Annotated in this window: 89 protein-coding genes, 1 tRNA gene and 1 pseudogene (2 of these 91 only partly in view); 51 read left to right on the top strand and 40 right to left on the bottom strand. The window is 39.5% G+C overall.

Annotation, left to right across the window (positions count from 1 at the left end; genetic code table 11):
* From metH to ACYIB7_RS11215, 6 genes are all read left to right on the top strand, one after another.
* Positions 1 to 481 carry the 3' portion of a methionine synthase gene (metH, locus tag ACYIB7_RS11240; protein WP_480337088.1) on the top strand. Its footprint begins 3212 nt before the window's first position, so 481 of the gene's 3693 nt are visible here — the last part of the coding sequence; its start codon lies beyond the left edge, outside the window; it ends in the stop codon at positions 479 to 481.
* Positions 482 to 645: 164 nt separating this feature from the next.
* Positions 646 to 1611 (top strand): DUF3810 domain-containing protein, encoded by a 966-nt coding sequence (locus tag ACYIB7_RS11235; protein ID WP_103984172.1) that lies wholly within the window; start codon positions 646 to 648, stop codon positions 1609 to 1611.
* Positions 1612 to 1700: 89 nt separating this feature from the next.
* Entirely contained in the window at positions 1701 to 5120 is a 3420-nt protein-coding gene (ileS, locus tag ACYIB7_RS11230; protein WP_103984155.1) for an isoleucine--tRNA ligase, read from the top strand.
* A 126-nt stretch (positions 5121 to 5246) separates the two neighbouring features.
* Entirely contained in the window at positions 5247 to 5627 is a 381-nt protein-coding gene (locus tag ACYIB7_RS11225; RefSeq protein WP_099465837.1) for a TraR/DksA family transcriptional regulator, read from the top strand.
* Positions 5628 to 6248, top strand: coding sequence for a lipoprotein signal peptidase (locus ACYIB7_RS11220; protein WP_099465838.1), 621 nt, complete (start codon positions 5628 to 5630; stop codon positions 6246 to 6248). It begins immediately after the preceding gene.
* Positions 6249 to 7034, top strand: coding sequence for a DUF4296 domain-containing protein (locus ACYIB7_RS11215; protein ID WP_103984156.1), 786 nt, complete (start codon positions 6249 to 6251; stop codon positions 7032 to 7034). It begins immediately after the preceding gene.
* A 317-nt stretch (positions 7035 to 7351) separates the two neighbouring features.
* Here ACYIB7_RS11215 and ACYIB7_RS11210 read toward each other — a convergent pair whose 3' ends face one another.
* On the bottom strand, positions 7352 to 8122 hold the full coding sequence (locus ACYIB7_RS11210; protein ID WP_103984157.1) for an RNA methyltransferase: 771 nt from the start codon (positions 8120 to 8122) through the stop codon (positions 7352 to 7354).
* Positions 8123 to 8195: 73 nt separating this feature from the next.
* Here ACYIB7_RS11210 and tamL point away from each other — a divergent pair, with 73 nt between their 5' ends.
* From tamL to ACYIB7_RS11160, 10 genes are all read left to right on the top strand, one after another.
* Positions 8196 to 10556: a translocation and assembly module lipoprotein TamL gene (gene tamL, locus ACYIB7_RS11205; protein WP_103984158.1), complete on the top strand. Its 2361-nt coding sequence runs from the start codon at positions 8196 to 8198 to the stop codon at positions 10554 to 10556.
* 66 nt (positions 10557 to 10622) lie between these two features.
* A tRNA-Arg gene (locus ACYIB7_RS11200) sits at positions 10623 to 10696 on the top strand.
* A gap of 613 nt (positions 10697 to 11309) precedes the next feature.
* On the top strand, positions 11310 to 11876 hold the full coding sequence (locus ACYIB7_RS11195) for an RNA polymerase sigma-70 factor (protein WP_234999400.1): 567 nt from the start codon (positions 11310 to 11312) through the stop codon (positions 11874 to 11876).
* A 152-nt stretch (positions 11877 to 12028) separates the two neighbouring features.
* On the top strand, positions 12029 to 12967 hold the full coding sequence (locus ACYIB7_RS11190) for a FecR family protein (protein ID WP_103984159.1): 939 nt from the start codon (positions 12029 to 12031) through the stop codon (positions 12965 to 12967).
* A 220-nt stretch (positions 12968 to 13187) separates the two neighbouring features.
* A complete protein-coding gene (locus tag ACYIB7_RS11185) occupies positions 13188 to 16481 on the top strand; it encodes a TonB-dependent receptor (RefSeq protein WP_480337085.1) in 3294 nt (1097 codons plus the stop codon).
* A gap of 24 nt (positions 16482 to 16505) precedes the next feature.
* Positions 16506 to 18203, top strand: a complete 1698-nt coding sequence (locus ACYIB7_RS11180) for a RagB/SusD family nutrient uptake outer membrane protein (RefSeq protein ID WP_160034741.1) — start codon at positions 16506 to 16508, stop codon at positions 18201 to 18203.
* 19 nt (positions 18204 to 18222) lie between these two features.
* On the top strand, positions 18223 to 20232 hold the full coding sequence (locus ACYIB7_RS11175) for an FAD-dependent oxidoreductase (protein WP_480337083.1): 2010 nt from the start codon (positions 18223 to 18225) through the stop codon (positions 20230 to 20232).
* Positions 20233 to 20251: 19 nt separating this feature from the next.
* Positions 20252 to 21082 carry a DUF4886 domain-containing protein gene (locus ACYIB7_RS11170; RefSeq protein ID WP_160034744.1) on the top strand — a complete coding sequence of 277 codons (831 nt, stop codon included), beginning with the start codon at positions 20252 to 20254 and terminating at the stop codon, positions 21080 to 21082.
* A gap of 30 nt (positions 21083 to 21112) precedes the next feature.
* On the top strand, positions 21113 to 22480 hold the full coding sequence (locus ACYIB7_RS11165) for a Gfo/Idh/MocA family oxidoreductase (RefSeq protein ID WP_099465501.1): 1368 nt from the start codon (positions 21113 to 21115) through the stop codon (positions 22478 to 22480).
* A gap of 116 nt (positions 22481 to 22596) precedes the next feature.
* On the top strand, positions 22597 to 23946 hold the full coding sequence (locus ACYIB7_RS11160; protein WP_200817980.1) for a mandelate racemase/muconate lactonizing enzyme family protein: 1350 nt from the start codon (positions 22597 to 22599) through the stop codon (positions 23944 to 23946).
* 468 nt (positions 23947 to 24414) lie between these two features.
* Here ACYIB7_RS11160 and ACYIB7_RS11155 read toward each other — a convergent pair whose 3' ends face one another.
* From ACYIB7_RS11155 to ACYIB7_RS11140, 4 genes and pseudogenes are all read right to left on the bottom strand, one after another.
* Positions 24415 to 25611: a hypothetical protein gene (locus ACYIB7_RS11155; RefSeq protein ID WP_146059491.1), complete on the bottom strand. Its 1197-nt coding sequence runs from the start codon at positions 25609 to 25611 to the stop codon at positions 24415 to 24417.
* Between the two features lie 284 nt (positions 25612 to 25895).
* Positions 25896 to 26060, bottom strand: a pseudogene (locus ACYIB7_RS11150) (TolC family protein); the annotation flags it as partial.
* A gap of 345 nt (positions 26061 to 26405) precedes the next feature.
* Positions 26406 to 27503: a phosphotransferase enzyme family protein gene (locus tag ACYIB7_RS11145; protein ID WP_103984164.1), complete on the bottom strand. Its 1098-nt coding sequence runs from the start codon at positions 27501 to 27503 to the stop codon at positions 26406 to 26408.
* Positions 27504 to 27732: 229 nt separating this feature from the next.
* Positions 27733 to 27984 (bottom strand): type B 50S ribosomal protein L31, encoded by a 252-nt coding sequence (locus tag ACYIB7_RS11140; protein ID WP_099465497.1) that lies wholly within the window; start codon positions 27982 to 27984, stop codon positions 27733 to 27735.
* A gap of 221 nt (positions 27985 to 28205) precedes the next feature.
* Here ACYIB7_RS11140 and ACYIB7_RS11135 point away from each other — a divergent pair, with 221 nt between their 5' ends.
* Entirely contained in the window at positions 28206 to 29204 is a 999-nt protein-coding gene (locus ACYIB7_RS11135; RefSeq protein WP_099465496.1) for a class II fructose-bisphosphate aldolase, read from the top strand.
* 216 nt (positions 29205 to 29420) lie between these two features.
* Positions 29421 to 30044 carry a DUF4923 family protein gene (locus ACYIB7_RS11130; protein ID WP_480337080.1) on the top strand — a complete coding sequence of 208 codons (624 nt, stop codon included), beginning with the start codon at positions 29421 to 29423 and terminating at the stop codon, positions 30042 to 30044.
* 89 nt (positions 30045 to 30133) lie between these two features.
* Here ACYIB7_RS11130 and ACYIB7_RS11125 read toward each other — a convergent pair whose 3' ends face one another.
* Positions 30134 to 32248 (bottom strand): HRDC domain-containing protein, encoded by a 2115-nt coding sequence (locus ACYIB7_RS11125; RefSeq protein ID WP_103984166.1) that lies wholly within the window; start codon positions 32246 to 32248, stop codon positions 30134 to 30136.
* A gap of 121 nt (positions 32249 to 32369) precedes the next feature.
* Positions 32370 to 33968: an aspartate:alanine exchanger family transporter gene (locus ACYIB7_RS11120; protein ID WP_099465493.1), complete on the bottom strand. Its 1599-nt coding sequence runs from the start codon at positions 33966 to 33968 to the stop codon at positions 32370 to 32372.
* Between the two features lie 112 nt (positions 33969 to 34080).
* On the opposite strand from ACYIB7_RS11120, the gene truA reads away from it, so the two are divergent.
* The 3 genes from truA to ACYIB7_RS11105 all read left to right on the top strand — a co-directional run bounded on the left by truA (position 34081) and on the right by ACYIB7_RS11105 (position 36502).
* Complete coding sequence (gene truA / locus ACYIB7_RS11115) at positions 34081 to 34833, top strand: tRNA pseudouridine(38-40) synthase TruA (RefSeq protein ID WP_103984167.1); 753 nt, start codon at positions 34081 to 34083, stop codon at positions 34831 to 34833.
* A gap of 9 nt (positions 34834 to 34842) precedes the next feature.
* Positions 34843 to 35739, top strand: coding sequence for an EamA family transporter (locus ACYIB7_RS11110; protein ID WP_480337078.1), 897 nt, complete (start codon positions 34843 to 34845; stop codon positions 35737 to 35739).
* Positions 35740 to 35869: 130 nt separating this feature from the next.
* The gene (locus ACYIB7_RS11105) at positions 35870 to 36502 is read left to right on the top strand and encodes a DUF3256 family protein (protein WP_103984169.1); all 633 of its coding nucleotides are present in this window, start codon (positions 35870 to 35872) and stop codon (positions 36500 to 36502) included.
* A gap of 33 nt (positions 36503 to 36535) precedes the next feature.
* Here ACYIB7_RS11105 and ACYIB7_RS11100 read toward each other — a convergent pair whose 3' ends face one another.
* Positions 36536 to 38794, bottom strand: a complete 2259-nt coding sequence (locus ACYIB7_RS11100) for an Lcl domain-containing protein (RefSeq protein WP_480337075.1) — start codon at positions 38792 to 38794, stop codon at positions 36536 to 36538.
* Between the two features lie 708 nt (positions 38795 to 39502).
* Here ACYIB7_RS11100 and ACYIB7_RS11095 point away from each other — a divergent pair.
* Genes ACYIB7_RS11095 through ACYIB7_RS11080 form a run of 4 tightly spaced genes read left to right on the top strand, consistent with a single transcriptional unit; the run spans position 39503 to position 41934 of the window.
* The gene (locus ACYIB7_RS11095; protein ID WP_103983767.1) at positions 39503 to 40006 is read left to right on the top strand and encodes an RNA polymerase sigma factor; all 504 of its coding nucleotides are present in this window, start codon (positions 39503 to 39505) and stop codon (positions 40004 to 40006) included.
* A gap of 4 nt (positions 40007 to 40010) precedes the next feature.
* Positions 40011 to 40520, top strand: a complete 510-nt coding sequence (locus ACYIB7_RS11090) for a hypothetical protein (protein ID WP_103983839.1) — start codon at positions 40011 to 40013, stop codon at positions 40518 to 40520.
* Positions 40521 to 40534: 14 nt separating this feature from the next.
* Positions 40535 to 41005 carry a DUF6108 family protein gene (locus ACYIB7_RS11085; RefSeq protein WP_099464894.1) on the top strand — a complete coding sequence of 157 codons (471 nt, stop codon included), beginning with the start codon at positions 40535 to 40537 and terminating at the stop codon, positions 41003 to 41005.
* 20 nt (positions 41006 to 41025) lie between these two features.
* Complete coding sequence (locus ACYIB7_RS11080; RefSeq protein ID WP_103983840.1) at positions 41026 to 41934, top strand: outer membrane beta-barrel protein; 909 nt, start codon at positions 41026 to 41028, stop codon at positions 41932 to 41934.
* Here the strand turns inward: ACYIB7_RS11080 and bioD are convergent.
* The 9 genes from bioD to ACYIB7_RS11035 form a co-directional block, all read right to left on the bottom strand.
* On the bottom strand, positions 41931 to 42572 hold the full coding sequence (bioD, locus tag ACYIB7_RS11075) for a dethiobiotin synthase (protein WP_480337073.1): 642 nt from the start codon (positions 42570 to 42572) through the stop codon (positions 41931 to 41933). The two genes, ACYIB7_RS11080 and bioD, sit on opposite strands and share 4 nt — an antisense overlap.
* Positions 42573 to 42787: 215 nt before the next feature.
* Complete coding sequence (gene bioC / locus ACYIB7_RS11070; protein WP_480337071.1) at positions 42788 to 43555, bottom strand: malonyl-ACP O-methyltransferase BioC; 768 nt, start codon at positions 43553 to 43555, stop codon at positions 42788 to 42790.
* Positions 43531 to 44184, bottom strand: coding sequence for a DUF452 family protein (locus ACYIB7_RS11065; RefSeq protein WP_480337070.1), 654 nt, complete (start codon positions 44182 to 44184; stop codon positions 43531 to 43533). The genes bioC and ACYIB7_RS11065 overlap by 25 nt, the downstream gene beginning before the upstream one ends.
* Before the next feature lie 13 nt (positions 44185 to 44197).
* Positions 44198 to 45349, bottom strand: a complete 1152-nt coding sequence (locus ACYIB7_RS11060; protein ID WP_103983770.1) for an 8-amino-7-oxononanoate synthase — start codon at positions 45347 to 45349, stop codon at positions 44198 to 44200.
* 815 nt (positions 45350 to 46164) lie between these two features.
* Entirely contained in the window at positions 46165 to 47439 is a 1275-nt protein-coding gene (gene bioA / locus ACYIB7_RS11055; protein ID WP_480337068.1) for an adenosylmethionine--8-amino-7-oxononanoate transaminase, read from the bottom strand.
* Positions 47436 to 48419, bottom strand: coding sequence for a biotin synthase BioB (gene bioB / locus ACYIB7_RS11050; RefSeq protein ID WP_103983772.1), 984 nt, complete (start codon positions 48417 to 48419; stop codon positions 47436 to 47438). Before bioB ends, bioA begins: the two co-directional genes overlap by 4 nt.
* Complete coding sequence (locus tag ACYIB7_RS11045; protein WP_103983773.1) at positions 48416 to 48850, bottom strand: hypothetical protein; 435 nt, start codon at positions 48848 to 48850, stop codon at positions 48416 to 48418. Before ACYIB7_RS11045 ends, bioB begins: the two co-directional genes overlap by 4 nt.
* An 8-nt stretch (positions 48851 to 48858) precedes the next feature.
* Positions 48859 to 50517 carry a peptide MFS transporter gene (locus tag ACYIB7_RS11040; protein WP_480337066.1) on the bottom strand — a complete coding sequence of 553 codons (1659 nt, stop codon included), beginning with the start codon at positions 50515 to 50517 and terminating at the stop codon, positions 48859 to 48861.
* Positions 50518 to 50545: 28 nt separating this feature from the next.
* Positions 50546 to 51613, bottom strand: coding sequence for a DUF4831 family protein (locus tag ACYIB7_RS11035; RefSeq protein ID WP_103983775.1), 1068 nt, complete (start codon positions 51611 to 51613; stop codon positions 50546 to 50548).
* Positions 51614 to 51969: 356 nt separating this feature from the next.
* Between ACYIB7_RS11035 and ACYIB7_RS11030 the strand changes: the two genes are divergently transcribed.
* Positions 51970 to 53184, top strand: a complete 1215-nt coding sequence (locus ACYIB7_RS11030) for a 6-bladed beta-propeller (protein WP_480337065.1) — start codon at positions 51970 to 51972, stop codon at positions 53182 to 53184.
* 116 nt (positions 53185 to 53300) lie between these two features.
* Here the strand turns inward: ACYIB7_RS11030 and ACYIB7_RS11025 are convergent, their stop codons facing one another.
* The gene (locus tag ACYIB7_RS11025; RefSeq protein ID WP_103983777.1) at positions 53301 to 54812 is read right to left on the bottom strand and encodes an NAD(P)H-hydrate dehydratase; all 1512 of its coding nucleotides are present in this window, start codon (positions 54810 to 54812) and stop codon (positions 53301 to 53303) included.
* Between the two features lie 123 nt (positions 54813 to 54935).
* Between ACYIB7_RS11025 and ACYIB7_RS11020 the strand changes: the two genes are divergently transcribed.
* The 9 genes from ACYIB7_RS11020 to rny all read left to right on the top strand — a co-directional run bounded on the left by ACYIB7_RS11020 (position 54936) and on the right by rny (position 61545).
* Entirely contained in the window at positions 54936 to 55478 is a 543-nt protein-coding gene (locus ACYIB7_RS11020; RefSeq protein ID WP_099464904.1) for a phosphoribosyltransferase, read from the top strand.
* Positions 55479 to 55611: 133 nt separating this feature from the next.
* Positions 55612 to 56181 carry an adenylate kinase gene (locus ACYIB7_RS11015; protein ID WP_103983778.1) on the top strand — a complete coding sequence of 190 codons (570 nt, stop codon included), beginning with the start codon at positions 55612 to 55614 and terminating at the stop codon, positions 56179 to 56181.
* Between the two features lie 14 nt (positions 56182 to 56195).
* The gene (gene obgE / locus ACYIB7_RS11010) at positions 56196 to 57350 is read left to right on the top strand and encodes a GTPase ObgE (protein ID WP_099464906.1); all 1155 of its coding nucleotides are present in this window, start codon (positions 56196 to 56198) and stop codon (positions 57348 to 57350) included.
* A complete protein-coding gene (pgeF, locus tag ACYIB7_RS11005; protein ID WP_234999354.1) occupies positions 57331 to 58146 on the top strand; it encodes a peptidoglycan editing factor PgeF in 816 nt (271 codons plus the stop codon). Before obgE ends, pgeF begins: the two co-directional genes overlap by 20 nt.
* A 7-nt stretch (positions 58147 to 58153) precedes the next feature.
* On the top strand, positions 58154 to 58843 hold the full coding sequence (locus ACYIB7_RS11000; protein WP_103983780.1) for a B3/B4 domain-containing protein: 690 nt from the start codon (positions 58154 to 58156) through the stop codon (positions 58841 to 58843).
* Positions 58844 to 58966: 123 nt separating this feature from the next.
* Positions 58967 to 59167, top strand: a complete 201-nt coding sequence (locus ACYIB7_RS10995; RefSeq protein ID WP_103983781.1) for a winged helix-turn-helix domain-containing protein — start codon at positions 58967 to 58969, stop codon at positions 59165 to 59167.
* A gap of 143 nt (positions 59168 to 59310) precedes the next feature.
* Positions 59311 to 59604 (top strand): hypothetical protein, encoded by a 294-nt coding sequence (locus ACYIB7_RS10990; RefSeq protein ID WP_099464909.1) that lies wholly within the window; start codon positions 59311 to 59313, stop codon positions 59602 to 59604.
* 5 nt (positions 59605 to 59609) lie between these two features.
* On the top strand, positions 59610 to 59897 hold the full coding sequence (locus tag ACYIB7_RS10985; RefSeq protein ID WP_103983782.1) for a cell division protein ZapA: 288 nt from the start codon (positions 59610 to 59612) through the stop codon (positions 59895 to 59897).
* Between the two features lie 112 nt (positions 59898 to 60009).
* Complete coding sequence (gene rny / locus ACYIB7_RS10980; protein WP_103983783.1) at positions 60010 to 61545, top strand: ribonuclease Y; 1536 nt, start codon at positions 60010 to 60012, stop codon at positions 61543 to 61545.
* 192 nt (positions 61546 to 61737) lie between these two features.
* Here rny and ACYIB7_RS10975 read toward each other — a convergent pair whose 3' ends face one another.
* From ACYIB7_RS10975 to ACYIB7_RS10965, 3 genes are read right to left on the bottom strand one after another with little or no spacing between them, the layout of a single operon-like run.
* Positions 61738 to 62250 (bottom strand): lipid-binding protein, encoded by a 513-nt coding sequence (locus ACYIB7_RS10975; RefSeq protein ID WP_103983784.1) that lies wholly within the window; start codon positions 62248 to 62250, stop codon positions 61738 to 61740.
* Between the two features lie 41 nt (positions 62251 to 62291).
* Positions 62292 to 63770: a SusD/RagB family nutrient-binding outer membrane lipoprotein gene (locus tag ACYIB7_RS10970; RefSeq protein ID WP_103983785.1), complete on the bottom strand. Its 1479-nt coding sequence runs from the start codon at positions 63768 to 63770 to the stop codon at positions 62292 to 62294.
* Between the two features lie 24 nt (positions 63771 to 63794).
* Entirely contained in the window at positions 63795 to 66734 is a 2940-nt protein-coding gene (locus tag ACYIB7_RS10965) for a SusC/RagA family TonB-linked outer membrane protein (RefSeq protein WP_103983786.1), read from the bottom strand.
* Between the two features lie 791 nt (positions 66735 to 67525).
* On the opposite strand from ACYIB7_RS10965, the gene ACYIB7_RS10960 reads away from it, so the two are divergent.
* The 3 genes from ACYIB7_RS10960 to ACYIB7_RS10950 all read left to right on the top strand — a co-directional run bounded on the left by ACYIB7_RS10960 (position 67526) and on the right by ACYIB7_RS10950 (position 73493).
* Entirely contained in the window at positions 67526 to 70681 is a 3156-nt protein-coding gene (locus ACYIB7_RS10960; RefSeq protein ID WP_480337060.1) for a SusC/RagA family TonB-linked outer membrane protein, read from the top strand.
* A gap of 13 nt (positions 70682 to 70694) precedes the next feature.
* Positions 70695 to 72161, top strand: coding sequence for a RagB/SusD family nutrient uptake outer membrane protein (locus ACYIB7_RS10955; RefSeq protein WP_103983788.1), 1467 nt, complete (start codon positions 70695 to 70697; stop codon positions 72159 to 72161).
* A gap of 153 nt (positions 72162 to 72314) precedes the next feature.
* The gene (locus ACYIB7_RS10950; RefSeq protein ID WP_103983789.1) at positions 72315 to 73493 is read left to right on the top strand and encodes a site-specific integrase; all 1179 of its coding nucleotides are present in this window, start codon (positions 72315 to 72317) and stop codon (positions 73491 to 73493) included.
* A gap of 55 nt (positions 73494 to 73548) precedes the next feature.
* Here ACYIB7_RS10950 and ACYIB7_RS10945 read toward each other — a convergent pair whose 3' ends face one another.
* Positions 73549 to 75081 carry a RagB/SusD family nutrient uptake outer membrane protein gene (locus ACYIB7_RS10945; RefSeq protein WP_103983790.1) on the bottom strand — a complete coding sequence of 511 codons (1533 nt, stop codon included), beginning with the start codon at positions 75079 to 75081 and terminating at the stop codon, positions 73549 to 73551.
* Between the two features lie 25 nt (positions 75082 to 75106).
* Positions 75107 to 78226 carry a SusC/RagA family TonB-linked outer membrane protein gene (locus ACYIB7_RS10940; protein ID WP_317044662.1) on the bottom strand — a complete coding sequence of 1040 codons (3120 nt, stop codon included), beginning with the start codon at positions 78224 to 78226 and terminating at the stop codon, positions 75107 to 75109.
* Between the two features lie 596 nt (positions 78227 to 78822).
* Between ACYIB7_RS10940 and ACYIB7_RS10935 the strand changes: the two genes are divergently transcribed.
* Both ACYIB7_RS10935 and ACYIB7_RS10930 read left to right on the top strand, forming a co-directional pair.
* Complete coding sequence (locus ACYIB7_RS10935; RefSeq protein ID WP_103983791.1) at positions 78823 to 81987, top strand: SusC/RagA family TonB-linked outer membrane protein; 3165 nt, start codon at positions 78823 to 78825, stop codon at positions 81985 to 81987.
* A gap of 15 nt (positions 81988 to 82002) precedes the next feature.
* Positions 82003 to 83604 (top strand): SusD/RagB family nutrient-binding outer membrane lipoprotein, encoded by a 1602-nt coding sequence (locus ACYIB7_RS10930; RefSeq protein WP_480337058.1) that lies wholly within the window; start codon positions 82003 to 82005, stop codon positions 83602 to 83604.
* 144 nt (positions 83605 to 83748) lie between these two features.
* Here the strand turns inward: ACYIB7_RS10930 and ACYIB7_RS10925 are convergent, their stop codons facing one another.
* Positions 83749 to 85602: an LTA synthase family protein gene (locus tag ACYIB7_RS10925; protein WP_480337057.1), complete on the bottom strand. Its 1854-nt coding sequence runs from the start codon at positions 85600 to 85602 to the stop codon at positions 83749 to 83751.
* Positions 85599 to 87212 (bottom strand): ABC-F family ATP-binding cassette domain-containing protein, encoded by a 1614-nt coding sequence (locus ACYIB7_RS10920; RefSeq protein ID WP_099464924.1) that lies wholly within the window; start codon positions 87210 to 87212, stop codon positions 85599 to 85601. The genes ACYIB7_RS10925 and ACYIB7_RS10920 overlap by 4 nt, the downstream gene beginning before the upstream one ends.
* A gap of 611 nt (positions 87213 to 87823) precedes the next feature.
* Between ACYIB7_RS10920 and ACYIB7_RS10915 the strand changes: the two genes are divergently transcribed.
* From ACYIB7_RS10915 to rodA, 7 genes are all read left to right on the top strand, one after another.
* Positions 87824 to 88798, top strand: coding sequence for a 6-bladed beta-propeller (locus ACYIB7_RS10915; protein ID WP_234999356.1), 975 nt, complete (start codon positions 87824 to 87826; stop codon positions 88796 to 88798).
* A 242-nt stretch (positions 88799 to 89040) separates the two neighbouring features.
* Complete coding sequence (gene purH, locus ACYIB7_RS10910) at positions 89041 to 90564, top strand: bifunctional phosphoribosylaminoimidazolecarboxamide formyltransferase/IMP cyclohydrolase (protein ID WP_103983794.1); 1524 nt, start codon at positions 89041 to 89043, stop codon at positions 90562 to 90564.
* Positions 90565 to 90630: 66 nt separating this feature from the next.
* A complete protein-coding gene (locus ACYIB7_RS10905; RefSeq protein ID WP_099464927.1) occupies positions 90631 to 91650 on the top strand; it encodes a rod shape-determining protein in 1020 nt (339 codons plus the stop codon).
* 84 nt (positions 91651 to 91734) lie between these two features.
* On the top strand, positions 91735 to 92589 hold the full coding sequence (mreC, locus tag ACYIB7_RS10900; RefSeq protein ID WP_103983795.1) for a rod shape-determining protein MreC: 855 nt from the start codon (positions 91735 to 91737) through the stop codon (positions 92587 to 92589).
* A complete protein-coding gene (gene mreD / locus ACYIB7_RS10895) occupies positions 92582 to 93097 on the top strand; it encodes a rod shape-determining protein MreD (protein WP_099464929.1) in 516 nt (171 codons plus the stop codon). The genes mreC and mreD overlap by 8 nt, the downstream gene beginning before the upstream one ends.
* Positions 93087 to 94961 (top strand): penicillin-binding protein 2, encoded by a 1875-nt coding sequence (gene mrdA / locus ACYIB7_RS10890; protein WP_103983796.1) that lies wholly within the window; start codon positions 93087 to 93089, stop codon positions 94959 to 94961. The genes mreD and mrdA overlap by 11 nt, the downstream gene beginning before the upstream one ends.
* The gene (gene rodA, locus ACYIB7_RS10885) at positions 94951 to 96396 is read left to right on the top strand and encodes a rod shape-determining protein RodA (protein WP_103983797.1); all 1446 of its coding nucleotides are present in this window, start codon (positions 94951 to 94953) and stop codon (positions 96394 to 96396) included. The genes mrdA and rodA overlap by 11 nt, the downstream gene beginning before the upstream one ends.
* A gap of 2 nt (positions 96397 to 96398) precedes the next feature.
* On the opposite strand, the gene ACYIB7_RS10880 is transcribed toward rodA, so the two are convergent.
* The 3 genes from ACYIB7_RS10880 to spt all read right to left on the bottom strand — a co-directional run bounded on the left by ACYIB7_RS10880 (position 96399) and on the right by spt (position 99565).
* On the bottom strand, positions 96399 to 96911 hold the full coding sequence (locus ACYIB7_RS10880; RefSeq protein ID WP_099464932.1) for a gliding motility lipoprotein GldH: 513 nt from the start codon (positions 96909 to 96911) through the stop codon (positions 96399 to 96401).
* Positions 96850 to 98220, bottom strand: coding sequence for a PSP1 domain-containing protein (locus ACYIB7_RS10875; protein WP_103983798.1), 1371 nt, complete (start codon positions 98218 to 98220; stop codon positions 96850 to 96852). The genes ACYIB7_RS10880 and ACYIB7_RS10875 overlap by 62 nt, the downstream gene beginning before the upstream one ends.
* A gap of 157 nt (positions 98221 to 98377) precedes the next feature.
* Positions 98378 to 99565 carry a serine palmitoyltransferase gene (gene spt / locus ACYIB7_RS10870; protein WP_099464934.1) on the bottom strand — a complete coding sequence of 396 codons (1188 nt, stop codon included), beginning with the start codon at positions 99563 to 99565 and terminating at the stop codon, positions 98378 to 98380.
* 198 nt (positions 99566 to 99763) lie between these two features.
* Here spt and ACYIB7_RS10865 point away from each other — a divergent pair, with 198 nt between their 5' ends.
* Positions 99764 to 100735 carry a diacylglycerol/lipid kinase family protein gene (locus ACYIB7_RS10865; protein WP_099464935.1) on the top strand — a complete coding sequence of 324 codons (972 nt, stop codon included), beginning with the start codon at positions 99764 to 99766 and terminating at the stop codon, positions 100733 to 100735.
* Positions 100736 to 100917: 182 nt separating this feature from the next.
* On the opposite strand, the gene ACYIB7_RS10860 is transcribed toward ACYIB7_RS10865, so the two are convergent.
* Entirely contained in the window at positions 100918 to 101625 is a 708-nt protein-coding gene (locus ACYIB7_RS10860; RefSeq protein ID WP_480337053.1) for a tRNA1(Val) (adenine(37)-N6)-methyltransferase, read from the bottom strand.
* Positions 101626 to 101725: 100 nt separating this feature from the next.
* Here ACYIB7_RS10860 and lon point away from each other — a divergent pair, with 100 nt between their 5' ends.
* The gene (gene lon, locus ACYIB7_RS10855) at positions 101726 to 104185 is read left to right on the top strand and encodes an endopeptidase La (protein ID WP_103983800.1); all 2460 of its coding nucleotides are present in this window, start codon (positions 101726 to 101728) and stop codon (positions 104183 to 104185) included.
* A 57-nt stretch (positions 104186 to 104242) separates the two neighbouring features.
* Here the strand turns inward: lon and ACYIB7_RS10850 are convergent, their stop codons facing one another.
* The 5 genes from ACYIB7_RS10850 to nusB all read right to left on the bottom strand — a co-directional run bounded on the left by ACYIB7_RS10850 (position 104243) and on the right by nusB (position 107702).
* Positions 104243 to 104671 carry a DUF5606 family protein gene (locus ACYIB7_RS10850; protein ID WP_103983801.1) on the bottom strand — a complete coding sequence of 143 codons (429 nt, stop codon included), beginning with the start codon at positions 104669 to 104671 and terminating at the stop codon, positions 104243 to 104245.
* A 107-nt stretch (positions 104672 to 104778) separates the two neighbouring features.
* Positions 104779 to 105381: a dephospho-CoA kinase gene (coaE, locus tag ACYIB7_RS10845; RefSeq protein WP_480337051.1), complete on the bottom strand. Its 603-nt coding sequence runs from the start codon at positions 105379 to 105381 to the stop codon at positions 104779 to 104781.
* Positions 105374 to 106384, bottom strand: a complete 1011-nt coding sequence (locus tag ACYIB7_RS10840) for a YbbR-like domain-containing protein (protein ID WP_480337049.1) — start codon at positions 106382 to 106384, stop codon at positions 105374 to 105376. Before ACYIB7_RS10840 ends, coaE begins: the two co-directional genes overlap by 8 nt.
* A 14-nt stretch (positions 106385 to 106398) precedes the next feature.
* Positions 106399 to 106713, bottom strand: coding sequence for a preprotein translocase subunit YajC (gene yajC, locus ACYIB7_RS10835; RefSeq protein ID WP_103983804.1), 315 nt, complete (start codon positions 106711 to 106713; stop codon positions 106399 to 106401).
* A gap of 62 nt (positions 106714 to 106775) precedes the next feature.
* Positions 106776 to 107702: a transcription antitermination factor NusB gene (gene nusB / locus ACYIB7_RS10830; protein ID WP_103983805.1), complete on the bottom strand. Its 927-nt coding sequence runs from the start codon at positions 107700 to 107702 to the stop codon at positions 106776 to 106778.
* Positions 107703 to 107928: 226 nt separating this feature from the next.
* On the opposite strand from nusB, the gene ACYIB7_RS10825 reads away from it, so the two are divergent.
* A complete protein-coding gene (locus tag ACYIB7_RS10825) occupies positions 107929 to 108288 on the top strand; it encodes a DUF3276 family protein (RefSeq protein ID WP_103983843.1) in 360 nt (119 codons plus the stop codon).
* A 106-nt stretch (positions 108289 to 108394) separates the two neighbouring features.
* Here the strand turns inward: ACYIB7_RS10825 and ACYIB7_RS10820 are convergent, their stop codons facing one another.
* Positions 108395 to 108565 carry a DUF362 domain-containing protein gene (locus tag ACYIB7_RS10820; protein WP_005854886.1) on the bottom strand — a complete coding sequence of 57 codons (171 nt, stop codon included), beginning with the start codon at positions 108563 to 108565 and terminating at the stop codon, positions 108395 to 108397.
* 153 nt (positions 108566 to 108718) lie between these two features.
* On the opposite strand from ACYIB7_RS10820, the gene porT reads away from it, so the two are divergent.
* Complete coding sequence (gene porT, locus ACYIB7_RS10815; protein WP_103983806.1) at positions 108719 to 109420, top strand: type IX secretion/gliding motility protein PorT/SprT; 702 nt, start codon at positions 108719 to 108721, stop codon at positions 109418 to 109420.
* On the opposite strand, the gene ACYIB7_RS10810 is transcribed toward porT, so the two are convergent.
* From ACYIB7_RS10810 to ACYIB7_RS10790, 5 genes are all read right to left on the bottom strand, one after another.
* A complete protein-coding gene (locus ACYIB7_RS10810) occupies positions 109407 to 110240 on the bottom strand; it encodes a phosphatidate cytidylyltransferase (protein WP_103983807.1) in 834 nt (277 codons plus the stop codon). The genes porT and ACYIB7_RS10810 overlap by 14 nt on opposite strands.
* Before the next feature lie 262 nt (positions 110241 to 110502).
* The gene (ftsH, locus tag ACYIB7_RS10805) at positions 110503 to 112554 is read right to left on the bottom strand and encodes an ATP-dependent zinc metalloprotease FtsH (RefSeq protein WP_103983808.1); all 2052 of its coding nucleotides are present in this window, start codon (positions 112552 to 112554) and stop codon (positions 110503 to 110505) included.
* Positions 112555 to 112583: 29 nt separating this feature from the next.
* Positions 112584 to 112943, bottom strand: coding sequence for a ribosome silencing factor (rsfS, locus tag ACYIB7_RS10800; protein WP_480337047.1), 360 nt, complete (start codon positions 112941 to 112943; stop codon positions 112584 to 112586).
* Between the two features lie 450 nt (positions 112944 to 113393).
* Positions 113394 to 114713, bottom strand: a complete 1320-nt coding sequence (locus tag ACYIB7_RS10795) for an ABC transporter permease (RefSeq protein WP_480337046.1) — start codon at positions 114711 to 114713, stop codon at positions 113394 to 113396.
* On the bottom strand, positions 114710 to 115343 hold the 3' portion of the coding sequence (locus tag ACYIB7_RS10790; protein WP_480337044.1) for an ABC transporter ATP-binding protein. 314 nt of this gene lie beyond the right edge of the window; the window shows 634 of its 948 coding nt (coding positions 315-948); its start codon lies off the right edge, out of view; its stop codon occupies positions 114710 to 114712. The genes ACYIB7_RS10795 and ACYIB7_RS10790 overlap by 4 nt, the downstream gene beginning before the upstream one ends.

Here is a 115343-nt window from a genome sequence, read left to right as displayed (position 1 = left end):
GACGGCAGGCGCAGGGGCTGACTATCTGAAGGATAAGTTTGAAGATGAAGGAGATATGTATAGTGCTATGCTTCTGCAGACATTAACAGACCGTTTGGCCGAAGCTACAGCCGAGTATCTGCACGAGAAAGTACGTAAGGAATACTGGGGATATGCTCCAGATGAATCACTTTCAATACCGGATTTGTTTAGAGTGAAATACCAGGGTATTCGTCCGGCAATAGGCTATCCTTCTTTACCTGATCAGTTGCTTAATTATACATTGGATGGAATGTTGGACATGTCTCGTATTTGTGTACACCTGACAGAAAATGGGGCTATGTATCCGACAGCTTCGGTAAGCGGATTGTATTTTGCACATCCCGATTCTCAATATTTTATGATCGGTTCTATTGATGAGGAACAAATGAAAGATTACGCAAGGCGTCGTAACCTTTCTGAAAAAGAAGTAAGGAAGTTATTAAATAAAAATATCTCGTAAGAATTAATTTAGCTGCCTATCTTGTTTGATTTGGATAGGCAACTAAACAGATTCAGATAGGCAGCTAAATTGAACAAAGTAAACATTCGGTGATTATACAAAACGTTAGGAAATACATTCGTTGGCCTTTGCTGGCAACAGGATTGATTGGTGTGTGGTGTGTAATGATTTTTCCGGGAGTGGCTGAAGTATACGCACGACAGGTTTATCCTTTGATAGCATGGGGCTTATCTCGCTTTTCTTCTTTGTTTCCTTTCTCTGTAGGAGATTGTTTTATCTATGGAAGTATAGTTGGGCTTCTCTTGTTTCCTGTTTACGCATATAAGCAGAAATATTCGTGGAAGTCTACTATCGGCCGAATGATAGAGTATTTGTTATGGGTGTACGTTTGGTTCTATCTGGCTTGGGGATTGAATTATTTTCGTGCGGATTTTTATACGCGTGCACAAGTTCAGTATGTACCTTATGTTACCGAAGATTTTAAATCGTTTCTTTCTGATTATACGGATTCTTTAAATACATCTTTTCTTTTTTACGATAAGATTGATACGGCGCTTGTATCTGCCGAAGTGAAAAAAGGATACGACACTTTGTCTGACAGATTTGGTATGATAAAACCATCAGGTTATCTTCGTCCGAAACCTATGTTAATTCCCCCATTGATGAGCGGTGTCGGTGTATTAGGATATATGGGCCCGTTTTTCAATGAATATAATTTGAATCCCGATTTATTGCCTGTACAATATCCTTTTACGTATGCACATGAGATGGCTCACGTATTGGGAATAGCCAATGAAGCAGAAGCGAATTTGTACGGATTTATGGTTTGCTCTCGCTCTTTGGTGCCGGAAATCCGTTTTTCCGCTTATTTTGCCTTGCTTACGTATGTCTTGAATAATGCATATCTTTTACTTAACGAAGAGGAATTTAATCAATGGAAAGATACAATTTCTCCTGAAGTCCGGAATCTGTATAATCAAAAACTTGATTATTGGCGGTCCCGTTATAAACCTTTGATTGGCGATGCACAGGATGTTCTTTACGACTGGTTTCTGAAGGGTAATAATATACCTTCCGGTTATCAGAATTATTCGGAAGTTATAGCTTTGCTTATGGCCGTAGAAAGATAAATGACCGTCTGCCATTCTGTGTTGTCAATATCGAATTAAATAACTAACTTTGCGGCAATTTTTTAGAAGCAAGATAAATATATCGCGATATGAGTAAGAAATTTACCGAATATTCGAAGTTTGACTTGTCAAACGTAAATAAAGAGGTGCTGAAGAAATGGAAAGACGGAGATGTTTTCCATAAGAGTCTTGAAACACGTGAAGGACATCCTTCGTTTGTATTTTATGAAGGTCCTCCTTCTGCAAACGGTATGCCCGGTATTCATCATGTGATTGCTCGTTCGATTAAGGATATATTCTGCCGGTATAAAACGATGAAGGGCTTTCAGGTAAAACGTAAAGCCGGATGGGATACACATGGTTTGCCTGTTGAACTGGGCGTCGAAAAAGCTTTGGGTATAACGAAAGAGGATATCGGCAAAAAGATTTCTGTTGCAGATTATAATGCAGCATGTCGTAAGGATGTGATGAAATTCACCAAAGAGTGGGAAGATCTGACGCAAAAAATGGGGTATTGGGTTGATATGGATGATCCATATATTACTTACGATAATCGTTATATTGAGACATTGTGGTATCTGTTGAAAGAATTATATAAGAAAGGTTTATTATATAAAGGATATACGATTCAGCCTTACTCTCCGGCTGCAGGGACAGGTTTGAGTACACATGAATTGAATCAACCCGGTTGTTATCGTGATGTGAAAGATACTACCTGTACTGCTCAGTTCCGCATTCTGGATCCGAAGCCGGAAATGTCTCAGTTTGGTGATCCATTCTTTTTGGCTTGGACAACGACTCCATGGACATTGCCATCAAACACGGCTCTTTGTGTTGGCCCTAATATTACTTATGTAGCTGTTCAGACCTTTAATCCGTATACTGGAATGCCAATGACGGTCGTATTGGCTAAAGATTTGTTGTCAGCTTATTTTAATCCGAAAGCTGCAGATATAGCATTGACAGATTATAAAATTGGAGATAAGCTTGTTCCTTTCAGTGTAGTTGGTGAATGGAAAGGACTAGAACTGGAAGGTATGCATTATGAACAGCTAATCCCGTGGGTAAATCCGGGTGAAGGTGCTTTTCGCGTAATTACCGGCGATTATGTAACAGTGGAAGACGGTACGGGCATCGTACATATTGCTCCGACATTTGGTGCGGATGACGACCGTGTAGCTAAAGCTAAAGGCGTTCCTCCGTTAATGATGGTAGACAAGGAAGGCAACAAACGTCCGATGGTGGATATGACCGGTAAGTATTACAAACTTGAAGATTTGGACTCAGTATTTGTTCAGAATCAGATGAATGCTTCCGATTATGATCCTTTTCAGGGCAAGTTCGTGAAAAACGCTTATGATCCGGCAAAGACAGATAAAGATGAAACGCTGGATATAGAAATATGTATGATGCTGAAAGTGCAGAATCGTGTGTTCCGTATTGAAAAGCAAGTACATAATTATCCGCACTGCTGGCGTACGGATAAACCTGTGTTATATTACCCATTGGATAGCTGGTTTATCAAGACAACTGCTTGCCGTGAAAGAATGATTGAATTGAATAATACAATCAACTGGAAACCTCAAAGTACTGGTGCCGGCCGTTTTGGTAAATGGTTGGAAAATTTACAGGATTGGAATTTGAGCCGTAGCCGTTACTGGGGTACTCCTTTGCCAATCTGGCGTACGGAAGACGGAAGCGAAGAGAAGTGTATCGGTTCGGTTGAAGAATTGTATAACGAAATAGAAAAAGCGGTAAAGGCTGGCTTGATGGAAAGTAATCCATATAAAGACTTTAAAGCTAAAGTATATACAAAGGATAATTATGATAAAATTGACTTACACCGTCCGTATGTAGACGATATAATATTGGTTTCGGATAGTGGAAAACCGATGAAGCGCGAGACAGACCTTATTGATGTTTGGTTTGACTCGGGTGCAATGCCTTATGCCCAGATTCATTATCCGTTTGAAAATAAAGACGCATTTGACAGCCGGACAATTTATCCTGCCGATTTTATCGCTGAGGGAGTAGATCAAACACGTGGATGGTTCTTTACCCTGCATGCATTGGCAACAATGATTTTTGATAGTGTTGCTTATAAAGCTGTTGTTTCCAACGGTCTTGTTTTGGATAAGAACGGAAACAAAATGTCTAAGCGATTAGGCAATGCGGTAGACCCATTCTCCACTATAGAGCAATATGGCTCTGATCCGTTACGTTGGTATATGATTACCAATGCTTCTCCTTGGGATAATATTAAGTTTGATATAGATGGCATAGAAGAAGTTCGCCGTAAGTTTTTTGGTACGCTATATAATACATATTCATTCTTTGCTTTGTATGCAAATGTGGATGGGTTTGATTATTCGGAACCGGATATTGCAATAAACCAACGTCCCGAAATTGATCGTTGGATTCTTTCATTATTGAATACACTAATAAAAGATGTAGACAATTATCTGGAAGCATACGAACCTACGCGTGCCGGACGTGCTATATCCGATTTTGTTAATGATAATTTGAGTAACTGGTATGTACGTTTGAACCGCCGTCGTTTCTGGGGTGGGGGAATGACTGCCGATAAGTTATCCGCTTATCAGACACTATATACTTGTCTGGAAACTGTAGCTAAGTTGATGGCGCCAATAGCTCCGTTCTATGCGGATCAGCTGTTCCATGATTTGATAGCTGTAACAGGACGCGAAAGTGTAGAATCTGTTCATTTGTCTACTTTCCCGGTTGCAAACGAAGCAATGATTGACAAGAATCTGGAAGAACGTATGCAGATGGCACAAAGTGTATCATCAATGGTGTTGGCTTTGCGTCGTAAGGTGAATATCAAAGTACGCCAGCCGCTGCAGACAATTATGATTCCGGTTGTTGATGCGCATCAACAGGAAAGTATCGAAGCTGTAAAAGATTTGATATTAAACGAAGTGAATGTAAAAGAACTGAAGTTTGTTGGTAATGCTGCAGGTATTCTGGTAAAGAAGATCAAACCGGATTTCAAAAAATTAGGTCCGCGTTATGGTAAAATAATGAAGAGCCTGGCTGCTGCAATTCAAGCAATGAGCCAGGAGGATATCAGTGCTTTTGAAAATACCGGTACATATACTTTGAAGGTAGACGGGCAGGAAGCTTTGATTGAACGTGATGACGTGGAAATTATTTCAGAAGATATTCCTGGTTGGTTGGTTGCAAATGAAGGTCGTCTGACTGTTGCTTTGGATATTACGATTACTGAAAGTCTGCGGAAGGAAGGTTTGGCTCGCGAATTGGTAAACCGTATTCAAAATCTTCGTAAAAGCAACGGTTTTGATATTACGGATAAAGTGAATGTAACTATACTTTCTACCGATGAAATGGATGCTGCGGTTGAAGAATACAATATATATATTGCAAATCAAGTTCTTGCAGTATCGGTTGAAATCGTAGATGTGATTAGCGATGCTACAGAACTGGATTTTGAAGATTTTAAATTGTCGGTGAAAGTAGAAAAGGTGTGATTTTTTAATGAAAAAGAGAAGTCGGATACCATATATATTTAATAAAGTATGTATATTTGGACTGTAACGGTTGAATTACCCCTGATATATATAAAGAGTTATTGTCGAACCTAAAAATTTTGAACCATGGCAGAAAAAACTAGATATTCGGACGCAGAACTGGAAGAGTTCCGTTCTATTATATTAGACAAACTGGATGTTGCTAAAAGGGATTACGAATTGTTGAGAGCAGGTGTTACGAATTCTGACGGAAATGATGTTGCTGATACATCTCCTACATTTAAAGTGCTGGAAGAGGGAGCCGCGACGTTATCGAAAGAAGAGGCTGGCCGTTTGGCACAACGCCAAATGAAATTCATACAGAATTTACAGGCTGCTTTGATTCGTATAGAGAATAAGACATATGGCATATGTCGTGAAACAGGAAAACTGATTCCTAAAGAAAGACTTCGTGCTGTACCCCATGCAACTTTAAGTATTGAAGCTAAACAAGGAGGTGCTAAGTAGATGAAATATTCTAAAGGTTGGGGAGCAGTGTTAATTATAATACTGCTCCTTCTGCTTGACCAAGCCCTGAAAATCTGGATTAAGACACATATGCAGTTGCATGAAAGTATAGAGATTACCCCTTGGTTTTATCTGTACTTTACCGAGAATCCCGGAATGGCTTTTGGAATTGAAGTGATAGGCAAATTATTCTTATCGGTTTTCCGTATTATTGCTGTTGGTTTTATCGGCTATTACTTGTATAAGCTGGTGAAAGAAAAGTATAAATTTGGTTACATAGCCTGTATCTCTTTGATATTTGCCGGAGCAGTAGGTAATATTATCGATTCTGTTTTTTATGGCGTTATATTTGACCATAGTTTTGGCCAGATTGCTTCGTTTATGCCAGAAGGAGGAGGTTATGCTTCATGGCTGCACGGCAAGGTGGTCGACATGTTTTATTTCCCATTGATTAATACAATTCTTCCGGAATGGGTACCTGTTTGGGGCGGTGAAGAATTTATATTTTTCCGTCCTATTTTCAATCTTGCCGACTCTGCGATATGTGTAGGGGTCTTTTTGTTATTAATTTTTTACCGACATACATTGTCTGCCAGTTTGTCAAAAGACGAAAAAAAATAAATGCGGAATCTATTGTATAGATATAGTGTTGTGTTGCTGACTACAACTTTATTAATTGCTTGTAGTAAAGTACCCGATGGCATTCTTTCTGAAAAGGAGATGGAGAAGGTCATGATTGATATGCAACTGGCAGAAGCAATGATAGGCATTGATTATACAACCTATCAGGATGATGCAAAGAAGGAAGCATTATATCAATCCGTTTTTCGTAAACATAATATTTCGCAGGCAACATATGATAGTTCTTTGGTGTGGTACGGGAAAAATCTGGATATTTACATGGATGTTTATGACCGTGTAATAAGAAATCTGGATAAAAGGATTGCTGATTTGGGAGATATTCAGTCGGATGTTGCACCTGTAACAAACCAGGATTCTGTTAATATCTGGCCACGTCGTCCTTTCTTAACATTGCAACCGAAGGCTGTCTTTAATGGGGTTATCTTTGATTTGGAGCCGAAAGAAAGATATTTTTCAGGAAGTACGTTTGTTTTAGGAATGAATGTATGGGGATTAGGCAAAAACATAAAGAATTATCCGGAAGTGCGTTTAAGTGCCGTTCAGGGAGATACCATATTAACAGTTAATAATAAAATACTCCATGATGGTTATTCGGAAACTGTGTTGAAAACATTGCCTACCAGTAAGATAAAGCGTGTTTATGGCTATATCCGAATGAATAATACAGACTCTTGTTATTATAAAGTTTATCTGGACAGCATTTCATTGATGAAATATAATTATGTCATGATTGCGCCGGAGATGAAAAACAATTCGGTTAAGTAAATCCAATAGATAGTATGCGTAGAATCGCTTCGCACTATATTTATTGTCATCAGGTTTATAAGATGCATTATCTGGAACTAACGGATGAAGGTCTTTATATGGGGCTTTATCCATTGACGGAAGAAATTGCCGGAACAGAATTTTATGATGGTATTTTAGTTCCGGTCTCTAGTCAAGAAAAACAGATATATTCGGATCTAATTTCAATTCCTTTCGGGAGAAATTCTAATTTTTCCCGAAAGGAATTTATTTTCTCTTATTTAGACTTGATCAAAGTTTCTTTACAAGTGGAAAAAGAAAGGCCGGTACGATTAGTGCTATTGAACGGTTCTCCCCTGACGGCGACGGAACTCTGCACAAACAACAGCGGTAGCGATTGCTACATTTAATGATTCGGTAGTTTCTCTGCCTTCCGGATAATTAGGTATGTATAACTTTTCATTAATGAATGCTTCTATGGAAGGACGAATGCCATTTCCTTCATTTCCCATGATAATAATTCCTGTTTCGGACAATTGTTTTGAATACATATTTGTCCCATTAAGGAAGGTTCCATATATGAATGTAGACTTGGTTCGTTGTTTGGCTAAATAGTTTTTTAAATCTGTATAATGAATTTTTACATGAGCAAGTGCTCCCATAGTTGCTTGTACTGCCTTAGGACTGAAAACATCAACAGTATCGGTACTACATACGATATGTTCAATTCCGAACCAATCGGCCAATCGAATGATTGTGCCTAAATTTCCGGGATCTTGTATGTTATCTAAAGCGAGAATTAGTTGTTTTTCAGGATTTGTTTCTTCAATATCCCAAACCGGACGTTTAAATATGGCGATTACATCCTGTGGGCTTTTTAAGAAACTGGCTTTTCGTATATCTTCGTCATCAGCAACTATTATTTCTCCGGCTGGCAAATCTCCTTGTGTTGCCATCCATGAAGGTTTAGCTAACAGTAACTCACATTCAAAAAAAGGCATCATGTCTGCAACGAGTTTATTGCCTTCGGTTACGAATGTGTTGTATTCATTCCTGAATTTCTTTAATTCTAATGAATGTATGTATTTTATTTTATTCTTGCTCAGCATCTTTACTCTTTTTACAAAGCAAAAGTACGCGAAATTATTTAAATTCAAGTACATTTGCGGCGTAAATGGTCGGATGATGAATAAACCCCAACATATATTATTTCTCCTTGGTTTTGTGATGTTGCTAGTGTCTTGCAGCTCCACGAAATATGTGAATGATGGTGAGTATCTGTTGGATAAAGTCAGAATAGAGTCGGATAATAAGAATTATAAGCCTGTTGATTTAAAAGCTTATCTAAGGCAACAACCCAATTTTAAGGTGTTTGGCCTTATGAAATGGCAGCTTTATGTATACGATTGGTCTGGCCGTAATGAAAAGAAATGGATAAATAAGCAATTGCGTCGTATCGGAGAGGCTCCTGTTATTATGGATACTACGTTAGTATACCAATCTGTTGCCCAGTTAGAACGGTTTTTTGTCAACAAAGGATACATTAATGTGGAAGTAGCTGCAACAATTGATACGTCAAGAAGAAAAAAAGCAGAGGTCACTTATCATATTAAATCAAATGAGCCTTATCGTATACGGAATTATACATCTCGCTTAGATGACCCCAAAATAGACAGTATTGCTCATATGAAAGCACCACGCAGACCAAAGTTGGCTTCTGCATTTCGTCCGGCTCCTGAAGGTTACACGTCATTAATAAAAGATAGTGCTTTGTTTGATCGTGACGAATTGGATAAGGAACGTCAACGCATCACTTCATTATTAAGACGTCGTGGTTATTATGCTTTTAACCGGGATAACTTGGTCTATGTGGCGGACAGTGCTTTTAATCGGAATGTAGTTGATCTGGAGATGCTGTTAAAACCATATCGTCGTGTTCTGGCGGATGGTTCTGTGATAGAAAGTCCCCATAAACAATATTATATTAAAGATGTAACAGTTGTAACGGATTATAATCCAATAGGGATATCGGAAAATGAATCTATATTTACCCGGACAGACTCTGTTAAAGTTGGAGAAATTAATGTTTTGTACGGGAAGAATGGGCATTCAATCCGTCCATCGGTTTTACGTAAAAGTGTTTATTTAGCACCGGGGCAATTATTCAGTGAACGTAATGTCGACCAGACTTATTCTTCGTTTGCAGCATTACGCGCATTGAAGAATGTTAGCATACGTTTTACCGAATTGGAGGAACAGGATACAATGAAATTGAATTGTATTATTTTGACGTCTCCTACAAAATCACAAGGGTTCGGAGTGGATTTGGAAGGTACTAATTCTGCCGGAGATTTTGGTTTTGCTTCGAGTTTGAATTATCTGCACAGGAATTTGTTTAAGGGGTCAGAAACATTTTCTACTAAAATTCGTGGAGCCTATGAATCATTGTCGGGAAAGAAAGGCAGTGGACTTGCTAACTACTGGGAGTTAGGAGGTGAAGCTTCTATTTTGTTTCCCCGTTTTGTCTTTCCTTTCCTTTCAGAAAATTTCAGACGTAAACTGCGTGCTTCAACAGAATTGAAAGTAAGTTATAACAGGCAGACACGTCCTGAGTACGAACGGGCTATTCTTTCTGGAGGATGGAGTTATATCTGGCAAGACAGATCAAATTCCCAGGCCCGTCATACATTCAAATTGTTGGATATAGATTATGTTTATTTGCCGAAAATTGATGCAGACTTTAAGAGTAGTCTTCCTGCTTCTACGGCATTGTATAATTATTCGGATCAATTTATTGTAGGATCTGGCTATACTTATTCCTTTAGTAATTTTACTCCTCAGAACCGTCAACGTAATACACATTCGTTGCGCGTGTCTGTTGAGTTAGCCGGCAATCTGTTGAATGCACTTTCTCATATAACCGGAGAACATAAAGATTCGGAAGGACGTTATAAACTATTTGGTATTAATTATGCCCAATTTGTGAAAGGAGATATAGACTTTAGTAAAGGGATTGCTTTGGATAGTAGAAATAAACTGGCCTTCCATGTGGGAATAGGAATTGCTTTTCCATATGGAAATGCAAAAATGCTACCTTTTGAACGGCGTTATTTTTCGGGTGGGGCAAATAGTGTCCGTGGATGGTCTGTTCGTGAGTTGGGACCAGGGAGTATGGCGCTAACAGATACTACTTCATTTGCATTACAAGCTGGAGACATTCGTTTGGACTTGAATTTGGAATATAGAACTAAGCTGTTTTGGAAATTCGAGATGGCAGCTTATGTAGATGCGGGAAATATATGGACGATTCGTCCTTATAAAGATCAGAAAGAAGGTAATTTTGATTTTTCTCGTTTTTATAAAGAAATTGCGGTCTCTTATGGGTTAGGACTTCGATTGGACTTCGATTTCTTTTTGCTTCGTTTAGATACGGGGATGAAAGTATATAATCCTCAGGAGAGAGGATCGAAACGTTGGGCAATAACAAATCCTAATTTTAAAAATAATTTCGCTTGGCATTTCGCAGTCGGCTATCCTTTCTAATAAAAAACTATGTGAAGATTTTGCATATTAAAATAATAATAATACCTTTGCACCGCAAATAAGGCTGGTTCCGTAGCTCAGCTGGATAGAGCAACGCCCTTCTAAGGCGTGGGTCGAGCGTTCGAATCGCTCCGGAATCACTAGCCATAATAGGTTGTAAATAAATGGCTTGCATACTTTTATCCTTCACTTCTTTTTTTAATCTTTAAAAAAACTGACAAATTATTTATGTACAAGCAATATTGTTTGTCGTTTTGTTTGTTGCAAAAATTTAAAGATTACGGCAACACTTCATTTTGTAGTCTTGAAAATAAGACAGACTGTTAGAAAAATTATGCGATTTATTTAGCTATCACTCATGAAAGAGTAGTAAGGTATATTAGAATTGAGCATGAAATTGATGGCTTATTTCAATTTGATAATGGAAAGGTTGTTTGTAGAAATGATGCCAAGATTTTAAATCAACGATTAGCATTTGTTCTTTCTGAGTATCAAGAATAATTAAGGAATATTCCTGATATAAATATTTATACGTGTCCCCAATTAAAAGAAAAATTAGAGGGCAATTTTAAAAGTAACAAATATGTTACGATTAAAGAATATATAGAACATCGTATAAACAATCTGAAGAAGGGAAAAAGAGTTTCTTATTCTATAGGTATTGCGCAGTTTCCGAAAGGAGGCTGCGCAGTTTTTTATGATAAGAATTACATATTTGTCGGATGAACCATTTTTATTACATTTGCATTACTTATGGAAGAGCAACAGACAGATATGAGATTATTTTCCATACTCTTTGAGAAGTACAAAGAGCCTTTTACCTTGTTTGCCAATTCCTATATACGTGACAGGGTTGTCAGCGAAGACATTTATGTGGAAGCGATGATGCACTATTGGGAGAAACGCCATGAACTTCCATCCGACACGAATATTCCAGCTTATATTCTTACTTCGGTAAAAAACAAGGCATTAAACCATTTACGGCATCTGGATGTAAAAACGGAAGCGGAGGAACTGTTGCTTAGTCATAGTGTGAGGGAATTGAATTTTCGTATTTCTTCCTTAGAATCATGTGATCCTTCAGAACTGTTCACAACTGAAATGCGGGAAATCATCCGTAAGGCATTGGGCGAACTGCCGGAGCAAAGCCGCCTCATTTTCAGGAAAAGCAGATTTGAAAACAAAACTAACCGGAAAATTGCCGAAGAGTTGGACATTAACATCAAAACCGTAGAGTATCATATTTCCAAAACACAGAAAATATTACGTTTACGCTTAAAGGATTATTTACCGCTACTGATCTTTTTAGATTGCTTCTGATTTGTTTTTTCGGCGTTATCGAAAATAGAATTGATTGCTCGTTGTAGTACATGACGGTGGATTTTCATAAAAAAAATCTTTATAGTTTAGGGTATTTCTTGTAAAGCGTGTTATTATAATGAGGAGGAACTAAAACCTCCAATCGGATAACAGTGGAAAAAGAATTATTACATACATATTTCAGAGGGAATACAACTCTGGAAGAAGAGAAGCAGATCATGGACTGGGCGGAAGCATCGACAGAGAACCACCATGAGTACTTGAAAGAACGCATGATCTGGAATGCGATATTAGTCAATTATAAATTGACAGAAAGCCAGTCCGTTTCCTTCAACCGAAAACGTTCCTTTAATTTATGGAAGTTTGCTGGTATCGCAGCATCCCTCGCATTATTAATTACTCTTTCATGGACGTTACTCAATATGCCGTCAGAAGATACGGAAGGTCTGCAAGCTGTCTTGGTTCCTGCCGGACAGCGTGTGCAACTTATTTTGGAAGATGGGACTAAAGTATGGTTGAATTCCAACAGTTCATTTACCTACCCGACTTCCTTCGGTAGCAAATCGCGTGAAGTCGAACTGAACGGAGAAGGCTTCTTCGAGGTCGCCAAAGATACCCGGAAACCTTTTATTGTAAAGACTAAAAAGTATGACATTAAAGTATTGGGTACGACTTTTAACGTGTATGCCTACGACCACGAAGCTAATACATTCGAAGCAGCCCTGCTCAATGGATCAATAGATATATCCTCTAAAGCGAATGAAAAAAATCATATCATTCTCAAAACTAAAGGGAAAGTGAGCGAAGTAGACGGTTTATTACGCAAACAGGCAATAGACAATCCCGACCGCTTTAGATGGAAAGATGGCCAAATCTACTTGGATGATGTGCCGTTTGAGACATTGATGGAGAAATTCTCGCTATATTATGATGTACATATCAAAATAGAGAATACCAAAGTATTAAACTATCATTGTACCGGAAAATTCCGACAAAGCGATGGGATAGAGTATGCATTGAGAGTGTTACAGAAAGACGTGAAATTTTCTTTCGACAGAGATGAAAAAGACAAAACCATTCTCATTAAATAAAATTGTAAATACTAAAGATTCAAATTATGATGGATAGTTCATAAACGTGATACAAAAAGTGTCCGAAGAGAGTGGGGACAATCTTCGGACATAAGCTAACATGAGACTTGCTGCAACTACGACTTTTAAATCTCAGTATTAACCTTTAATCATTTACAAAAGTATGATAAATAATTTATTTCTAATACCTTTTTCAAGTAAAAAACATCTAAAACGAAAGATGAAGATATCCACTTTTCTACTATTCGGGGTTGTCTTTTCGCTATTGGCAGGAAATGTAAGTTCTCAAAATGAGAAAATTTCATTGGTCAAGCGAAATACAGCAATCATTGAAGTTCTCAATGAGATTGAGTCACAAACCGATTATTTATTTGTGTACGATAAAAAAAACGTTGATACAAATAAAAATATCTCTATCTATGCGGATAAGGAAACGGTTGCATCCGTGTTGAATAATATTTTTAAAGGGACAAACATTATCTACAAGGTAGAAGGGAGTCATATCATTCTGACTAAAAACAATATATCGACTATTTCTCAGCAGACCGGAAGAAAAATAACAGGAACAATCCTTGATTCGAAAGGAGAACCGATTATCGGAGCGAATGTAGTCGTTAAAGGAGGTGCCAATGGTGCTATTACGGATATAGATGGAAAATTTACGTTAGAAAATATCCGGAAGGGAAATATCATTCAAATTTCGTATATCGGATATGTAACCCAAGAAATCACCTACAATGACCAAACAAATTTACTTATTAACTTAAAAGAAGACTTACAAACTCTGGATGAAGTAGTTGTTGTGGGATACGGTATACAAAAGAAAGTAAATCTGACCGGTTCTGTTGTATCGGTAGATATGGATAAAATAAAAACACGTCAGGTTTCTCAGACTTCAATGGCATTGCAAGGTGCAGTCCCCGGATTGACTATACAGCAAACCAGCGGACAACCGGGAGACGATGGAGGAACTATGCGTATAAGGGGTATTACGACCTTGAATAATCAGGATCCTTTATTATTGGTAGACGGAGTAGAAATGCCGATCAATAGTTTAGATCCCAGTTGGATAGAATCGATATCTGTTTTAAAAGATGCCGCAGCATCGGCCATCTATGGTAGCCGGGCGGCTAATGGCGTTATTTTGGTTAAAACTAAAAGGGCGAGTCAGGAAAGTTTGTCTGTGTCGTATAATGGATGGGTAGGATGGCAATCTGCCACTAAAACACCTAAAAAGGTAAACGCTTTAGACCATATGAGGCTATTAAATGTGGCTAACACCAATGCTGGGATAACGACTAATTTCACGGAAGAGTATATTAATGAATATGCTTCGAAAAGGCTTACTGATCCTGATAATTATCCGGATACGGACTGGCTGGATGAGTTAATGTCGAATGACGGATTTATGCAAAATCATCAAATCATATTATCTGGTGGAACAAAAAAAGTGAAGGCTATTGGCAGTATTGGATATTTAGAACAAAACGGACTTATTGAAAATCTCAAACTCAAACGGTATACGATGCGTTTAAATACAGATTATGAAATTAACCGGAATCTTTCAGCTCAATTGGATATCTTTTTGGGTATGAATAAGCGATATCAACCTTCCCGCACCGGAACGGAAGCTTTTAGATGGGCTATACGTGTACCGGCAACCCAGCAATCCGTATTATCCAATGGACAATGGGGGCAAGGATGGAATGGAGATAACCCGGTTGCATTTGCCAAAGATGGAGGGCTTGAGAAGAAAGAAGATCCTTCTGCTATAATAAATCTAGGATTGACCTATAAACCGTTAGACTGGATTGTAGTTCAAGGAAATTATAATGCTAATTATTATCAAAATTTTAGATCTACATTTAATAAAGCTGTCACTTCATATAATCCGGATGGCTCAGTTGCTTACACAAATCCTACTCAGTCATCATTGATTGAATATATACAGAAGGGGCTGACTAATCAGGTAACATTGACAGGTACGGCTTCCAGAAGTTTTGGGAACCATGGTTTTACAATATTATTTGGTTATGAACAAAGACAAATAGAATATACGAATGTAACGGCAACACGTAAAAATTATATCTATCCTGAATATCCTGTATTGAATGCAGGTGGTACGGACGGGCAACTAAATACCGGAACAGGGGGCGAACTTTCTTTACGCTCTTATTTTGGCCGTTTAGGTTATGATTATGCAGGGAAATATTTATTTGAAGCTAATTTAAGATATGATGGGACTTCTCGTTTTGCATCCAATAAAAGATGGGGAGCTTTTCCTTCTTTTTCGGTAGGATGGCGTATTTCTGAAGAGTCTTTTATGGAAAAGATGAAGGGTGTCTTGAATAATTTGAAACTAAGAGCATCATGGGGAAAGTTAGGTAATCAGGATGCTACAGGATATTATCCTTATTTCCAATATGTTTCCTTAGGACTTCCTTATGTATTTGATGGAGTTTCTACTTCCGGAGCCGGAATAACGCAAATGGCAAATAAAGAGTTGACTTGGGAAACCACAACAATGACAGGAGTAGGATTGGATGTTACTTTATGGAATAAATTAAATGTGACAGCCGATTGGTATTATAGAAAAACAAAAGATATTCTTTTTGAAGTAGATATACCTCTATCGGCAGGGGTATCCAAGCCGGTACAAAATATGGCAGAAGTTGAAAATAAAGGATGGGATATAGATATCTCTTATGCGGATAAAATCAGTGATTTCAATTATAGGATTGCTTTTAATTTATCGGATGTTCGTAATAAAGTAACAAGAGGTAATACACCACCTGGACTGACTATCATAAGAGAAGGTGCTCCTATAAATGCAATTTATGGCTATGAGGCTATCGGGTATATCCAACCGGAAGATTATAATAGTGATGGAAGCTATAAATATGCAACACAATTTACCGGATTCGCTCCAGGAGATATCAAATATAAAGATCAACTAACGGTGGATACCAATAACGATGGCATTCCGGATGCCAATGATGGTATTATTAATGATGATGATAAAGTTGTTATAGGAAATCAGATTCCTCGTTTTACATTTGGATTGTCTCTTGCTGCAGATTATAAGGGTATAGATTTCAGTATGCTTTTACAAGGTGTCGGAAAAAGAGATGGGTATTTATACGGACAGGGTATTATGCCATTTTATGTGGGAGGTACTGCCATGGAAATCCATAAAGATTATTGGACAGAAACAAACAGAAATGCTTCCTTTCCAAGGTTGTATTTTAATACTGTGAATAATACCGAGCATTCTTCATTCTGGAAAAAAAGTGCAGCTTACGTACGATTGAAAAATATTCAAATAGGATATACAATACCGAAAGATATTGCTAAAAAGATCTATTTGGATAATGTCAGGTTTTATTTAAGTGGCGAAAATTTATTGACTTTTACTGATTTTTGGGAAGGATATGACCCGGAAGCTCCTGTCGGTATAGGCAATTTCTATCCTATGTGTAAAGTAGTATCGTTTGGTGTACAAGTGAGATTTTAGTTATTCATTAATAATATGATAATGATGAAAAAAATAAATATATATATTTTTAGTTTGTTGCTTATTTTAAGCACATTGTCTTGTGTGGACTTTTTAGATAAAGAACCACTGGACGCTCCCTCGGATGAATCTTTTTTGAGGAATGAAAATGAAATGCAAATGGCTCTTACTGGCTGTTATAATATTCTTTGGACTCAGTGGAATAATATGCCTTTTATGTTTGCATATGATTGTGCATCAGACATAGGATATGAACGAGATGCCAATGATTTGTTAAAAATGGGACAAGGGGCAGGCACTCCTTCTAATAAAATAGCTGCATTATATTGGACAGAGTTTTACGAAGGTATCGCACGTTGTAATTTTTTGATCAACAATATGAATAGAGGCAAAGAAAACGTATCTCCGGCCGTATATGATAAAATTGAAGCAGAAGCCAAATTTTTAAGGGCTTATTATTACTCCAACTTAATAGAATTGTTTGGGGATGTCCCTCTTATTTTAGATGTAGTATCTTTAGAAACATCTCAAGTAGCGAATACCCCCAAATCGACTACTGTCGATTTTTTATTACAGGAGTTGACAGAAGCGGCAGATATATTGCCGGAAGAACATAAACCCCTTTCCGGTAAAGCTTCAAAAGGTGCCGCATTAGCTTTAAAAGCGCGGATTGCCTTATATAATGAAAGATGGCAGGAGGCGATCTCCGCAGCATCAGGGGTGATGGCAATGGAAGGCGATTTATATGGTTTGGAAGACGATTATTCTCTTCTTTTTAGGAAAGATGGCCAAAGTTCCAAAGAAATTATATTTTCCATTCAATATATGAATCCGGATAAAGTACATACGATGTATCGATTAATAGGTTCACGAACTGCCGGTGGCTTTACAAATAAGAAACCTGCCTATCAGATGGCCGATTCATATGAATGTATAGACGGATTGCCCATTGATAAATCTCCATTATATGATCCTCAAAAACCCTGGGAAAACAGAGATCCCCGTTTATATTATACAATTGCTGTTCCCGGCTCAGAATTTCTAGGATATCAATTTGAAACACATGCAGATAGTATACTAATATGGAATTATCTGACAGAAACCCCTACACGTATAGCAAATAAAGACGCGAATAACAGCAGTAATCCATATTCCACTTATACGGGAATCTGCTGGAGAAAATACGCGAATGTAGAAGACCGACTAACTTCTAATTTATGTGAAACAAATGCTATTGTGATTCGTTATGCTGAAGTTCTGTTAATATATGCTGAAGCGAAAATAAAGGCAGGAGAGATCGATCAGTCGGTATTAGATGCTATAAATAAAGTGAGAGGTCGGGAATCGGTTAAAATGCCAGGTATTACAACAACAGATCCAGTAGAATTATTTTATGCCGTATGTCGTGAACGTAAATACGAATTAGCATCGGAAGGATTCCGGTTATTTGATATCAGAAGGTGGGGAATAGCAGAAGATGTTATGAACCAACCTTTATTGGGAAGGATGAGTAAAGGATATCCGGAACAGCCTCCCAGAATAGATTCATATGGGAATGCTTATTATGATGATAGCATAATTGCTAAACCAGGCGAATCTTCTGAATATAAAATGCGGTTAGTCGATAACCGTACATTTAATCCGAATAGAGATTACTTATGGCCGATTCCTTTGACAGAAATGGAAACGAATACTGCCATAAAGCAAAATAATGGGTACTAATTAAATGAAGCTAAATATTATGATACAAAAAATGATTAGTTCGTGTTTGTTACTGGTATGTCTTTTTATATCCTGTAATAGTCACGAAACAAATGGAGATATTAAAAAATATGATGTTTGTGTATACGGAGGAACTGCTTCAGGTGTGATTGCTGCATACTCGGCAAAAAAAATGGGGAAATCGGTTGTAATTATTGAACCGGGAAAATATCTCGGAGGAATGACTACAGGTGGCCTGGGAGCTACTGATATTGGAAACAAATTTGCAATAACAGGCCTTGCACGTAAATTTTATCGTGATCTTGGTCGTTATTATGGGAAATTTGAACAATGGAGGTTTGCCCCAAGCGCAGCTTTCAAACTAATGGATCAATATGTGAAGGATGCAAAGATCGATGTGATTTATTACAGACGCATAGTAGAGGCCAATGTGGTAAATACGGTTATCAAATCTATTGCACTGGAAGATTCCCGGTATCCGGACGAAGGAGAGTTACTTCAAATCGAGGCAAAACAATATATCGATTGTTCTTATGAAGGAGATTTAATGGCAAAATCGGGAGTTTCTTATTTCATTGGTCGTGAAGACAATGGTAAATACGATGAAACATTGAATGGTTCTCAAATGTCAATTTGGCATCAATTCCCTGATGGAGTTGACCCTTATCGTGTTGAAGGAGATCCTAAAAGTGGTTTATGTTGGGGTATTCAAAATCAAAAATTGAATGAGATAGGCAAAGGAGACCAATTGATACAAGCTTATAATTTTCGTTTGTGTCTTTCAGATGATAAAAACAATTCACGTCCTTTTGTAAAACCAGATAATTATGATCCTGATAAATATGAGCTGTTGGCCAGAGCTATGAAGAAGATGGATTCTAACATCGCAAATTATTTGCTTATAAAAGATGTGGGTGTAAACGAAGGCAAATATGATGTGAATAATAAAGGGCCTCTTTCAACAGATATGATAGGTATGAATTATGATTATCCTGATGGGAATTATGAAACAAGAGAACGTATCTGGCAAGAGCATGTAGATTATACAAAAGGATTGATGTATTTTCTAACTCATGATGAACGTGTTCCTATTGAATTGAGAAATGAAGTTTTGAAATATGGTTGGGCAAAAGACGAGTTTGTTGATAATGGCAATTTTCCAACACAGTTATATATTCGTGAAGCAAGACGAATGAATGGTGAATATATTATGACCCAAAAGAACTGTATGGGAGAAGAATCTGTTGGAGACGCAATCGGTATGGCAGCTTATGGAATGGATTCACACAATTGTCAACGTGTTGTTGTTAATGGTATGGTGAAAAATGAAGGAGATGTGGAATATCATGGTTTTCAACCTTATTTTATTTCCTATAAAAGTATTACTCCAAAGCGCGAAGAGTGTTCCAATTTATTGGTTCCCGTTTGTGTATCTTCTTCACATATAGCTTATGGTTCTATTCGTATGGAACCGGTGTTTATGGTGTTGGGACAATCTGCCGGTGTGGCTGCAACTTTGGCAATAGATCAAAAATGTAGAGTGCAGGAAATAGATGTAACCAAACTTCGAAACATTTTAAAAGACAATCCTTATCTGGATGGCTCTATTGCAGAAATTCTTGTAGATGATGCCGATATCGATAAGATAAGTAGATCAGGTGGTTGGAGTAAACAAATAGGTGCTCATTATAAGAATAGTTTCCTTTGGTCTCCTAATACCGGCGGTAGTTCTCATTTGTCGTTTAAACCGGTTGTAAAAAAAGCAAGTGTTTACGAAGTTTATTTCTATTGTACCAATATTTCAGATGATAGTATGCCTGGTAAGATGGTTTTTGAGATACAATGTAAAGATGGCAAAAAGATGGCAGAGATAGATCCTAAATTGAGTAAAACTTCTTGGGTGAGTCTCGGTAAATACTCGTTCGAAAAAGGATTTGGTAATTCAATAATTAAAATTTTAGGTGATGCATCTACAGGACCTATTTTTGCTGATGCTATATTATTAGTTCCCGTTGAATCAGATAAATAGAATTTTTAATTAAATGAATATGAAAAGATTATTTAATATAGTGCTTGGATTATCTTTTGTGACAATCTGTGCCTTTGCTAAGAATTCTACAGATACATTAAGAGTATTGGCAATAGGAAATAGTTTCAGTATCGATGCAATGGAGTATTTGGATACGATAGCTAAATCTCAGAATAAATGCTTAATATATGGAAACATCGTAAAAGGTGGGTGTTCATTAGAACGCCATGCAAATAACATTAAAGAGTCGGTAAAGGAGTATTCTTATATAAAAAGTGTTTTAGGAGAACGAACGACTACAAGAATGGTCAACCTGAACGATTTTATTGATGATGAAAAATGGAATTGTGTTTCAATTCAACAAGTGAGCCACTTGCAAGGAATGTGCAATTCTTATTACCCATATATAAAAGAAATTATTTCTTTTCTTAAAAATGAGTTGAACTGGAATTTTCAAATCTATTTCCACCAAACATGGGCTTATCCAGTTTATTCTGAACACAAAGGTTTTAAGTATTATCATAACGACCAACGAGAGATGCTTGATTCCATAAATGTGAATGTTTCTCGAGTAACTAAACAAGAAAAAATTAAAAAAATATTTTTTTCAGGAAATGCAATCCAATTGCTAAGAGAAACAAATGGAGAATCGGTAAACAGAGACGGTTTCCATCTTAACGTATTGGGAAGATATGCTGCAGCATGCGTATGGTATGAGACTTTGTTTAAAGAATCGGCTTTGAAAATTAAATACAAACCTTCTGAACTATCAGAAGAGGAGGCCTTGGCTGCAAAAAAAGCGGCTCATACGGCTGTTAAGAAGGGATTTAAAGTAAATTTTAGCAAGTAAAATTAGGTATTGCAATTTAAAGTTAAGATTATGAGTACAACACGTAGAGATTTTATAAAGAAAACATCTTTAGCTGCTGCCGGTTTGACTGTTGGTATGGGATTCCCTACGATTGATGCTAAAAAAAGTATTTTGGGAGCGAATGATCGTGTAAGAATGGGATTTATTGGTGTAGGTAATCGTGGTAGCCAGTTATTGGAGGCATTTTTGAAAGTGCCGGATGTTAAAGTAACTGCTTTGTGCGATTTGTATAAGCCTTATTTGTATCGTCAATATGAAAAAGTGAATACTCGGTTCTTCTTACCTAAAGGACGTCCGGTTCCTAAAATGAATGAACAGTTGGATTCGAATGTTGCAAGATATGAGGATTATCGTAAATTGTTGGATGATAAAGATGTAGATGCTGTGTGTATTGCAACACCAGACCATTGGCATGCTTTGCAAGCGATAAATTCAGTGGACGCCGGTAAGGATATTTATTTGGAAAAACCGGTTTCAATGACTGTTTATGAAGGCAGAAAGATTGTTGAAGCAGTAAAAAGAAACAATCGAGTTGCTAGTGTTGGATACGTTAGACGTTGTTCGGCTTTATATAATAAAATTCCGGAGATTATTAAAAGCGGTAAAATAGGAGAAGTATCAATGATTTCATCTCATTACTTTAGCAATATGACTCCGAATGGTATTGGCAGAATGAAGCCGGAACAGCCTCCTAAAGATTTTAATTGGGATATGTGGTTAGGCCCGAAACCTTATAGAGAATATCAATACAATATTGCTCCGTATATGTTCAGATGGTGGAAAGATTATTCTTCTCAGATAGCGAATAATGGTTCACACTATATTGATGTTGTTCATTGGCTCGTAGGAGAAAATGCTCCGGTAGCTATTACAGCACTAGGAACGAATCATATTATCAAAGATGATAGAGATATTCCTGAAAATATGGAAATTACCTATGAATTTGCTTCAGGGAAAATATTTAATTTCAGAGTTTGCGAAACAGCAACTGCTCCTGGATTAAAATTTGGTAATATTGAAATCATCGGAACAAAAGGCTGTCTCTATTTAGGAGATGCAGGTTATAGATTGTACCCTGCTCGTCCCGGACAGTTCCAAAACTGGGAAAAACCTTTTGAAGCTGAAGAGTATGATGCTCCAAGAGAAGATTTGGCATTGAAGCATGTTACTGATTTTATAGATTGTGTTAGATCGAGAAAAACTCCGGTTTCTTCTATTGAACAGAGTTATCGTTCTTCATCTTTTGCTTTATTAGCAAATATAGCATTGGAAGTTAAACAAAGAATTATTTGGGATCCAGTAGCTGAGCGAATAACAAATTGTGATAAAGCCAATGATTTGTTGCATTACGAATATAGAGAACCATGGACTTTATAACTAATTAATTAGATACTCTACTGTCTGGGATTGGGAAATCAAGACAGTAGAGTTTAATTTGCAGAATTATGAATAGACGGTTTTTTATGAAGGAGTTGAGTGCTATAGCTGCAGGAATGATAGGTTCCAATGGGATGTTTAGTAGTTGTAGTACAAATCAGGCAATCAATAGGAAAATTAAGATTTCAAATGCCAATTTAAAAGTAGAAAGGGAACCTTTGATTCGTCCTTTAGGATTTAAAGGAGGTTTTATAAATGAGTTGTGGCAATCCGTTTGTTGTTTGACAAGTGAGTCTGGCATACGAAAAATTGGAACGGGTACACAGAGTATTTTGTGGAGTGATTCGTCTGTTTTTGTAAAGCATTCAGAAAGTGAAGGCAATTCTTTAATGTTGGCTATAACAGAAAGAGCTCTGAGTCTCATAAAAGGCAAAATGTTTCGATCTCCCATTGATTTGTTAGATTCTATTTATGATGAGCTTTATGATTACGGGAAGAGTATAACCGGGAATCCTAATTTAAAAAAAACCTTTGTATTGAATTCTTTGGTTTGTGTTGATAATGCAGTTTGGTTGTTGTATGCTGCTGAAAATGGTGTAACTCTTTTTGATGATATGATTCCGGGTAAATACAAAAAAGCTTTTTCATTCAAACACAAACAAATAGCAATTACTCCGTTGATATCATACAATGTATCTCCTGGAGAAATCCTGAAGATTGTTTCTGATGGCCATTTCTTCTTGAAAATTAAGATTGGGCAACCCGGAACACAAGATGAGATGTTAAGAAAAGATTGTGAACGGATAAGTCTGATCCATAAAACAATTGGGAAAACTTCTACTCCATATACCAAAAATGGAAAAGTTCTGTATTATTTTGATGCTAACGGAAGGTACGAGTCGAAAGATACCTTATTACGATTCATTAATCATTTGCGTAAAATAGGTGCTTATGAGCAAGTGGCAGTAATTGAAGAGCCTTTTCCAGAGAATAATGAAATAGATGTTCATGATATAGAACTTAGAATTGCAGCTGATGAAAGTGCTCATACCGAAGAAGATGCTCTTATTCGTATCGGAATGGGATATAGGGCGATTGCATTGAAAGCGATTGCAAAAACCGTAAGTATGAGTATTAAAATCGCTAGTGCTGCATACGAAAACAACATTCCTTGTATTTGTGCTGATCTAACAGTTTCGCCTCTATTGGTTGAATGGAATAAGAATTTTGCAGCTCGATTGTCTCCGTTTCCGGAGTTGAATTCTGAGATGGGATTGGTAGAAACAAATGGAAATCAAAATTATAAGAATTGGAATTTGATGCAAACATACAGTCCTTCATTCGAAAAAAAATGGACAAAAATGAATCAAGGAATCTTTAATTTGGATGAAGAATTTTTCTTATCGGGTGGAGGTGTTTTTGGTGATTCTAAACATTATAATAGCTTATTTGAAATAAAGAAATAAAAAAATTAAGTTGTAGGCCTTAATGATAGATTGTTTTTTTGTAGAATAATAAGATCACTCCCAATCTCTGTCCCTGCATTATCTTTAAAGAGATTATTTGGTAAACGGATGGCAGAAATAAGATCGGCACGGCTAAATAATTCCTGTCGTATTGTTTTATTTTTAGTTGCTGTACGATAGGAGTATTCTCTCTGATAAGTTTATGCAGGTCTAATACCAAAGGAAATAGTTCGAGGTCGGATTTAGCCCTGTGGATATTATCGGATTGTTCTTTGACCGGATTTAAAATAATTTTTTCGTTAGAAAATACTCATGGAAATGCTTGCTTATGATTGCATAAGAAATTGAAACTGGATAACAATGCAAATCCGGTTATGTTTTTCAAGGCATGTCAAAGTTTGTATTAGCTTACCAACCTTAATTATCCACTTGGATAGAGGCTTCTATTAATAGGGAATATTTAAATTACTAATTTTTCCTGTATGCATTTTCGTCAATTTGTAAGACATACATAAATCCTAACTTTTCTGTGCAATCAGGAAGTTTGTCTACGAGTCTTTTTTGATGGCTTTCTAAATAACCTCCCGTATTCATATCCCATAATTCCAAAGCAGACAAACATCCTAAAGATGGTGTAAGCGGAAAATATGGTTCTTCTCTGAAGAAATATGGATCAATGGTAGAACCGTGTACAATAATCTCACTGCGCCCAACTTTTCCTGAGAGATAAGCTTGCCATAATATAGGTATTTTGCAAATACTGGCAGGCCACATGTTTTCATAGACCTTTTCAGACCAATTGTTTGCTGTGTTATTCCATTCTTTTACAGAAGATTCATAAGGTAATTCTGTTACTAAAGTTGTTGTAGGGCCTATAAAATTATTTGAACTGACAGATTTTTTTATTATTTTGAAAACTCCGCAAGGTGTGTTCCCGTTTGTGAAATAAGGTAATATATTATATGCAGAACGTGCTAAATATGATAGACATTCTTTTCCTTTTAACGTAGAATCTCCAGGAGCTAATATATAGACTTTGGCAGGGATATTCCGGTCTGCTCTGGTTAATACGATTAAATGATATTGTATAGGATAATTTTGTTTTATATAAGAAATACACTCTTGAAGTTGGTTATTGGAAAGTTCCATTTGGTAGGCGGATTCATTAATCTGTTCTTTTATTAAAGACCAGGTTTTATCATCATAAACAGTATTGTTAGTGTCAACATTATCACATTTTTGGTGTAAGATTGAATATGCTAATAAAGAAAGTTTGGGTTGATTTTCCTTTATTGCTTTATTTAAAATAAATCTTTTTTCAGAGTATGGATATTCGGCTAGAACAGCAAGTAAAGCATATTTGTTTTCCATGGATAGATTATCATAATTTGCAATTAATTTATCCAAAAGGGAATCTACATTAATACCCTTAAAATTAAATGCAGAAGTTATCCACAAAGCTTTAGATAAACTATTAGGATTATCTGTTTCTGCATCTGATATGGCTTTTTCACACATTTGTCTGAATTCTATCCTTTGTTTGAGTTTTGTTTGTTCTGCTATAGTCTGCGCATTTATTGTCAGGCTAATAGTTGCGAATAAAAAAAATCCTATTAAACTTCTTTTTATTATTAAGTATTCTAGATATGCTTTAATCTTGTACATGGTTTTTTTACTTTATATATTTAAACAAAGCGGCAAGTTAATAAAAATAGGAGAATAAACTAAACTAAATTAATTATTTTCAAATAAACAGTTTGGAATGGTAAAATATATGGTTTTGAGGATGAAGTAATAATACTTATTTGATAATATTGGCTTAGTTCTATAAAATGATATTTTTTCCATTTTTATTTAAAACTTCCTCTTCCGCTGTTTGTCCAACCGGCTACACCGCTTAATGTGATGTTGGGATAGAAGTAAGCACGTGCTTCGTTGGTGGCATAGAAGGCTTGTGCTAATGCTGCTTTGGCACCACGCTTTGCATTGGTCAATTTACCGAAAATGTCGATCTCCCAACTGGCAGAGGCGGCTAATTGATAGCTTTTAGCAGTCTTGCTTCCGTCAAAATTACTCAATGTTCCTTGCGGAGTGAGAGATAAAGAGGGCAAATGCCAATCTTTTGCAGGCTCAAACTTGGATACGGCGTATTTTCTCTTGCAGATATGTTGGTGTTTCTGTTTATACAGTTATTAAATACGTATTATAAAGAGGAACATTTGGTAGCCTTCTTTTGGTAAGTTCTTTAAAAAGCATAAAGGTGTTTCACCTTTGGAGTATAGGACGAGTATAAAGGCTTCGGATATTAGTTAGCTTTATTTAGTTTTATTACTATGAAAAAAAAGTTTTATACTAATGAAACTTTTTTTTCATAGTAATAAAAATTTGAAGGGGAAGTTATTTGTTTATGTATGCTATTACATAAAACAGACTTTTGATACATCTCCTTATAGCATTCTTTATAACCACTGGTTCATGAATCCATCCATTTCCGTAGCGTGAGCTTCCAGACTCTGCAGTAGCTTGAATTGTGCTTTGGTGCGGATCAGATTGTGTTTTGGGCTGTGTATTTTATAATAGGTATCGCCGTTTATATAGTCTGTCAGGAAGCGAACAGTCTGCATATAGGTGAGCAAACGTCCGCCATAAGGCAATAATTTGATTTCCTGCGGAGTTAGGAATGATCGGGCTGTTTCCATATATCCACGGGTATAAGCCTTGAAGATTTCCAGATTTACTTCTACGTTATCCGGATTTTCATCGTCTTCGGCTCCGGTATTAGCTCCCGTACGGATAAAATCGCCTATATCAGATAGAACAAATCCAGGCATTACAGTATCCAGGTCTATTACGCAAAGAACTTTGTCTGTTGCAGCATCAAACATCATATTGTTTACTTTTGTATCGCAATGGTTTGTACGTTTCTTCAATTTACCTTCGCGATAAAGCCGTTCCTGTATGCACATGGCTTCGGCACGTTTCTCTACTTCATCTACAATATCTTTCACTTCGTCCAGACGGTTTGCTGCATTAGCCTTGATTGCATCGTGAAACTGTTGGAGGCGAAACTCCATGTTGTGAAAGTTGGGAATGGTTTCTCCTAATGTTCCTTCGGGAATATCGGCAAGCATGGATTGGAAATCACCGAATGCTTTTCCTGCTTCATAGGACAGTTCGGGGGTAACTTCTTCGTAACTTTTACTGCCGGGAATGAACAGGCATACACGCCAGTAGCTATCTCCATCAAAATAGTATAATTTTCCTTCTTTGGTTGGCAAGAAAGTCAATACCTTACGGTCTATATCGTTTTCTCCTTTGGCTTCCAGTTTTTTGCGGATATGTGAAGTAACTGTGTGTATGTTATTTTGCAACATATCCACGTTTGTGAAAATCAGGTGGTTTATACGTTGCAATACGTATTTGATTTCTCCTTTTTCGTTTGTTACTTTTAGCGTATCGTTAATGTGTCCGTTTCCGAAAGGTTCGGCGGAAACTACCTTTTCTGCCAGTTGAAACTGACCAAGGACGTTTAGTAATTGTTCTTTCGTTTTTGTCATGGTATTATTTTCAATTAATATAGCTTTAAAAGCACAAATATACAAATATAGCTGAAAAGGCAAGGTTTTTTATATTGATAATGGTATTTGCCTGTTCTGTAAAAGATAAGTTTATGTTCTGCAAAAAGTGCCGGGTACTATGGTGAAGAATTTAATTGGTGAATGATAAAAGAAAAGGGTTGCCATTTTAAATGACAACCCTTTTCTATATCGTTATAAAACGAAATTTTTATTTTTTGCGGTTACCGTAACGGCTCATGAACTTATCAACACGTCCTGCTGTATCCACCAACTTAGACTTACCAGTGTAGAACGGGTGAGAAGTGTTTGAAATTTCTATCTTTATCAACGGATATTCAACACCATCAAGTACGATAGTTTCTTTTGCGTTGATAGTAGAACGAGTGATAAATGTATCCTCGTTAGACATGTCCTTAAATACTACAGGACGATAATTTTCAGGATGAATACCTTTTTTCATTGCTTTCTTATCTATATTTAATTTATATTCTTATCTGTTTGGTAACCGGTAAATTGGCTTGCAAAGGTATGGATTAGAGTTGAACAAACAAAGAAAATCTTATTTTTTTTCTCTTCTATTTGATTTTGTGTTATTTTATATGTTTAATAGCATAATAGTATTCGGATAGTTATTATCTTTGTGGGAAATTTTCAATCATTAACGTAATAACATATACTACAATGGTAAATTACAAAGAACTGGGTCTTGTAAACACAAAAGAAATGTTTGCAAAGGCTATTAAAGGCGGATATGCAATTCCTGCTTTTAACTTCAATAACATGGAACAAATGCAGGCTATCATCAAGGCTGCAGTAGAAACAAAATCTCCGGTTATCCTGCAGGTATCTAAGGGTGCACGTCAGTATGCAAATGCAACATTGCTTCGTTACATGGCTCAGGGTGCTGTAGAATATGCAAAGGAATTGGGTTGCCCGAATCCTCAGATTGTTCTTCACTTGGATCATGGTGATACGTTTGAAACTTGCAAAAGCTGTATCGACTCAGGTTTCTCTTCTGTAATGATTGATGGTTCTCATCTTCCTTACGAAGAAAACGTTGCTTTGACAAAGAAAGTGGTAGATTACGCTCATCAGTTTGATGTAACTGTAGAGGGAGAACTTGGCGTATTGGCTGGTGTAGAAGATGAAGTTTCTGCAGACCACCATACATATACAGACCCTGAAGAAGTAATCGATTTTGCTACTCGCACAGGTTGCGATTCTTTGGCTATCTCTATCGGTACTTCTCACGGTGCTTATAAGTTTACTCCTGAACAGTGCCATATCGATCCTGCTACAGGTAAGATGGTTCCTCCTCCATTGGCATTTGAAGTATTGGATGCTGTTATGGAAAAACTTCCGGGATTCCCTATCGTTCTTCACGGGTCATCTTCTGTTCCTCAGGAAGAAGTTGAAACTATCAACAAATTTGGTGGTAACTTGAAGGCTGCAATCGGTATTCCAGAAGAATGGTTGCGTAAAGCTGCAACTTCTGCGGTTTGCAAAATCAATATCGACTCAGACTCTCGTTTGGCTATGACTGCTGCAATTCGTCAGACTTTTGCAGAAAAGCCAGCCGAATTTGATCCTCGTAAATATTTGGGTCCGGCTCGTGACAATATGGAAAAATTGTACAAGCACAAAATTATTAACGTATTGGGTTCAAACGATAAGTTGTAATTTGAGCAAGACAGGAGGCTTATAGCTTTCCTGTATACTAAAATAAAGAACAGGTTGTCTGGATAAATTTCAGACAGCCTGTTTTTGTTTTATTAGTTAGGGAGGGTTGCTGCGGTAATCCTGGCTTATTTGCTTTCGAAAAATGTAAAATAAATGTAGTGATAATAATTTATATCTTTGTGCAGGTTTAATTAAATGAGCTAAATTTATAATGTGATGAGAAAAGTTGGATTATTAATTATTGCAATGTTTGTTATGTTTGTGCCATGTACAATGTATGGTCAGTCAATCAAAGATATATTAAATTCTTCAGCTGTTAAGGGAGCCGTTACTGCTGTTACCGGAGGCAAGAAATTAACAATTGAGAATTTGCAAGGAAAATGGATTTACGAGAATCCTGCGGTTCAATTGACAGGTGATAATGCTTTGAAGAATGTTGCAGGTAGTTTTGCTACTAATGAAGTTGAGAAGAAAATGAAGGAATATTGTGCAAAGATTGGTATAGTTGAAGGTGTTTTTAATTATACTTTTAATTCTGATTCAACATTTATTAATGCACTGAGAAAGGGTACACTTAATGGAAAATATTCTTTTAATGAAGATGAAAAAACAGTTTCATTTCATTATTCGCTAGGTAAAAAAAATAAGCTTTCGGTTACTACACTTACTGCACATGTGGTTCTTTCGGGTGACGAACTTACCTTATTATTTAATGCAGATAAACTTTTGAAGTTCCTTTCAACTGTTTCTGCAATATCAGGGAATACGACATTGCAGACTATTAACAAACTTGCAGAGCAATATGATGGAATGTTATTGGGATTTGATTTGAAGAAGTAGAAAAGAATAACGATAGTAGAAAAACAAAAAAATAATAGACTGTGAATTATAGAAGGTAAATAGTAAAGCCGGGAATTTTCCCGGCTTTACTATTTATATTGCGATACAATTTTTAATAACTCATCTCCGTATACTTCAATGATTTTTTTTCCTATACCCGGAATTGATAATAATTCTTTGTTACTTGATGGCAAAACATTGGATATACCTATTATGGCTTTTTGTTGTAAAATGGTATAAACCGGCAATTCTTTTGCAGCTGCTTTTTCCTTGCGCCATTTCTGGAGTTGAAAATATAGAGTTGCATTTTTTATATCAGTTGTATTTACGGTACTTTCATCTTCTTTGAGAGAAACTTTTTCGGATTTTTTTCTGGTTATACGAGATGTTTGTTCCATACTAGCCTTCGCTTTAGCTGTTAAATAGCGTATAACACTAAATTCATCCTGGCAAGCTTTTAGTGTTTGAATTTTTATTCTAAACTCTTCAGCCAGACTATCTACCGCGCGGGTTATGCTTTTGCGTGCTTCTTTATTGTCTACTTCTATATGGGAGGCTTTAAGTAATGGAACCGAATATTTTGTGTTTTCGTCTATGAAGTAAGCTATGCCTTTTTGAATACGTTCTTGTATGATTTTATTTTCTTGGTAGTTATTAGGGTATTCTGAAATAAGACGGGTTAGTTGTTGCCGGAAACGTTCACCTACTTCAGTTACATTTGTACGGAATTGTTCTTTTGTTGTGGCATAAAGGTTACACAATTCCGGATATAGCTTTTGCAAATAGTGGAAAATTACTTGTGATGCGTACTGTAACCGTAGTTGGATACTTCCAAATAAAAATAACTCAGTTGCTAGTTTTAAGAAGTAATTCCGTTGTGCTTCCTGAAATTGTTTGTTATCAGGGCGTTTTTGATTTATGGATGAAATAAAATCTTGTATGCGATAATCATTTATTATGCCGTTGCGAGTGATCGGATTACTTAAAACCACTCCTTCCAGTGCTTTGCAACGACTTAATGCAACATATACCTGTCCGTGCGAAAATGCTGCACCGGCGTCGATAATGGCATGTTCAAATGTCAATCCCTGGCTTTTATGAATTGTAATGGCCCAGGCCGTTTTCAGCGGATATTGACAGAACGTTCCTGAAATAGTCTCCGTTATTTCCTTGGACTCGTTATCTATAGTGTATATTATATTATTCCATTTTTCTTTTTCAACATTGATTTCATGGCCTGACTCGTCTGATACGATTATCTTATTATTGTTGATGAAGACAATTTTTCCGATTTTTCCGTTATAATACCTCCGTCCTGTGGAAGAGTCATTTTTTACAAACATGACCTGAGCGCCACATTTTAATTCTAATGTTTCCTCAGTTGGATAAGAATATGCAGGGAAATCATCTTTTATTTCAGCGGTGAATGTATAAAGTTGCCCGGGTAATTCGTCTAATTTTTTATTATTTATTTGCTGTGCCAGATAATTATGGGTTGTCAGAGTGATATATCCGTCTTTATCTTTGGGCTGAAAATTGGGAATATAGCGTTGGTTTAATAAATTCAATGTATTATCGTCAAAATGATTTTCGCGTATATTATTTAGTAATTGGATAAATGTATCATCATCTTGTCTGTAAACATGTGTCAATTCTATACATAAATAATTGCTTTCAGCAAGAGCCTTGCTATCAAAAAAGAATGTAGATGCGTAATGTTCTTTTAGCAGATTCCATTCCTCTTCTTTAATTACAGGGGCTAGTTGTTGTATATCACCGATAAGAAGTAATTGTATGCCTCCGAAAGGTTTATTGTGATCTTTAAATCTTCTGAGTATATCACTTACAGCATCCAGCAAATCTGCCCTTACCATGCTGATTTCATCTATTACCAATAAGTCAAGGCTACGGATGATGTTTATTTTTTCTTTACTGAATTTGTTTTGTTGTTGATTGGTATTTCCGTTATTATTGGGAATATAAGGACCAAAAGGAAGTTGGAAAAACGAATGGATTGTTACTCCTCCTGCGTTTATGGCAGCAACTCCTGTGGGAGCTACTACAATCATGCGTTTGGGTGAGAGTTCTTTTAACTTTTTCAAGAAAGTGGTTTTTCCTGTTCCTGCCTTGCCTGTAAGAAATAAGTTGGTCCCGGTATACTGGATGAAATTAAGGGCAAGGTCTGATTCTACATTTGTATACATACCGCAATCGGTTTAAGTTTGTCTTACAAATGTATAAATAATATTTCATTTATAATGTTTTATGGAGTTTAAAAAAAGCCGGTTATATAGTCTATGACCGACTTTTTTTTAGTATCCGGCTTCAGATAATTAAATTTGCTATAAACTGGATAAACAAAATAAGAAAAACCATTGCTATAGGATATACTGTTGCATAAGCAACACTTGGAGCAGTGCTGTCTGCCATCGAATCGGCAGCAGCCAGTCCTGGGGTGCTGGTCATACCTCCGGCAATAGTTCCTACTAAATCGAGAATGTTTATTTTAAATACAAAATAACCGAATGTGACAGCAATGATCATCGGTACCATCGTAATTGCAAGACCTACCCCAAATAATGTCCATCCGCTTTCCTGGAAGGTAGATACAAGATTTACTCCTGCAGATGTTCCAACTTCTGCAAGGAATAATAATAACCCCAATTGACGTAACAGGTTATTAGCAGCTCCGGACATAGACCAGATAATTGGTCCCGTTTTTCCAATTGCGCTTAAAACCAAAGCTACCATTAAAATACCTCCTGTTAATCCCGGAGAGAATGAAAAAGAATCGGAAAAAGACAAGTTTAGTTTGCCGAATAATACGCCTAATACGATTCCCGTTGCGATGGGGAAGAAATCGGTGTCAGATAATTTCTTTTCGTCATTACCAAAAATACGGGTTAATTCTTTTAAATCTTCCTTTTCCCCGGCAACCAGTAGCTTATCTCCGAATTTCAAAACCAGGTCAGGTTCGGGCGACAGGTCTATCCCGCTTCGGCGTACTCGTGTTACTGTACAATTGAAAGTACTTTGTAAATTCAGGTAACCTAAGCTTTTGTTGATAACCTCTTTATTGGTAACCAATAATGATTGTAACTCCTGGGTGCTGCCAAAAGGAAGATCATTCTCAATACGTTCACCTACAAGTATAGCCATTTGCTCAAGTGATTTGTCGTTGCCTACAGCTTTAATCAAGTCACCCTCGTTTAAAATTGTCTGGCCTGCAGGAATACTGGTTTTTCCGTCATGTTTGATACGGGAAACCACGGCTCCTGTCATAGCACGAAGTTGCATCTGTGCCAGACTTTTTCCGAAAATATGTGCATTTGTAATACGAAAAGTGGCAGTATGTAATGGAGGATATTTACTTTTTCGCTGAGCTTCCAGCACTTTTGCTTCTACCATCATGTTTTTACGGAGTATTTTTGGTAATAATTTAATAAATAGAATTACTCCAATAACACCGAAAGGATAAGCAATACCATAAGCTATGGAAGCAGAGGATGACTGCGTACAGTCTATCGCTACGGCCAAACCCGGAGTGCTGGTTAGTGCACCGGCAATCAGTCCGACAAGGCTAGGTGTATCTATTCCAAGAATATATTTGAAAACTAAGCCTGTAAGACTGGCAGAGCCGACTATCAGTAAAGCAAGTATTATTAATGTTTTACCTTTTGATTTGAATGAGTCGAAAAATCCGGGACCCGCTTGTATACCTATTGTGAATATAAACAACACTAGCCCGAAGTTGCCTAATTCTTTGGGGATGATAACTCCGAAATGCCCAAATAATAAAGCGATAAAAATAACGGCAGAAACGTCTAAAGAAAGCCCTTTGATTTGTATTCTGCCCAACATGAATCCGAGTGCAATAATCAGAAACAACGCAAAATAAGAAGATTGAAGCAATGATTCGAACATAATTGTTTGTTTAGATGTACTGTAAATAGTCCGCGAATTTACACTTTTTTGAGTGTACGGGCAATGTCCGGGAGAGATTTCTGTTACCTTTGCACCTCTAAAACATCATTACGTGAGACGATATTTTATTTATTTGGGATATAACGGTAAGAATTTTAATGGCTGGCAGATACAGCCTAATGGTATCACGATTCAGCAATCCATAGAAGGGGCCTTGGCTACACTTTTGCGTAAACCAGTTCCTGTTGTTGGAGCCGGGCGTACCGATGCAGGAGTGCATGCACGTTTAATGGTGGCTCATTTTGATTGGGAAGATGAGATTGCCGATTTGTCTTTTTTAGAGGAAAAACTTAATCGTCTTTTACCAAAGGACATTGCAATTTATCGGATTGTTCCGGTGATCCCCGATGCTCATGCCCGTTTTGATGCTACATCACGGACATATAAGTATTACATTACGACGAAGAAAGATCCGTTTAATTATGATTTGGTTTATAAGATGTCCGGAAAGATTGATTTTGAACGGATGAATGATGCATGCCGGATATTATTCGATTATATAGATTTCACCAGCTTTAGTAAATTACATACGGATGTAAAAACAAATAACTGCCGTATTTATGAAGCCGGTTGGCTGCAGGACGGTGATGTGTGGGTCTTTACAATCCGGGCTGACCGTTTTCTTCGCAATATGGTACGTGCAATAGTGGGAACATTGCTGGAAGTAGGACGCGGCAAGTTAACATTGGAAGGTTTCCGTAACGTTATTGAGCAGAAAGATCGTTGTAAAGCAGGAATCTCAGTTCCCGGCCATGCTTTGTTCCTTGTGAATGTGACTTATCCTGAACATCTGTTTAATATTTAATTTACTGTTATGTGGGTTGCATTGGCATTTCTTTCGGCATTCCTTTTAGGTTGTTATGAAGTAAATAAAAAGATTTCATTAAATGGGAATGCCGTAATACCTGTACTGTTTTTCAATACATTGATAAGTAGTATGATATTTGTTCCGTTTATCATATTATCTTTTTATACCAATGTGTTGGATGGGACAATGCTCTATGTTCCTCGTGCTCCGCTGGCAGATCACATAGCTGTGTTTATTAAAGCTGTAATTGTTTTGTCTTCATGGATCTCCGGCTATTTTGCTTTAAAACATCTTCCTCTTACTATTACAGGGCCAATCAAAGCCAGTCAACCGGTATTAACGCTGTTGGGAGCTATGCTCATATTTGGAGAACGGCTTAATTTATATCAATGGATTGGCGTATTGCTGTCAATAGCTTCTTTTTATCTTTTATCTTCCTCCGGCAGGAAAGAAGGGATCCGTTTTACTCATAATAAATGGATTTTCTTTACTGTCTTATCCATCATAACCGGGGCTTTGAGCGGATTATATGACAAACATCTGATGCATTCGATGGATGTGATGACCGTACAGGTATGGTTTAATATCTACCAATGCATCATTATGCTATTTATACTCCTTTTGCTGTGGTATCCTCAACGGAAAAAAAGTACTCCCTTTGTTTGGAGATGGAATATTATTTTTATTTCCGTTTTTCTTTGTATTGCCGATTGGGTATACTTTTATGCTTTGAGTTATCCGGATTCTATGATTTCAATTGTTTCTATGGTACGTCGTAGTAATGTACTTGTTACTTTTGCGGCCGGTGCTATTTTCTTCCACGAAAAGAACTTGAAGAACAAAGCGATCGATTTACTCCTTGTGCTTTTAGGAATGATATTTTTATATTGGGGTACGCGGTAGCTTCCGTTTCTCTCTTCTGGTTTTTTATAAATCTATATATGGAAAGTAGCTCGAAAAGAAATATCTTTACGGCGTAAATTTGTAAACAGCATAAAATGCAACAGATTATTGAATAGAATCAGAATATAGTATGAGACATTTATTTATTTCGATATTGTTTTGCGTGTTGGTTGTGGGTGTAAAAGCACAAAATATAGACGCTTTGTTTGTTTCGATGCCGGATCAAAATATCCCCCAATTGGATGATGCCTGGCGTAAAGACCTTGTAGAACTTTATAATTCCGGTAAAGAGGCTAAGCTGAAGAATACAATGAACGGGTATTCCACCTTATTGAAACTTACGGACAACTATCTTTTACTTCAGGTTACAGAGCGCAGTACGGTTGAGATGAAACTTTTGCCTCTTGTTAATATGACAAATATCATTTGCATGGTGACAACAGTGAACGGGCCGGTTGCCGATAGCAAAGTAGAGTTTTTTACAACTGATTGGAAACCCTTGGATACTGCCGATTTGCTGACTCCCGTCTCGCCGGATTGGTTTATCCGCGATAATGCAGATAAAAATAGCGATGCCTTTCGCACCGCTATCTCTCTTTTGGATATGCATCTGATTAAGTATGCACTGGCTCCGGATGATTTAACTCTGACTGCAACTTACACAACTCCCCTGTATCTTAATAAAGACGACAGGGAAAGGGTTTTGCCTTTCCTGAAAGAATCTCCGAAAGTATATGCTTGGGATAAATCCCACTTTAAATAAGGGGATATTCCAGAAATTCTATCCGGATAAGTTTTAAATATCCCGCACGCAGCGAACGGAGTAGTTACTTGTCTTGGGGATGGAGCGGTTCGTAGTGCCATAGTAGAGACTTACAGCCCAGGCGTTACCGGCTTTGCCATCACTGCCCTCAGTGGCTGTCCAGAAGCTGTTATTGGTTGCAATGAAGCCTCCTTTGCCTACCAGTTGCGGGTGTAGCACCCAAATCATCTGTAATTCCCGTTGTGTAGGCAGGCGCCATTGTCCGGCTGTTCCTCCTTCTCCTGAGTAGGCTTTGCAGGCATTCCATGCATCTGCCCAAGTCATAGAAGTTCCTCCGCTACTATTAGTCAGCTTGTTCCTCATCAGCTGATAGCGGGTGGACATCTTTGCATTCCATGTACCGGCATGATTGGAGACAGCCTGTCCAACAGAGAGGTATTCCGTATTGTCAGGAGTGCATGCATGCATGGCTTCGCGCCGGCTGTTTGCTTCCGAAAGGGATAGCAAACAGCCCAGCGGATTCAGTGCCGACAGGTCTATCACCGGATAGCCGTTAATGGTGGTAGCCATGGGTGTTTCCGTTAATGGCTGCCCGGCATCCTTTACGCAACGCACAGAGAACCTACCCGCCTTGCCGTCGGTGAAGGTGTTCGTTTCGCCGGTATAGAGGTTTGTCAGATAGCTGCTTTTCGAATTTCCCTCCGTGGATGACCAGTGGTAACCGATTGCCGTTGTATATTCTTCTTTAAACTTCCCGTTGTCTATCCCTTGCAGCATGGCCCATATAGCCATCAGCTGCGCTTGGGTTGGCAGATACCATCCCGTCACTCCGTTTACATTCAGGCTGTTGCAATAGTCGTAAGCGTATCCGGATCCTTTCTCTATGTTGGCTGATGTATAGGTGTGGTCCCAGTATTTCCGGCTTTCTGTTTGGTATTGGGTGGTTTCATCGTCCGACCAGTTCATTCCGCTTTTATTGGTTGATGTTGGAGCCAGCAGCAACATCTTCGTGTAGCTCCCGGTTATAGTATATGCAACACTTGTGCCTGTCTTGTAGCCGCTTGCCCCTCCAAGCAGGCCGATGCATAATCCAACGGCTTGTTTGGATACATCCATCGTCACCCTCCCATCGTTTGCTGCCAGATATTCTTGTGCAGCCAGCGTTCCGCTTACCGTGGATGTTATCGTGTAGTTGGTATGGCGGCGGAGTGAGAAGTCTGTCAGGTTGTTGCTTTTCCCTAGATAAATGTCATAGCTGAATGTTTCCGTTCCGTTCTTTATATATTCTTCTCCAATGGCAGGGACGGTGTTCACTATTGATTTTGCAGCCGATATAATCCTGATGTAGCTTGCATTGGCCGGTGCTTTGCTGCTGTTTCTGTCTGCCGCCGAAGAGATACTACTTCCCGCCGGGCGGATGTTTTCTCCTACATACCAGACATTGCTGTTGGCATTGCTTCCGGCTGTCGTTGCAACAAAGGAGGAGGTTTGCGTTGTTCCTGTCCCATCGTAATTGTCGCTGCCCTGTGTGGCAAAACGACGGGAGCCGGCATTGTATAAGGTAATAGAACTGCGAGCCGGGCCTCCCGTTATGCTGAAAGTATTGCTTAGGGTTACTTTCGCCAGCGTGCGGTAGAGTTGTACGGATGTCGTTGCGTTTACTCCACCGGCAAATAAATTCACCGTTGCCGTTCCGGCGTAGGGTACGTCTGCATCCGAACTGGTCGTGTTCGTCATCACCAGCGCTTGAAAGGCGGCATAGTTTCCTGTGAAGTTCGCAAAGTTTCCTGTTCCTCCCGTGCTGGCGTAGTTGTTTGTTGCTGCATTGTCGTTTGCTACAATCACCAGTCGGCAACTTGTTGCTGCCGGGTCTGCCACGTTGGTAAAGGTTACTACTTTGTCTGTGTTTGCCGTCATGGTTCCGATGTTGGCTCTGCCGTTGAATGTTCCGTCACTTTTAAAAAGGAGGGCGTAGACGTTCTTCAGCGTTGTTGGCGCTTTGGTCATCGGATCGGAAACAGCAACGCTGTCCGCATCACTCGATACCAGTTCGTAGCAGAAGCCTGCTTGCGCGGCTTCGCTTTCCGGGGCTGCTTCTCGGATCAGCGCTCTCGTCTCCGGTATGGCTTCTACGCCGGTTTTGAGCGTAAGTGTCAGGGTGTGTCCTGTGGTGGGGTCTTTTTCCAGTCCGTCATCGTCGTCGTTGCATGCGGTCAATGCAGGCAGCATTGCCAGCATTATCAGGAAACCGGTCGTAAGGTAGCGGGTTTTGATCGCTTTTGTTTGTTCCATAACTTTGAATTTAAAGAGTTAATATTAGGTTGAAAATTGAGAAATCCGTTCTGTAGAGCCTCTGTAGGTGTACGGAGGTATCACCGGAGCTCCGGCAAGGGTTTTGTAGGGGTACAAAATGGCTGCCGGCTCGTCTGTAATGGTTTTGCAGGCCTACAAAATGGCCGCAGCTACTCCGGTAATGGTTTTGTAGGTGTACGGAGGCTTCGCCGGTGCGTTGGTGATACTTTTGTAGGTGTACGGAGGTTTTCCGTGCGGTACGGACACACGTTTTGGGCAGGCTGCCCTTGCAGCCTGCTATGTTTTGATTGTTTTTTACGTGAAAAAGGCGGGTGGAGGAAAGGTTACGTTTTTTTTGCAAAATTTCCTTCTTCATGAAGAAGGACTGCGGAACATGTATGTTCCGCAGATATATGTCTTATATAAGGAATGTATTTCATCTTGTTTATGAGATGTTGCGGGGGCAAAGATAGGGATTTCTTGTGCGGTAAGGAAAAATATCTGCGTAAATCTGCGCTTGTTTGCGTATCCTGAATATGTATCCCACTACAGCTTGCTATTCTATTAGCTGCCCGTCTTTATCGAAAGATAATGTAACGTCATCGTTTAGTAACAAATCTGGCGGGTGAAAGTTTTTTGCCACTATCGTAATAAAAAAACTTCAGTCTTGTGTTATGTTTTCTTTCCTTTGTCGTCTTAATATCAGAAATGGAACTAGAGACATTCAAAATAACCATATTGCCACTCCGCGGGAAAATGTTTAACCTCTCGAGGAAAATAGTTGAGAACTCCGATGATGCCGAAGATATCGTGCAAGAGGCTTTTCTCAAATTGTGGAATATGCGTGGCCGGCTGGATGAATACGATAATGTGGAAGCTCTGGTTATGATGATTGTCCGTAATCTTACTCTTGACAGGTTAAGAACACGTAGACCCCAGGGGGATGAACCGGATAACCTGTTACTTGACTCCGGGACGATGAATCCCGCAGAACAGCTGGAGCAACAGGATGCAGTGGCCTGCATCAGACACTTGATAGCCGGATTGCCTGCGTTGCAGCAAACTATCATACGGATGAAAGATGTGGAAGGTTACGAGATTGCTGAAATAGCCGGGATAACCGGAGCGCAGCCCGAAGCGATCCGCGTGAATCTTTCGAGGGCACGGAAAAAGATACGAGAACAATACTTAATGTTGAATGGTCAACGATAAAGATATGGATATAGACGGATTATTGGATAAATATTTTGAAGGTGCAACATCTGCTGCCGAAGAAGCCCGGTTGCGTGCCTTCTTCGCTTCGGACGATGTACCCGAAAGGCTGGCTGTTTACAAACCTATCTTTGCTTACTTTGGCGAAGAGATTGCAAAACATTCTGCGCCGTCAGCGGAACAACATAGGGTTGCTGTGGCAAAAAGACCGTTGAGACGCAGGGGTGTGTTCTACGCTGTATCGGGTATTGCGGCTTGTATCCTGCTGGTACTGGGCATCGGGCGTTTGTTGAATCCGCTGGATCCCCGCTTTTGTGCAGACAACTATGTGGTGATAAATGGCCGTTGTTATACCGACATCCACAAAGTGCGTGCTTTCGCTATTGAGGCGCTTCAGGAAGTGGCAACCCCGGCCGAGATGTATTTTCCGGATGATGACGGCGATAATTTTCCCCGTGAGATAGTAAATAGTCAATTACAGGAACTGGGCTCTCTGTTCAGTGATGACGAATAAAACAATACTGCCTTATGAAACAGTTTAAATATCTGATCACATTGCTTTTCGTTGCAATGCTTTGTAGTCTTCAACCGGCCAATATCCGGGCTGCCGAGATGCAGAAAGATTTAAAGATACAAGAAGTCTTCTCCCGCTACGGTATGAAAAGGAATGTCACTATGGTGGAGCTTTCAAACGAGATGCTCGAAACCTATGGCCTTACCCGTTATAAGAGTATCACTATCAAACAGGATGACGAAGCCCTCAGGTTTGTTCGCCGTTGTCTTGAGGCCGATCAGAAAGGTGCCCGAAAGATCAAGGAGGTAACCGATGACGGCGGTGTAGTTTCCGCTTACTATCAGCTACCCGGCAACAAAGAAGACATGAATCGTTTTGTACTATTCAAAGTCAACAAGAAAGGAGTCATTACTCTGGTCTATATAGAAGGGGAACTGGACAGCGATGACCTGATTACTCTTCTATTCACCAAAAAAGATTTATAAACGAATAAAACATATACATGATGAAAAGCGTACTAATCTTATTGGCTGCCTGTTTGTCTGCCCCGGCTTTTGCAAACACAGGATTACAGCCTTCGGCTACCGACACGATTATTATAGTAAAGAACAAGCAAATTGAAGTGAAAGACAATGGCGACCGTCTGAAGGTGAGAGTCTATGAATTGACCGAAGAAGGCGATTCGGTTGACCGGGAAATGGTGTTTGAAGGCCATTACCGCGACGGACAAAGCTATGAACGCCGCAAGCATATCAAGTCTCTGAACATTCCGGTGCCTACGTGGGATAAGAACTTCTCTGCACACTGGGCAGGCTTTGGCATGGGCTTCTGCAATTTTGCCGATGGCAACTTACATGTGAATGACGCCAATGGAGTGTCGCTACGAAGCGGTAAGTCACTCGAATATAATCTGAACTTCCTGGAGTGGAGCTTCCCATTCTCTCGCTATAATTGGGCGGTGGTGACCGGTGCCGGGATGCGTTGGAACCGTTATCGTCTGGATTCGAACAAATACTTTAAAGAAGTCGATGGAGTAACCTCCCTTGTCCCGGCTCCTGACGGAATTGTCTACAGCGCAAGTAAATTAAACACTACCAGCATTACCATCCCACTTTTGCTCGAATGGCAGAAACGGCAAAGGAATAAAACGCTTTACTTCTTCTCTGCCGGTGTGGTGGGAGTATTTAAAACGATGTCTTCCTCCAAGGTGGTTTACAAAGATGCACATGGCGATAAGCATAAGGAGAAGATGGATGGCGGCATGAACCTGCGTCCGGTATCGATGGATATCTTGCTGCAAGCCGGTTTCGACTGGATAGGCCTTTATATGAAATATTCGCCGGTCGGTATCTTTGAACGGCATAAAGGGCCGGAGCTTTATCCGGTCTCGATCGGCTTGCAACTGCATATTTAACCGATAGCGTTGAGCACTGTCACTTTGGCTTCCGGAAACTCTCGCGCCATATATTGGCGCAGATATTCCAGTGTATTTTGTTCGATCAACTCATCCGTGCGGGGGTAAAGGTTGTACACCAGCGTGTGCACCTTTACCCCATATTGTTTGCAGGTATACAGGCTGAGCAGGGTATGGTTGATACTTCCCAGTTTGCCGGAAGTGACAAGGATGAGCGGATAGTCCATCTCCCGGATGTAATCTATTGTAAGTGTGTTGCCACAGATGGGTACCATCAGTCCGCCGGCTCCTTCAAGCAAGATGTATTCATACTTCTCTTGCAGTATGCGGGTGGCGGCGGTTATAACGTCCGGGTCTATTTCTTTGTTGTCTTTTGCTGCTGCCATGTGCGGGGAACAGGGATAAGTAAAGATGTAAGGGCAGGTTAGCCCGGCTTTATCCTCCTCTGTAAAAGGGATGCCTTGCAGACGGCGGTGTATTACGATGTCTTCCGATACGTCTACGTTTCCTGTCTGGATCATCTTTTGGGTGATGACCGATTTGCCTTCGGCTGCCATCTGGCGCGCCATGATTGCGGTGGCATAGGTTTTGCCTACGTTGGTGTCTATGCCTGATACGAATAATACGGTTCCTTTCATCATGTTTATCTTTTAAGTTTGTAGAAATTTGTTGGTATGATAACTCTGCAAAGTGTTTGGAGTTATGGCTCCAGAGTGTCGAGAGTCATGCTTGCAGAGTGTCGAGAGTCATGCTTGCAAAGTGTCGAGAGTTATGCTTGCAAAGTGTCGAGAGTTATAACTCCAAACACTTTGCAATGGTAGTTCTAGTTGTTTTCGATACATTAGGTATTATTTTATAGTCTTTTAGCCAGCAGATAGAGCGGGCGATAGGTCAGGGTTACCTGGTTATTGTCCGTTGAAAACTGTTGTTTGTAGCGGCGGACGAAGTCTTCCTGCATACCCCGCGTCCATTGTCCGTTGTGTGTTGCTGTTACTCCCGTGTATTTGAGATGGCGCAGTACTTCGAGAGGACTGCCAAAGGTAAGCCGTATCGCTTCTTCGCGGCAAACCTCTATATTATAGAACGGGGCAAGCCATTCTTCCCACTGTTTGCCGGAAGGATAGGATAGGCCTTTGCCTGCCGCCTCTTTTACTTCTTGCAGATTACCGGGCGAAAAGGTGCTGAACAGCAATACTCCGCCCTTTGTTTGCATCCCGGCCAGTTTCTTAATAAAATTCAGCGGATCGTGGAACCATTGAAAAGCGGAGGTGGATGCTATCAGATCGTAACCGATGCCAAGCTCTGTGTTTTCGGCATCTCCAATTATGGATTGCGGAGAATGGTTGCAGTGTGTGGCGGCGATAGCCAGCGACTCTCCGCATAAATCATTCAGTACCCAGTCTGCGTTGGGTAGCATTCGTTGCAGGTGACGGGTAAAGCCTCCTGTGCCGCATCCTATTTCGAGGCAACGTCCGAACGGTTGCAGATGGAGAGACAGTATCTTTGCTGCTTCGGCACTGATTCGTTGTTGGGCTACCGCATGCCGGTCGTAGCTGTTCAGTGCGCGGGTGAAGCGTCGCCGGATACATGCCGGTTCTATCGATTGGTTATCTCTTTCCATTGTTTCCATACTTTAAAAGGATAATGCGGGGCGTCAATCTCGGTGAAAGGACATAGCCCCTGCCAGTAATTGCGTTGGTTGCCGGTGGGGAATATCATGTCGTGGGTAGAGACAAAGGCTTTAGTCCAATCTATTCCGCCGGGGTGATTGTCTCTGCTTATGTTGTTATAGAGGTTAAGTAATTCTTCTTTTAACTCAGTTGCCGGACGTGTTGGAAAATGCTGGTATGTTGCCAGTAATTCGCGGCTGCCGCACATACGGCGGTTGAAACGGTTCATGCCCTCGTTGTTTACATTCTCTAAGGTTCCCCGGAAAATGGCGGTGGGAATACCGTATGTATCGTCTATGGGAAGTCCTGTGCCGTTGATAGCTGTGGCAGAGTGCAAAACTGTTTCCGGGCTTATTACATTTGCAGCTACCCAAACCCCCAGCGACCAGGCAACCAGATCGATTTGCCGGTAACGGTCTAATTCTCCGGTAAAAGACAGGTCACGATAGTCGTAACAAATCCATACGTCCGTATCTTCTCCGGCTTCCAGATGGCCGAAGGCTTCGGGGGTGGCAGACCAGCCTGCAAGGCAAAGGACAAGTTTGGTTGCTCCGTTATTTCTTGTTTTCTTTATTTCCATGGCTCCTGTTTGTTTAAGAGATGTTGTGGATTATAGAGGTTAGTTGGTCTATAGCTTGCGTTTCTATAGCAGCGGTGAGCGAGAAACGGATACGCGCCGTCCCCTTTGGTACTGTTGGCGGACGGACGGGCAGACAATAAAAACCTTTGCGTTGCAATTCTTCAGCCTTTAGTATGCAATCGCTGTTCTCTCCAACTATGTATGGGATGATATGGCTGGCGCTGATTTCTCCTCCTGAACCTTTCAGTTTTTCACGCAGCAGGTTGCTTACCTTATGTAATTGCTTCCGTTCTGTAGCGAAGGATGGTAGCAGGTCGAAGATGTACTTCGTCCAGGCTATCTGTGCCGGCGGGAGGGCGGTGCTGAATATGAGCGGCCGCATGGTGTTTACCAGGTATTCGCGAATCACGTTGCTACATAGCAGGTAAGCGCCCATTGAGGCAAGTGCCTTGCCAAAGGTGCCTACCAGCAAGTCGATGTCCTGAATACAATTTTGTTCCTCGGCAAGTCCCAGTCCGGTAGTTCCACGGACACCTATGGCATGGGCTTCGTCTACATAGAGGATGATGTTTGGAAATGCCTTTTTCAGTTCAACCAACCGGTTGAGGTCTGCCGTGTCGCCATCCATACTGAATATGCTTTCCGTTACGACTATAACCTGTTCGTATGCCGGTGATTCTTTTGCCAGTAGCCTTTCCAAATGTGCATAATCGTTATGCTTGTAACGTTGGAAAGCTGCACCGCTTAGTAAGATACCGTCTATAATGCTGGCGTGAACGAGCTTGTCTGCAACAATCAGCGTTTGCTTGTCTGCCAGGGCGGGTAAGATTCCGGTGTTAGCATGGTAGCCGCTGTTAAACAGCAGGCAGGCTTCGCGTCCGAAACGTTTTGCCATATCGGTTTCCATATCTGTGTAGATAGTGTAGTTGCCCGTTAGCAGTCGTGATGAAGTGGACGATAAGGGTAGCTTTGTAACCTTTAGCTTGTCCAGGAAGTCATTGCGAAGGTCTGAACGTGATGCCAGTCCCAAGTAGTCGTTTGACGAGAGGTTCAACATACGTTGTCCCTCTTTCAGAATGTATTTCCCTTCGTGTTCCACTTCCGGCAATCGGCGTAGGGAACCGCTTGCCTTCAAATCGTTGATTGATTTGTTGTAATCTTTCATATTGTGCTTTATTTCTGTTTTATATCTTTTGCAGCTACATCTTTATGCCTGCTGTTTTATGCTTGCTGCGCAAGCTGTTTCTATGTTACTTTTGGCTTGACCCAAAAGTAACCAAAAAGTCAAGGCTGCACCGTCCGGGCTACTCCGGCAAAAGACTTCGCTGAACCGGCGGAACTCGCTACGCTCAGACAGCCGCCGGTTTTAACGCTGCGTCTTTTACCTGCGCTTAACGCCCGGCCGCTGATGCCGCTAACAAGAAAGCTAAGCTAAGCGCAGCTTTCTTTTGGGATGGCCAATACGGTCTGCTCTTTTATGGCTTTAGCCTAAGCTCAATTGCCGTCTGCTTCAGCTGACGGACTAAAGGAATATCTATCTTTAGTGGCTTTAGCCAAATTTCTTTCCGGTAATCTACTTTTAACAATCCTTCTCAATTGGGCTAAAGCCCTGGAAAGAGGATGGCTCTACTATCCATCGGTTTCAACCGATGGCAATTGAAACCAGGCTAAAGCCATCTTTAATCAATACCCGACGGAAGCATTAAAACCAATAGGATAACCTTTTAAGCTATCAACAACAGTAACTTTCAAAGCTATCGATATCGGCCATCCTTAGAGGGAGCGTTGCTCCCTTGTTTCCGGCCTCTGTCGGTGAGCGTAGCGTAGTGCCTTGAATGAGCGCCCGAAGCGTCCGCTGTTTGAGCGAAGCGAGTTCGGACGCTTCAGCGAATGAAAGGCACGAAGCAGCAAACCGACAGTAGCCTTGACCTTTTGGTTACTTTTGGGTCAAGCCAAAAGTGACAGAACAATTCTGAAAGGTTACTTCAGAGACTTAATAACCCCAGAAGTAAGCCGCCTCAACTCTTCGGGACGGATGATAAAGGGAGGCATCAGGTAAACCAATTTTCCAAAAGGACGCACCCAGATACCTTCGTCTACAAAACGTTTTTGAAGGACAGCCATGTTTACAGGGTCTTTCATTTCGATTACACCAATGGCACCTAATACACGCACTTCACGCACAGTGTCCAGACCGCTAGCCGGGGCAAGCTCGCGACATAGTTGTGCTTGTATGGCATCTACTTTTTCTTTCCATCCGCTTTCCAACAGAAGACGCACGGATGCGCAGGCTATAGCGCATGCCAGCGGATTACCCATAAAGGTAGGACCATGCATGAAGCAGCCTGCTTCACCGCTACAGATCGTATCAGCTATGGATTGGGTGGTTATAGTAGCAGAAAGTGTCAGATAGCCACCTGTCAATGCCTTGCCAATACACATAATGTCAGGCTCCACGCCGGCATGTTCCCAGGCAAAAAGCTTTCCGGTACGGCCAAAGCCGGTGGCTATCTCGTCGAAGATCAGCAATACATTATATTGATTACACAATTCGCGGGCACGGACAAGGAAAGCAGGCGAATAGAAGTACATGCCTCCGGCGCCTTGCACGATGGGTTCGAGGATAAGGGCGGCTATTTCTCCGGCGTGCTTTTCGAGCAGGTCTTTCAGTGGAGATATGGCTTCTTCGTTCCATTTATCCTCGTATTTAACCGGAGGTTGTGGCAAAAAGTATTGTATGGGCAGACTGCCGGAGAAGATACCGTGCATCCCGGTGACGGGATCGCATACGGACATGGCATGCCATGTGTCGCCGTGATAGCCGCTACGAATGGTGGCAAACTTACTCTTTGCCGCTTTGTTTTGCGACTGCCAATACTGTATAGCCATCTTCATGGCAACTTCTACGGCTACCGACCCGCTGTCGGCGAAGAATATTTTATCCATTGAAGGCGGTAACAAAGGGAGCAGTAGCGAGGCCAGTTCAACGGCTGGCTCGTGGGTGAAGCCGCCAAACATGATGTGGCTCATCTTCTTTAATTGCTCTTCGGCGGCGGCGTTCAGTAAGGGATGGTTGTAGCCATGCACAGCTGCCCACCACGAAGACATGCCATCAATAAGCTGCCTCCCGTCGGCTAGCGTAATAGTTACTCCTTCGGCTCCGGCTACCGGATAAACGGGCAGCGGATCAATTGTAGATGTGTAAGGGTGCCAGATATGATCGCGGTCGTATTGTAGTAGTTCTTGTGTTGTCATTGTGCCCAGTCTGTGTTTTCGGTGAGTGAATAGCCTTCGGAAGTGAATAGTACTTTATCTGCTTCTACTTTACTGCCGATGGTAGTTAACAGGTCGCCAATGATGGCGGAGTTGATGCCTGTGCGAAGGGCTTTGCGTTGAGTGGCTTCGCTCAGTAATGCACGTCCGCCGGAGAAACGCAGGTAGGCATTCGGATTGATGAAACGAAAAAGGGCAATGGTTGTGAGGAACTCTTCTTCACTGAGCCGTGGTGTTTCGCCTAATGGTGTGCCGGGAATGGGTTGAAGCATGTTGAGAGGGATGGAAAGGATACCTTCCTGTTGGAGGAAAAGTGCCATCTCGATACGCTGCTCCATTGTTTCTCCCATACCGATAATGCCGCCGGAGCAGATGCGGAAGCCTATCTGGCGTGCAGCCCGGATGGTCTCCATCTTTTGTTCTGTAGTATGGGTGGTACAGAGCTTGCGAAAGTAGGAGGGAGCCGTTTCGATGTTGCAGTGGTAGTTCTCTACACCGCTGTCGTACAGCTTTTGTAGTTGATTATGGGTGAGTAGTCCCATGGAAGCGCAACATTTGATGTCGCTCTGTTGCTTAATCTGGCGGATGGTACCGGTAATCGTTTCCATCTCTTTGTCACTTACACGCTTTCCGCTGGTTACGAGGGCAAAGCGTCCGATACCTTGTTGGCGGTTATGGACAGCGTGGCGGACGCATTCTTCTGCCGGCAGCAAGGGGTAGAGTGTCACCTCTGTTTTATAGTGTCCCGACTGAGCGCACCATTTGCAGTCTTCGCTACAGTTGCCGCTTTTGGCGTTAACGATGGAACAGGTGTCAAACTTGTTGCCCATAAAGTGGCGGGTGATTTGACGGGCGGCTTCGTATAAAGCCTTTTTGTCGGGAGAGGACGCTAGGAAGAGTGCTTCCTTTTCATTGAGCAGATGACCGTCCAGTACGTGTTGTTTCAGTGATTCGATTGTCATATGTTTGTTGGATTATAGGCATAAAAAAACGGAAGGAAACCGGCGTTGTGCCGGCTGCCTTCCGTTATATTGGAATAGTGAATATTGTTTTGTTTATTGCATACTGTTAGCGCAACATTGGCTAATAGTATTTCTGTTGACAACAAGCAGTTTGCAATAGCTTGCGGAAGACCTGTAATTTCCTCGGCAACCCATTCGTTTTGGATGCTGATGCTGTCGTCTTTTCCCTGGCAACCATTTTCAAAAAGGTCGGCAACGGAATGCTGGGATGTATTCTTTGCCAAAAACCGGTCTGATACGCTTGCCGACAACTGTCCGATTGTAACTGCCCGCCCCAGACTAAAGAATACGGCATATCCTTTACGGCTCCATCGTCTGAAACGGAAAGTGCCGTTGGTTGGCAGTTGATTGCTGACAGTTGACAGGTTCATTCTATTTTTTATTTAGCTACTTTTTCCAGTTTCTTCATGATAGAAAACATAAAGAGTGCGGACAGTAAGCACAGAACGATAAGTACGCTCCATACCATCCATAATTCCATACCTCCCCACAGGTAACCGATGATGGCAACCATGTAGTTGCCAATGGCGGTTGCCACGAACCAACCGCCCATCATGGCACCTTTATATTTAGGAGGTGCTACTTTGGATACGAAGGAGATACCCATCGGCGAGAGCAATAACTCTGCAAATGTCAGTACCAGGTAGGTCGAGATTAACCAGTTGGGAGAAACCAATACCTGTAATTTGCTATCTGCAGCTAAAGCATCCGGTGTAGGTAAGCCCATAGAACCGATTGCCAGGATTAAGAAACCGCAAGCGGCAATCAACATACCTGTTCCGATCTTACGGGGTGCGGAGGGCTCTTTCTTCTTGTTGGCCAGATAGCCGAATATCGCAAGCGATACGGGGGTTAAAGCGACAACAAAGAAAGGGTTAAATTGTTGGAACTGCTGAGGCAGAATTGTCATTGTTTCCGGCATCGACATGTAGTTGATACCTAAAGCTACCAATGCAACTACCGTTACGATGATAGAGATCAGTTTCTTTTGTGATTGGAATATAGAGAACGCACCGTAAATGGCTACTACCAGGAAGGTAAGGTTCAGCACATCGAATCCTAAACGATCCAGGCCGGTAGCCTGATTGGCCGTATAGTCGCGTGCGAAGAATGTCATTGTCAAACCGTTCTGATGGAATGCCATCCAGAAGAATAATACAACGGCAAATACCAGCAACAGAGCAACGATACGTTGTTTTGTCTCGGCAGGTGATAATTCTTCCTGATGTGTATTGGTCGTTGTAGCAGCCTGAGCCTGTTTTGTATTTACATCTGCATGTTTGAATGTAGAGCGGAAAGCCGTGTAAATAGCCATAGAGATAATCAACGAAACGCAGGCAACACCGAAACCGTAGTTATAGGCTTCCGACAGACGTTCGATATAAGCGTTACAGAAAGAAGCCATATCTCCTGTATAATGTTGTGCTGCTTGAAGCCCGGCAAGTACTTCTTTGTTTTCTGCAGAAATGGTTCCGTTCAAAAACTGGTGAGCCAGCGAAGGTATCTGAGATTCGTAGAAGAAGTTGTATTTGGCAAGCATCCAGTCTGTCATCTTGGTTGCTGCAGTCGGGGCATACATTGCACCTATGTTGATAGCCATGTAAAAAATACTGAAAGCCTGGTCGCGTTTGTTCTTGTATTCAGGGGCATCGTAAAGGTTTCCTACCATCACCTGAAGGTTCCCTTTGAAAAGACCTGTTCCGCAAGCAATCAGTGCCAATGAGCCAAACATCAATGCTTTTCCTGTTTCTGCTCCGGTTGGAATAGCGAGCAGCATATAACCTACAAACATGATGATAATACCGCTGGTAACCATCTTCCCGTAGCCGAATTTGTCGGCCAGCATACCACCTATAAGCGGGGTAAAGTAAACGAAAGCCAGAAAGCTGGCGAAAATGGTAGAGGTTTCGGCTGCCGAATAGCCAAATTTGGCTTGCAAAAAGAGCGTGAAAATTGCAAGCATAGTGTAATAGCCAAAGCGTTCGCCAGTATTGGCTAAGGCCAGGGCAAATAGTCCTTTAGGTTGTCCTTGTAACATGTGTTTTAGATACTATTAGGTTTATAAATTATTGAATAATCTGTTTAATGGCACCGGTTTCGGGATAGAAATAAATTTTGACCGGTGCTTTTTTATCTTCAAACATCACAGGCGCCAGGCCTTCGCGGCTACCGAATTGTGTGATTTGTACTTCTCCTTTGAATAGGGGCTTTTTATTCATAAAGATTTCGACGTTGGCTTTTCCCGGTACATTGTAAACGATACCTTTAAGGGATTTATCTTTCTTTTCTGCTTCTTTGGCGTCCAGGAGCGGTGCGCGTTCGGTTGCTTTCAGGTTCATGTAGACTGGTGTACCTCCCAAATCATCGGCATCTATGATTCCTAATTGATCGGAGAAGCGGAAAAGGACTTCTTTGTCCAGGTCGTCGTTAGGTATTATACTTACTTCATAATGATCTGTTTCTTTTGTCAAGATTCCGGTAAACAGGTTGGAAAGGGCTTTTTCTTGTTCTTCCAGTTGCTGGATAACCAGTTTCATAGCTTCACCGTCGGGTGGAAGGTTATCTGCTTCCCCGGTAAGGATATTCATACGGCTTTCGCGTATACGGTAGATTTGTTTGGCTGCAACTTCCGCTTGTTTAGCTGTAGAACCAGCCATAAGCAGTTCTTCCGAATATACAGACGCATCTGCTACTTTCTGGGATGCGGTTTTCTTATTTTTTATTACGTCCAGCTCCGATTCGGTCGGCGTATATTCGGCATTGATAGAACAGAGCAAGCCGTCTTCTGTCAGGTAAGCGTAAGGAGCGACGGTGTTTTGCTTAAACTCAACAATGTAGGTGTTGTCGGCATCGGGTAAACCTTTGTTGATAAGGCTTATTTTGCCTAGTTCATAATATACTTTGTCTTCGGTTACAGCGTCCTTTACGCCCAGATACTTTTCTGCATATTTGTAATAAGGTCCGGCCTTGCAGGTTACTTTGGTCACTTCTGCATCTATAACCAATGAGGTTTTAGGTAATGAATAAGTGATACCGAAATTATTGGCTTTGACGGCGTTTTTCTTTATCACTTTTGTTTGTGCCATTCCTGGTACGGTAAGCAGTAAACTTGCTATAATGATAAGATTCTTCATATTCCAAATCTATTTAAGTCTGTGAATGATTGCACAAAACTAGGAAATATTTTCGGTGTTGACAAGCGCAAACAGAGTTCTTACTTATTATAATGGCGCTTTTTTACAAATCATCATGGTCATTTGACTTCATTCCTAGATCGTTTTAGAACAGTCTGGATTCTTCTCCCAACTCATAGTTATGGTTGTTTAAATTCATAGTTATGATTCAGGAAAGTTATAACTATGAGTTGGGAGAGAAAGAAGGAGAGATAATTGAATATATTTTGGACAGATTTTTTGTTTTTATTATATTTATGTATCATTGTACGTAAAATTATGCAAACACATTGTAAAATGTATTTATGGCGTGTATTATGAGTGTGGAAAAAATTCTGATAAGTGTTATTGTTATAACTGTTCTTTGCGGTTGTAAAAGGAGGATGGTAAATGAAAGTGCTCAGGAGATTATATCTGTAAATCCTTATGAAGCAGAGAAAAGTGTTAATTTATCCGAGTTCGTGGATTCAGTGAAATGTATACGATTACAAACGGATTCTGACGATTTTATGGGGAGAATCAGGGAGATCGTTATTCGGGAACAATATATTTATGCGATTGATATTATTCAACAGATGATCTTCCTTTTTGATAAAACGGGCAAATTTGTAACGAAGCTAAATAAACGAGGAGAAGGACCTGGTGAATATCGATTTATAGGGCCTGTGTTTATCGATGAAAATGAAGAATATATAGAATTGATTGATTATGGAGGAAAAGAAGATATGAAATTAAAATATTCAAATATATCATTTGATTTATTAGAATCGCATCCTTTCCCTCATGTCAGATGTAATTCGTGTAAAGAAAAAGATGGAATTTATTATTTTTCTCCACAACATCTTGATGATGTAATAAATGGAAAAAAGGTAAATGCAAATTTAGTAATTCTTGACCGTGAGAGGAACAAGAAGGTGTTTTTTGATAAGGCAATAGAAACTAATGGCTCTTCATTTTGTGCGAACATAGAAAGCTTTGCTAGGAATGATAAAGATGAACTGTTTGTTTCATTTATGTATGATAATACATTTTATAAATTGGATACGACGGAAGTGTCTCCTGCTATTACAGTAGATTTTGGCAAATATGGCATGGATAATTCAGTAGGGTTGGAGCCATTGGGGAAACAGATTGAATATATTAGACAGTTGGACGGATTGGCATCTTTTCCGGTTCTTAATATAAACAATTCGGATATTATGTCTTTTTCTTATTATTTTAAAGAAACTGGAGACGCAAGAATGTATCGGGAGCAAGATTATAGGATGTATATAAGATTAAAGGAAGATAATAAAGTATATCACGTGAAGCAAATAAAAAATGATATAACTGATTTTCCTGAAAATGTATATATTAGTTCTTATTTTTTTGATTGTGCCCATGAGGTTTGGTATGATGATTATTTGGTTGATATTGTGATACCGAGTTCTTATTTTTATAATAGAAATGCGGATAAAATATATATTGATGGTTTAGGTGAAATTACTTCAGAGGACAATCCTGTCATTGTGATGATGAAATTGAAAAAATAAGAGACTATGATCAATTTGGGTGTAGATGTAGGTAATTTTTATGTAAAGCTAATATTAACAGTATGCAAAAAGGAGTTGTTGCCTGTTAATACTAGCTTTGTATTGAATTTGTATTGTTATCTCAATTGCTTAAAGGCTTTTCCTAACATGTCGGTAATGTCTCCGGCAATCATGCTTTCTTCCGAACGGTAGGCTGTTGCCAGATCTCCGGCTGTTCCGTGCAGGAATACGCCTGTTACGGCGGCTGTTTCCGGTTCAAAGCCTTGGGCTAATAAACCTAGGATAATTCCAGTTAAGACATCTCCGCTGCCGGCAGTTGCCATACCCGGATTTCCACTATTGTTGAAATATATGTTTCCTTCCGGGGTACATGTCGCCGTATATGCTCCTTTCAGAACAATGCAGAGTTTGTGATCGATAGCGAATGTTTTTGCTTTTAGCAGACGCTCGTATGAACAACTGCTTTCTCCTGCCATGCGGTCGAACTCTTTAGGGTGAGGTGTCAGAATGCTGCGGGCAGGGATACGTTCCAGTAAGTCTTTGTTGGAAGCCAACAGGTTCAGTGCGTCCGCATCCAGAACCATTGGTTTCTCGACAGATTGTAATAAACGCTCCATTGCAGCTCCTGATTCCATGTGCTGTCCTAATCCCGGGCCGATGCCGATAGCCGTGTATGTTGATATTTCCGGTATTGTTGTGAAACGGTCTGTGTTCGGATCAAAACTTAGCATTGCTTCCGGAAATGCTGTTTGGAATATGGTTTCGCCTCGTTGGGGTATGTGTACGGTTAGTAGTCCTACTCCACTACGCAAGCAAGCTCTGGCTGCTAAAAGAGCAGCGCCCATTTTTCCTTTGCTTCCGGCTATTAATAAGGCGTGTCCGAACGTTCCTTTATGAGAAAATCGTTCGCGGGGAGTAAATACCTGGGCTACATCATCTTCGGTAACCAATACAAATGGAGTCTGGGTTTCTTCTATGATGTCAGGATGAAGGCCGATGTCCAAAACCTTCCATTTCCCAACATATACGGCATTTTCGGGTAAAAAGAACGCTAGTTTCGGAAAGCCGAATGTAAAGGTGTAATCCGCCTTTATGATGGCTTTGGGTTCATTTTTCCGGTTGTCTTCTCCGAATAGTCCGGAAGGTATGTCTATAGAAACGACTGTTGCTTCGCAGTGGTTGATATAGTCTACCATTCCTGCAAACCCTCCGGTGAGCGGACGGTTCAGTCCCGAACCGAATAGCCCGTCAATAACTATATCGTGTTCATCCAGCGTAGGGGGATCAAAATCGGCAATTACTTCTGTAAAGTCTGCATCTTCCATATCCCGGAGGCGTTGTTTATTCATTTCGCAATCCTGCGATAAAATGCCTGTAGGATTGAATAAATATGTTTCAACCTTGTATGATTCATCAGTCAACAAACGGGCTATGGCTAATGCGTCGGCACCATTATTGCCTTGCCCGGCAAATATGACAATACGTGTTTGTTTGGAAAACCGGCGGCAAAATTCATGAAGAAATACTGTAGCTGCACGTTCTACCAGATCGATGGAACTGATGGGCTCATTCAGGATTGTATATTGATCGAGCTCCTTTACTTTGTCGGTTGCAAAAATCTTAATCATAATTATGTAATCTCAAGTGATTATTCTGTTTACAAAAGTATAATAAACTTTGCTATGTTGCTACTCTTTTTTGTGCATCCCCGAAAAAGTTATAACTTTGCCGTCTCGTAATTTAATCGGTATATGGACAGAATCCGCCTAAAAGACAAAGAATTTGAACTCTTTATTTCTGAAAATGAAATAAAAGATGCTATCCGCCGGATGGCAGAACGTATAGAAGCTGATATAAAAGATACAGACCCTTTGTTTGTTGGTATTTTGAATGGGGCTTTCATGTTTGTTTCGGAACTGATGAGTTATTTAAACGGTCCGTATGAATTGACTTTTGCCCGTTATTCTTCCTATCGCGGTACTTCTACAACAGGAACGATAAATGAAATTATGCCGATACGGGTGGATGTTAAAAATCGCCCTCTGATTCTTTTGGAAGACATTATCGATACGGGTTATACGATGCAGCATGTGATGAATAAACTTCGCGAACAAGGCGCCTCGAGTGTGAAACTGGCTACCATGCTGTTTAAACCGGATGCTTTGAAATGTGACCTGAAACCGGATTATATAGGATTGGAGATCCCGAATGATTTTATTGTAGGTCACGGTCTGGATTATGATGAAGCCGGGCGGTCATATAGAGACATCTATAAACTGGCTGTCGATAAGTAGGGTGATAAGTGGATTAATAGAAAAAGAGAGAGTAATAATAATATTGTAGAAAATGTTGGCATTGCAGTGGAGGGAAGAGACTGATGATTGTCGCTTGTCAACTGTCAACTGTCGATTTAAAACAAAGTTTTTTATGTTGAACATTGTCATTTTTGGTGCTCCCGGTTCAGGAAAGGGGACACAGAGCGAGTTGATTATTAAAGAATATGGTTTGGATCATATTTCTACCGGTGATGTGTTACGTTCGGAAATGAAGAATGAAACAGAACTGGGCAAGGTTGCCAAAGGTTATATCGAAAAAGGACAGTTGGTTCCTGATGAACTGATTGTTGATATGCTGGCAAAAGTCCTTGATAGCAAGAAAGCTTCAAAAGGTGTTATTTTTGATGGTTTTCCCCGTACGATTCCACAGGCAAAAGCATTGAAAGAAATGTTGAACAAACGTGGAACAGATGTCTCTGTTATGTTGAACCTGCAAGTTGACGAACCGGAATTGATTAACCGTTTGCTGGAACGTGGAAAAGTTTCGGGTCGTTCGGATGATAATTTAGAAACAATTAAGTCCAGATTGGACGTTTATCATAAACAAACGGCACCTTTAGCTGATTATTATATCGGAGAAGGTAAGCATGTTGCTATCCACGGTATGGGTACGATCGAAGAAATATTCGGACGTATCAAAGATGCAGTAAAGAACGTATAATAAATAAAAAGACTATGGCCGAATCAAACTTTGTAGATTATGTAAAGATCTATTGCCGCTCGGGAAAGGGTGGAAGAGGATCTTCCCACTTTCGTCGCGAGAAATATATTCCGAAAGGAGGTCCCGACGGAGGCGACGGAGGGCGAGGAGGTCATGTGTATCTTCGTGGAAACCGGAATTACTGGACGCTGCTGCACTTGAAGTTTGAACGTCATATAATGGCGACAAATGGTGAAGGTGGGAGTGCAAAACGCAGTTACGGCAAGGATGGCGAAGATCGTACCATTGAAGTCCCTTGTGGAACTGTTGTTTATGATGCCGATACCGGAGAGTTTATCTGCGATGTGACAGAAGACGGTCAGGAGGTTATGCTGCTGAAAGGCGGACGGGGCGGATTAGGTAACTGTCATTTCAAGACTTCTACCAATCAGGCTCCCCGTTATGCGCAACCAGGTGAACCGGCTCAGGAGAGAAAAATAATTCTTCAGTTAAAACTGTTGGCTGATGTTGGTTTAGTTGGGTTCCCGAACGCAGGTAAATCAACTTTGCTTTCTGTCGTTTCGGCTGCAAAACCCAAAATTGCAAACTATCCTTTTACAACACTGGAGCCTAATTTAGGTATTGTAAGTTATCGTGATAACCGTTCGTTTGTAATGGCAGATATTCCCGGTATTATAGAAGGTGCCAGTGAAGGCAAAGGCTTGGGGTTGCGTTTCCTTCGTCATATAGAACGTAATTCGTTACTTCTGTTTATGGTTCCTGCGGATGCTGACGATATAAAGAAGGAGTATGAAATACTTCATAACGAACTGGTAAAATACAATCCTGAACTATTGGATAAACGCCGCGTGCTGGCTATTACTAAAAGTGATATGCTGGACGATGAGCTGATAGAGGCACTTTCTGCCGATTTGCCGGAAGGTATTCCCCATGTGTTCATTTCTTCTGTTACGGGAATGGGTATTACAGAATTGAAAGATATATTATGGAAAGAGTTGAACAAAGAAAACTTCCATGATGTAGAACGTATAGTTCATAAGAATATTGATGTAAATGCAATACTTCTGGATGATGACGATGATGATTATGTTTTTCCTGAAGATGACGACGATCCCGAAGAAGATTATGAGGACTATGATTGGGACAAAGATGAAGATACTGAAAAATGATACATTGAAAGTGTTGCAGTTTTCCGGATTAAGCGGGTTCTGCAACACTTTTCATTTTGTTACGACCCGGCACGGAGGCGTGAGTAAGGGGAATTATGCAACGATGAATCCGGGAATGTACTCCGGTGATGATTTGGGTTCTGTTCGGATGAATTTGGAATTTCTTTCGAGAGGAATTGGAATTTCTTCCGAATGTATTTTTTTCCCACATCAGGTTCATGGATGTGAAATATGCTCATTGGATGAATCTTTCTTATCTCTTCCCGGAAAAGAACAAACTGCTTTTTTAGACGGAGCGGATGCTTTGGTTACTGATGTGGCCGGTATATGCGTTGCTGTCTCTACGGCTGATTGTGTGCCTGTTTTACTTTATGCAGCAGATAAGAAGGTTGTGGCGGCAGTTCATGCCGGTTGGCGTGGAACGGTACAACAGATTGTGGCGAAAACGGTGTCTGTGTTAGTTGATGAATATGGTTGTAATCCATTGTCTGTTTTTGCAGGTATCGCACCTTCTATTGGCAAAGAATCGTTTGAAGTAGGCGATGAAGTATTGGATGCTTTTATACAATCGGGTGTGGACGTGGAACGTATTGCTTATAGAAATCCGATAACAGGTAAAGCCCATATTGACTTGTGGGAAGCAAATCGTATGCAGTTGTTGGACGCAGGCATTCCTTCTTCGCAGATCGAGGTTGCCGGAATATGTACATATACGCATTATAATGATTTTTTTTCTGCTCGCCGACTGGGAATAAAGAGTGGCAGGATATTATCCGGAATAATGATTAAAGACTGATAAACCTATGATTCAAATTTCAATTTCTGAGGAAATAACTTTAGCTTGTCCTGATTTGCATGTATTGGCAATAGCTTGTGAGGTAAGAAATACGGAATCGGATCCATTGCTGTGGGAAGAAATTAATCAAATGGAAAGTATTGTTTCTTCAACTACTAAACTGGAAGAAATAAACAAATGGCTTCCTATATTGGCCACACGCCAGGCATATAAGAAATTGGGTAAAGATCCGAATCGATATCGTCCGTCGGCAGAGGCTTTGCGTAGGCGTATTTTGCGCGGATTAGGTCTGTATAAGGTTGATACGCTTGTCGATTTAATAAATCTTGTATCTATTAAAAGCGGATATTCTATCGGGGGATTTGATGCCGGTAAAATAGACGGAAATCTTATTTTGGGCGTTGGAAAAGAAGGAGAAATGTATCATGGTATTGGACGCGGCGAATTAAATATTGCGGGTTTGCCTGTATATCGCGATAACGTAGGAGGTATCGGAACTCCGACCAGTGACGAAGAACGGACTAAAATAGAAATGACAACCAAAAGCCTGTTAATGATTATAAATGGATATGCCGGAAAAGAAGGGCTGATAGAGGCTGGGAGTTATGCAGCCAACTTGTTAAAAAGATATGTTTCAGCAATAAAAATTGAATCGGAGCTTATTTCTTTAAATAATAGAGTTAAAATAGTGTTATAATGGTATTAATTATTGCATTGAAAGGTGAAAATGTATTATTTTTATGCTAAAAAACATCTATTTCCTTTTGTCTTAATTGATTAATCCCTAAATTTGCCACGTAAACAAAAAGAAATCAAAGAAATGATTGAATTGATTGGTACAAATGCAGGTCTGGTTTGGAATATCTTAAACGGAGGCGGCAAAATGAGTGTTAAGGCAATTAAGAAAGCAACTAAGATCAAAGCAGAGAAAGATTTATATGCTGCATTTGGTTGGTTAGCCAAAGAAGGCAAATTAGCTTTTGAAGAAGTTGAAGGTGAAGTATTTGTTTCGCTGGTTTAATAAGTGAAATAGACGAAAGATTTAAAGAAGGCTGTCTGATACCGATTAGACAGCCTTTTGTTTATCCTTTTCTGTCAAAAAAAGGAGCAGATTGTTGCTTAATTCAATTCTAAAGTTTACTTTTGTCTAGAATTTGGTGTGAAATGACCGAAGATCATAATAAATTGCTCGCTGTCTTTGAAGTAAGGGTTCGTGATTTGATAGCACTTTGTGAGAAGCAAAGGCGTAAAATTAACGAACTGGAAAAGGCTTTGGAAGTCAAGGATGTAGAATTACAGCAGGTGAAAGAAAAGATTGACGAATTAAATGCCAAGTGTGATAATATGCTAACGGCCAGGGTTGTTTCCGTAAGTGAAGGAGAGGCAAGAGGTGCCCGGATGCGATTATCAAAATTAGTGCGGGAAGTAGACAAATGCATTGCACTATTAAATGAATAGACGCGATGGATGACCCATTAGGTATACATTTAAATATAGCAGGTAAGAGTTATCCACTTACGATAGAACGTAAAGATGAAGAAATTTACCGGAAAGCGGAAGTTCGTGTCCGTGAGGTGGTTTCTCTTTATCATTCACGTTTTGGAAGTGATATGAAAGATTTGTTAGCCATGGCGGCTGTTCATCTGGCATTGCAGAATTTACAGTTGCGAGATAAGAATGATACAAGTCCTTTTACGGAGAAGATACAACAACTTACAGCAGAGTTGGAGTCGTATCTGAAAGAGAAATAAATTGTATGTCATACTGTAAGGAGTAGTTTTCCGCACTGCTTTACACGGAAGTTACCGTGTAATCGTAGTGCTTTTTTTGTATATAAAATAATGAATTAAAATTATTAGTTAAATGGGAGTGTATATAATCATATCAATGGTAACCTTCTTAGTAGGAGGATTACTAGTATGGGTTGGTATGCGTTTCCTTTTGAAGTCCAAGTATGATTCCATACTTCATGAGGCGGAAAAGGAGGCTGAGGTAATAAAGAAAAATAAATTGCTTGAAGTAAAGGAGAAATTCTTGCATTTAAAGGCTGATCTGGAAAAGCAAGTATCTCAACGCAATGCTAAAATCCAATCTGTAGAAACAAAACTGAAACAGAAAGAACTGACAATCAATCAGCGCCAGGAAGAACTTCAACGTAAGAATTCGGAAGTTGAAGTTGTAAAAGAGAATTTGGCATCTCAATTGGAAATCATAGAAAAGAAAAAGCAGGAACTTGAAAAACTTCATCAAAAAGAGGTAGAACATCTGGAAACTCTTTCCGGATTATCGGCAGACGAAGCAAAAGAACGCCTGATAGAATCGTTGAAAGATGAAGCAAAATCCCAGGCAGCTTCCTTTATCAGCGAGATTGTAGAAGAAGCTAAAATGACGGCTAATAAAGAAGCCAAGAAAATAGTAATACAATCTATTCAACGTGTGGCAACGGAAACTGCAATAGAAAACTCTATTACTGTTTTCCATATAGAATCAGATGAAATAAAAGGACGTATAATTGGTCGTGAAGGTCGTAATATTCGTGCTTTGGAAGCTGCAACAGGTATTGAGATTGTTGTGGATGATACTCCGGAAGCAATTGTCCTTTCCGGCTTTGATCCGGTTCGTCGCGAAATAGCACGTTTGGCTCTGCATCAGTTAGTACAGGATGGACGTATTCATCCGGCACGCATTGAAGAAGTTGTGACGAAAGTGAAAAAACAGGTTGAGGACGAAGTCGTTGAAACCGGTAAGCGTACTGTAATTGATTTGGGCGTACATGGTTTGCACCCGGAACTGATACGAATGATAGGTAAAATGAAATACCGTTCGTCTTACGGTCAGAATTTGTTGCAGCATGCCCGTGAAACAGCGAATTTATGTGCAGTGATGGCTTCTGAGTTGGGTTTGAATCCGAAAAAAGCAAAACGTGCAGGATTGTTGCATGATATAGGTAAGGTGCCTGATGATGAACCGGAATTGCCACACGCAATATTGGGTATGAAGTTATGTGAGAAATATAAAGAGAAACCGGATATTTGCAATGCTGTAGGTGCTCACCACGATGAAGTGGAGATGCAGACGTTGCTGGCACCTATTGTACAGGTTTGCGATGCTATTTCCGGTGCTCGTCCAGGTGCTCGTCGTGAGATTGTTGAAGCTTATATCAAACGTTTGAACGATCTGGAACAGCTGGCGTTGTCTTATCCGGGTGTTGTTAAGACTTATGCAATTCAGGCAGGACGCGAACTTCGTGTTATTGTAGGAGCAGATAAGATTGACGATAAAGACACCGAAAACTTATCTACCGAAATTGCAAAGAAGATTCAGGATGAAATGACATATCCGGGTCAGGTTAAGATTACGGTTATCCGTGAAACACGAGCTGTAAGTTATGCTAAGTAATAAGTAAGACCGGATTTGGTTTTAGTAAAATAAGAAAAAAAGATCGTCTCGGTATTGGGGCGATCTTTTTTTCTTTATTGTTTATGTTTTTGTCCAATGCAGCAATATTTCCTGAATAATCGGATAGGTAAATAATAAAACAGGGCGTTCCCGTTGTCGGAACGCCCTGTTTTGTTTAAGAGAGAGAGTGTGTTAGTAATCTTCGCCAGCCCAACCGGTCTTACGGAAGCCTTTAATTGTTAATGTTTCTCCCGGGTACTTTGAATTTGTCATTGTAAATTCGATAGCATCTGCCTTGTGTCCTGTAGGAGTGTCGTAACCATTTAAAGTAACTTTACCGTTAGTAACAGAGACTGTTGATGCAGATGTTGCTCCGTCTTGTGAATCTACCAGATTCTGGATGTTTTCTCCGCCGAAATCTTTTGCTGCTACGTTACAGTTTACTTTACTAAGAATACCATAATTATTTGCTGCAGCCCCCATTTTTATCCACATTTTATCGGTCGCGTTGTCAGAGGTGTTATACGTATTGCAGGTTACTTTTTCTTTTATAGCCTGACCGCTTGCATCGTAAACGTTTACAACCCATTCTCCGCATAAAGGATAGATTACGGAATATTCGGTTTCGTAATCACCATAAGTTTCACATGCAGTAAAAGTGATTACTGCCAGTAATGCTATTAATATCTTTTTGATCTGTTTCATATTGATTCTCTTAATACATTAATAATAACGTGCTATATTTGTTACTTATGCCACCATTGTTTTTCCTGCAAAGGAATTACTGGAGGTGTGTTTGTGTTATAATCAGATGAGCCTTTTGGGTAAAGCAGACGACGAGGATATTCGCCGGCTCCCAGAGCTGAACCGATACAAGGTGTCAGATTTCCCCATACATACCCTTCTTCATCGGGGAAAGTTGTTCCCAGCGCAGGTATTCCGGTGCGATTGATGTCGAACCATGAATCCCAAGCCTGGCAACGGGTTGCAGCAATCCACTTCTGAGTCAAGATGCTTGTTAGCATAGATTGTTGATCTTTGCTGTTGAATGCATAAGCACCACCGTCTGCAATGAAAGATGAAGCGTCTTTGCCCCAACGTTCGAATGCTAAAGTAACACCTTTGTTGTAGTTTTCTTTGGCTTTATCTGCGTTGCTCAGGCGGGTATAAGCCTCAGCTTTCAGGAATGCAACTTCTGCAGCAGACATTAAATAAACCGGATCGGTTGGCTCAAGAACAACGATAGATACTTGGTTTGTCTTTAGCTCTGTAGGCCTGTCTCCGCATTTTAATGAGGTTGTGCCGGATCCATCTTCATTAGGATTAAAGAAGTCATTTAAACGGGGATCGTTGAATTTTTTCATGTATTCGCAAAGGGTTGCACATGCGCGAATGTTGTTATTGGTATTCAACTTACGGCGGTCGTTTTCATACAACGGATTTGATTTGTTTTCCAAATCCATGAAGAGATCCATTTTTGCATCGACTGTCAGCAAATCATTTTCATTCAGCAGAGATTCTATGGCTGCTTTATTGGCATTGAAATCTCTCATCAACAGTTTTAGTTTCAAACTCTTTGCAAAAGAAACCCATTTAGACATGTCCGTACCTTTAGAGGTTCCAAAGATGTAGTCCTGAGTTGAAAGAGATGGAAGAGATGGGGCGGATAACTCTCCGGACTTAGCGATAACTTCGTCCAGCATGGCAATTAATCCGGGATAAACAACTGTTTTACTGTCGTCAAATTTCGGATTCAAAATACCTTCATCGGCTTTTAATGCTTCAGTGAAAGGGATAGACCCGTATGTGTCGACCAGGAAATGATAGTTGAAAGCCATCATAACCTTTGCTGCCGCCCAATAATTCCAGGCTTTTTCTTCTTCAGCTTTCTTTATAACCAGGTCAAGATCGGGCAAAGATATTGAATAAGGGATAGACCATAAACGTCCATCTGCCGAGTTGGTGATACTGTAATTGCAAATAGTGTTATATTGGTTTGATGTTTGCCCTTGCATATAATGCTGAGACCACATGCCGCCATACAGTTCATAAATGCTACCTAATACGGAAGCGGTTGATGCTATACCGGAAGGAAGCAGAGATGTATAAGATACTTCTGCCGGATAGTTGGGGTTATCGTTTATATCCAGATAATCGCTGCAGGCTGTGTTAGACAGAAGCAGACAACTAATCAACCCTGTATATAATAAATTCAATCTTTTCATATTGTCTTTTATTTATCTAGTTACTTAAAATGTTACTTTCACACCACCACCAAATGTGCGTGTTGTTGGAGCAGCTGCAAATTCACCAAGTTCAGAACGGATATCGTTACCATAGTTGGTTGATTCGGGGTCTACAAAGTTGTTCTTTTTAGGTGTCCACATAAATAAGTTACGTCCTATTAAGCTTACTTGTAATGCTGTCAACGGAGTTTTCTTAATTATACTTTTAGGGAAACTATAAGATAAGGTTATTTCTCTTAATTTCAGATAGTCTTTTGGTAATACCCAATTGCGGAACTGGTCTTTGTTAGATGCATTATTCCAGTAATTGTACATGTTTGAACGGCTAACAGGTATATTGTTTTCTACATATTGTCCGTTCACAACTTTTACGGAATTAGGAATAACGAATGACTGGCGATCGTTATAAGCAGTCATCGTTGAGTTTCCGGAGAAGGTCAGCAATTGTGAAGTATAAGAATAGAAATAGCCGCCATTTCTCCAATCGAGAACTGCACCTAAAGTAAATCCTTTCCAACTCAGACGTGTGTTAAAGCCCATCAGGAAGTTGGGGGTAGAAGAACCGATAATGTCCTTTTCTCCGGCAGCAATCTGGGGAAGACCAGCACTTGTAACAATGACCTTGCCGTCATCCGTTGTTGCAACCTTTGGCACTTTGAATATACCTAAAGGTTCGCCTACCTTGGCAACAAGGTCTACATCATATCCACTCTTCAATACATATTCGTCTACACCGTCCCAGAGTTCTTTTACTTCACTCCAGTTTTTTGTAAATGTAGCTCCAATTTCCCATTCCCAGTCTTTTGTCTGGATAGGAATAACACTGAATGCAATTTCTACACCGTGATTGTTAACCTTACCCACATTACGGGTCATACTCGTGTATCTGGTTTCGGGAGCTAAAGCGGCAGAAATAATCTGGTCTTTTGTATCCTTATTATAATAAGCGATATCGAAATTGATACGGTTGTTCCACATGTGGGTAGTTAAACCAAATTCCAATTCGGTTGTTGTTTCGGGTTTCAGTCCCGTGTTGGGCATGACATTGTATTCAGTCATACCCATTGTGCTGTTGATAGGCAGGTATAAACTACCAAAGCCTAAACTGACTTGTGTCGGGATATAATAACTGGATGTTCTGTACACCGGTGCATCATTACCTGTTTTACCCCAGGCTGCACGAACTTTCAGGAAGTTCAAAGCATCACTTTGCAGTTCAGGGAACAATTCGGTTAAAATTAAAGAAGTATTTAAACCTCCGTAGAAGAAACTGTTTTTACCTTTAGGTAATGTTGACGACCAGTCGTTACGCAATGATGCATTAACAAACCAGAAGTTCTTATATCCAAATTCGGCTTGAGCGAACAAACCGATCAAACGGCGGTTTTCTTCACGGGTTGTTGTAATAGGTTTGTCTGCTCCATTTTCCAGGTTGAACCAATCTTCTTGTTGTAATCCGTACAGATACGAATCTATATAAGAGAATGTACGGGTGTTTAAGTTCCATCCAATCAGACCATTAATATTTATGTCTTCTCCAATTTTGTAATCGGCATTCAAATAGGCTGTAGCATCGATTTGTCCGCTGTATTCGCGGCGTTCGGTATAAGATCCGGCTTCTTCTTTCTTTCCGCCTATACTACTCCAGGAACCGGGAGAGTAGGTTGCTTTCTGGTTCCATTTTTGTTGACGGGAATTTGAGAAATCACCTCCTAAACGTCCTACGGCTTTTAAACCTTCCATAATATCAAATGCAACTTCTATCTTACCGTAAATGCGGTCGTCTTGAAATTGATTTTTGTTGTTTGCCAATACCCAATACGGGTTTGTTGCGTAAGCCGTATAGAAGTTATCCGTATTATAGTACGGGTTATTGTAATCTTTCATGTCAGAGATGCTTACATCGGTAGCATGCTGAAGAATTTCCTGGAACATGGTTGCACCTTGTCCGCCTTGTCCTGTACTAGGACGGGTAATGTCTTTGCGAACATAGTTGAAGTTAATTTCAGAATAGAAACGTTTGTACTTGGCATTACCTCTTAAAGAAATAGTGTTACGTTGATACTTGTCGGCGTCCATCGGCATTACGCCTGTAGATGTTACATTACCGTATGAAGCAACCAAACCCAGTTTATCATTACCCATACGAACGGAAACGTTGTTGTTGGTTTCAAAGCCTGTTTGATAAAAATCACGCATGTTGTTTTCTACATAAGAGAATGGCTTTGTTAATGGTGTCAGATTCCCTGGTGTTCCGTCAGAGAATGCACCCCAAGCGTGCTCACGTCCGTCTAATACGGGACCCCATGAACCGTTTTCCATAGGGCTCCAGTCCGGCCAACCCTGACCGAATCTGTTTTGAGTTTGCGGAACGCGTAACACATTAGACCCCATGAAAGTTCCGTCGTAAGTTACAGTGAGTTTTTCTGAGCTGGCGCGTTTGGTTGTGATCATAATCACACCGTTTGCTGCACGCGAGCCGTATAGTGCTGTAGCGGAGGCACCTTTTAAAACTGTAACAGATTCTACATCTTCCGGGTTAATATCATTTGCAGCATTACCGAAGTCTACAGTATTATTTAGTGCTGTCGATTCAGTACCACTGCCGGAAAATTCGTTCATAATAGGTACACCATCAACAACATATAAAGGTTGGTTAGCATCAAAAGAGCTGATACCACGAACGATAACCTTTTGTGCAGAGCCGGTACCTCCGGCATTTGTGATGTTAATACCGGCAACTTTACCAGTCAAACCGGTCATAACAGAACCGGATTTTGCTGCTACCAGATCGTCACTTTTGATGGTAGAAGCTGCGTAACCCAAGGCTTTTTCCTGCTTTTTCATACCGATTGCAGTAACTACTACTTCTTCAATGTTCTGCGATCCGGCTTGTAAAACAATGTTTAAGGTTGGTTGAACAGGGACTTCGCGAGTTATCATACCAACATAAGAGATCACCAGAGTCTTTGCAGAACATAATTAGTTTTTGCAGAACAAATTTTTTCATATCGTATAAAACTATTATCTGATTATATTTTGCTTATTTCTTCCTTGCTTTTATTTTCAGCACTCAGACAATTTAGAGAAAAGTATAGGAATATATATTCATTTAAGCTTGCTCAAAATTAATTTCCACCTGGCTAATAATTAATTTTCACCTAGGGCGAAATTAATTTTGACCAGGGACAAAAGAATAAATATATAGGATCAGGTACTTAAAAAGTCCGTATGATAAAATTAATATAATGTATAGCATGAATTACTTCATAAGCACAGAAATAAATATGGATTTACTCTGTGAAAATAAGACATAATGTAAATTCTAATTTTTTTGGAAACAATCAAGTAGAAATACAGATTAAATATAGGTATTTGATATATCTTCTGATTCTGAAGGATTATAGCGCCTTGCTTTATTAATTAATAGAATATAATATTTACATATCCATTCGTTTTTATATGTGAATTATAAAGATTAAAAATAGACAAATTTAAGACTAAAATATCCCGGTATTTGTGATTTTTAAAAATGATGCTTTATTATAAAAACCCTATATTCCTTGTATTTTAGTAATTAAAGCCAACTTTGTTTGTATTTTTATGTTAGATTTTTATTGTTGTAATAAATTTATTATTACATTTGCCTCATTCCGATTATTTAATATTGCTTTAAATATAAACATCAAAGATTGCAAATTAGTTATTCATAAGTTAAACAAAAAAGTGTGTCTATGAAAAGGTTGACTTATCTTTTATTATGCCTAATGTTAGGTATTGGATTGGCGACTGCTCAGACGACGAAAATAACAGGTACTGTTATTTCGGCAGAAGACAGTGAACCAATTATTGGAGCGTCTGTAATGGTAAAGGGTACTACTACTGGTACTGTAACGGATTATGACGGTGCATTTACTCTAAATGTACCAAGTTCTGCAAAGACTCTGGTAGTTTCATATGTCGGAATGGAAATGAAGGAGCTTCCAATCCAGCCTCACATGAAAATAGTGTTGAATAGTTCGTCCCAGGCATTGGATGAGGTGATGGTTGTTGCTTACGGAACAACAACGAAGAAATCGTTTACCGGTTCTGCGTCTGCGGTAAAAGCAGATGATATCAAGCAAATTCAATCGGCAACAATTACAAATGCGCTGGACGGACGTGCAGCTGGTGTACAGATTGTTTCAAAAACAGGCCAGCCGGGTGAAAACCCAACAGTTCGTATACGTGGTATCGGTTCTATTAATGCAGGAAAGGATCCTCTTTATATTGTAGATGGCGCTACTTACGATGGCCCGATCAGTACATTGAATTCTGCTGATATTGAGAGTATGACTGTGTTGAAAGATGCGGCAGCAAACTCTTTGTATGGAGCTCGTGGTGCCAATGGTGTAATTCTTATTACAACGAAAAGAGGCAATAAAACCAAATTAGGTATTAATTTGGATATGAAATGGGGAGTAAACAGTCGTTCGGTTCCTGAATATGATATGATAACCGATCGTAGTGTTTACTATGAACAATCTTGGAAAGCGCAATACAATAAATTGATTGCTACAGGAATGAGCCCGAGTGATGTGGTATCAACTTTAGGAAGTGATGATCCGGCAAACTCTTTACAAGCTATTTTAGGTGGATATAATAATTATAATGTGCCCTGGTCTGAATTAATAGGAGCTGATGGCAAAATAAATCCTAATGCCCGTTTGTTGTATACCGATGACTGGAGCAACGCTTTGTTTAGAAATTCTTTGCGTCAGGAATATAACTTCAGTCTTGGTGGCAGTGACGACAAGCAGACTTATTTCATCAGCTTAGGTTATTTAGGAGATGAATCTTATGCAAAAGGTTCAGGGTTTGATCGTTACAGTGGTCGTGTACGTTATGAAAGAAACTTGACCAAATGGTTAAAAGCCGGTGCAAACCTGGCTTATGCCCATACAATACAGAATTATCCGACAACATCCGGAGGTTCATATGTAAACTATTTCCAATGGACTCGTAATATTGCTCCTATTTATCCGGTTTATTTGCATGATCCTAAAACAGGTGCAATTATAAAAGATAAAAACGGCAAAGATATTTACGACTATGGAGATCAGGGACAATATGGTTATTCTCGTCCTTATGCAGGAGCTTCAAACCCTGCAGGTGTCTTGGATTATGATGTTAACCGGATCACACTGGACAATGTATCGGCATCTGCATTTTTGGAAGCAGAAGTTTATGACGGCTTGTCTATTCGTGGTAACTTTGATGTGAATACTACCTATAAAAACGGTGCTTATTTAACGAATCCTTTATATGGTGATGCTGCAGCTAATGGTGGTTATGTTGAACAAGAAAATCAGAAATGGTTCTCTTATACAGGTTCTGTATTCTTAAACTATAGAAAGACATTTGATAAACTGTCTGTTGAAGGTATGGGCGGTATTGAAAGCTACAAGAAAGAATGGAATTATCTGTATGGTCAGAAAAGAAATCTGGCAACAATTTCTGCCCCCGACTTTTCTAATGCCGTAGTTTATGCTGAATTATCCTCTTATTTAAAGAAATATAGTGTGACGGGTATATTGTTCCGTGCAAACTTATCATATGATGATAAATATTATTTAAGCGCCAGTTTCCGTCGTGATGGTTCCAGCCGTTTCCACCCTGATAACCGTTGGGGTAATTTTGGTTCGGTTGGTGTGTCTTGGCGTCTCGGACAAGAGGGGTTTTTGCAAGATGCATCATCTTGGCTGAATGACCTGAAAATAAAAGCAAGTATTGGTACACAGGGTAATGATAATTTATATTATGCAAATGGTACGGATATAAATTATATTCCTTATATGGATCAATATGAAGTGGCTAATAATAATGGAAATGTATCTGTTAAGCAATACTATGTAGGTAATAAAGATATTTCATGGGAAAAGAACCTGAACTTTAATATTGGTTTTGAAACTACTATGTGGGATCGTTTCCATTTCAATCTGGAATATTTTTATAAGAAAACAACAGATATGTTGTTCTATAAGCCGGTGGCTGTTTCAATCGGTATTTCTACTTTACCGGTAAACTTAGGTAAAATGAGTAATAAAGGTATTGAAATAGAAACGGATGTGGATATTATAAAAACAAGAGACTGGAGATGGAACGTAGGACTGAATTTTACTCATGTGAAGAATACAATTCTTGAATTGCCGGCAGAAAACCGTAAAGAAGGAATACTTGGACAAGGATATACAAAAATGGTTGAAGGCGGTTCCATTTATGATTTATATTTACCCGAATATGCAGGATTGGATGAAAATGGTAAGGCAATGTGGAATGTATATAATGAAGATGGTACATTGAAAGGCACTTCTATCGTTAACTCTGATGCTTATACAAACACAAGCCGCCGGAAAGTAGGTTGTGCCATTCCTGATTTAACAGGAGGTCTTTCAACTTCTTTATCCTGGAAAGATATTGATTTGTCTGCTTTGTTCAGTTATCAGATAGGAGGGGATGTATATGATGCTATTTATGCATCTACTATGCAGATGAGAGAATCGGGACGTGGTATGCATAAAGATTTGCTCAATGCCTGGACACCGACGAATACTAATACATCTGTTCCTGTAATGTTGATGGGATATAAAGATGCCAACGGTATTTCGGATCTTTATCTGACCAATGCCTCTTTCTTCAATATCCGTAATATCACTTTAGGATATTCGCTTCCGAAAAAATGGTTGCGCACTTTGACTATTGATAAGCTAAGAGTTTACTTTGCCGGTGATAACCTGGCGTTGTTCTCACATAGAAAAGGTTTGGATCCTCGTCAATATGATTATGGTACATCAGAATTTAATTATTCCCCAATCCGTACGATTTCTTTCGGTATTAACGTAACGTTATAAAAGATAAATAATTATGAAACTCAAATCAATAATATTATTAGGGACATTTGCATCCTTCTCTCTTTCTTGTTCTGACTTTTTGGAACCGGAAGATAATGAATATGTAAAAGGAGATCAGTTGCAGGAAACTGTAGACATGAACAGTGATGCCATTGTACAAGGCGTTTATTCACGTTCTGTTCAATACGGTTTTGGTGCATCCAGACATGATGATTTCGGACAGCGGTCTATTGATATCTCATGCGACATGATGACTGAAGATATAGTTCATTATACCAATAAACAGTGGTTTTCTGCTGACTATAATTTGGATAATCGTGCGGCAACGTATACTCGTTCCTTGCGCCAGTGGAAGTATTGTTATGCTCAGATTCGTGATTTGAACAGTATAATAGATATATATCCGAATGATAATGAATTAAATGAAGAACAACGTCATTTAAAAGGCGAATCATTGGCATTGCGTGCGTTTCATTATTTTACGTTGGTGAATATATATCAGAAAGCTGGTAAATGGGCGGATGTAAAGGATCTTCCCGGCGTGCCAGTCTATACTACCGTAGGTTTGGAAGGTAATCCGCGTGGCAAAGTATCTGATGTTTATGATCAGATTAAAGCAGATTATACAAATGCTATTGCTTTACTGGAAGGCGACGATTATGATAAAACCCGGGTAGGACAATTAGCTGCTAAAGCATTATATGCACGTGCCGCTATGTATTACGAAGATTATGCAACAGCTGAAAAAATGGCTTCGGATGTAATAGCTGCTACATCTTTAATGTCTACAAGTGATTATACGGCAGGGTTTGCAGATATGGCAAATATAGAATGGTTGTGGGCAGTTGATGTAACATCTGAAAATACAACAAGCTATGCGTCATTCTTTTCTATCATGGATAATCTTTCACCGGGATATGCCGGTAGTTTGGGGCAGTATAAATGTGTAGATAGACGTTTATATGATGCTATTGATGCGAAAGATATTCGTAAACAGTGTTTTAAAGACGGAACATATAAGATTCCGTATATGCAGTTTAAATTTGTAGACCCAAGTAAGAAGTTCCTGGGCGATTTGGTTTATTTGCGTTGTGCAGAGGCTTATTATATTAAAGCGGAAGCTCAGGCAAGGCAAGGGAATATCAGTGGAGCACAAACTACATTGAACACAATTTCTGCAGCACGTTCAACTGATGGCGAATGCCCGTATAAATGGTCTGCCAACGTTGATGAATTGATAAACCAGATATTTTTACATAAACGTATTGAATTATGGGGTGAAGGTCAATCTCTCTTTGAGTTTAACCGTTTGGAAAAAACAATAGATCGTACTTATGCGGGAACAAATCATCCAAAAGGCAATATTACTGCAGAAGGTGGAGACCAACCGGTTCCATGGAGTTCAAAAATAAGGGTGATACAAATCCCAACCAAGGAAATTGAAGGTAACCCTGAAATTTCGGAAACAGATCAGAATTAATAATCTTGTATTATATCTAAAGAAAGAGGCGCCAAAAAGGAGGCCTCTTTTTTTTTGTCTTTTAATTTGTTGATAAACTTTTTACTAACCTTTTTATAGACAAAGAACATATTGTTGTTTCTTCGTGTTCTTAATTAGAAAATATTGTGTATCATGGAAAAAGTTATTTACAATTTGGTATTTAATCGGAAAAAAAAGTTGAATGCGGAAGGGAAAGCGTTGATTCAAGTGGAGGCTTATTTGAATAGGCAAAAAAAGTACTTTTCTACAAAAGTATATATTAGGCCTAATCAATGGGATAATAAAAGAAGAGCAATTAAAAACCATCCGAATATGGAGGCTTTAAACCAATATCTTTATAATTATATATTTGAACTGGAAAGGATAGAACTGGATGCTATGCACGGAGGAAAGGTTTTTTCGTTGAAAGATTTAAAGGAAACACCCCGGCAAATAGTGCCAACCTCGTTTTCTTCTTTTATGAAGGATGAAATTATGCACAGTAATCTGAAACCATCTACTCTGAAGAACCATATGTCTACATTGCATGTGTTGTCTTTGTATCAGAATGAGGTAACTTTTAATGAATTAAGTTTTAATTTTTTATGTGATTTCGAATATTTTCTGTTGAAACATAAGTATCATAGAAATACTATTGCTAAACACATGAAGCATTTGAAGCGTTATATCAATCTTGCAATAAATAAAGATATATTTGATTTACAAAGATATCCCTTCCGAAAATATAAAATTAAATATATGGAAACAAAACGTACTCATCTTACACCGGAAGAATTAAATAGACTGGAATGTCTGAACTTGTATGGGAGAGGAACTTTGCAGAGAAGTCTTGATATGTTTCTGTTTAGCTGCTATACAGGGTTACGTTTTTCAGATGTGGTAAGTATTACAAATGCAAATTTTTTGAGTATAGATGATAAGTTGTGGCTTATATATTCGTCGGTTAAAACGGATGTGAGTGTACGTCTGCCACTTTTTTTGTTATTTGACGGGAAATCTATACCTATTTATGAAAGATATAGAAATAACACGAGGGCATTATTTAATGTCCCTGTCTCGGCAAACTCTAATATCAATAAACAATTACGTAGAATATGCCAACTTGCGTCAATTGATAAACGAATCTCTTTTCACGTAGCAAGACATACAAATGCTACGTTACTTTTGTATAATGGAGCTAATATTACAACAGTTCAGAAGCTGTTAGGGCATAAAAGCGTACGTACAACCGAAATATATAGTGATATAATGGATATGACTATTGTGAGAGACTTGGAAGAAATAAAATTAAAGAGAGATATAGGAGGGTAATAAAACAGAAAAGGATAGAATTTTTATTCTACCCTTTTCTTATAATTTTTTCCGATTAAACGTTTGGCATCGGATTATTGTCTGTTTCAGAAATACCTCCGTTGTTTTGAATTTCTGTACGAGGGATTCTTAAATTGAAGATCGGATCTTCTGCAGGGAAATCAAACATGGCATCATCGTTATGATTTGTACCTTCATATTTGCGGATGATAGGTTTCTTTAAACGTTTCAAATCAAACCATGCAAAACCTTCGCCCCATAACTCGATACGACGTTGAACCCAAACTTCATTTTGCATTTCAGCAACGCTGTTTGCTGTACATTTGTAGTCCGGTTGACGAGTCTGAACGAAGTCTTCCAAAATCGATTTGGCTTGCGGAAGGTTTCCGCTCATGGCATAACCTTCTGCTGCAATCAACAGCATTTCTTCCGCACGCATATAGCATAAATCGTTGAAATTGTTACCTTCTGTATCGTAATAACCGAACTTCAAATTGGCATATTTGGGTAATTTTACCATACCTGCTCCAACAACGAATACCAAACTGTCGGATTTGCACCACCAGTCTTTACGGGCATCAGTGTCTGGTATCTTATTAAATAATTCAGAACTGATGTTTTTATACATTTCACCGGCGGTTGCATAACCGTAAGCTGTTGAGCTAACGTGTGATGTGAAATTGGTAATACCTCCTATGGCAATGCTTGATTGTGAAGTAACATCAGAAGACCACATCCATGATGGATTGTTGTCCATACTAACAAAGCCTTCCTTAAGCCCGGCTTTATCCATTACGGGAAATCCTGCAACGGCTTCTTCGGCAGCCTCGGCAGCTTCTTTCCATTCTTCTTTACACAAGTGTACACGAGCTTCAAATCCTTTAGCTACTGCATAATTAATATATACGCTAGAAGGCCTTTCCCATCCTTTCAATAATTCGCATGCTTGTTTCAAATCGTTTTCGATTTGTGCATAAACTTCGGAAACTTTTTTACGAGGATTATTATTTAACTGTTCGGAAGTCATATCTTCTGTAACGATAGGTATTCCGGGTGCGTCTTCATGGCCTTTGTAAGTATGTTGATACAATTGAACTAAAACGTGGTGGGCAAATGCTCTCATTGCATAAGCTTGTCCTCTGGCTGCCAACATTTCCGGATCTTCTGTATCTGAAACAATACCAGTTAATACGTCATTTGCCGTACGGATTAGTTTGTAAAAATAATTCCAGTGACGTGCTGCTTCCAGGAATTCATATCCACGGTTAGAATATTGATAGTCGTCATAATACCAACCGTAATTGGATGTATATTGAACCATATCATCCCCCCAAAGTTCCATAGAGAGGGCTGTTGCCATATATCCGAAGTCGTTATGACGTTCTTCTCCATTTTCTCTTTCTAATGAGTTAAACTGGATCATGAAGGCATTCATACCGTTTACTAATGCATTCGGATTAGGATTTTCTTCTAATTGTCCTTCTGTTACACGGTCTCCCGGATTTGCATCAAAGAAATCCTCGGAACAGCTGCTGAATGACAGTGCCGTTGTTGCAAGTAATGCAATTATATAATATTTTTTCTTCATTTTTTTATTTGTCTGAGATTATGGATTAAAATCTAACCTGCAAGCCTCCTGAAATAGTACGGATTGCTGCATAGTTATAGTCTGATTCACCAGACCAATTCTGGCGTGGGTCAAAACCTTTGCGTTTAGATAATAAAGCAACGTTATCTGCTACAAAATAGAAACGGACAGATTCAAGTTGAAGTACGTTTATCCATGTTTTAGGCAACGTATACCCTAATGTGATGTTTTGCAGGTTCAGATAAGATGCATTTGTGAAGAAGCGGCTTGAATATGTATTAGCATATTGTTCGGCATTCTGGACTCTCGGCACATTTGTATTTGTGTTTTCTGGTGTCCATGCTTTTAAAATATCGTTGTGCCAGTTTTGTCCTTCACTTCCGGAGCTCATCAGGTTTGCATAAATTCTGTCGTAACCTTTACCTCCTATCTGATAGCTTAAATTTACAGATAAGTCTATGCCATGGAATTGTACGGCAGTGTTGAAACCTCCATAAATAGCAGGCAGGGCAGAACCTAAATTGTAATCTGTTGCATCGCTATAAACTTTGGTTGTTGTTTTTCCTGTTACATTGCCGTTTGCATCAGTAACATCTTTATACCACATTGCGCTTCCATCTTGAGGATCAACACCTGCGTATTCTTTCAGGTAATAATCATAGATAGAACCACCTTCCATCATACGGAAGTTGCCTGAAACAATACCCGTCTCTTTTCTTTCAGGAGGTAAAGACAAAATCTTGTTTTTATAGTGTGTTGCATTAACTCCCATTGTCCATTTGAAGTTATCTTTTTCCATAACAGTTCCGCTCAACTCGATTTCGAAACCGATGTTACGCATATCTCCGATATTGTCAGGATAACTCTTGTTTCCTGTAGAGAATGGTAAGGGACGATAGAATAACAAATCTTTTGCAGTTCTTGTAAATACGTCGATACCTCCGTTCAAACGTCCTTGGAATAACATAAATTCAAAACCTGTATTGAAGTTGTAGTTTGTTTCCCACTTGATATCTTTGTTTCCTTTATAGTTCCTGACAACAGCGATCTTACCGGCACTGTTTACTACCTGGAACTGGTCCATATACGGATAAAGGATTTCTTCACCATTGAATAACAAACCGTCATTACCTTGAGAACCGTAGCTGATTTTGTATTTCAAGTTATCGATCCACTCAACATCCTTTAAAAAGTTTTCTTGGTTTAATCTCCAAGATGCGCCTAAAGACCAGAAGTTACCCCAACGATTGTCCGGATGGAATTTAGAAGAAGCATCACGACGATAGCTGGCAGAGAAATAGTATTTGTCATTGTAGTTATATTCAATACGTCCCAGGTAACCTTCTGTATTGTATTCAGTTGTACCAGATCCGGTGTTAGGATTACTGATAGCCTGATCTAACTCGCTGGAAGAAGGGAAAATGAAATTGTTCTTAGAACCCCACAAGTATTCATATTTACGTTGGTAGTTTTCATGACCTAGCAGAACATTAAAAGAATGTAGTCCAAAAGAGTGTTCCCATGTTAATGTTTCCAACATATTCAGACTTTGGGTCTTTTCGTTCTGTATTGTAGAAATACCATTTTGAGCTACAAACTGTCCGTATTGTCCGTTTTGATAAACCAATTGACGTTTGCTATAGTTTTCCATACCACCACGAACCGTAAGTTTGAAGTCCTTTAAGAAAGAAATTTCAGCAAAAAGGTTTCCTGAAAAGTTTTCATTCTTAAACTTATTCTGATCCAGATTTTGTGTACCCAATGGGTTGGACATGGACAAGATAGGACGTTTGTTTGTGCCTGTTCCATAATCGTATACAGGACGGCCGCTTTCTTCGTATAATCTGTTTCCTTCGTTATCGTATCCATAGATCGGATAAATAGGAGCAATGACACGGGAAGCATAGAACATGTTTACACCGGAAGTTGCATCAAAATCAGGAGAGTTTTGTTCTGCCTGGGCATAAGCTAAGTTACCACCAACCTTGAACCAGTCATTAACTTGTTGTTCCAAACGAAGACGAGTAGAGAAACGGCTGAAATCGGAATTAACTATATAACCTTTATCATCCAGATAACCTAATGATATATAGTAGCTGGTTTTATCGCTAGCTCCGCTGATATTCAGGTTATATTCCTGACGTAAACTTGATTGGAACAATTCTTTTGCCCAGTCATCCTTATACATGATTTTTGCATTAGGGTTAAATTTTCCAGTAGTAGGGTCAATAACTTCAGTGTTGCCTACATTGGTGATGTTATAACCTAATTTTTTAATTAAGTTATTGCTTGCATATTGACCCGGATTTTCGTTGCCTAAGCTGACTGCCTGATTTTTCAGTGCAGTCCAGTAAGTTTCGTAATAAGTAACGGGGCTGGTCATAATGTCATATTCGGGAATAGCACGGGAGTTAGCTCCTAATTTCATGTCAAATGAAACTCGTGCTTTACCGTTTTTACCTTTTTTTGTTGTGATCAGAACTACACCATTTGCACCACGTGCACCGTATAATGCGTTAGAAGCAGCATCTTTTAGTACGGTCATTGATTCAACATCCTGTTGGTTAATAGAGTTTAAGTCTCCATCATAAGGTACACCATCAACAACGATTAACGGATCACTGGAAGCATTGATAGAGCCTATACCACGAATACGGATTTTTGAGCCTTCACCTGGCTGGCCGTTACTATTGGTTAGCTGTACACCTGCAACCTGACCTTCCAAAGCTTTGGTAATATCAGATGTTTGGATTTTTGCCAGATCCTCACTTTTTACAACAGATGCAGAACCGGTAAATGAACTTTTCTTAGCAGTACCATAAGCTACAACCATAACTTCATCCAAATTATGTGCTGAAGTTTCTAAAACAATTTTCATTGTCGGTTTAATCGTTTCTTCTTTAGTTGTCATACCGACATAAGAGATTTCTAACGTTTTAGCAGAAGAAGGAACTGTAAGTTCGAACTTTCCATCAAAATCTGTAACTGTACCTGTTGTGGTACCTTTCACAATGACAGAGGCGCCAATAATCGGCTCTCCATCTTCGGCAGATGTAACCGTACCGGTAACCTGCTTTGTTTGAGCACTTGCTATACCTATGCTCATCATCAAGCACAGTAAAGCAAAAGTCAACTTTTTCATCATAAACACACTCTATTATTTGTTAAACTTATATATAAAATAGCTATCTGTAATTCTGTTGGAATTAGTTCTATCAGAACTATTTAATTATAGATTCAATCTATATTGTAATGGAGTGATTATGAATTGCAAATAAGAAATAATGGATTGTACTATCAGAACCTAAATATATAATTAGTATCAAATTGGGTTTACCTTTATTTTACGAGGTATATAAATTATGAAAAAAGCACTCACCTGATATTTAAGAACCTTATCTATGATAAAATAAACAAATAATCACGTTCCATAAAAAACTATCAAAATGGAACAAATTATATAAGTTTAATGCTTTAGAAGATGTTGTTTTAACATTTCAAACAGAAAAAAAGCTGTCTTGATTGACATTATGACACACTCAAAGTTAAAAACAAGAAGCAAAACAGGGTATTGAATAATAATTTGTTGTTTTTATTGATGTTTTTTTCTACTTTTGCAGCCGTTTTTAATGCAAATAGGTATTTCGATATAAAATCTTAAAATTTTTACATAGTTCTGATAGAACTAAATTTAAGAAAGATTGTTTTCTATGTATAAGTTTAATAAATAAGAGTGTGTTTATGATGAAAAAGTTGACTTTTGCTTTACTGTGCTTGGTGATGAGCATAGGTATGGCGATGGCTCAGGCGACTAAAGTAACAGGACATGTTACATCTGTCGAAGATGGAGAGCCGGTTATTGGTGCATCGATTATCGTAAAAGGGACTACTATTGGAACCGTAACCGATTTCGATGGTAATTTCTCTTTGGAAGTTCCCGCAAACGGGAAAATATTGGTGGTTTCATATATTGGTATGACTACACAAGAAGTTCCGGTTTCTTCTAATGTAATGGTGAAACTGAAATCAGATACTCAAAATTTGGATGAAGTAGTTGTAACTGCGATGGGTATTTCTCGTGAGAAAAAAGCCTTGGGTTATGCTGTTCAGGACGTAAAGGCTGAAAAACTGACGAAAGGAGCTAATTCTAACCTGGCTGGTGCTTTACAAGGTAAGGTTTCTGGTATGGATATTAAACCTTCTTCCGGTATGCCGGGTGCCTCTTCTCAAATTACAATTCGTGGAGCCCGTTCTTTTACAGGAGATAATACTCCGTTGTACGTTGTCGACGGTATGCCTATCGCTTCTTCTGCAGATATTGATACGGAAGCTAGTGTAACCGGTACCGATATTGCAAACCGTGCAGTAGATATCGACCCGAATGATATTGAGAGCATTAATGTCTTGAAAGGTCAGGCAGCCTCAGCTCTTTATGGTATTCGCGCATCTAATGGTGTTATTGTAATTACTACAAAGAGTGGTAAGGGTATTGAAAAAGGAAAACCTCAGGTTTCATTCAATACAAACGTATCGTTTGATGTTCTCGGACGTAAGCCGCAATTGCAGCAGACATTCGCTCAGGGTACAAATGGCACTTATTCTCCTTATAACTCTGCATCTTGGGGTCCTAAAATTTCAGATCTTGCAAATGATCCTACATATGGAGGTAACGTTGCTAATAAGTATAACGGAGGTGATACGCAGAAGTATGCAGGTAAATATTATGTACCACAGCGTGCAGCTGCAGGAATAGATCCTTGGGCTACTCCTCAGGTTTACGATAATATTGGTGGATTTTTCCAAACAGGTGTTACCTGGAATAATTCTTTGAATGTGGCACAGGCTACAGAGAAAGCGTCTTATGCATTTTCTTTGGGTTCGTCTACTCAGGATGGTATTATTCCTGAAACAGGTATGGATCGTTACAATGCAAAAATAACTTCAGAAATTAAATTGCATGAACAATGGACTACAGGTGTGACTGCGAATTATATTAATTCAAAGATTAAAAAGATGCCGGCTGCTAACGATGCATTACTTGCAACAGTTTATCCTACGCCTGTTAGTTATGATTTGAATGGTATTCCTTCTCATACGTCGCAAAGTATATATGAACAGAATTCATTCCGTAGTACTACGTTTGCTATTGCTCCCTGGTTTGTAAAGAATAATGAGTTTATTGAAAAGACAAATCGTTTCTTTGGTAATAGCTTCCTTAATTTCAAAACGAAATTTGGAACAGACAATCATACGTTGAATGCTAAATATCAGATTGGCGTAGATTCTTATACAACTCATTATCAGGATATCTGGGGCTACGGAAATAAAGGAGCCAATATGAATGGACAGGTTGAAGACTATGGTTGGAGTAATGTCTCTTTCAACTCTTTGTTGACTGTTAATTACGACTGGACTATTTCACCGGAATGGACATTGAATGCTATTTTGGGTAATGAGGTTGTACATAACCAGACAAAAAAATATTATGAATTTGGTTCTTCATTCAATTTTCCGGGATGGAACCATATTGAAAATGCAACGACATTGCAATCTCAGGAACGTCAGCGCAGCAAACGTACAGTTGGTTTCTTCGGTAGTGTTTCTGCTTCATATCGTAATATGTTATACCTGAATGTAACAGGACGTAACGACTATGTGTCTAGTATGCCGCGTAATAACCGTTCATTCTTTTATCCTTCCGTTTCTGCCGGTTTTATCCTGACAGAGTTGGAACCTCTGAAGAATGAAGTTGTAAACTATGCAAAAATCCGTGCTTCATATGCAGAAGTAGGACAGGCAGGCGATTACTATGAAAACTATTATTACACCCCTGTTTATGGTGGCGGTTTCTACCAGATTGATCCTGTTGTTTATCCTATTAACGGTATGGGAGCTTTTGTTCCGTATCCGGTTATTTATGACCCGAATTTGAAACCTCAGAACACCCGTTCATATGAACTTGGTGCAGATTTGAATTTCTTTAATAATCTGGTGACATTGAACTATACATTCTCTCGTCAGAATGTATCAGACCAGATATTCCAGGTTCCATTGGCCGGTTCTACAGGTGCTTCGGATTTGTTGACAAACGGTGGACGTATTCATACAAACGCTCACGAGTTGACTATTAACGTAAACCCGATCCGTACTAAGAATGTAGACTGGAATATTGGAGCCAACTGGACAAAGATCGACAACTATGTTGACGAACTGGCTCCTGGTGTGGAAAGTATTTTCCTTGGTGGTTTCGTAACGCCTCAGGTTCGTGCCGGAATTGGAGATAAGTTCCCTGTTATCTACGGTGTAGGTTATTTAAGAGACGATAAAGGTAATCTGATTGTTGACGAGAATGGTGTTCCTCAGGCAGGAAAAGACCAGGTAATCGGAAGCGTATCCCCTGACTTTATTTTAGGTTTCAATACCGATCTCCGCGTATGGAAGTTTAGCTTGAGTGCCGTATTCGATTGGAAGAAGGGTGGACAGATGTATGGTGGAACCAACGGTTTGCTGGACTACTTCGGTATGAGTAAAGCAACTGAAGGCCGTGATACGGAATCTTTCATCGTAGACGGTGTAAAAGCAGACGGTTCTAAAAATGATATTGAAATTAAAGGAGCTAGTGCATGGCAGAATTATTTCCAGTCAATTAATAATATCGATGAAGCCTCTATTTATAATAGTTCTTTCTTAAAATTACGAGAGATTGCTTTGAGTTATCCTGTATTGGAGAAGAAATGGATGTCTATTACAGTAAACGTATTTGCCCGTAACATTCTGTTGTGGTCTGAGTTCCCGAATTTCGACCCGGAATCGTCTCAGGGTAATAATAACATGACAGGTGCTTTTGAACGTTATTCAATGCCTCAGACTTCAAGTTATGGTTTTGGTATGAATGTTAAATTTTAATTAGGTAAAAGGAAAATGAAAAGAAATAAAATAGCAGAAAGATTATTTGCTTTCGCATTGATAACTTTACCGTTGGTTTCTTGTACTGAAGATACGATGGATAAAATCAATGCAGATAAGAATCATCCGCAGACTGTTTCGTCTAAATTTATTATGACGGATGTAATGACCAGTACTGCTTTGAATGCAGTTGGTGGAGACTTTTCTACGTATGCTTCTATCTACATGGAGCATGAGGTTGGTATAGACAACCAAACGTATAATGCCGAGATCCGTAGTGGCGAACCAAACCTGGCAGCTACTTATAATAATATGTGGGGAGCCGTTTACCAGAATATCCGCGACATTAAAGATGTTATTGCAAAGTGTTCCGAAGGTGGTATTGAAGAGGGCAACGATGTAACTTTAGGTGTTGCAAAAGTACTTTATGCTTACAACTATGCTCTTATGACAGACTTGTTTGGCGATATACCATTTAAAGAAGCTTGCGAATATACGGACCAGGGTACGCCGCTGTATATGCAACCGGCAATCGACAAGCAGGAAGAAATATATAAGGAGATCATGCAAAACTTGGATGATGCTTTTGTACTGCTGAACGGAACAGATGCCGCTGCTACAGGATCTATGGGTATGCAGGATTTGATTTACGGTAAAGCTTCCAATGGTAAAATAGATGCTGAAAAGGCATTGTGGCAGAAAGCTGTTTATGGATTGAAAGCCCGTTACACAATGCGCCTTTTATCTAAAAGTGCAAATCCTACACAGACTTTGAATGAGGTATTGGATTATATTTCCAAATCATTTACTTCATCTAGAGAGGAAATGAAATTTGCTGTGTATGATGGCAACAACCAGTTGAATCCTTTGTTCGACTTCATGTATAGCCGTGCAGGTTTAGGTGCCAGCCAGAGTTTGATTAAGAAAATGATGGATCGTAAAGACCCGCGTTTGGCACAATCATTTGCTACAAGCTGGAATTATAATTACGGACAGCCGATGGAACAGGCTACCGATCCTGCCAAGATATTTGCAGCTCCTAATGGTAATCCGGTTCAGGGTACTATGAACTATGACTGTTCATTGGCAGACTGGGCTATTACGGCTCCTACCCAACTGTTGAGCTATCATGAACTTTTATTCATCAAGGCAGAAGCTCTTTGCCGTTTGAAGAAAAATACGGAAGCTGAAGCAGCTTTGAAAGAAGCAATTGCTGTTGGTTTTGCTAATACTGCGATTGCGTTGGAGTCTTCAATCTATGATTGGGGGATCGAAGGTGAAGTTGACCTTTCGGCAGATGTGGCTGATGCTTATTTTGCAGATAACGTAAAACCTTTGTTTGATGCAAACCCATTAAAGGAAACAATGGTTCAGAAGTATTTGGCATTCTTTGGCGCATCCGGTGAAGCTGTAGAGGCGTATAATGATTATCGTAGAATGAAAGCTATGGGCGAAAACTTTGTTGAGTTGGCAAATCCGAACAACCAGACTAAGTTTCCGTTGAGATATACATATGGTAGTTCCGATGTATTGTCTAATTTGAATATAAAGGAAGCCTTTGGCAATGGCCAGTATGTTTATTCTGAACCGGTATGGTGGGCTGGCGGCTCACGTTAATACATCTATATTAAGGCGGACTTGATCCGCCATCTCATGAATACAGATGACATAGACGAGCGTAGATTAACGCAGATTATATATTTTCTTTAAAATAATATCTGCGTTAATCTACGCTCTTTTTGTGTTCAACTTCCTTTTTGTTTATCTGCTTCCCAGATCGTCGTAAAGTGTTTGCAGCAGGGCTTTTCCGTTGTCGGTGCGTTCGCTGCTGTTGTCGGAAGACGATTCCATAAGTATTTTGTTGCTCTCGTTATCGTAGATCGAGTATCCCGTGCGGTTTATGAACCCAAACCCGTTGGTAAAGGTATAGAAGGCATATTCGGGATAACATGGGTCAAAAATGTCTTTGCTGAATGCAAATTCATTGTGTTTTAATCCTAGCTGGTTAAGCAATGTGGCTGCCAGATCGGTTTGGTTGGCATATTTATCTACCACCATAGGTTCTTTTATTGCGCCTCCCAGCCATATCATCGGGATGTGGAAGCGGCGGGGTTCGAAATCTTTTACATCTTCGGGATAGCGGAATCCATGATCTGCAACCAGTACAATTAATGTGTTTTTCCATGCCGGCAACAGCTTCATTTTATCTATAAAGCTGCCCAGGCAGCTATCTGTAAATGCTACGGAGTTAAGATACGGGTGCTTCAGATGGTGGAAAGGGACTTCAAAAGGTTCGTGGCTGCTCAACGTAAGAAAGGTGGTTAGCCAGGGCTTCGTATTGTCTCTTTCTTTGATGTTATTGTATAGCCATGTAAAAGTTATATCGTCGTTGGTTCCCCATTTGCTTAACCGGCTCGATAAGGGGAAGTCGCGGTCTGCCGTGATTTTGCTGTAGCCCGAGCTGAAGAAATAACTTTGCATGTTTGTAAAGTTTATATCTCCGCCATACAACATGTCGGCCGTATATCCTTCTTTATCCAGGCTTTTAGCAATGGAGGGGAGCGTCTGGCTCTTGGCCGGATATTTCATGATCGAGGTGGTGGGCTGCGCCAGGTAGCCGTTCAACACCGAGACGATCCCTCTGTCCGTACGGAATGAATTTGCATAGAGGTTGGTAAACAAAATCCCTTCTTTGCTTAACCGGTCTATGTTGGGAGTTACATCTTTTTCACCCCCGACGGCTCCGATAGCGTTGGCCGAGAAGCTCTCTAAAAGAATAATCAGGATATTGGGGCGGGTAGTGGTTAAAACCTGTTGCTTTTCCGGGCAGATTGAATCGGGAAATTGCTTGTTGCTGCGGGGGGAAGTGAGTTGCTTGAATAACTCTTCCCTGCGCTCTTCGGGCAGGAAGTTAAACTGCGCTGCAAAGTCCTGCTGTTTGGACAAAGAAGCAACCAAACTGAAACAGGGGTTAATGGCGGCATGGTTCAGAAACTGATTCTGGCTGAAATAGACCATTCCGACATTGGCGGTAGATGTTGTGACACCTCCCCGGATAGGGATAAATAAAATGCCACCCAATAGCAAACATGATATTGTCCCGATGATCCGTTTGCGCACCATTGTTTCAGGCGTCCACGAAAGAATACATTTCCTGAAATAGATATATATAATATATGTATAGGCAAAAAACAGGAGGAGCTGGATAATGAACAACCCGACAGGCACACTTGCCATGGCATCCTTGGGCGACTGCAGGTAAAAGAACAAGGTTGCATCCAGACGGAATCCCCAAAAACCGTATAATGCAATATCTATTGAAAAGATGGCAGCCACGAGAGCTGCCATTATAAGAAAGTAGGCGGATAGTAATTTTCGGAGCCATATTCCGTGCAGCCATACCGAACCTGTTGTCAGAAGCAGCGGGATGGCTGTCAGATATCCGGATATGGTGCAGTCTAACTTCAGTCCATGAAAGATTACCTGCAGGTAATCAATTAGCGAACAGTAGTTCGCTAATTCATGATGGTGAACCATAAAGAACGGTTTTTGTATCATAAAAACCGGAAGCCAGGCTATGAATATGGCTACGATAAATAATATCCTTCGTTTCATTTATATAACTTTTCCCTTAATTCGGCAACCGCAGGATCGGTAATGTAATCGTCGTAGTCCATCATCCTGTCGATAATTCCGTTCGGGGTTAACTCGATAATACGGTTGGCAACGGTTTGTATAAACTCGTGGTCGTGACTGGAGAACAGGATATTTCCTTTGAATGTTTGCAACGTATTGTTGAATGCCTGTATGGACTCCAGGTCCAGATGGTTTGTCGGGGTGTCCAGAATGATACAGTTGGCGTCTGTCAACATCATTCGCGAAATCATGCAGCGCATCTTTTCACCTCCGGATAGCACACTGACTTTTTTTAGTAATTCTTCGCCGGAGAACAGCATACGTCCCAGAAAACCTTTCAAGAATACATCGTTGGTGTCGGGTGAGAACTGGCTAAGCCAGTCGATCAGATTATAATCGGAATTGAAATACACCGAGTTGTCCAGAGGCAGGTAGGTGGTAGTAATGGTCTGTCCCCATTGATAGGTGCCTGCATCGGCTTTATCTTCCCCGTTGATAATCTGGAAGAGGGCTGTCATGGCACGCGGGTCGCGACTGATGAAGACGACTTTGTCGTCTTTCTCTATGTTGAAATTTAAATCCTTGAATAAGACTTTGCCTTCGATGCTTTTGCTTAATCCTTTTACTTCAAGAATTTGATTGCCCGGCTCGCGATTCGGCGAGAACAGAATACCCGGATAGCGGCGTGAGGATGGTTTGATCTCTTCGATATTCAGTTTCTCAAGCATCTTCTTGCGGCTGGTTGTCTGTTTGGACTTGGCAACGTTGGCACTGAATCGGCGGATAAATTCTTCCAGTTCCTTTTTCTTCTCTTCCGCCTTCTTGTTCTGGTTCTGTTGCTGACGGAGCGCTAACTGGCTCGATTCGTACCAGAAGCTATAGTTGCCGGCAAACATTTGCAGTTTACCAAAGTCGATGTCGACGGTATGCGTACATACCGAGTCCAGAAAGTGGCGGTCGTGACTTACTACCAATACGGTATGTTCAAAATTTGACAGGTAGTTTTCAAGCCAGCTTACGGTTTCCAGGTCGAGGTCGTTGGTAGGCTCATCCAGTAGTAGGTTATCCGGCTGACCGTAAAGTGCACGCGCCAGAAGTACGCGGACCTTTTGCTTACCGCTTAAGTCTTTCATCATGCTATAGTGAAACTCTTCGCTGATGCCTAAGCCGCTCAATAGGCTGGCAGCATCGCTTTCGGCATTCCATCCTTCCATTTCTGCAAACTTTTCTTCCAGTTCCGAAACGCGGATGCCATCGGCATCGCTAAAGTCCGGTTTCTCGTAAAGAGCGTTTTTTTCACTCATTATTTCCCAAAGGGTAGTATGTCCCATTAACACAGTGTCCATTACCGTATATTCGTCAAAAGCGAAGTGATCCTGGCTTAATACGGATAAACGTTCGCCCGGACCCAAGCTAACAGTGCCGCGCGTTGGATCGAGCTGCTTGCTGATAACGCGTAAGAAAGTAGATTTTCCTGCACCGTTTGCTCCGATGATACCGTAGCAGTTGCCCGGTGTAAATTTCATGTTGACATCCTGAAACAGGATGCGTTTTCCAAACTGTACGTCCAGATTGTTTACTGTAATCATATCTTATAATACCTATTAATTTGCTATAGAGGCTGCAAAGGTACGAAAAATATTATGGAGACCTTGCTAAAAATCGTTTCAATGTCAATACCGGAATAAATCATCGGGATGATTTTTTTTAATGTTCCCGATGATTTTGTAAAAAGATCGAGATGAATTAAACGGGAGGGTTGTTGCGATTTCTTTAAATATTCTTTTATTACCAGATGTGGACTTGTTCTTTTTTTTATTACTAAATATTCGGAATAGGCTGGTTGATAATGTTTTTTTATTATCTTTGGGGGAAATCAATCAATTTGATATATCCTTTGTTCAGAATAAGAAAGAATTAATGGTCTTATTAAATAAAGCTATTTTGTCAGAAAATTTAAAAGTGTAAAATAAACAGATGGAGATAATGATTATGAAGAACCAAATTCTCTTTTATTTATTCGTTATTGTTCCGTTCTTTTTCTCTTGTAACAACAAGCAAAAAGAACGGTTGACATTGGCAGACTGTCCTGTAATTGCACATAAAACAGACTCTTTAATAACGCTGGATTTTTCATCGGTTAGAGATACGTTTAATGTTCCCTTAAGTCTTTTTTTTGTCCGATTATGAGATAATCCGGTTGGAAAATTCGGAAGAAGCGCTGGTTGGTCATTCCTATGCTTTTGCTGTAAGTGAAAATTACATTGGTCTTTATAACAGTAACCTCAAAGATTACAAACTATTCAATCGGAAAGGCAAATACATTCGCTCTATATCATCAGCTGGTCAAGGACCTGATGAATATTATATAGCAATCTATGACAGTTATATCGATGAAGAAAACGGAAGGGTTTATTTGCTTTCTTATAGGGCAAATAAACTATTGGTTTTTGATTTGGAGGGAAAACCACTACAACACATTCCTTTCCCTTTTCCAGTTCATAAAGGACGTTTCCGAATTAATGCAAAGAAAAAAGAATTGACTATGATGGCCTTGCCTTTTATTGATACACCATTTGTTGTCTGGCGACAGGATTTTGAGGGAAATATCCTCCAAAGTATCGATGCCGGACATTTTGTTATAGATCCGGGGGATTACAGTAATGAGGTAAATGAGTCGCAAAACACAGCTTTATTGGATTTTTCTTTATTCCATTGGATGCCTATTATGGATTCTATCTATCATTATAGTGAACAAAATAATGTTCTGGAACCTGTTTTTACTGTCAAATGGAAAGACGAAAATATATTACGTCATATTTACACAGAATTATCTTCTCATTATTTTACCAGATTAGTTGGTGAAGGAGCGAGTTGGGATGGCAGTGTGCCCCGTTATCCGCTGATTATAGTCGATAAAAACAATTTGCGGGGATGTTATGCCAACCTGAAATTTAATATGCTAGGAAATATTGATGGCCCTTCCTATGTGACTTTTAACAGAGGCTATTGCATTGCCAATATGTTCCCATACGAGCTTAAAGAGCAATTAGAAAAAGCGTTATCAAAATCAGAGAAAATGACACCTGAGATGAAGGATAAATTGATGAAATTAAATAATAGCCTTACCGAAGATGACAATAATGTGCTGTTTATTGGGAAGTTAAAACAATAAGAAAATGTTTATGCAGACAAAAATAACAAAGGCAGATGTGTGTATAGGAATATTAAAAATGTTGATGTTGAACTTTTTAATGAAGATGAGGGGCAGTAGTAGCCGGTGAATAATGAGTCTGATCAAAAGTAGGGTTTTGTTTTTAATTCACACCTTAAATATTATTTTACTCAAATTTCTTTTGCCCCAAATAATTAATGACTAATTTTGTGCTCTAAAACATTAAAGTAAACGAAACAAAGATGGCTGCAACGAAACGAATGAAACGTGCATTGGTCTCAGTATTCCATAAAGAGGGATTGGATGAGATCTTAAAGAAACTCCACAATGAAGGCGTGAGCTTTGTATCTACAGGTGGAACACAAACATTTATTGAGTCTTTAGGTATTCCTTGTGATGCCGTGGAAGATTTGACCGGATATCCTTCGATTTTAGGGGGACGCGTGAAAACACTTCACCCGAAAGTATTTGGTGGGATTTTGAACCGTAGAGATAATGAAGGAGATAAGGCTCAGATTGCAGAATATGAAATACCGGAAATAGATTTGGTCATAGTAGACCTTTATCCGTTTGAAGAAACTGTTGCTTCCGGCGCAGAAGAACAAGCTATCATTGAAAAAATAGATATAGGCGGTATCTCCTTGATACGTGCTGCAGCAAAGAATTTTAAGGATGTGGTAATCGTTGCTTCCAAAGCACAATATCAACCTTTGATGAATTTGTTAAATGAAAAAGGTGCGGAAACAACAATTGAAGACCGCCGCTGGTTTGCTAAAGAAGCATTTGCTGTTTCTTCCGGTTACGATTCTGCTATCTTTAACTACTTTGACGGATGTGATGGCTCTTACTTCCGTGCAGGTGTAGACGAGCCTATGCACTTGCGTTATGGTGAAAATCCTCATCAGGCTGCCAAGTTCTATGGAAAGTTTAACGATATGTTCGAACAGATTCACGGAAAAGAAGTTTCTTATAACAACTTATTAGACATTGATGCAGCGGTTAATTTGATTGATGAGTTCGATGAGTTGACTTTCGCTATACTGAAACATAATAACGCTTGTGGTATCGCTTCGCGTGCAAATGTGACGGATGCCTGGAAAGATGCTTTGGCCGGTGACCCGGTTTCTGCATTTGGTGGTATTTTAATAACCAATACAACAATCAATAAAGAAGCGGCTGAAGAAATTAACAAAATATTCTTCGAAATTATCATTGCTCCGGCTTATGATGCTGATGCTTTGGAAGTTTTGAAACAGAAGAAGAACCGTATCATTCTGATCCGTAAGGAATGTAAAACTTGCCCGGTGCAGTTCCGTTCATTACTGAACGGCGTTTTGATGCAGGAAAAAGATTTGAGTATTCAGGTAGCCGGAGATCTGGAACCGATGACAGATAAAAAACCGACAACGCAGGAAATAGAAGACCTGTTATTTGCCAATAAGCTGGTGAAGAACAGCAAGTCTAATGCAATCACATTGGTGAAGAATAAGCAGCTTTGCGCGAGTGGTATCGGACAAACTTCGCGTGTAGATGCTCTGAAACAAGCTATTGAGAAGGCTAAATCATTTAACTTTGATTTGAACGGTGCTGTGATGGCATCCGACGCTTTCTTCCCGTTCCCTGACTGTGTGGAAATTGCTGATAATGCAGGTATTACTGCTGTAATTCAACCGGGAGGTTCTATTAATGACAAATTATCTGTTGAGTATTGCAATGCACATGGCTTGTCAATGGTTAAAACAGGTATACGTCACTTTAAACATTAACAAATACTAATATGCCAATTATGAAATTTCGAATTGGCATATTGACACATTAACAGAATTATTATAATGGGATTATTCTCTTTCACTCAAGAAATAGCGATAGACCTGGGTACTGCCAATACTATTATTATAAGCAATGGTAAGATTATGGTAGACCAACCGTCTGTGGTAGCTCTTGACCGTCGGACAGATAAGGTATTGGCGGTAGGAGAAAAGGCTCGGCAAATGCACGGAAAGACGCATGAAAATATTCGTACGATTCGTCCGTTACGTGATGGTGTAATTGCCGACTTTTATGCTGCCGAGCAGATGATGCGGGGCATGATAAAAATGATAAACCAGAGAAATCACTGGTTTTCTCCTTCTTTGCGCGTGGTGGTATGTATACCTTCCGGTAGTACTGAAGTGGAAATACGTGCCGTGCGCGACTCTGCCGAGCATGCCGGTGGTCGTGATGTGTATATGATTTACGAACCGATGGCCGCTGCAATTGGTATAGGTATCGATGTGGAAGCTCCGGAAGGAAATATGATTGTAGATATAGGCGGTGGTACGACGGAAATTGCCGTGATTTCTCTGGGTGGAATTGTTTCGAATAAGTCTATCCGCATTGCCGGTGATGATCTGACTGCAGATATTATGGAATATATGCGCCGTCAGCATAATGTTAAGGTGGGCGAACGTACGGCTGAATTGATTAAAATAAATGTCGGTTCGGCGCTTACGTTTCTTGATAACCCGCCTGAAGATTATGTTGTTCATGGCCCTAACCAGATGACGGCTTTGCCAATGGAAGTTCCTGTTTCTTATCAGGAAATAGCTCATTGTTTGGAGAAATCGATCTCTAAGATGGAAGCTGCAATTTTAAGTGCTTTGGAACAAACACCGCCGGAATTATATGCCGATATTGTACGTAATGGTATCTATCTTGCCGGAGGTGGAGCTTTGATGCGTGGTTTGGACAAGCGTTTGACTGATAAGATCAATATTCCGTTCCATATAGCCGAAGACCCGTTGCATGCAGTTGCTAAAGGTACGGGAGTGGCTCTGAAAAATATCGATAAATTTAATTTCCTTATTAGATAATTGACAGTTGACAGCTTACAAATGACAAGTAATTTACTATCTACCTGCCATTTGTAAGCTGTCAACTGTCAACTGTTAAAGACTATGCGTAAACTGCTTGATTTCCTGGTGAGGAAGAGGCATTGGTTTCTGTTTTTGTTGCTCGAAGTACTTTCTTTGATACTCATTTATCATAATAATGCGTATCAACGGAATATCATGTTTAGTTCGGCAAATGTAGTAACAGGACACATTGCTTCTGTTTCCGGCTATGTAACTTCTTATTTGAATCTCCGGGAGATTAATAAGGAGTTGTTGGAACGTAACGGGCAGTTGGAACTTCAAATGTTGGAAATGCAGGATCGTTTGGACATGATGATGGCAGACACAGTTGCCTTCGCTGGCTTTGCGCCTGATTCGACAGAACAGTTTCCATATAGTTGTGTGATGGCAGAGGTTGTAAACAACAGTGTGACGCATTTGTCTAATTATATTACGGTAAATAAAGGGCGTAAGGATGGTATAGACCGGGATATGGGAGTCGTTTCCGAGCGTGGAGTGGTTGGGATTGTATCCGCTGTTTCGGATCATTTTGCAGTGGTGATTCCTTTGTTGAATCCAAAGTTCCGGTTGAGTTGCAAAGTATTGGGAAGCAGCTATTTTGGTTCTTTGAGCTGGAATGGGCGTAACTCCCGCTATGCAAATCTGGACGAATTACCGCGCCATGTGCAGTTTGATAAGGGAGATACAATTGTTACAAGTGGCTATTCGGCCGTATTTCCTGCGGGAATTATTGTAGGTACGGTTTCGGATTTTAAGAAGCAACATGATGATAACTTCTATTCGTTGGAAGTATTATTGGCAACAGATTTCCAGGCATTGAACGATGTCAGGATTATAAAGAACTACCGCCAGGCGGAACAGCTAAGTTTAGAATTAGAGGCGAAAAGAAATGATTAATCTACTGCGAGGCTTATTTTATTTTGTTGTGTTTGTCTTAATTCAGGTATTGGTCTTGAATAACATTCACTTCCTTAGGATTGCAACGCCATTTCTATACCTTTATTTTATTATTAAACTTCCGGTGGGAATGTCTCAAACCAAAGTCGTGTTTTTTTCTTTTTTGGCTGGTCTTGCTATTGATATGTTTTCGAATACCCCGGGAATGCATGCTGCCGCTTGTACATTGGCCGGATTTCTACGCGAGCCTCTGATACGGTTTTATATGGGGAAGGATCTTCCGGAAGGTATATATCCGTCATATAAAACATTTGGATATGGCGGCTTTTTTAGATATGCTGTTACGTTCATAATAATACAGCATGTGGCATTATTTTTATTAGAATCATTGACATTCTTTGATCCGGTGTTTCTTGCCCTTCGTATTTTTGCAAGTGTAGCAATGACAACATTGTTAGTTTGTACGGTAGAAGCATTCAATATAGAGTCTCAGAAAAGTGGAGAGTAATACTAAGTACACACTCGAAAACAGACGTTATGTAATTGGCGGGGCTGTTATTTTATTGGTACTCATCTTTATTGTTCGTCTGTTCTTTTTGCAAATTATAGATAGCGACTATAAAGCATGGGCCGATAGTAATGCGTTCCTGAAGAAAACTCTATACCCTTCCCGCGGAATTATGTACGACCGGAATGGTAAGATGCTGGTGTATAACCAACCGGCTTATGATGTGATGTTTATCATGCGTGAAATACAACCCTTCGATACGTTGGACTTTTGTAATATCTTGGGGATAACCAAGCAGCAGTTTGTCAAGCGTATGGCAGACGTTAAAGACCGTCGGTTGAATCCCGGTTATTCATCGTATGTGCCACAGGTTTTTATGAACCAGTTATCTGCCCGTGAGTGTGGTGTATTACAAGAGAAATTATATAAATTCCCCGGCTTTTATATCCAGAACCGTACAATCCGTGAGTATGAATATCCTTATGCAGCTCATGTGTTGGGTACAATTGGGGAAGTAAACCGCAAGGATATAGAAAATGACGATTATTATGTTCAGGGCGACAACTCCGGCCGCAGTGGTATAGAACAGTCTTATGAAAGCGTTTTGCGTGGTACGAAAGGCGTGGAAATCCTGCTGCGTGATGCGCATGGCCGCATCAAGGGCCGTTATGAAGAGGGTAAATTTGACGTGGCTCCGGTCTCGGGTAAGAATCTGACCTTATCTATCGATATGGAATTACAGGAGCTTGGGGAGAGGTTAATGCAAAATAAAAGGGGAAGCATAGTGATGATTGAACCGGAGACGGGTGAGATATTATGTATGGTTTCAACTCCGTCTTATGATCCGGGAATGTTATCCGGCCGCCAAAGGGGTAAAAATCATAAATTGCTGGAAAGGAATCCCGACAAACCATTGCTTAATAGAGCTATCATGGGGCTTTATCCTCCAGGATCGACCTTTAAACCTACTCAGGCTCTGACCTTTCTGCAGGAAGGAGTCATTACAAAAGAAACGCAATACACATGTGCCCATGGTTATACGTTTAGAGGTGGAAAACCAGCTTGTCACGGGCATGCTTCACCACTGAATCTTACATATGCCCTGGCTACTTCCTGTAATTCGTATTTTTGTTGGGGATTACATGATATGATAGACAGCCGTAAACGGTATTCTACAGTTCAAGAAGCTTTTGAAGTATGGAAAAACTACCTTATTTCTATGGGATACGGTTATAAATTAGGAGTTGATTTGCCGGGAGAGAAAAGAGGGTTTGTTCCTAATAGTAAATATTACGATAAATATTATCGTGGACGTTGGAATTCCAGTACGATTATTTCGATTGCAATAGGCCAGGGAGAAATACTTGCTACTCCATTACAGATTTGTAATTTGGCTGCTACTATAGCAAACAGAGGTCATTTTATTACTCCTCATGTGGTGAAGGAAATACAAGACACTCCGCTGGATACGCTTTATACCAATAAGCGTTATACAATGATAGAGCGTAAGAATTATGAAATTGTGGCCGAAGGTATGCGCAATGCCGTACTAGGTGGAACTTGTACGCGTGCTGCTATTCCGGGCATAGAAGTCTGTGGAAAAACCGGTACGGCGGAAAATCCTCATGGAAAAGACCATTCGGCGTTTATCGGTTTTGCTCCTTATCAGAATCCTAAAGTTGCCATTTGTGTATATGTTGAAAACGGAGGGTTTGGTGCAACTTATGGAGTTCCTATAGGAAAATTGATGATGGAGAAGTACCTGACCGGAACTATTTCGGAAGCGGATAAACTGCTGGAAGAAACAATGGCCAATGCAGTAGTGTCACCTAATATTTTATCATTACCGGATCGTGAGTTATAGAAAAACAGAAATATGGAAGTCGGTTGATTGGTTTACTATTATACTTTATGTTGTAATGGTAATAGCCGGTTGGTTTAGTATTTGTGGTGCCAGTTATGAGTTTGATAATGTGGGGCTGTTTGATCCGTCAGGTCGTCCTGGTTCGCAGTTAATTTGGATTGGTCTGTCGGCTGTGATCATTTTTGTAATACTCATGTTGGATAGCAACTTTTTCGATATTTTTGCCAACCTGATTTATATAGCTGTAATTCTTTTGTTGATAGCTACTATCTTCCTTGCTCCTAATATAAAAGGATCGCATTCGTGGCTTGTTTTGGGGCCGGTTCGTTTGCAGCCTGCCGAGTTTGCAAAGTTTGCTACGGCTTTGGTTGTCGCCAAACTGATGAATACGTATGCCTTTAAGCTTACTACACCTAAGAATTTCATGATAACATTGTTGCTGATTTTCTTACCGATGGTTTGTATTCTGTTACAAAAGGAAACTGGTTCTGCTTTGGTTTACCTGGCATTTTTTCTGATGCTTTATCGGGAAGGAATGTCTGGCTATATACTTTTGGCGGGAGTTTGTGCTGTAGTTTTCTTTGTTGCCGGGATGAAATATTCAGAAGTAATTACAGGGATTACTCCTGTTGGCGAGCTATTGGTTTCATGCATGATTTTAGTTATAACGATGCTTTTGATCCAAATTGAACGGAAGGATGGCAAAGCCATATTTTGTATATTGGCAGGCACGGCATGTGCTTATTTGGTAGGATATATAGTATCTATATTTACTCCGGTTAATTTTGCTTTTATAGCCGAAGGGCTTGTGTTATTATCGGTGTTGTATTTGATATATTTGTCGATAAGGAATTGGGTCTGGCATTATGTCTTGATAGCTCTTTTTGCATTAGGGTCTTTAGCTTTCCTGTTTTCAGTGAGCTATGTGTTCGATAATATATTGGAACCGCATCAACAGGTTCGTATTAAAGTATCTTTGGGATTGGAGGATGATCCTAGTGGTGCAGGTTATAATGTGAATCAATCAAAGATTGCAATTGGTTCGGGTGGCTTTTCCGGCAAAGGATTTTTGAACGGAACACAGACGAAATTGAAATATGTCCCCGAACAAGATACTGACTTTATTTTTTGTACTGTAGGAGAGGAGCAGGGTTTTCTGGGTTCTGCTGCCGTACTTATTTTGTTTGGAATATTTATTTTACGCCTTATCGTATTGGCTGAAAGACAGGGTAATACATTCGGACGCGTTTATGGATATAGTGTTGCATCCATCTTTTTCTTCCATCTAGCGATAAATGTGGGAATGGTTACAGGACTGACTCCTGTAATTGGTATTCCGTTGCCATTCTTCAGCTATGGAGGATCTTCTTTGTGGGGTTTCACTATCCTGTTGTTTATATTTCTTCGGTTAGATGCTTCCCGTAAAGAACATTGATCTTATTCGGCTTTTTTTACCCTCATACCGATCTCCTGAATACCCGGCAATGCTTCATTCCTCATACCTTGCCTGAAGCTAAAGGTATACTGTCCTTCATAAGGGAATAGATAGTTCGTACGAATAGGAAAACTAGACTGGAAAAGGGAAATGCCATGTCCATACCATTTGCCGTATTCGTCAGCAAGCGTGCACTCTATTGTATCTCTTTTCAATGGGCCAACGGGCAATTCTTCATTACAAAATAACCATAAGTTTTGATAGGGATAAAGGTTATTATTTCGTATTTCCAGTGTAAGGTTATATGGAGTGGATATATCTGTTACATGGAAAGTAAAATAATATTCTTTGTTCTTTTCCCACGATGTATTATCAATGGCCTGGTATTGGTCGTACAAGGCCTGATTCTCGCAGGAGAAGAACAATAGAGATACAAAGGCAGCAATGCAGCTTTTAAGCTTCTGGCTTGTTTTCCGGTTGGTTAGCCGGTTTAACAGGTTGCTGGGGCTTGTCATTGTTATTCTGCTTATCGTTGTTGTTTATTTTCGGTTTTTGCTTCGGACGGTTGTTCCGGTTACCATTATTTGCATAACGGTTATTGTTTCTATTACCACTTTCTCTGTTTCCATTGCTGTTGGTATTACCCGTGTTTTCTGGATTGTTTGAGGTAATATTTGTATTGGTACTATTTCGGGTATTTTCATTTGTACCATTCTTATTATTGTCTCCGTTACTACGTTTCTTTTTCTTTTTCTTTACAGAATCGAAACGTGTTACGCTATCCTGCCCTAAGATATCTTGAGCATCTCTCTTGGGGGGCTGAGGTTTTGTGTCGGCTTCCAGAGAAATAGGTTTATTACCTTTCTTATTCATGTTGATGACATCAAAAGCACGTTTGGCTGGTATGGTTATCAGATTGGCGGCAAATGATTTGTCGGTAGAATAAGTAATCTCTTGTTTGAAGATATCTGTTTTGAAATGATAATATGAATTATCTTTAGTTTCCAGAACAATTTCCCGGGATGGCAAACGTTTTTGTGCTTCTACGTATGCATCTACCTCGTAGTTGATACAACATTTCAACTTGGCGCATTGTCCTGCCAGCTTCTGGGGGTTCATCGAAATATCCTGATAGCGGGCTGCCCCAGTGGCTACCGAAACGAAACTTGTCATCCAGCTTGAACAACAAAGTTCGCGTCCGCAAGGGCCAATTCCGCCGATACGTCCGGCTTCTTGACGGGCTCCGATTTGTTTCATTTCAATACGGACACGAAATGCTTCCGCAAGTACTTTAATAAGTTGCCGGAAGTCTACACGTTCATCGGCGATATAATAGAATATAGCTTTGTTTCCATCTCCTTGGTATTCCACGTCTCCGATTTTCATGTTTAGGCCTAATTCGGTCGCAATCTGACGTGACCGGATCATCGTTGCATGTTCTTTAGCCTTTGCTTCTTCGTATTTCTCGATATCGTTGGGTTTTGCTTTTCGGTAGACTTTTTTAGGTTCGTTTCCTTCTCCGGTACGTACATTGTTTTTTTTCATTTGCAGAAGAACCAGTTTTCCGGTTAGGGTTACAATTCCGATATCATGACCCGGACTTGCTTCTACTGCAACAATGTCTCCTTTCTCCAGAGGTATTTTCGAACTGTTAAGATAATACCCTTTGCGGGTATTTTTAAATTGTACCTCTACGTAATCGGTTGCATTCTCTGCATCCGGAACATCGCAAAGCCAATCGTATGTATTGAGTTTTGTATTTTGTACTTTGCTGCATCCTTTTTTTCCCATGCAGCAACTTCCTGTATTTAGTTTGAAATCCATTTTCTAGGTTGTATAATATGTATATATTTAATGTACAATACGCAAAAATAGTGATTTATTCTAACACTTCCGCATGTGCCGATAAAAATATGTAAGAAAGCCCGGTAGCAACTGTTTACTACCGGGCTTTCTGTTTATATTCTGTCAGACTTGCTGATTATTTTACTAAACCGTGGCTTTTAAATACCTTATGAATAGCTTCCAAGGCATAATCCAATTGTTCTTTCGTATGAGTTGCCATCAAAGAGAAACGGATTAGCGTGTCTTCTGATGCTACAGCCGGAGCTACTACTGGGTTTACGAATATGCCTGCTTCGAATAATTCTTTTACGATAAGGAATGTAAGATCGTTATCACGGATGAACAACGGTATAATAGGAGTGGAAGTATGGCCTATCTCACAACCCATATTACGGAAACCGTCTAGTGCATAATGTGTCAGATCCCATAAGTGCTGTATACGCTCAGGTTCGCTCAACATAATATCCAGAGCTGCATTGGCAGCAGCGGTTGCAGCCGGGGTATTACTTGCACTGAAGATATATGAGCGGGAATGGTGGCGTAAATAGTTGATTACTGATTCGTCAGCTGCGATAAATCCACCGATAGAAGCGAAAGATTTGCTGAATGTTCCCATAATCAGGTCAACATCATTTGTTACGCCGAAATGGTTACAGGTTCCGCGTCCTTGATTGCCGAATACACCTATACCGTGTGCTTCGTCTACCATTACGCTAGCATTATATTTCTTAGCCAACGCAACTATTTCCGGTAATTTGGCAACATCGCCCTCCATACTGAATACGCCATCTATAACGATCAGTTTTACTTTGTCCGGTTCGCATTTTTGGAGTTGTTTCTCCAGCGAATCCATGTCGTTGTGTTTGTATTTTAATTTGGTGGAGAAAGAAAGGCGATGGCCTTCTATAATAGATGCATGGTCTAATTCATCCCAAATAATGTAATCTTCACGTCCTGTTACACAGGAAACCACGCCTAAATTAACTTGAAAGCCTGTAGAATATACGATGGCATCTTCCTTACCAACAAACTCTGCTAATCTTTTTTCCAATTGGATATGTAAGTCCAACGTTCCATTCAGGAATCGTGAACCAGCACAACCTGTACCATATTTTTTAATGGCTTCAATAGCTGCCTCTTTTACTTTAGGATGGTTTGTTAATCCCAAGTACGCATTTGAACCAAACATCAGAACTTTTTTACCACTGATCATCACTTCTGTGTCCTGATCACTTTCAATCATTCTGAAATAGGGATAAATCCCTGCTGCCATAGCTCTTTGAGGAGCATCGTACTTTGCTAATTTCTCTTGTAAAAGTTTCATATGTGTTATTAAGAGAATGATTTCTCGCTATTTGTTTATTCCGTATGAAAGAATTCCGATTTGCCGGTATATCAGCATCTCTGTTTCGACAAATCCAGCCGCAAAAGTAGTAAAAAAATAACTTATAGTAGTCCAAATGCTTTAAAAGTTTTATAAAAGCATTATTTTTGTCTTCTCAAAGTTAAAGATAAATTCAAAATGAACGGATGTGATATAAAGGTACAAGCTATTATTAATCCTATATCCGGGGTTGGCTCAAAGCGTAAGATTCCTAAGATGATAGAAGAAATGTGCCTTCGGAGTCATTGTTCGTTAAATATAACTTTTACCGAATACGCAGGTCATGCCAGTGAGCTTACAAAGCAGGCAATAAAGGATGGCGTACATTATATAATAGCTGTGGGGGGCGACGGAACGGTGAATGAGATAGCACGTGCCATGATCCATTCGGATGCAGTGCTGGGTATTGTCCCGAAAGGTTCGGGTAATGGTTTGGCCCGTGAGTTGCATATCCCTATGGAAATCCGTAGGGCTGTAGACTTGATCAGTAAAGGCCATGTTACTACCATTGACTGTTGCAGGGCTAACGGACGTGTATTTTTCTGTACTTGTGGCGTTGGGTTCGATGCTGCCGTAAGCCAGAAATTTGCAAATGAAAAACGTCGTGGTTCTCTTACATATATAAAAAATACGGTTGAAGAATACTTAAGTTATAAGCCGGAACCTTACGAGTTACAGGTGGATAACCAGACAATAAAGGAAAAAGCCTTTCTGGTAGCTTGTGCTAATGCTTCTCAATATGGTAATAATGCTTTTATAGCTCCTCATGCAAATATACAGGACGGTCAGATGGATGTTACTATTCTTTCTCCGTTTACCCCACTTGATATTGCACCTCTTGCAATACAATTGTTTACAAAACAGATAGATCGTAATAGTAAGATCAAGACAATGAAGGCGCATCAGGTTACTATTATTCGTCAGAAACCGGGAGTCATGCACCTGGATGGCGAACCTATTATGGCCGAAAGCCGTATAGATATAACACTGGAACCAAGAGCATTGAAGGTGCTTACACCCGAGGTCGTTTCTTTCTCGGAAGAGGTACATTATTTATTTGATGAAGTGACCCGTTTTTTTGATAAAAGACTTCCCTATATCTTTAAATAAAAGTAGCACGTGTTGCCGGTGTTTTTTTGTTTTCATGCCGATGAAACTTTTGTTTTGTGCTGATGAAACTTTTTTTTCATACGGATAAAACTTTTCCCCCGGGCTTTTGATTTTTTATTGGAATACTGAACTTTTTGTGTTTTAGATATCTTTCTTCGGATTGGAAAAAGCTTGCTTTTTGTTTATTTCAGATAATAGTCTCTGGTTAATGCTTTGAACTCAGGAGTATATTGATGGCGGGCTTTTTCGATTGTGAGTTCATTTTCAATTTTTAATGACTGGGCAGGCGATAATTCTATCAGTATTCTTTTGGGCTCGGCTCCGGGTACAGGAATGACGTTTGTGATGTGGATGGCAAAAAGCTTGTTCTCTTCTGCGATTTTCATCAGTTCTTCTTTCTTGTCAAAAGGTAGTATTAATGCGATTCTTCCGTTTGATGTTACGATTTGCAGGCAACCGGTTATCAAGTCGAAAAGCTGAAGGCTTTCTGTATGTCGTGCAATAGTTCGTTTATGATCCGGACATTTTAAGGAATCTGTAAAATAAGGCGGATTGGATACAATAAGGTCGTATCTTTTATCGGTTTGTTTTATGTACTCTTCAAAAGAGGTATGATAAATATTGATTTGTCCGGCGAAAATAGAAGCCTGTATGTTCTCTTTTGCCTGAAGGCATGCATCTGCGTCTATATCTATTGCATCTGCCTGAGCTGTGCTACGCTGTGCCAGCATTAGTGCAATGAGTCCTGTTCCGGTACCAACATCCAATATGTTTTTGCAAAGATATGTGTTAGCCCAGGCTCCCAAAAGAACCCCGTCGGTACCTACCTTCATAGCACATTTGTCATGCCATACGGTAAATTTTTTAAATTGAAAATAAGGATTTGCCATATCATTTTATTATTGCTGATGCAAAAGTAGTCAGATTCGGACTAAAATCTGTAACTTTGGCACGTTTATTGTATTAACATATACAATGATTAATGTATATATGAAAGGAAAAAAGAGAGTATTTAGCCCGGAATCATACGATGATATGGATGACAATATAGGGATTGTTATGCCAATTCTTACAGAATGCGATGTGGATGAAGATTTTACTGAAGGAGTAGATAAAGTAGGGGATGTAGTCCCTATTCTTCCGCTTCGTAATATGGTGCTATTCCCGGGAGTAGCTATGCCTGTTGTTGTGGGGCGTCCCAAATCGATGCGATTAATAAAGGAAGCACTGCATAAGAAGAGTTTGATTGGTGTGGTTTGCCAAAAAGACATGGCAACCGAAGAACCGGGATTCGATGATTTGTATACAACGGGTGTGATTGCTGATGTTGTCCGCGTATTGGAAATGCCGGACGGAACAACTACGGTTATTTTGCAAGGTAAGAAGCGTTTTGAACTGAATAGTTTAGTTGAAACGGAACCGTATCTCACCGGACAGATTAAAATTCTGGAAGATACTGTGCCAGATAAGAGCGACCGCGAGTTTGAAGCTCTTATTTCTACTATAAAGGATTTGACAATAAAGATGTTGGGGGCAGTAGCCGATCCTCCGCGTGATCTTATCTTTTCTATAAAGAACAATCAGAACATACTGTATCTGGTAAATTTCTCGTGTAGCAATATTCCAAGTGGTGCATCCGAAAAACAGCAACTTCTTTTGATCGGAGACTTGAAAGATCGTGCTTACCGTTTGCTTTTTATCTTGAATCGCGAGTATCAGTTGGTGGAGCTGAAAGCTTCCATCCAGATGAAGACACACGAAGATATAAACCAGCAACAGAAAGAATATTTCCTCCAACAGCAGATTAAGACGATACAGGAAGAGTTGGGCGGGAATATCAATGAGCTGGAGATAAAGGAATTGCGTGAGAAAGCTTTTAAAAAGAAATGGCCGGTTGCAGTTGCCGAAATATTTGAAAAAGAATTGCGTAAACTGGAACGTCTGCATCCTCAATCTCCTGATTTTTCTATCCAGACGCAATATGTGCAGACAATTGTAAATCTGCCATGGAACCAGTATAGTAAAGATAACTTTAACCTGTCTCACGCGCAGAAGGTTCTGGATAGAGATCATTACGGATTGGAAAAGGTAAAAGAACGTATTATTGAACATCTTGCAGTCCTGAAACTGAAAGGTGATATGAAGTCGCCGATTATTTGTCTTTACGGACCTCCGGGAGTAGGTAAAACATCTCTAGGAAAGTCTATTGCCGAGGCTTTGAATCGTAAGTATGTCCGTGTTTCTCTGGGTGGCCTTCATGATGAGGCAGAAATACGTGGTCATAGACGTACATATATCGGTGCTATGTGCGGACGTATTATTCAGAATTTACAGAAGGCGGGAACGTCTAACCCGGTATTCATTCTGGATGAAATCGATAAGGTGACGAATGATTTTAAAGGTGATCCCGCTGCAGCATTATTGGAAGTGCTGGACCCTGAGCAGAATAATGCCTTCCATGACAATTACCTGGATATAGACTATGATCTGAGCAAAGTAATGTTTGTTGCTACCGCAAATAACCTGAATACGATTTCGCAACCCTTATTAGACCGTATGGAACTTATTGAAGTGAGCGGTTATATTATGGAAGAAAAGGTTGAAATTGCAGCAAGACATCTTGTTCCGAAGCAATTGGGCATTCATGGTTTAGAAAAAGGGAAAGTGAAGTTTCAGAAAAAGACTTTGCAGGCAATCGTTGAATCGTATACGCGTGAGAGCGGAGTCAGGGAATTGGATAAAAAGATAGCAAAGGTAATGCGTAAACTGGCTCGTAAAGTTGCATCGGACGAACCAATACCTTCTGTTATTAAGCCGGAAGACTTGCATGAGTATCTGGGAGCAGTAGAATATACACGGGATAAATACCAGGGTAACGAATATGCAGGTGTAGTAACCGGTCTTGCATGGACTGCTGTTGGTGGAGAAATATTGTTTGTAGAATCCAGCTTGAGTAAAGGAAAAGGTTCGAAACTGACTTTGACCGGTAACTTAGGCGATGTGATGAAGGAATCTGCCATGCTGGCTCTTGAATATATCCATGCCCATGCGTCTTTGTTTAATATAAATGAAGAATTGTTTGAAAACTGGAATGTGCATGTGCATGTACCTGAAGGTGCTATTCCTAAAGATGGTCCGAGTGCAGGTGTTACGATGGTAACTTCTTTAGTGTCTGCCTTTACACAGCGTAAAGTGAAAAGTAATCTGGCGATGACAGGCGAGATAACACTTCGTGGAAAAGTACTTCCTGTTGGCGGCATCAAGGAAAAAATTCTGGCGGCAAAACGTGCCGGTATTAAGGAATTGATTCTATGCAGGGAAAACCAGAAAGACATTGATGAGATTAAACCTGAATATCTGAAAGGGTTAACATTCCATTATGTAGATGATATACAACAAGTGGTGGATTTGGCTTTGCTCAATGAGAAGGTTAGTAATCCGCTATTTTAGAAAATAGAAAAGGGTTGTCCACTTAGGGCAACCCTTTTTTGTAATATCGAATCATATTTATTTTGCTTCTTCTTTTGCTTCTTCAGCAGGCTCTTCCGGTGTAAAGTCTGTGATGCCAGCTCCTATTAAGATATTATACCAGCTTAATAACTTTTTGATATCACTCGGATATACGCGATCACGGTCAAAGCTCGGTAATATTTCAGCGAAATAAGTACGTAATTCTTCTGGTTTTGCAGTGGAAGTGTTAATAGACACTTTAGCGCCGTTTTCTTTATTTTTAACGCTGGTCAGCACTTCATGTAAAGGAACTTCTGCTTCGTCTGTATAGATGGCAATGTCACCTAAAGAGATCACTTTATCTTTTGCATAGGCAGGTACTCTCTTCTTGTCTGTTAACGACTCAACAATCAGCATGTTTTTTCCATGGGAAACCAGTTTAAACAGGCCGGGTTTTCCCGAAATAGACAAAATAGTCTTCAACATAATATTCTTTGTTTTCTAATAGTGTTAAACTTTAAAGCTGCAAATGTAGTACAACTAACCGAATATACAGATACAAATGGGTGGAAAAAACGTATAGCTGTTACCTTTTATTCGGCATTATCTTGTGGTTGTCGTGAGGTTAAATAGTTTAAGAATTGATTTGCCTGGGGTAATAGGGCATGAATATCATCATTGTATATAACATAGTCCGATAGTTCTTTTTTTTGTTCGTCGGACATCTGATTGGAAATACGCCGTATGATTTCTTCCCGGGAAACGTTATCGCGGGCTAGTACCCTGGCTATGCGGATTTCTATGGGCGCATAAACCATCAGGTTTACATCAACTGTTTTGTTAAAACCTGACTCAAAAAGTATTGCTGATTCAATAGCACAGATATTGGAATGCTGATTGCGTACCCAGTTTTGGAAATGACTATTTACTTCCGGATGTATAATTGCATTTACTTGTTTGAGGCACTCAGGATTATTGAAAATATAAGAAGCTAATAATTTTTTATTCAGTCCCTGCTCTGTATAAATATCTTTACCGAGTAGTTCTATGAGTTGTTTTCGTATGACTGGTGAACTGTCAGTTAGTTGTTTGCTTTCTTTGTCGGCAATATATACCGGTATTCCGGTTAGCTGCAAAATAGTTGCTACGACCGACTTACCGCTTCCTATTCCTCCGGTTATACCTATTCTAATCATGGCTGTTTTGTTCCAGAATAAATTCTATTTTGTCGGGGAATAAGGTTGCATTGCGTATCCAGTCCGGTTTAACGGAAAGCTCGATAGGTAATGTTCCTGACATGTTTTGTTCCAGGTTTGCAAATGGGATTTCAATAGAGAACTGGTCGGCCGAAAGTTCTTTGAAGCGTGAAAGCGGTACACTGCATGTCACCTTAATTACAGCCGGAAACATCCTTAATGTATAATGACTAGGTATGCCCTTACAACTAACGGGGATATCTAAAGTTTTATCCGTATATTCCTCTATCGGAATAGTTACTGTAACTGTAGACGGGTCGTAGTTTACACCGGAAATTTTTTGTAGAGGTATATTTTTGGTAACTGTTTTGTCACCATCTTTTATTTCAGTATAAACTGTCTGAATAGCGGTTAGCGAATCTAATATGACATCACTTGCATAGGCATTAACGACAGATGGTGATATTATGATTTCGCCGGATTGTTGAAATCCTGCATTAATATGAATATCTCCGTTAAATGCTACAGGTATTTTCTTTTGAACGCTTTTACTATAGCTGATATCTATCTGCTGAGGTTCGAAACTGATTAACGAAGTGGTAGATATGAGTTGCTTCAGAATGTCACTTTCAATGACTTTTCTGCTTATATGGAATGTTCCGTTCTTTTTATTGACATTTTTCATATCAGCGTCAATAGGGGCAAAACGTCTTCCGAAGGAATAGTTTAATAAAACACTTCCTTTGTCTTTTACATGTACTGTGACGTTGCTGGGAACGGTGTCTGTAAAAGCGATTTCGGGCGAAACATTCTTATATCTGACCGGAATATTGATCTCTATTTCATATTCCTGCTGTAAACTTTGAAGAAGCCAAAATCCTAAAGCCAGGAGTATAAATGAGAAAAAGACTAAAGTTTCTTTCCATCGTTTGCAACGCAAAAAAACTTTAGCCTTTTGTAGGACAGACTTGAATGGTTGTAATAAGTTTTCAAGCCTTAACATGAATTCGTTGTTAATTACTTTTGCTGTGCGTCCTCTGATGAAGCGAATATAGAAGTTTTATCTACACGGATACGAACACCGTCTGCAATTTCTATCAGCATGTAAATGTCTCCGATTTCTTTTATTTTTCCGTATATACCCCCGGATGTGATAACTTTATCTCCGGTTTGCAATGCTTCGCGTGCTTTCTGGATTTCTTTTTGTTTCTTTTGTTGCGGACGAATCATAAAGAAATAGAAGATGGCAACAACTACGACCATCATTAGAATGCCAGACCATTGAGACTGGCCGGCACCAGCAGCTTGAAGTAAAATACTAATTAAGCTCATACTATTATAATCAATTTACAAGTTAATATCAAAAACAATATGTGCAAATGTAAGTATAATAATTAGTCTTTAAGCAATAACTTTTCTTTTTTTAACTCACTTACTATGGAATCGAGTATGCCATTAATAAATGTTCCGCTTTTGGGAGTGCTGTAGTATTTTGCAGTATCTATATATTCGTTCAGGGTAACGATTGTCGGAATAGTTGGGAACGTCATGATTTCGGCTATGGCAACCTGCATTATGATGAGGTCCATATTTGCAATACGTTCTGTTTCCCAATTTTTTATATGTTTTTCTATTCGTTCGCGGAACTCTTTTCCTTTCAATAATGACTGCCTGAATAACTGGATTGCAAACGACTTGTCTTCCATATCTTTGAACATGGGTAACAAAGCCTGTTTACTTCCGTTCTTTTCTTCAAACTTCTTGATGGTTTTTAGGGTGAAAGTTTCGACAATTTCTATATCATCGTTCCAATAAATACTTTTATCTTCCAGATAATCTTCTACTGTTTCATTGCCACATATGATTTTCTTGAATACGGTACGCCAGAATTCTTTGTCAGTTTCGTATGAATCGTCTTTGTTAGCCAGATACTCTGCATATATATCGGAATCAAGAATCTGCTCAAGTACGGCTTTTATGAAATCTTCGTCATTACTCCATGAAATACCTTGTTCTGAAACATACTTTTTCAAAGCGTCGTTTTGTTCAATCTGGGCTGCAAAACGATTGTCTGTAAGGCGTGTGTTCGGATTTAACTCTGCTTCCGTAGGCATGTACTTGTTTTTACGGGCATCGAGCAGACGTTTTTGAAGGTTTGTTACTTCAACAATAAGAAGAAGGAAATAATGATATAAGTCGTACGACTTTTGGAGGCTGAAAAGTAATTCATTTTCCGCTACTTTGAGGTCACCGTTACCATTTTGATAGTAAGAATATACTATCTGTAAAACTTTAATGCGGATTAAAATTCTGTTGATCATCGTTTGAAAGAACTTCTTGTTATAAATTTAGGTTGCAAAGGTAGCTATTCTTTTTATAAAAAAGAGGGAGTTTGCTTAATTTTATATGCATTAGATGATATTTTGAATTTACGGCTGTTTGGGTGGTATTTTGATACGTTAAAATAGTTGCTATTTAAAAAAAAATGCACATATTTGAGGCTAGTTATGATAAATGGGACGGGTGTATTAATAAATGTTAGCTGTCATGGAAGATTCTATAAGGAAAGCACATGTTGAGGGTGGTGATAAAGAAATTTTATATTCTAAAGCCATCAAAGCAGGGAAACGGATCTATTATCTGGATGTGAAGAAGAATTTAAAAGATGACTTGTTTTTAGCTGTTACTGAAAGTAAAAAGATTCAACCTAAGGACGGAACGCAAGTATCTTTTGAAAAACACAAAATTTTCCTGTATAAAGAAGACTTTGACAAATTCATGGATGGATTGAACGATGTAATTCATTACATTAAGAGATGTAATGAAGGTAAAGGGCCGGATGTTCAACTTGAAAATGAAGAAGGGGATAATGCCTCTGATGAGATAAAGCTCGATATAGAGTTTTGAGAAAAAAAGAAAAAAGATAATGGGCTGCTTTCTTTATCAAGAAAAGCAGCCCATTACTTTTATAGGTACTTGTATTTAACAAGTAATCCTATTTTTCCTGCGATATTTATTCTGCCGGATGGATAGCTTCTGTAGGACAAGCATCTGCGCAAGTTCCACAGTCTGTACACATTTCAGGATTGATACTGTATTTATCACCTTCTGAAATTGCTCCTACCGGACATTCATCAATACATGTACCGCAAGCAATACAATCGTCGCTAATTACGTAAGCCATTTTATTAAACGTTTAAATTGATAACTATTAGTTGGTGCAAAATTAGAGCTTTCTTTGTATTAAAAAAATATCTGCTGCTTTATTTTGCCCATTTAGGTGCATTTTTGCAATAACTTTATTTGTTTTCCGTTATAATTCAAAATTGAATCAGAGTTGAAACGTTTGTTATTTGTATTATGTGTGTTGTGTCTGGCTACCACAGGAGCTATGGCACAAAAGGAAAGGGTGAAGAATCAACCGTATGCCGATTTGAAGTGGTTTCATTTAGGTTTCCATGTAGGCCTGCATGCGCAAGACTTGTTGTTGACTCATTCTGGTGTTACAACAAATGGCGAAACTTGGTTTGCTGAAATACCTTCTTATTCTCCGGGATTTAGTGTCGGAGTTATAGGCGATTTATATTTGAATCCATATTTTAATTTGCGTTTGGTTCCTACAATTCATTTTGGAGACAAGAAGTTTATTTTTCGTGAGCAATCCACAGGTGAAGAGTTTACAACGAATACGCGTTCTACTTACTTGTCTTTCCCGTTGGATGTAAAGTATACAGCTTTGCGTCTTAATAATTACCGCCCTTACTTGATTGGCGGTGTATACGGTTCATTTGATTTGGGGCGTAAGAAAGACAATCCTATTTTGTTGAAAGGTGCAGACTTCGGACTGGAGTTTGGTATAGGATGCGATATTTATTTACCCTTTTTTAAATTGTGCCCGGAGTTGAAATTCTGTTTTGGCCTGGTTGATTTACTGGAAAAAGACCGGTCTAGCTTGAATGATCGTGACCTGATAAAATATACAGATGCTCTTTCGAAAGCAACTTCACGGATGGTTGTCCTTACGTTTAATTTCGAATAAAAAGTTCAATATAGATATAAGAAGCAGGTATAGCCATCATCACACTGTCAAACCTGTCGAGCATGCCTCCGTGTCCCGGCAATAGTTTACCGGAATCTTTTACACCTAACGTGCGTTTCAGCAGCGATTCTATTAAATCTCCCCATGTGCCGAAAAGAACAATTGAAAATGAAAGTCCCAACCAGTTATATCTGCTGATTCCTGGTGCATACCAAGCAAAAACCTGTGAAGCTGCTAATACAACGACAAGCCCTCCGAAAAAACCTTCCCATGATTTTTTAGGCGAAATTCGTTCGAATAATCTTCTTTTACCTATACGTGAACCTACTAAATATGCACCTGTGTCGTTTAGCCAGATAAATACAAATATAGCTAATGCATATAACGGAGTGAAAACAATTTCACCCGGAGTATTGGGAATGGAAGTTATAAAATTCAACATGGAAAATGTTCCTGCACAATATACTTGGGCTAGTAATGTAAATGCCCAATTATTTATAGGATTCGGGGCTTTGTGATAGAGCTCGGCTATCAATGTATACATCAAAAATAAGAGGTAGGGCAGGAATATGTTTCTGTCTGCTAATCCGTTTGCAAACATGAATGTCCCTATGAACAGGTAGGCACCTCCAATAGAACTGATAACCCGCTGAATGGTTGTATTTTCATAGTGATCCATTAGCCCATAAAATTCCCATAAAGAAAGAGCTGTGATAAGAGTAAATATAACCAGAAACAATATTGGATGGAAACAAATAGCTCCCAACATAACCGCTACAAAGATTACACCGGTTAATGCTCGTTTTATCAGATTATTCAAGATTGTAATGTTTTGTTTTCGTATAAAATTTGTTTCGGATGCAAACCTACATAAAAATATCGAATTACAATATGCCTGATCCTGATATCTCGATCATTTTCTAATATCATCCCGATCATTTCACAAAATCATCTTGATGTTTTTGTGAAATGATCGGGATGATATTTTAGAGAGATGGTATACAAAATCAAAAAAGGGAGTATCCTTCAGCGAATACTCCCTTTTTTGATTTTACTATAAATAAAGTTATTTTCGAAAACGATCAGGCTATTTGTTCGGATTCTGCCTTACTGTCATTTTTCGGCACGACATTTTTGTCATCTTTATCTTCCGCTTTATCTTTTTCTGCTTCGGTTTGTTCTTCATTCTTTGTTTTACTTTGCAATTCAAGGATTTCTTCCGAACGTGAAATCCAGGCCCGTTTACCAAAAATATGTTCTACATCTTCAGCATATATAACTTCGCGTTCCAATAAAACTTTTGCTAAAGCATTGTGTCCTTCCGTGTTTTCCGACAGGATTTTTTTAGCCCGTTTATATTGTTCGTTTATTATTATTTGTACTTCCTGGTCGATCAGTCGTGCTGTTTCTTCGCTATATGGTTTGGTGAATCCCCAATCTTGTCCTGTCGAATCATAATAATTTAAGTTGGGCAATTTGTCACTCATTCCAAAATAAACAACCATTGCGTATGCTTGTTTTGTTACACGTTCCAAATCATTGGATGCTCCTGTTGAAATTTTTCCTAAGAATAATTCTTCAGCGGCACGTCCTCCAAGCGTAGCACACATTTCGTCCAGTAATTGTTCGCGGGTGGTGATTTGGCGTTCTTCCGGAAGATACCATGCTGCTCCTAATGCTTTTCCTCTTGGTACGATTGTAACCTTTACTAAAGGATTGGCATGTTCAAGCAACCAGCTTAGCGTAGCATGGCCGGCTTCGTGATTGGCAATGCAATTACGTTCATCGGTTGTTGTGATCTTTGTACGTTTTTCCAGACCTCCGACAATACGGTCTACTGCATTCATAAAGTCTTCTTTCTGTACAAATTTTTTGCCATTGCGCGCTGCTATTAAGGCAGCTTCGTTACAAACGTTAGCAATGTCCGCACCTGAGAATCCCGGTGTCTGGCGAGCTAAAAATTCAGTGTCGACACTGTCGTCAATTTTGATCGGACGAAGATGTACACCAAATATTTCTTTACGTTCGTTCAAATCGGGCAATTCTACATGAATCTGTCGGTCAAAACGTCCGGCACGAAGCAATGCTTTGTCCAGGATATCTGCACGGTTTGTTGCTGCTAAAATAATAACACCACTATTGGAACCGAAACCATCCATTTCTGTAAGTAACTGGTTCAATGTGTTTTCTCGTTCGTCATTACTGTTCATGTTGACGTTTTTTCCACGGGCGCGCCCTACTGCATCAATTTCGTCAATGAATACAATACATGGTGCTTTTTCTTTTGCCTGGCGGAATAAATCACGTACGCGTGAAGCTCCTACGCCAACAAACATTTCCACGAAGTCGGAACCCGACAGTGAAAAGAACGGAACATCAGCTTCGCCTGCAACTGCTTTTGCCAGCAATGTTTTACCGGTTCCCGGAGGGCCGACAAGTAATGCGCCTTTAGGTATTTTACCTCCCAGCTCGGTGTATTTGTCCGGATTCTTTAAGAATGATACGATTTCTTCCACTTCTTGTTTTGCTTCGGATAATCCGGCTACATCTTTAAATGTAACTTTCTTTTGGTTATCCTTATCAAAAAGCTGAGCTTTTGCTTTGCCCACGCTAAAGACACCTCCGGGACCACCTCCGGCTCCTCCGGACATGCGCCTCATAAGGAATATCCATACAACAATAAGTAGAATGATAGGACCGAATGATACGAGGAAGTTCCACATTGTATCATCTCCTTCTTCAAAGCTGACTTGTGTATCAATATGATCGTTGGCTACAGCATTATCGTAGAAATCGGAGAATTTATCAGCCGAAGGTATCTTTACGAATACTTTCGGAGAATTACCAAGGCGGCTGTTATCTCCTTTAAAAACAAGGTCGGTTTTTCCGTTCTTTACAGTAGCTTCAACCAGGTTCTTTTTGTTGTAAACTACCATTTTTTCGAAAACATTATCTTTGGCCAGTTTCTGAAATTCAGTCCAGCCCAACTCTTTTGATCCTGAAGAATCATTTGTCATATACAATGCAATAAGCATCATGAATATTAATCCGTACATCCAGTACAGGTTAAAACGAAACATCTTCGGCTTGCCGTTCTTCGGAGATTTATTAAACATGTTGTTTTTATTTTCCATAAAAGATAAATCTAATTAAAAACCGGTCGTTAATCCAGATTAGGGATTTGAGTTACTTTGGAGTCTGCCCAAAGAGTTTCCAGATTATAGAACTCTCTCTGTTCCGGTAAAAATATATGTACAAGAACCGTGCCATAATCCATGCCAATCCACTGGGCTCCCTGGTTTCCATCAATGGACAGAGGTTTTTCTCCGGCCTCTTTACGGGCAAAGTCCCATACTGAATCTGATAGTGCTGAAACTTGGGTAGGTGTGTTTCCTTCACAAATTATCATATATTCACAAATGTTCCCTGATAATTGGGTTAAATCCACGGTTACAATATTTTTGCCTTTCTTTTCCTGAAGGCCTTCAACAATCGCTTTTACTAATTCTTTTGTTTGATCCATCTATTTTGTATTGAATAATTTTCTGAGTCGCAAATATACTTCTTAAATTTATTATGATCGTCTTTTCCTTATATAATATATGTATAAACCTTTTCAAAATGAAAACAAGGGCTGGAAGAAAATGTTTATTTGTGGGAATTTTTTCGGCCGAATATTTGCAGTATTAGAGAAAGTATATACCTTTGCACTCGCAAACGAAAGCGTTGCATTATTTAAGCTTTATTGTTCAATGGTGTAATGGTAGCACAACAGATTCTGGTCCTGTTAGTCCAAGTTCGAGCCTTGGTTGAACAACAATAAATAGCATCGCCTTTGTTGATAGAAAAATATATTTTGTTCAATGGTGTAATGGTAGCACAACAGATTCTGGTCCTGTTAGTCCAAGTTCGAGCCTTGGTTGAACAACAGAAGTTTAATAGCCCGCTATTTTTTGAGAGTAGCGGGCGTTTTTTATTTATATCTCGTCCATTTTATTAATTCTTTCAGGCTGGGCTTTTTGCCATACATAAGAATGCCGACCCTGTATATCTTACTTGATCCCCAAATGATAAATAAAGCGGTTGCAAATAACAAACCGACAGAAACGAGGATTTCCCATATAGGAATGTCGTAAGGTAAACGTACCATCATAACGATGGGAGAGGTGAAAGGTATGAATGAGCACCAGACAGCCAATGGACCGTCCGGATTGTTCATGCTATAAACGCCGGCATACAAGCTGAATACCATTAATATAATAATAGGCATCATGAACTGCTGTGTATCTTCTTGTTGCTCCAATGCACTTCCTATGGCGGCAAAAAGAGCTGCATACAGCGTATATCCGCCTATAAAGTAAAGCACGAAACAAACTCCTATTTCCGTGAAATTAATGGAGTTGATTACTTCCTGAATCTGTGTCTGCATCTCTGAGGACTGTACAGTCATGGCTCCTCCTATGTTTTGTGCTGCCATTTGTGCATTCATTAGATCGTCAGGACTTGTACCGCCTCCTAGAAATAAGAGTGTGCCGGATACGAGGACGGTTGTCAATATACCCCATAAAAAGACTTGGGTTAATCCTACAAAACCGATTCCTATTATTTTCCCCATCATCAGATCGAAAGGTTTTACGGAGGAGATGATAACTTCTATAATCCGGTTTGTTTTTTCTTCCATCACACCTTGCATTACCATTGCCCCGTAAAACATGATAAACATATATATAATAAGTGTAAGCATCATGCCTACGATAGAGGCGACTGCTGCCGATGTGCTTTTTTCATTTCCTTCTGTATCCCATTTAACAGTTTTGATATCAAATTTAATTTTGCTGTCTTCTATAATCTTGTTCAGATTAGGAATGTTGAAGGATGCAAGTTTTTCATCCCTTAAATTCTTAGACAATATATTATCTATCTCCTGCTTCAGACCGATAGGGATTTGCTTTTCGGAATAAAGTGCAGCTGCATTCGGATTTTCTAAAAGATCGCCGGTGATGTTTAGAATAGCAAAGATTTCTTTGTTTTGGTCGTAGCGATACTGATCCAGATTCCCGTTTGTATTTATGAATATGTATTCGTCTGTGTTTTGAAATAGAGGGGCATATTTACCTGTTGCGTCTATTATTGCCACTTTTTTGGTTTCATTACCTTTGATGCCGGAAAGCCAAAGCGGAACGAATACTAATGCGGCAAATAAGAACGGGGCAAGAAAAGTTATAATCAGGAATGATTTTTTACTTACCCGGCGGAGATATTCTCGTTTTACAATTAATCCTATTTTATTCATGCTTTTATTGTATTAGAGCCAGAAACGGTGTTGATAAATATGTCATTCATAGAAGGTATTTCTTCTGAAAAGGAAAGAATATCCAATTTGCCGGCCAGCAATGTCAGCAGTTCGGAATTGCTGATCTCTTTTTCTTTATGAATGTAGAGTTCGGTAATGTCGCCGTCAGTTTCTTTCGTACGGAAAGAAAATGCATTCCATTCGGAAGGAATTTCCATTTCGTTCGAGAGAAATTTAATTTCGTCCGAATATACCTTTAATAAGTAAGTATTGCTTTTGAACCGGTTTCGTATATCCCGGACATTTCCGGACAACACTACTTGAGAGCGGTTAATTAATGCGATGTTGTCGCATATTTCTTCAATAGATGACATGTTATGTGTTGAAAAGATAATTGTATGGCCTGCTTCTTTCAGTTCCAGGATTTCCTGTTTGAGCCGTTCAGTGTTTACCGGATCGAAACCGCTGAATGGCTCGTCGAAAATGAGAAGTTTAGGCTCATGTATTACAGTGGTGATAAACTGTACTTTTTGTTGCATGCCCTTAGATAGTTCTTCCAGTTTTTTGTTCCACCAGGGCATGATGTCAAACTTTTCGAACCAATGTGTCAGGCGTTTTCGGGCTTCCATG

The organism is Parabacteroides sp. KHUB-03 (assembly GCF_056640975.1).
This window is presented reverse-complemented; position numbering and strand designations above follow the sequence as displayed.

Excerpts from the sequence above, each read along its gene's own strand:
- ACYIB7_RS11235 (WP_103984172.1), top strand. The coding sequence starts at position 646 with ATGATTTTTCCGGGAGTGGCTGAAGTATACGCACGACAGGTTTATCCT.
- ileS (WP_103984155.1), top strand. The coding sequence starts at position 1,701 with ATGAGTAAGAAATTTACCGAATATTCGAAGTTTGACTTGTCAAACGTA.
- ACYIB7_RS11225 (WP_099465837.1), top strand. The coding sequence starts at position 5,247 with ATGGCAGAAAAAACTAGATATTCGGACGCAGAACTGGAAGAGTTCCGT.
- ACYIB7_RS11220 (WP_099465838.1), top strand. The coding sequence starts at position 5,628 with ATGAAATATTCTAAAGGTTGGGGAGCAGTGTTAATTATAATACTGCTC.
- ACYIB7_RS11215 (WP_103984156.1), top strand. The coding sequence starts at position 6,249 with ATGCGGAATCTATTGTATAGATATAGTGTTGTGTTGCTGACTACAACT.
- ACYIB7_RS11210 (WP_103984157.1), bottom strand. The coding sequence starts at position 8,122 with ATGCTGAGCAAGAATAAAATAAAATACATACATTCATTAGAATTAAAG.
- tamL (WP_103984158.1), top strand. The coding sequence starts at position 8,196 with ATGATGAATAAACCCCAACATATATTATTTCTCCTTGGTTTTGTGATG.
- ACYIB7_RS11195 (WP_234999400.1), top strand. The coding sequence starts at position 11,310 with ATGGAAGAGCAACAGACAGATATGAGATTATTTTCCATACTCTTTGAG.
- ACYIB7_RS11185 (WP_480337085.1), top strand. The coding sequence starts at position 13,188 with ATGAAGATATCCACTTTTCTACTATTCGGGGTTGTCTTTTCGCTATTG.
- ACYIB7_RS11180 (WP_160034741.1), top strand. The coding sequence starts at position 16,506 with ATGAAAAAAATAAATATATATATTTTTAGTTTGTTGCTTATTTTAAGC.
- ACYIB7_RS11175 (WP_480337083.1), top strand. The coding sequence starts at position 18,223 with ATGATACAAAAAATGATTAGTTCGTGTTTGTTACTGGTATGTCTTTTT.
- ACYIB7_RS11170 (WP_160034744.1), top strand. The coding sequence starts at position 20,252 with ATGAAAAGATTATTTAATATAGTGCTTGGATTATCTTTTGTGACAATC.
- ACYIB7_RS11165 (WP_099465501.1), top strand. The coding sequence starts at position 21,113 with ATGAGTACAACACGTAGAGATTTTATAAAGAAAACATCTTTAGCTGCT.
- ACYIB7_RS11160 (WP_200817980.1), top strand. The coding sequence starts at position 22,597 with ATGATAGGTTCCAATGGGATGTTTAGTAGTTGTAGTACAAATCAGGCA.
- ACYIB7_RS11155 (WP_146059491.1), bottom strand. The coding sequence starts at position 25,611 with ATGTACAAGATTAAAGCATATCTAGAATACTTAATAATAAAAAGAAGT.
- ACYIB7_RS11145 (WP_103984164.1), bottom strand. The coding sequence starts at position 27,503 with ATGACAAAAACGAAAGAACAATTACTAAACGTCCTTGGTCAGTTTCAA.
- ACYIB7_RS11140 (WP_099465497.1), bottom strand. The coding sequence starts at position 27,984 with ATGAAAAAAGGTATTCATCCTGAAAATTATCGTCCTGTAGTATTTAAG.
- ACYIB7_RS11135 (WP_099465496.1), top strand. The coding sequence starts at position 28,206 with ATGGTAAATTACAAAGAACTGGGTCTTGTAAACACAAAAGAAATGTTT.
- ACYIB7_RS11130 (WP_480337080.1), top strand. The coding sequence starts at position 29,421 with ATGAGAAAAGTTGGATTATTAATTATTGCAATGTTTGTTATGTTTGTG.
- ACYIB7_RS11125 (WP_103984166.1), bottom strand. The coding sequence starts at position 32,248 with ATGTATACAAATGTAGAATCAGACCTTGCCCTTAATTTCATCCAGTAT.
- ACYIB7_RS11120 (WP_099465493.1), bottom strand. The coding sequence starts at position 33,968 with ATGTTCGAATCATTGCTTCAATCTTCTTATTTTGCGTTGTTTCTGATT.
- ACYIB7_RS11110 (WP_480337078.1), top strand. The coding sequence starts at position 34,843 with ATGTGGGTTGCATTGGCATTTCTTTCGGCATTCCTTTTAGGTTGTTAT.
- ACYIB7_RS11105 (WP_103984169.1), top strand. The coding sequence starts at position 35,870 with ATGAGACATTTATTTATTTCGATATTGTTTTGCGTGTTGGTTGTGGGT.
- ACYIB7_RS11100 (WP_480337075.1), bottom strand. The coding sequence starts at position 38,794 with ATGGAACAAACAAAAGCGATCAAAACCCGCTACCTTACGACCGGTTTC.
- ACYIB7_RS11095 (WP_103983767.1), top strand. The coding sequence starts at position 39,503 with ATGGAACTAGAGACATTCAAAATAACCATATTGCCACTCCGCGGGAAA.
- ACYIB7_RS11090 (WP_103983839.1), top strand. The coding sequence starts at position 40,011 with ATGGATATAGACGGATTATTGGATAAATATTTTGAAGGTGCAACATCT.
- ACYIB7_RS11085 (WP_099464894.1), top strand. The coding sequence starts at position 40,535 with ATGAAACAGTTTAAATATCTGATCACATTGCTTTTCGTTGCAATGCTT.
- ACYIB7_RS11080 (WP_103983840.1), top strand. The coding sequence starts at position 41,026 with ATGAAAAGCGTACTAATCTTATTGGCTGCCTGTTTGTCTGCCCCGGCT.
- bioD (WP_480337073.1), bottom strand. The coding sequence starts at position 42,572 with ATGAAAGGAACCGTATTATTCGTATCAGGCATAGACACCAACGTAGGC.
- bioC (WP_480337071.1), bottom strand. The coding sequence starts at position 43,555 with ATGGAAAGAGATAACCAATCGATAGAACCGGCATGTATCCGGCGACGC.
- ACYIB7_RS11065 (WP_480337070.1), bottom strand. The coding sequence starts at position 44,184 with ATGGAAATAAAGAAAACAAGAAATAACGGAGCAACCAAACTTGTCCTT.
- ACYIB7_RS11060 (WP_103983770.1), bottom strand. The coding sequence starts at position 45,349 with ATGAAAGATTACAACAAATCAATCAACGATTTGAAGGCAAGCGGTTCC.
- bioA (WP_480337068.1), bottom strand. The coding sequence starts at position 47,439 with ATGACAACACAAGAACTACTACAATACGACCGCGATCATATCTGGCAC.
- bioB (WP_103983772.1), bottom strand. The coding sequence starts at position 48,419 with ATGACAATCGAATCACTGAAACAACACGTACTGGACGGTCATCTGCTC.
- ACYIB7_RS11045 (WP_103983773.1), bottom strand. The coding sequence starts at position 48,850 with ATGAACCTGTCAACTGTCAGCAATCAACTGCCAACCAACGGCACTTTC.
- ACYIB7_RS11040 (WP_480337066.1), bottom strand. The coding sequence starts at position 50,517 with ATGTTACAAGGACAACCTAAAGGACTATTTGCCCTGGCCTTAGCCAAT.
- ACYIB7_RS11035 (WP_103983775.1), bottom strand. The coding sequence starts at position 51,613 with ATGAAGAATCTTATCATTATAGCAAGTTTACTGCTTACCGTACCAGGA.
- ACYIB7_RS11030 (WP_480337065.1), top strand. The coding sequence starts at position 51,970 with ATGAGTGTGGAAAAAATTCTGATAAGTGTTATTGTTATAACTGTTCTT.
- ACYIB7_RS11025 (WP_103983777.1), bottom strand. The coding sequence starts at position 54,812 with ATGATTAAGATTTTTGCAACCGACAAAGTAAAGGAGCTCGATCAATAT.
- ACYIB7_RS11020 (WP_099464904.1), top strand. The coding sequence starts at position 54,936 with ATGGACAGAATCCGCCTAAAAGACAAAGAATTTGAACTCTTTATTTCT.
- ACYIB7_RS11015 (WP_103983778.1), top strand. The coding sequence starts at position 55,612 with ATGTTGAACATTGTCATTTTTGGTGCTCCCGGTTCAGGAAAGGGGACA.
- obgE (WP_099464906.1), top strand. The coding sequence starts at position 56,196 with ATGGCCGAATCAAACTTTGTAGATTATGTAAAGATCTATTGCCGCTCG.
- pgeF (WP_234999354.1), top strand. The coding sequence starts at position 57,331 with ATGAAGATACTGAAAAATGATACATTGAAAGTGTTGCAGTTTTCCGGA.
- ACYIB7_RS11000 (WP_103983780.1), top strand. The coding sequence starts at position 58,154 with ATGATTCAAATTTCAATTTCTGAGGAAATAACTTTAGCTTGTCCTGAT.
- ACYIB7_RS10995 (WP_103983781.1), top strand. The coding sequence starts at position 58,967 with ATGATTGAATTGATTGGTACAAATGCAGGTCTGGTTTGGAATATCTTA.
- ACYIB7_RS10990 (WP_099464909.1), top strand. The coding sequence starts at position 59,311 with ATGACCGAAGATCATAATAAATTGCTCGCTGTCTTTGAAGTAAGGGTT.
- ACYIB7_RS10985 (WP_103983782.1), top strand. The coding sequence starts at position 59,610 with ATGGATGACCCATTAGGTATACATTTAAATATAGCAGGTAAGAGTTAT.
- rny (WP_103983783.1), top strand. The coding sequence starts at position 60,010 with ATGGGAGTGTATATAATCATATCAATGGTAACCTTCTTAGTAGGAGGA.
- ACYIB7_RS10975 (WP_103983784.1), bottom strand. The coding sequence starts at position 62,250 with ATGAAACAGATCAAAAAGATATTAATAGCATTACTGGCAGTAATCACT.
- ACYIB7_RS10970 (WP_103983785.1), bottom strand. The coding sequence starts at position 63,770 with ATGAAAAGATTGAATTTATTATATACAGGGTTGATTAGTTGTCTGCTT.
- ACYIB7_RS10965 (WP_103983786.1), bottom strand. The coding sequence starts at position 66,734 with ATGATAACTCGCGAAGTCCCTGTTCAACCAACCTTAAACATTGTTTTA.
- ACYIB7_RS10960 (WP_480337060.1), top strand. The coding sequence starts at position 67,526 with ATGAAAAGGTTGACTTATCTTTTATTATGCCTAATGTTAGGTATTGGA.
- ACYIB7_RS10955 (WP_103983788.1), top strand. The coding sequence starts at position 70,695 with ATGAAACTCAAATCAATAATATTATTAGGGACATTTGCATCCTTCTCT.
- ACYIB7_RS10950 (WP_103983789.1), top strand. The coding sequence starts at position 72,315 with ATGGAAAAAGTTATTTACAATTTGGTATTTAATCGGAAAAAAAAGTTG.
- ACYIB7_RS10945 (WP_103983790.1), bottom strand. The coding sequence starts at position 75,081 with ATGAAGAAAAAATATTATATAATTGCATTACTTGCAACAACGGCACTG.
- ACYIB7_RS10940 (WP_317044662.1), bottom strand. The coding sequence starts at position 78,226 with ATGATGAAAAAGTTGACTTTTGCTTTACTGTGCTTGATGATGAGCATA.
- ACYIB7_RS10935 (WP_103983791.1), top strand. The coding sequence starts at position 78,823 with ATGATGAAAAAGTTGACTTTTGCTTTACTGTGCTTGGTGATGAGCATA.
- ACYIB7_RS10930 (WP_480337058.1), top strand. The coding sequence starts at position 82,003 with ATGAAAAGAAATAAAATAGCAGAAAGATTATTTGCTTTCGCATTGATA.
- ACYIB7_RS10925 (WP_480337057.1), bottom strand. The coding sequence starts at position 85,602 with ATGAAACGAAGGATATTATTTATCGTAGCCATATTCATAGCCTGGCTT.
- ACYIB7_RS10920 (WP_099464924.1), bottom strand. The coding sequence starts at position 87,212 with ATGATTACAGTAAACAATCTGGACGTACAGTTTGGAAAACGCATCCTG.
- purH (WP_103983794.1), top strand. The coding sequence starts at position 89,041 with ATGGCTGCAACGAAACGAATGAAACGTGCATTGGTCTCAGTATTCCAT.
- ACYIB7_RS10905 (WP_099464927.1), top strand. The coding sequence starts at position 90,631 with ATGGGATTATTCTCTTTCACTCAAGAAATAGCGATAGACCTGGGTACT.
- mreC (WP_103983795.1), top strand. The coding sequence starts at position 91,735 with ATGCGTAAACTGCTTGATTTCCTGGTGAGGAAGAGGCATTGGTTTCTG.
- mreD (WP_099464929.1), top strand. The coding sequence starts at position 92,582 with ATGATTAATCTACTGCGAGGCTTATTTTATTTTGTTGTGTTTGTCTTA.
- ACYIB7_RS10880 (WP_099464932.1), bottom strand. The coding sequence starts at position 96,911 with ATGACAAGCCCCAGCAACCTGTTAAACCGGCTAACCAACCGGAAAACA.
- ACYIB7_RS10875 (WP_103983798.1), bottom strand. The coding sequence starts at position 98,220 with ATGGATTTCAAACTAAATACAGGAAGTTGCTGCATGGGAAAAAAAGGA.
- spt (WP_099464934.1), bottom strand. The coding sequence starts at position 99,565 with ATGAAACTTTTACAAGAGAAATTAGCAAAGTACGATGCTCCTCAAAGA.
- ACYIB7_RS10865 (WP_099464935.1), top strand. The coding sequence starts at position 99,764 with ATGAACGGATGTGATATAAAGGTACAAGCTATTATTAATCCTATATCC.
- ACYIB7_RS10860 (WP_480337053.1), bottom strand. The coding sequence starts at position 101,625 with ATGGCAAATCCTTATTTTCAATTTAAAAAATTTACCGTATGGCATGAC.
- lon (WP_103983800.1), top strand. The coding sequence starts at position 101,726 with ATGAAAGGAAAAAAGAGAGTATTTAGCCCGGAATCATACGATGATATG.
- ACYIB7_RS10850 (WP_103983801.1), bottom strand. The coding sequence starts at position 104,671 with ATGTTGAAGACTATTTTGTCTATTTCGGGAAAACCCGGCCTGTTTAAA.
- coaE (WP_480337051.1), bottom strand. The coding sequence starts at position 105,381 with ATGATTAGAATAGGTATAACCGGAGGAATAGGAAGCGGTAAGTCGGTC.
- ACYIB7_RS10840 (WP_480337049.1), bottom strand. The coding sequence starts at position 106,384 with ATGTTAAGGCTTGAAAACTTATTACAACCATTCAAGTCTGTCCTACAA.
- yajC (WP_103983804.1), bottom strand. The coding sequence starts at position 106,713 with ATGAGCTTAATTAGTATTTTACTTCAAGCTGCTGGTGCCGGCCAGTCT.
- nusB (WP_103983805.1), bottom strand. The coding sequence starts at position 107,702 with ATGATCAACAGAATTTTAATCCGCATTAAAGTTTTACAGATAGTATAT.
- ACYIB7_RS10825 (WP_103983843.1), top strand. The coding sequence starts at position 107,929 with ATGGAAGATTCTATAAGGAAAGCACATGTTGAGGGTGGTGATAAAGAA.
- ACYIB7_RS10820 (WP_005854886.1), bottom strand. The coding sequence starts at position 108,565 with ATGGCTTACGTAATTAGCGACGATTGTATTGCTTGCGGTACATGTATT.
- ftsH (WP_103983808.1), bottom strand. The coding sequence starts at position 112,554 with ATGGAAAATAAAAACAACATGTTTAATAAATCTCCGAAGAACGGCAAG.
- rsfS (WP_480337047.1), bottom strand. The coding sequence starts at position 112,943 with ATGGATCAAACAAAAGAATTAGTAAAAGCGATTGTTGAAGGCCTTCAG.
- ACYIB7_RS10795 (WP_480337046.1), bottom strand. The coding sequence starts at position 114,713 with ATGAATAAAATAGGATTAATTGTAAAACGAGAATATCTCCGCCGGGTA.